Annotated in this window: 107 protein-coding genes, 1 tRNA gene, 1 pseudogene and 1 riboswitch (2 of these 110 running past the window's edge); of the genes and pseudogenes, 80 read left to right on the forward strand and 29 right to left on the reverse strand. The window is 37.2% G+C overall.

Features of this window, described 5'->3' with window-relative positions; genetic code table 11:
- Positions 1-913: the 5' portion of a DUF3231 family protein gene (locus tag ACFYKT_RS06960; protein ID WP_389217421.1), read on the reverse strand. It extends 92 nt beyond the left edge of the window; 913 of the gene's 1005 nt are visible here — the first part of the coding sequence; the start codon lies at positions 911-913; the stop codon falls past the left edge of the window.
- A gap of 230 nt (positions 914-1143) precedes the next feature.
- Here ACFYKT_RS06960 and ACFYKT_RS06965 point away from each other — a divergent pair, with 230 nt between their 5' ends.
- Positions 1144-1575 (forward strand): SRPBCC domain-containing protein, encoded by a 432-nt coding sequence (locus ACFYKT_RS06965; protein WP_389217423.1) that lies wholly within the window; start codon positions 1144-1146, stop codon positions 1573-1575.
- Between the two features lies 1 nt (position 1576).
- On the forward strand, positions 1577-1876 hold the full coding sequence (locus ACFYKT_RS06970) for an ArsR/SmtB family transcription factor (protein ID WP_389217426.1): 300 nt from the start codon (positions 1577-1579) through the stop codon (positions 1874-1876).
- A 110-nt stretch (positions 1877-1986) separates the two neighbouring features.
- On the opposite strand, the gene ACFYKT_RS06975 is transcribed toward ACFYKT_RS06970, so the two are convergent.
- Positions 1987-2529, reverse strand: coding sequence for an isochorismatase family protein (locus ACFYKT_RS06975; protein WP_389217428.1), 543 nt, complete (start codon positions 2527-2529; stop codon positions 1987-1989).
- Between the two features lie 213 nt (positions 2530-2742).
- Between ACFYKT_RS06975 and ACFYKT_RS06980 the strand changes: the two genes are divergently transcribed.
- The 4 genes from ACFYKT_RS06980 to ACFYKT_RS06995 all read left to right on the forward strand — a co-directional run bounded on the left by ACFYKT_RS06980 (position 2743) and on the right by ACFYKT_RS06995 (position 6152).
- Positions 2743-3279: a GNAT family N-acetyltransferase gene (locus ACFYKT_RS06980; protein ID WP_389217431.1), complete on the forward strand. Its 537-nt coding sequence runs from the start codon at positions 2743-2745 to the stop codon at positions 3277-3279.
- 132 nt (positions 3280-3411) lie between these two features.
- Positions 3412-3849, forward strand: coding sequence for an NUDIX hydrolase (locus ACFYKT_RS06985; RefSeq protein WP_389218290.1), 438 nt, complete (start codon positions 3412-3414; stop codon positions 3847-3849).
- Between the two features lie 277 nt (positions 3850-4126).
- Complete coding sequence (locus ACFYKT_RS06990) at positions 4127-5023, forward strand: RCC1 domain-containing protein (protein ID WP_389217434.1); 897 nt, start codon at positions 4127-4129, stop codon at positions 5021-5023.
- A gap of 118 nt (positions 5024-5141) precedes the next feature.
- On the forward strand, positions 5142-6152 hold the full coding sequence (locus tag ACFYKT_RS06995) for a GNAT family N-acetyltransferase (RefSeq protein ID WP_389217437.1): 1011 nt from the start codon (positions 5142-5144) through the stop codon (positions 6150-6152).
- Between the two features lie 103 nt (positions 6153-6255).
- Here the strand turns inward: ACFYKT_RS06995 and ACFYKT_RS07000 are convergent, their stop codons facing one another.
- Positions 6256-6876 carry a TetR/AcrR family transcriptional regulator gene (locus ACFYKT_RS07000; RefSeq protein ID WP_389217439.1) on the reverse strand — a complete coding sequence of 207 codons (621 nt, stop codon included), beginning with the start codon at positions 6874-6876 and terminating at the stop codon, positions 6256-6258.
- 173 nt (positions 6877-7049) lie between these two features.
- On the opposite strand from ACFYKT_RS07000, the gene ACFYKT_RS07005 reads away from it, so the two are divergent.
- The 3 genes from ACFYKT_RS07005 to ACFYKT_RS07015 all read left to right on the forward strand — a co-directional run bounded on the left by ACFYKT_RS07005 (position 7050) and on the right by ACFYKT_RS07015 (position 9661).
- Positions 7050-8237 (forward strand): YhgE/Pip domain-containing protein, encoded by a 1188-nt coding sequence (locus ACFYKT_RS07005; RefSeq protein ID WP_389217442.1) that lies wholly within the window; start codon positions 7050-7052, stop codon positions 8235-8237.
- A gap of 428 nt (positions 8238-8665) precedes the next feature.
- Positions 8666-9100: an aminoglycoside 6'-N-acetyltransferase gene (aac(6'), locus tag ACFYKT_RS07010; protein ID WP_389217444.1), complete on the forward strand. Its 435-nt coding sequence runs from the start codon at positions 8666-8668 to the stop codon at positions 9098-9100.
- A gap of 96 nt (positions 9101-9196) precedes the next feature.
- Positions 9197-9661, forward strand: coding sequence for a hypothetical protein (locus tag ACFYKT_RS07015; RefSeq protein WP_389217447.1), 465 nt, complete (start codon positions 9197-9199; stop codon positions 9659-9661).
- 116 nt (positions 9662-9777) lie between these two features.
- Here the strand turns inward: ACFYKT_RS07015 and ACFYKT_RS07020 are convergent, their stop codons facing one another.
- Positions 9778-10101: a hypothetical protein gene (locus ACFYKT_RS07020; RefSeq protein WP_389217450.1), complete on the reverse strand. Its 324-nt coding sequence runs from the start codon at positions 10099-10101 to the stop codon at positions 9778-9780.
- 411 nt (positions 10102-10512) lie between these two features.
- On the opposite strand from ACFYKT_RS07020, the gene ACFYKT_RS07025 reads away from it, so the two are divergent.
- Positions 10513-11721, forward strand: a complete 1209-nt coding sequence (locus ACFYKT_RS07025) for a CPBP family intramembrane glutamic endopeptidase (RefSeq protein WP_389217453.1) — start codon at positions 10513-10515, stop codon at positions 11719-11721.
- Between the two features lie 423 nt (positions 11722-12144).
- Here ACFYKT_RS07025 and ACFYKT_RS07030 read toward each other — a convergent pair whose 3' ends face one another.
- Entirely contained in the window at positions 12145-13089 is a 945-nt protein-coding gene (locus ACFYKT_RS07030) for a helix-turn-helix transcriptional regulator (RefSeq protein WP_389217456.1), read from the reverse strand.
- A gap of 196 nt (positions 13090-13285) precedes the next feature.
- On the opposite strand from ACFYKT_RS07030, the gene ACFYKT_RS07035 reads away from it, so the two are divergent.
- From ACFYKT_RS07035 to ACFYKT_RS07045, 3 genes are all read left to right on the forward strand, one after another.
- Entirely contained in the window at positions 13286-13789 is a 504-nt protein-coding gene (locus ACFYKT_RS07035; RefSeq protein ID WP_389217458.1) for a DinB family protein, read from the forward strand.
- Positions 13790-14080: 291 nt separating this feature from the next.
- On the forward strand, positions 14081-15019 hold the full coding sequence (locus ACFYKT_RS07040) for an ATP-grasp domain-containing protein (protein WP_389217461.1): 939 nt from the start codon (positions 14081-14083) through the stop codon (positions 15017-15019).
- A 162-nt stretch (positions 15020-15181) separates the two neighbouring features.
- The gene (locus ACFYKT_RS07045; RefSeq protein WP_389217464.1) at positions 15182-16033 is read left to right on the forward strand and encodes a hypothetical protein; all 852 of its coding nucleotides are present in this window, start codon (positions 15182-15184) and stop codon (positions 16031-16033) included.
- A gap of 52 nt (positions 16034-16085) precedes the next feature.
- Here the strand turns inward: ACFYKT_RS07045 and ACFYKT_RS07050 are convergent, their stop codons facing one another.
- Positions 16086-17084 (reverse strand): LCP family protein, encoded by a 999-nt coding sequence (locus ACFYKT_RS07050; protein WP_389217467.1) that lies wholly within the window; start codon positions 17082-17084, stop codon positions 16086-16088.
- On the reverse strand, positions 17074-17601 hold the full coding sequence (locus tag ACFYKT_RS07055; RefSeq protein ID WP_389217470.1) for a sigma-70 family RNA polymerase sigma factor: 528 nt from the start codon (positions 17599-17601) through the stop codon (positions 17074-17076). Before ACFYKT_RS07055 ends, ACFYKT_RS07050 begins: the two co-directional genes overlap by 11 nt.
- A 265-nt stretch (positions 17602-17866) precedes the next feature.
- Between ACFYKT_RS07055 and ACFYKT_RS07060 the strand changes: the two genes are divergently transcribed.
- The 5 genes from ACFYKT_RS07060 to ACFYKT_RS07080 all read left to right on the forward strand — a co-directional run bounded on the left by ACFYKT_RS07060 (position 17867) and on the right by ACFYKT_RS07080 (position 21508).
- On the forward strand, positions 17867-18580 hold the full coding sequence (locus tag ACFYKT_RS07060; protein WP_389217473.1) for an MOSC domain-containing protein: 714 nt from the start codon (positions 17867-17869) through the stop codon (positions 18578-18580).
- Between the two features lie 285 nt (positions 18581-18865).
- Positions 18866-19153, forward strand: a complete 288-nt coding sequence (locus ACFYKT_RS07065; RefSeq protein ID WP_389217475.1) for a hypothetical protein — start codon at positions 18866-18868, stop codon at positions 19151-19153.
- Between the two features lie 241 nt (positions 19154-19394).
- Positions 19395-20063 (forward strand): DNA alkylation repair protein, encoded by a 669-nt coding sequence (locus tag ACFYKT_RS07070; protein WP_389217477.1) that lies wholly within the window; start codon positions 19395-19397, stop codon positions 20061-20063.
- A gap of 328 nt (positions 20064-20391) precedes the next feature.
- Positions 20392-20913, forward strand: a complete 522-nt coding sequence (satA, locus tag ACFYKT_RS07075) for a streptothricin N-acetyltransferase SatA (RefSeq protein ID WP_389217480.1) — start codon at positions 20392-20394, stop codon at positions 20911-20913.
- Between the two features lie 220 nt (positions 20914-21133).
- Complete coding sequence (locus ACFYKT_RS07080) at positions 21134-21508, forward strand: hypothetical protein (protein WP_389217483.1); 375 nt, start codon at positions 21134-21136, stop codon at positions 21506-21508.
- Between the two features lie 207 nt (positions 21509-21715).
- Here the strand turns inward: ACFYKT_RS07080 and ACFYKT_RS07085 are convergent, their stop codons facing one another.
- The 3 genes from ACFYKT_RS07085 to ACFYKT_RS07095 form a co-directional block, all read right to left on the reverse strand.
- Entirely contained in the window at positions 21716-22312 is a 597-nt protein-coding gene (locus ACFYKT_RS07085; protein ID WP_389217486.1) for a type II toxin-antitoxin system HicB family antitoxin, read from the reverse strand.
- A 107-nt stretch (positions 22313-22419) separates the two neighbouring features.
- Positions 22420-22584: a DUF2197 domain-containing protein gene (locus tag ACFYKT_RS07090; RefSeq protein WP_389217489.1), complete on the reverse strand. Its 165-nt coding sequence runs from the start codon at positions 22582-22584 to the stop codon at positions 22420-22422.
- A 22-nt stretch (positions 22585-22606) separates the two neighbouring features.
- Positions 22607-23236, reverse strand: coding sequence for a TetR/AcrR family transcriptional regulator (locus tag ACFYKT_RS07095; RefSeq protein WP_389217492.1), 630 nt, complete (start codon positions 23234-23236; stop codon positions 22607-22609).
- 155 nt (positions 23237-23391) lie between these two features.
- On the opposite strand from ACFYKT_RS07095, the gene ACFYKT_RS07100 reads away from it, so the two are divergent.
- Positions 23392-23619 (forward strand): DUF2651 family protein, encoded by a 228-nt coding sequence (locus ACFYKT_RS07100; protein WP_389217495.1) that lies wholly within the window; start codon positions 23392-23394, stop codon positions 23617-23619.
- A gap of 239 nt (positions 23620-23858) precedes the next feature.
- The gene (locus tag ACFYKT_RS07105) at positions 23859-24194 is read left to right on the forward strand and encodes a DUF6054 family protein (protein WP_389217497.1); all 336 of its coding nucleotides are present in this window, start codon (positions 23859-23861) and stop codon (positions 24192-24194) included.
- 150 nt (positions 24195-24344) lie between these two features.
- Here ACFYKT_RS07105 and ACFYKT_RS07110 read toward each other — a convergent pair whose 3' ends face one another.
- Complete coding sequence (locus ACFYKT_RS07110) at positions 24345-24833, reverse strand: pyridoxamine 5'-phosphate oxidase family protein (RefSeq protein ID WP_389217500.1); 489 nt, start codon at positions 24831-24833, stop codon at positions 24345-24347.
- Positions 24834-25117: 284 nt separating this feature from the next.
- On the opposite strand from ACFYKT_RS07110, the gene ACFYKT_RS07115 reads away from it, so the two are divergent.
- From ACFYKT_RS07115 to ACFYKT_RS07200, 18 genes are all read left to right on the forward strand, one after another.
- Complete coding sequence (locus ACFYKT_RS07115; protein WP_389217502.1) at positions 25118-25651, forward strand: ClbS/DfsB family four-helix bundle protein; 534 nt, start codon at positions 25118-25120, stop codon at positions 25649-25651.
- 186 nt (positions 25652-25837) lie between these two features.
- A complete protein-coding gene (locus ACFYKT_RS07120; RefSeq protein WP_389217505.1) occupies positions 25838-26140 on the forward strand; it encodes a nucleotide pyrophosphohydrolase in 303 nt (100 codons plus the stop codon).
- A 54-nt stretch (positions 26141-26194) separates the two neighbouring features.
- The gene (locus ACFYKT_RS07125) at positions 26195-27814 is read left to right on the forward strand and encodes a DUF2075 domain-containing protein (protein ID WP_389217508.1); all 1620 of its coding nucleotides are present in this window, start codon (positions 26195-26197) and stop codon (positions 27812-27814) included.
- A 92-nt stretch (positions 27815-27906) separates the two neighbouring features.
- Complete coding sequence (locus ACFYKT_RS07130; RefSeq protein ID WP_389217511.1) at positions 27907-28308, forward strand: (deoxy)nucleoside triphosphate pyrophosphohydrolase; 402 nt, start codon at positions 27907-27909, stop codon at positions 28306-28308.
- A 350-nt stretch (positions 28309-28658) separates the two neighbouring features.
- The gene (locus ACFYKT_RS07135; protein WP_389217514.1) at positions 28659-29492 is read left to right on the forward strand and encodes a helix-turn-helix domain-containing protein; all 834 of its coding nucleotides are present in this window, start codon (positions 28659-28661) and stop codon (positions 29490-29492) included.
- 242 nt (positions 29493-29734) lie between these two features.
- Positions 29735-32629, forward strand: a complete 2895-nt coding sequence (locus ACFYKT_RS07140; RefSeq protein ID WP_389217517.1) for a DUF3427 domain-containing protein — start codon at positions 29735-29737, stop codon at positions 32627-32629.
- Between the two features lie 112 nt (positions 32630-32741).
- Positions 32742-33068, forward strand: a complete 327-nt coding sequence (locus tag ACFYKT_RS07145; protein WP_389217520.1) for a phosphoribosyl-ATP pyrophosphohydrolase — start codon at positions 32742-32744, stop codon at positions 33066-33068.
- Positions 33061-35508: a DEAD/DEAH box helicase family protein gene (locus ACFYKT_RS07150; RefSeq protein ID WP_389217523.1), complete on the forward strand. Its 2448-nt coding sequence runs from the start codon at positions 33061-33063 to the stop codon at positions 35506-35508. Before ACFYKT_RS07145 ends, ACFYKT_RS07150 begins: the two co-directional genes overlap by 8 nt.
- A 175-nt stretch (positions 35509-35683) precedes the next feature.
- Positions 35684-37702, forward strand: a complete 2019-nt coding sequence (locus ACFYKT_RS07155; protein ID WP_389217525.1) for a GmrSD restriction endonuclease domain-containing protein — start codon at positions 35684-35686, stop codon at positions 37700-37702.
- A 766-nt stretch (positions 37703-38468) separates the two neighbouring features.
- The gene (locus tag ACFYKT_RS07160; RefSeq protein ID WP_389217528.1) at positions 38469-39602 is read left to right on the forward strand and encodes a glycerate kinase; all 1134 of its coding nucleotides are present in this window, start codon (positions 38469-38471) and stop codon (positions 39600-39602) included.
- A gap of 24 nt (positions 39603-39626) precedes the next feature.
- Complete coding sequence (locus ACFYKT_RS07165; RefSeq protein ID WP_389217531.1) at positions 39627-40613, forward strand: 2-hydroxyacid dehydrogenase; 987 nt, start codon at positions 39627-39629, stop codon at positions 40611-40613.
- Between the two features lie 489 nt (positions 40614-41102).
- Positions 41103-42071 (forward strand): Rpn family recombination-promoting nuclease/putative transposase, encoded by a 969-nt coding sequence (locus tag ACFYKT_RS07170; protein ID WP_389217534.1) that lies wholly within the window; start codon positions 41103-41105, stop codon positions 42069-42071.
- 106 nt (positions 42072-42177) lie between these two features.
- The gene (locus ACFYKT_RS07175; RefSeq protein WP_389217537.1) at positions 42178-42438 is read left to right on the forward strand and encodes a hypothetical protein; all 261 of its coding nucleotides are present in this window, start codon (positions 42178-42180) and stop codon (positions 42436-42438) included.
- The gene (locus ACFYKT_RS07180) at positions 42435-42818 is read left to right on the forward strand and encodes an aspartyl protease family protein (protein ID WP_389217540.1); all 384 of its coding nucleotides are present in this window, start codon (positions 42435-42437) and stop codon (positions 42816-42818) included. Before ACFYKT_RS07175 ends, ACFYKT_RS07180 begins: the two co-directional genes overlap by 4 nt.
- A 306-nt stretch (positions 42819-43124) precedes the next feature.
- Positions 43125-44402 carry a hypothetical protein gene (locus ACFYKT_RS07185; RefSeq protein WP_389217542.1) on the forward strand — a complete coding sequence of 426 codons (1278 nt, stop codon included), beginning with the start codon at positions 43125-43127 and terminating at the stop codon, positions 44400-44402.
- Entirely contained in the window at positions 44378-45787 is a 1410-nt protein-coding gene (locus ACFYKT_RS07190) for a hypothetical protein (RefSeq protein WP_389217545.1), read from the forward strand. The genes ACFYKT_RS07185 and ACFYKT_RS07190 overlap by 25 nt, the downstream gene beginning before the upstream one ends.
- On the forward strand, positions 45747-46454 hold the full coding sequence (locus ACFYKT_RS07195) for a hypothetical protein (protein ID WP_389217547.1): 708 nt from the start codon (positions 45747-45749) through the stop codon (positions 46452-46454). Before ACFYKT_RS07190 ends, ACFYKT_RS07195 begins: the two co-directional genes overlap by 41 nt.
- Entirely contained in the window at positions 46435-49662 is a 3228-nt protein-coding gene (locus ACFYKT_RS07200) for an AAA family ATPase (RefSeq protein ID WP_389217550.1), read from the forward strand. The genes ACFYKT_RS07195 and ACFYKT_RS07200 overlap by 20 nt, the downstream gene beginning before the upstream one ends.
- A 126-nt stretch (positions 49663-49788) precedes the next feature.
- Here ACFYKT_RS07200 and ACFYKT_RS07205 read toward each other — a convergent pair whose 3' ends face one another.
- From ACFYKT_RS07205 to ACFYKT_RS07225, 5 genes are all read right to left on the reverse strand, one after another.
- Positions 49789-51756 carry a methyl-accepting chemotaxis protein gene (locus ACFYKT_RS07205; protein WP_389217552.1) on the reverse strand — a complete coding sequence of 656 codons (1968 nt, stop codon included), beginning with the start codon at positions 51754-51756 and terminating at the stop codon, positions 49789-49791.
- 802 nt (positions 51757-52558) lie between these two features.
- A complete protein-coding gene (locus tag ACFYKT_RS07210) occupies positions 52559-53323 on the reverse strand; it encodes an SDR family NAD(P)-dependent oxidoreductase (protein WP_389217555.1) in 765 nt (254 codons plus the stop codon).
- Positions 53324-53338: 15 nt separating this feature from the next.
- Positions 53339-54511 (reverse strand): aminotransferase class I/II-fold pyridoxal phosphate-dependent enzyme, encoded by a 1173-nt coding sequence (locus tag ACFYKT_RS07215; protein ID WP_389217558.1) that lies wholly within the window; start codon positions 54509-54511, stop codon positions 53339-53341.
- Positions 54512-54554: 43 nt separating this feature from the next.
- Positions 54555-55394, reverse strand: a complete 840-nt coding sequence (locus tag ACFYKT_RS07220) for a MetQ/NlpA family ABC transporter substrate-binding protein (RefSeq protein ID WP_389217561.1) — start codon at positions 55392-55394, stop codon at positions 54555-54557.
- 120 nt (positions 55395-55514) lie between these two features.
- Complete coding sequence (locus tag ACFYKT_RS07225; protein ID WP_389217564.1) at positions 55515-56618, reverse strand: 5-methyltetrahydropteroyltriglutamate--homocysteine S-methyltransferase; 1104 nt, start codon at positions 56616-56618, stop codon at positions 55515-55517.
- A gap of 96 nt (positions 56619-56714) precedes the next feature.
- Positions 56715-56816, reverse strand: a riboswitch (SAM riboswitch).
- Between the two features lie 156 nt (positions 56817-56972).
- Between ACFYKT_RS07225 and ACFYKT_RS07230 the strand changes: the two genes are divergently transcribed.
- The 5 genes and pseudogenes from ACFYKT_RS07230 to ACFYKT_RS07250 all read left to right on the forward strand — a co-directional run bounded on the left by ACFYKT_RS07230 (position 56973) and on the right by ACFYKT_RS07250 (position 60134).
- On the forward strand, positions 56973-57146 hold the full coding sequence (locus ACFYKT_RS07230) for a hypothetical protein (protein ID WP_389217567.1): 174 nt from the start codon (positions 56973-56975) through the stop codon (positions 57144-57146).
- 111 nt (positions 57147-57257) lie between these two features.
- A pseudogene (locus ACFYKT_RS07235) lies at positions 57258-57887 on the forward strand (Rpn family recombination-promoting nuclease/putative transposase); the annotation flags it as partial.
- A 183-nt stretch (positions 57888-58070) separates the two neighbouring features.
- Complete coding sequence (locus tag ACFYKT_RS07240; RefSeq protein WP_389217572.1) at positions 58071-58334, forward strand: hypothetical protein; 264 nt, start codon at positions 58071-58073, stop codon at positions 58332-58334.
- A gap of 300 nt (positions 58335-58634) precedes the next feature.
- Positions 58635-59078, forward strand: a complete 444-nt coding sequence (locus ACFYKT_RS07245; RefSeq protein ID WP_389217575.1) for a MarR family winged helix-turn-helix transcriptional regulator — start codon at positions 58635-58637, stop codon at positions 59076-59078.
- Positions 59079-60134, forward strand: a complete 1056-nt coding sequence (locus tag ACFYKT_RS07250; protein WP_389217578.1) for a threonine aldolase family protein — start codon at positions 59079-59081, stop codon at positions 60132-60134. It begins immediately after the preceding gene.
- Positions 60135-60730: 596 nt separating this feature from the next.
- On the opposite strand, the gene ACFYKT_RS07255 is transcribed toward ACFYKT_RS07250, so the two are convergent.
- Entirely contained in the window at positions 60731-61699 is a 969-nt protein-coding gene (locus tag ACFYKT_RS07255; RefSeq protein WP_389217581.1) for a sugar phosphate isomerase/epimerase family protein, read from the reverse strand.
- A 372-nt stretch (positions 61700-62071) separates the two neighbouring features.
- Between ACFYKT_RS07255 and ACFYKT_RS07260 the strand changes: the two genes are divergently transcribed.
- From ACFYKT_RS07260 to ACFYKT_RS07290, 7 genes are all read left to right on the forward strand, one after another.
- Positions 62072-63061, forward strand: a complete 990-nt coding sequence (locus tag ACFYKT_RS07260; protein ID WP_389217584.1) for a LacI family DNA-binding transcriptional regulator — start codon at positions 62072-62074, stop codon at positions 63059-63061.
- 16 nt (positions 63062-63077) lie between these two features.
- The gene (locus ACFYKT_RS07265) at positions 63078-64085 is read left to right on the forward strand and encodes a Gfo/Idh/MocA family protein (RefSeq protein WP_389217587.1); all 1008 of its coding nucleotides are present in this window, start codon (positions 63078-63080) and stop codon (positions 64083-64085) included.
- Positions 64086-64449: 364 nt separating this feature from the next.
- Complete coding sequence (locus tag ACFYKT_RS07270; protein WP_389217589.1) at positions 64450-65256, forward strand: sugar phosphate isomerase/epimerase family protein; 807 nt, start codon at positions 64450-64452, stop codon at positions 65254-65256.
- A gap of 10 nt (positions 65257-65266) precedes the next feature.
- The gene (locus ACFYKT_RS07275; protein WP_389217592.1) at positions 65267-66259 is read left to right on the forward strand and encodes a Gfo/Idh/MocA family protein; all 993 of its coding nucleotides are present in this window, start codon (positions 65267-65269) and stop codon (positions 66257-66259) included.
- Positions 66260-66398: 139 nt separating this feature from the next.
- Positions 66399-67382, forward strand: coding sequence for an ABC transporter substrate-binding protein (locus ACFYKT_RS07280; protein ID WP_389217595.1), 984 nt, complete (start codon positions 66399-66401; stop codon positions 67380-67382).
- Between the two features lie 287 nt (positions 67383-67669).
- On the forward strand, positions 67670-69163 hold the full coding sequence (locus ACFYKT_RS07285) for a sugar ABC transporter ATP-binding protein (protein WP_389217598.1): 1494 nt from the start codon (positions 67670-67672) through the stop codon (positions 69161-69163).
- Positions 69164-69169: 6 nt separating this feature from the next.
- Positions 69170-70228 carry an ABC transporter permease gene (locus ACFYKT_RS07290; protein ID WP_389218293.1) on the forward strand — a complete coding sequence of 353 codons (1059 nt, stop codon included), beginning with the start codon at positions 69170-69172 and terminating at the stop codon, positions 70226-70228.
- 116 nt (positions 70229-70344) lie between these two features.
- On the opposite strand, the gene ACFYKT_RS07295 is transcribed toward ACFYKT_RS07290, so the two are convergent.
- Positions 70345-70716 (reverse strand): VOC family protein, encoded by a 372-nt coding sequence (locus ACFYKT_RS07295; protein WP_389217601.1) that lies wholly within the window; start codon positions 70714-70716, stop codon positions 70345-70347.
- A gap of 260 nt (positions 70717-70976) precedes the next feature.
- Between ACFYKT_RS07295 and ACFYKT_RS07300 the strand changes: the two genes are divergently transcribed.
- Positions 70977-71456, forward strand: coding sequence for a hypothetical protein (locus ACFYKT_RS07300; RefSeq protein ID WP_389217604.1), 480 nt, complete (start codon positions 70977-70979; stop codon positions 71454-71456).
- 137 nt (positions 71457-71593) lie between these two features.
- Here ACFYKT_RS07300 and ACFYKT_RS07305 read toward each other — a convergent pair whose 3' ends face one another.
- Complete coding sequence (locus ACFYKT_RS07305) at positions 71594-71746, reverse strand: hypothetical protein (protein ID WP_389217607.1); 153 nt, start codon at positions 71744-71746, stop codon at positions 71594-71596.
- A gap of 470 nt (positions 71747-72216) precedes the next feature.
- Between ACFYKT_RS07305 and ACFYKT_RS07310 the strand changes: the two genes are divergently transcribed.
- The 5 genes from ACFYKT_RS07310 (at position 72217) to ACFYKT_RS07330 (ending at position 76055) form a co-directional block, all read left to right on the forward strand.
- Positions 72217-72651, forward strand: a complete 435-nt coding sequence (locus tag ACFYKT_RS07310; RefSeq protein ID WP_389217610.1) for a helix-turn-helix domain-containing protein — start codon at positions 72217-72219, stop codon at positions 72649-72651.
- Between the two features lie 2 nt (positions 72652-72653).
- The gene (locus tag ACFYKT_RS07315) at positions 72654-73826 is read left to right on the forward strand and encodes a macrolide family glycosyltransferase (protein WP_389217613.1); all 1173 of its coding nucleotides are present in this window, start codon (positions 72654-72656) and stop codon (positions 73824-73826) included.
- Between the two features lie 123 nt (positions 73827-73949).
- Positions 73950-74408: an SRPBCC family protein gene (locus tag ACFYKT_RS07320; RefSeq protein ID WP_389217616.1), complete on the forward strand. Its 459-nt coding sequence runs from the start codon at positions 73950-73952 to the stop codon at positions 74406-74408.
- Positions 74409-74558: 150 nt separating this feature from the next.
- On the forward strand, positions 74559-74954 hold the full coding sequence (locus tag ACFYKT_RS07325) for a VOC family protein (RefSeq protein WP_389217619.1): 396 nt from the start codon (positions 74559-74561) through the stop codon (positions 74952-74954).
- Positions 74955-75347: 393 nt separating this feature from the next.
- Positions 75348-76055, forward strand: coding sequence for a DNA alkylation repair protein (locus tag ACFYKT_RS07330; RefSeq protein WP_389217622.1), 708 nt, complete (start codon positions 75348-75350; stop codon positions 76053-76055).
- A 471-nt stretch (positions 76056-76526) separates the two neighbouring features.
- Here ACFYKT_RS07330 and ACFYKT_RS07335 read toward each other — a convergent pair whose 3' ends face one another.
- Positions 76527-77288: an SDR family oxidoreductase gene (locus tag ACFYKT_RS07335; protein ID WP_389217625.1), complete on the reverse strand. Its 762-nt coding sequence runs from the start codon at positions 77286-77288 to the stop codon at positions 76527-76529.
- A gap of 157 nt (positions 77289-77445) precedes the next feature.
- Between ACFYKT_RS07335 and ACFYKT_RS07340 the strand changes: the two genes are divergently transcribed.
- The 4 genes from ACFYKT_RS07340 to ACFYKT_RS07355 all read left to right on the forward strand — a co-directional run bounded on the left by ACFYKT_RS07340 (position 77446) and on the right by ACFYKT_RS07355 (position 82188).
- Positions 77446-78021 carry a TetR/AcrR family transcriptional regulator gene (locus ACFYKT_RS07340; RefSeq protein WP_389217628.1) on the forward strand — a complete coding sequence of 192 codons (576 nt, stop codon included), beginning with the start codon at positions 77446-77448 and terminating at the stop codon, positions 78019-78021.
- Between the two features lie 29 nt (positions 78022-78050).
- Positions 78051-79310, forward strand: a complete 1260-nt coding sequence (locus ACFYKT_RS07345) for a mechanosensitive ion channel family protein (RefSeq protein ID WP_389217631.1) — start codon at positions 78051-78053, stop codon at positions 79308-79310.
- 364 nt (positions 79311-79674) lie between these two features.
- Positions 79675-80838, forward strand: a complete 1164-nt coding sequence (locus ACFYKT_RS07350; protein ID WP_389217633.1) for a DUF4317 domain-containing protein — start codon at positions 79675-79677, stop codon at positions 80836-80838.
- A 489-nt stretch (positions 80839-81327) separates the two neighbouring features.
- A complete protein-coding gene (locus ACFYKT_RS07355; RefSeq protein ID WP_389218296.1) occupies positions 81328-82188 on the forward strand; it encodes a YitT family protein in 861 nt (286 codons plus the stop codon).
- 148 nt (positions 82189-82336) lie between these two features.
- Here the strand turns inward: ACFYKT_RS07355 and ACFYKT_RS07360 are convergent, their stop codons facing one another.
- Positions 82337-83254, reverse strand: a complete 918-nt coding sequence (locus tag ACFYKT_RS07360; protein WP_389217636.1) for a DMT family transporter — start codon at positions 83252-83254, stop codon at positions 82337-82339.
- A 114-nt stretch (positions 83255-83368) separates the two neighbouring features.
- On the opposite strand from ACFYKT_RS07360, the gene pdxR reads away from it, so the two are divergent.
- Positions 83369-84757 carry a MocR-like pyridoxine biosynthesis transcription factor PdxR gene (pdxR, locus tag ACFYKT_RS07365; protein ID WP_389217639.1) on the forward strand — a complete coding sequence of 463 codons (1389 nt, stop codon included), beginning with the start codon at positions 83369-83371 and terminating at the stop codon, positions 84755-84757.
- Positions 84758-85256: 499 nt separating this feature from the next.
- Here pdxR and ACFYKT_RS07370 read toward each other — a convergent pair whose 3' ends face one another.
- The 3 genes from ACFYKT_RS07370 to ACFYKT_RS07380 all read right to left on the reverse strand — a co-directional run bounded on the left by ACFYKT_RS07370 (position 85257) and on the right by ACFYKT_RS07380 (position 89778).
- Complete coding sequence (locus ACFYKT_RS07370) at positions 85257-87482, reverse strand: YcdB/YcdC domain-containing protein (protein ID WP_389217641.1); 2226 nt, start codon at positions 87480-87482, stop codon at positions 85257-85259.
- Positions 87483-87700: 218 nt separating this feature from the next.
- A complete protein-coding gene (locus ACFYKT_RS07375; RefSeq protein ID WP_389218299.1) occupies positions 87701-88543 on the reverse strand; it encodes an aldo/keto reductase in 843 nt (280 codons plus the stop codon).
- Entirely contained in the window at positions 88540-89778 is a 1239-nt protein-coding gene (locus tag ACFYKT_RS07380) for an MFS transporter (RefSeq protein WP_389217644.1), read from the reverse strand. Before ACFYKT_RS07380 ends, ACFYKT_RS07375 begins: the two co-directional genes overlap by 4 nt.
- 201 nt (positions 89779-89979) lie before the next feature.
- On the opposite strand from ACFYKT_RS07380, the gene ACFYKT_RS07385 reads away from it, so the two are divergent.
- From ACFYKT_RS07385 to nagE, 4 genes are all read left to right on the forward strand, one after another.
- Positions 89980-90351 (forward strand): winged helix-turn-helix transcriptional regulator, encoded by a 372-nt coding sequence (locus tag ACFYKT_RS07385; RefSeq protein WP_389217647.1) that lies wholly within the window; start codon positions 89980-89982, stop codon positions 90349-90351.
- Positions 90352-90624: 273 nt separating this feature from the next.
- On the forward strand, positions 90625-91107 hold the full coding sequence (locus tag ACFYKT_RS07390; protein ID WP_389217649.1) for a PTS sugar transporter subunit IIA: 483 nt from the start codon (positions 90625-90627) through the stop codon (positions 91105-91107).
- Between the two features lie 33 nt (positions 91108-91140).
- Entirely contained in the window at positions 91141-91968 is an 828-nt protein-coding gene (locus tag ACFYKT_RS07395) for a PRD domain-containing protein (RefSeq protein WP_389218302.1), read from the forward strand.
- A gap of 61 nt (positions 91969-92029) precedes the next feature.
- The gene (gene nagE / locus ACFYKT_RS07400; protein WP_389217652.1) at positions 92030-93478 is read left to right on the forward strand and encodes an N-acetylglucosamine-specific PTS transporter subunit IIBC; all 1449 of its coding nucleotides are present in this window, start codon (positions 92030-92032) and stop codon (positions 93476-93478) included.
- 201 nt (positions 93479-93679) lie between these two features.
- On the opposite strand, the gene ACFYKT_RS07405 is transcribed toward nagE, so the two are convergent.
- The gene (locus ACFYKT_RS07405) at positions 93680-94879 is read right to left on the reverse strand and encodes an iron-containing alcohol dehydrogenase (protein ID WP_389217655.1); all 1200 of its coding nucleotides are present in this window, start codon (positions 94877-94879) and stop codon (positions 93680-93682) included.
- A 190-nt stretch (positions 94880-95069) separates the two neighbouring features.
- On the opposite strand from ACFYKT_RS07405, the gene ACFYKT_RS07410 reads away from it, so the two are divergent.
- Positions 95070-95399: a YnfA family protein gene (locus ACFYKT_RS07410; protein WP_389217658.1), complete on the forward strand. Its 330-nt coding sequence runs from the start codon at positions 95070-95072 to the stop codon at positions 95397-95399.
- A 186-nt stretch (positions 95400-95585) separates the two neighbouring features.
- Positions 95586-95659: transfer RNA gene (locus ACFYKT_RS07415), tRNA-Gly, on the forward strand.
- Positions 95660-95871: 212 nt separating this feature from the next.
- On the opposite strand, the gene ACFYKT_RS07420 is transcribed toward ACFYKT_RS07415, so the two are convergent.
- On the reverse strand, positions 95872-96540 hold the full coding sequence (locus tag ACFYKT_RS07420; protein ID WP_389217661.1) for a B3/B4 domain-containing protein: 669 nt from the start codon (positions 96538-96540) through the stop codon (positions 95872-95874).
- A 107-nt stretch (positions 96541-96647) separates the two neighbouring features.
- Here ACFYKT_RS07420 and queG point away from each other — a divergent pair, with 107 nt between their 5' ends.
- The 5 genes from queG (at position 96648) to ACFYKT_RS07445 (ending at position 103379) form a co-directional block, all read left to right on the forward strand.
- Positions 96648-97784, forward strand: a complete 1137-nt coding sequence (gene queG / locus ACFYKT_RS07425) for a tRNA epoxyqueuosine(34) reductase QueG (protein ID WP_389217663.1) — start codon at positions 96648-96650, stop codon at positions 97782-97784.
- 916 nt (positions 97785-98700) lie between these two features.
- Positions 98701-99582 carry an amidase domain-containing protein gene (locus ACFYKT_RS07430; RefSeq protein WP_389217666.1) on the forward strand — a complete coding sequence of 294 codons (882 nt, stop codon included), beginning with the start codon at positions 98701-98703 and terminating at the stop codon, positions 99580-99582.
- 59 nt (positions 99583-99641) lie between these two features.
- A complete protein-coding gene (gene trmL / locus ACFYKT_RS07435; RefSeq protein ID WP_389217669.1) occupies positions 99642-100115 on the forward strand; it encodes a tRNA (uridine(34)/cytosine(34)/5-carboxymethylaminomethyluridine(34)-2'-O)-methyltransferase TrmL in 474 nt (157 codons plus the stop codon).
- 102 nt (positions 100116-100217) lie between these two features.
- Positions 100218-100967 carry an oxygen-insensitive NADPH nitroreductase gene (gene nfsA, locus ACFYKT_RS07440; protein ID WP_389217672.1) on the forward strand — a complete coding sequence of 250 codons (750 nt, stop codon included), beginning with the start codon at positions 100218-100220 and terminating at the stop codon, positions 100965-100967.
- 516 nt (positions 100968-101483) lie between these two features.
- Positions 101484-103379 carry a PrkA family serine protein kinase gene (locus tag ACFYKT_RS07445; RefSeq protein ID WP_389217675.1) on the forward strand — a complete coding sequence of 632 codons (1896 nt, stop codon included), beginning with the start codon at positions 101484-101486 and terminating at the stop codon, positions 103377-103379.
- 92 nt (positions 103380-103471) lie between these two features.
- On the opposite strand, the gene ACFYKT_RS07450 is transcribed toward ACFYKT_RS07445, so the two are convergent.
- On the reverse strand, positions 103472-103618 hold the full coding sequence (locus tag ACFYKT_RS07450) for a hypothetical protein (RefSeq protein WP_389217677.1): 147 nt from the start codon (positions 103616-103618) through the stop codon (positions 103472-103474).
- Positions 103619-103967: 349 nt separating this feature from the next.
- Between ACFYKT_RS07450 and yhbH the strand changes: the two genes are divergently transcribed.
- Entirely contained in the window at positions 103968-105137 is a 1170-nt protein-coding gene (gene yhbH / locus ACFYKT_RS07455) for a sporulation protein YhbH (RefSeq protein ID WP_389217680.1), read from the forward strand.
- A 112-nt stretch (positions 105138-105249) separates the two neighbouring features.
- Here the strand turns inward: yhbH and ACFYKT_RS07460 are convergent, their stop codons facing one another.
- Positions 105250-106020, reverse strand: a complete 771-nt coding sequence (locus ACFYKT_RS07460; protein ID WP_389217683.1) for a DUF1829 domain-containing protein — start codon at positions 106018-106020, stop codon at positions 105250-105252.
- The gene (locus tag ACFYKT_RS07465) at positions 106021-106473 is read right to left on the reverse strand and encodes a DUF6978 family protein (RefSeq protein ID WP_389217685.1); all 453 of its coding nucleotides are present in this window, start codon (positions 106471-106473) and stop codon (positions 106021-106023) included. It abuts the gene before it with no gap.
- 1355 nt (positions 106474-107828) lie between these two features.
- Here ACFYKT_RS07465 and ACFYKT_RS07470 point away from each other — a divergent pair.
- The 7 genes from ACFYKT_RS07470 to ACFYKT_RS07500 all read left to right on the forward strand — a co-directional run.
- The gene (locus ACFYKT_RS07470; protein WP_389217688.1) at positions 107829-108521 is read left to right on the forward strand and encodes a DUF1538 domain-containing protein; all 693 of its coding nucleotides are present in this window, start codon (positions 107829-107831) and stop codon (positions 108519-108521) included.
- Entirely contained in the window at positions 108518-109288 is a 771-nt protein-coding gene (locus ACFYKT_RS07475; protein WP_389217691.1) for a DUF1538 domain-containing protein, read from the forward strand. The genes ACFYKT_RS07470 and ACFYKT_RS07475 overlap by 4 nt, the downstream gene beginning before the upstream one ends.
- Complete coding sequence (locus ACFYKT_RS07480) at positions 109239-109652, forward strand: P-II family nitrogen regulator (protein ID WP_389217694.1); 414 nt, start codon at positions 109239-109241, stop codon at positions 109650-109652. Before ACFYKT_RS07475 ends, ACFYKT_RS07480 begins: the two co-directional genes overlap by 50 nt.
- On the forward strand, positions 109645-109998 hold the full coding sequence (locus ACFYKT_RS07485; protein WP_389217697.1) for a P-II family nitrogen regulator: 354 nt from the start codon (positions 109645-109647) through the stop codon (positions 109996-109998). Before ACFYKT_RS07480 ends, ACFYKT_RS07485 begins: the two co-directional genes overlap by 8 nt.
- A 281-nt stretch (positions 109999-110279) precedes the next feature.
- A complete protein-coding gene (locus ACFYKT_RS07490; RefSeq protein ID WP_389217700.1) occupies positions 110280-113309 on the forward strand; it encodes a hybrid sensor histidine kinase/response regulator in 3030 nt (1009 codons plus the stop codon).
- A 105-nt stretch (positions 113310-113414) separates the two neighbouring features.
- Positions 113415-114515 carry a response regulator gene (locus ACFYKT_RS07495; RefSeq protein ID WP_389217703.1) on the forward strand — a complete coding sequence of 367 codons (1101 nt, stop codon included), beginning with the start codon at positions 113415-113417 and terminating at the stop codon, positions 114513-114515.
- A 338-nt stretch (positions 114516-114853) separates the two neighbouring features.
- Positions 114854-115343, forward strand: the start of a protein-coding gene (locus ACFYKT_RS07500) for an ATP-binding protein (RefSeq protein ID WP_389217706.1). Its footprint extends 2543 nt past the window's final position; 490 of the gene's 3033 nt are visible here — the first part of the coding sequence; it begins with the start codon at positions 114854-114856; the stop codon falls past the right edge of the window.

The following is a 115343-nucleotide window of genomic DNA, read 5'->3' on the forward strand; positions in this document are numbered from 1 at the left end:
TAACCATTAGATTCTTTAGAATCGTCGCTTCATAAGTTGTTACAAGGTCTGTTCTCATAGCTGATGCGAGTCCTGCCCCATGATAGTTTTGTGCTGCCTGGAACAAGAAACCAATATGATACAACATTAACTTATCGGAAAAAGGAGAGTCCGTTGAAGTAGTCACTTCTGTTTCCAAAGATTTCGGTACAGGTAAATTATCTGTTTGCATAATTTTTGCAAATGTTTTTATTTGACCATCAGCTGTTTTCTCGGAATCGGTTAAAAATTTTCTTACTTCTTTTGTTTGGGCGACTTGACTGAATGCGATTGAAAGTGTTTTAGTCATAATGCTCTTTTTAAGGTTGAAAGAAATAGCAATGATCTCTGTCGCTGCTAATTTTCTACCTTTTCCAAAGATCCCATCTGTGAAATCTTGGCTGGAAATATATTCAGGGTTTTTAGCTGGATAAAATAAAGGGTCTCTTTGGAAACTTCCTTTCTCAAGCAATAACTCAATGGTTTGATGATACATCTTTTTCGCATCGTTATCGCATGAATCATAAAACTCCCTTAAGTCCTTTCTAACAGAAACAGCTAAAGCAGTGGTATGACCGAGTAAACCATGTAACGTCATGATATGTAAATAATTCAGGCAAAATATATCTGTGAATAATCTCGGTTTATCTTTAAAGAGATCCATTTCAGTAAATCCAATGGGCACTGGAAATCCCTCGTTCTCCATAAAAGTGACGATTTGTTTTTTTTGTTTTTCAAATGTAATAATAGCATCCTCAAATATAGCCTTTATTGCCTCGTCTTCAATAATCGAAAACATATATTTATTTACAATGTCTGCTGATGTTCCATTTACATACTCTCCCCATAGTGTACCTATTTCCGAAGATGTGAGTTTTAATTTATCCTTATCCATATTGTCACCTCTTGGATATTATTGACCAATTTAGTAAGTGATATGAATTTTCTTGAAGGGTTAGAAACTTTTCGTTCGATTTTATTGAGAAGTCATAGAAGCCCCCACCAATAAGATTGTAAAAAAGAAAACCCTGGGCTACATATTTCTCTGTTGTGCTACAGTTTGGTTGCACATAGGTTGTAATATGTGCTACACTTCGGTTGCACTTATAAAAAGGAGGAGTAGTAATGGATAATGATCAAATCAAAAGAGAGATTTTTATTAATGCACCTATCCAAACGGTATGGGAATTAATTAGCCAACCTGCATGGTGGGTGGGGGATGCACCCGGTCCGGACAAGGTTCAGGTAAATGGATCACGTGTAGTGGCGGACACGAAGTACGGACAATTTCCGGTGTTGATTGAACAATCAGAACCGCCAAACTACCTTGCATGTCGGTGGGCAAGTTCATTTGCTGGAGAGGAACCAAAAGAAGGAAATTCTACGCTAGTTGAGTTCAAATTGATTTCAAAAGATGGGGGGACTTTACTTAGAGTAGTTGAAAGCGGATTTTCACACCTTGCAGTATCCGAACAAGAACGAAGAAAGTTCTTTGATGGGAACGTCCACGGCTGGGAAATGCAAACGGAAGTACTTCGGAAACGTGCTGAGCAATAAGTTGGAAACTACAGATAGCAGTCATTACGAAAATATTTTGATCGCCTTAGCAGACCCCATGCGTCGAGAGTTACTTGACCTAATCGCTTTAAGAGGAGAGGCGACAGCAACAACATTAGCAACTATGGTAACTGTATCTCGTCAGGCAGTTGTTAAACATCTAACCATCTTAAAGGGGGCTAGGCTTGTATCCAGCAATCGTGTTGGGCGGGAAGTAAGATATAAGGTGTGTCCACAGGAACTGTCTTCAACAGCAGAGTGGATGGCAAATTTAGCTACGGATTGGGATAGAATGGATTAAGCGTATGGCAGAAGATAAATAATTTGACGATTAATCTATTGTTAATGAAGAGGATGGTCCTGCATCGGTTCATTTTTTATATAAAAAGAGATGCCTTAGCATCCCTTTCCTTAAATGTTTTTTTCTATTTTATATTCATTTATATATTCTTCATAATCTAATACTTCAACTGCGTCTGACCAATGCAAGACGGTTCCAACGAAGTCTTTTATATCTAAACCTGGCATCTCATATGTTTCATCTGTATTGACAGTTCCAGTAGCATTCTCAATAAATGTCACTTTATACCCTCTATCAAAGGCAGAGATAGCAGTAAACATACAACAAAATTCAGTGTTAAAGCCTGTAATAAAAAGGTGATTTACACCTAATTTTTCTAAAGTGATAGAGAGTCCCGTATTAAAGAATGAACTTGGTGTTTGTTTCTCAAGTACATAGTCAGCATAATCTTTTAATGAGCTATGTAGTTCAGAACCAACGGAATGCTTATACAATGGACTTTCTTCTGCGTCATCTAAATGTCTCATAAAGATTACGGGACTGTTCCTATCTTTGAAATCTATAATTATATTTTCTATCAATGAAAGTTCTTCTTTGAAATCACCATAATTAACAATGCCATTTTGTACGTCAATGACTAATAGTGCTTTCATAATCTCACCTACCTATTTTTGTAATAGGTAAATATTTCTATTTGTTGTTTGAGAATTCCTTCTTATTTACATAAACTTATGCAACCCGAACTGTTGGATTATTCTTTAGGGGGAGCTAAGTTTTTCTTCCAACATATGATTAATAACGGTTCACTACTTGAAGATATCTAAAGCTTCTTTTTAAACAAATGTAGAATTATAAAGGGGGAAACTATGTATCTAAAAACAGAAAGATTAATTATACGTAATTTTGAATTAGAAGATTGGAAAGAGGTACATGAGTATACTTCCAAAAAGAGTGTGATGAAATATATGCCAGAAGGTGTATTAACGGAAAAAGATACAAAGGAGTTTATTAGTAGAAATATTGGTGATTCAGCTGAGAGATTTCCAGTAATATTAGCTAATGAAGATATTTTAATCGGGCATGTAGAGTTCTTCAAATATTCTGGAGAGCATTCTTATGAAATAGGATGGGTATTTAATCCTGAATATTACAATAAAGGTTACGCTTCGGAAGCAGCGTCTGCCATATTAAAATATGGTTTTGAGGATCTAAAGTTACATAGAATTGTAGCTACATGTCAGCCAGAAAATATTCCATCTTATCGTGTCATGGAAAAAATCGGCATGAGAAGAGAAGGGTATTTTAAAAAATGTATCCCACATGGTGATCAATGGTGGGATGAATATTGCTATGCTATTTTAGAGGAAGAATGGGATAATCGACTGGTTTCTTCTGAATCGTAAACTACGTTATAGGCTAACGAATGTAAAATAATAAATAATATTTATTATGATATAAAGTCTTCCGTTATAGGGCGCATTTATTTAGTATTAAAAATAGAAATAATATCATTCTTAAACGGAGGACTTTAAATGATGAAACGAGTAGATGTAGCATACGTACTTCTCTTTGATGAGCAGGATGAGAATGTATTGTTGGTAAAAAATATAGGAGAAAACTCTTCATATTATACACTTCCTGGAGGAGCAGTTGAGCGAGGAGAAACACTTGAAGAGGCTGCAATCCGTGAAGTAAAAGAAGAAACAGGCTTTGCTGTAGAGATAGATGGGATCTTTTCAGTAAGTGAAGCATTTTTCGAAGAAAGAGGCCATCATGTCATTTTCTTTACTTTTAGAGGAAAAATAATCGGTGGAGAAATGAATATTTCAATGCCAGAAGAAATTGAAGAAATTACTTGGATGGATTCTCAGAAAGCAGAAGAGTTCATACATATAACTGATGCAGAAGGATTGATCAAACAAAAATCAACCGTACCCTATTTACTGAGAAAAAGAGGTATTCAAAAGTCTTAATTTTTTAAATGATAGGAACCTTTAATTATGACTAATCATCTGAAATCGGACGCAAGAATGGAGTGTGTATGGGCTGTAAGAGCAGTCCATTTTTTTGTCTTTTATCTGTTTAATGCCAAGATTGTTTCATTTAACTCTTAAATAAAAGAGGATTGAATGATTTGAGGTTTTTATTGGTAATCCCGCTGATTCTAATTGGTGCTTTTTTGATAGGGCTAATGAGTAATGCTATTGGCAATATAGGTAATATCATTATAGATATTTTAGGAGGGAAAACATGGATTACATTTCACCGAAAGAAGCGGTGTTAAAGGTGACACGATGGCCTAAAGATCCAATAGCAGCGGGGCGGCGCCATACTATTGGACTTAAATCAGGCGGCACGGTGATGGCTGTGGGTGATAATAAATATGGCCAATGTGATGTAAGCAGTTGGAGCGATATGGTGGCTGTGGCAGCGGGGAATGTTCATATGGCGAAGAACACGGGGAATGCTCATTCAATCGGTCTTAAATCTGACAGTACGGTGGCGGCTGTTGGTTGGAATAAGCATGGTCAATGCAATGTAGATGACTGGCGTGATATTGTAGCGGTGGCTTCGGGTTGGTGTCGTACCATTGGCCTTAAGGCGGCTGGCACGGTGGTAGCAGTGGGCAGAAATAATGAAGGTGAATGCAATGTAAGTGGCTGGAGCGATATGGTGTCGGTGGCAGCAGGAGACTGGCATAGCATTGGTCTCAAAGTGAATGGCACAGTGATGGCTGTGGGGAATAATCGGTATCGCCAATGCAATGTAAGCGGCTGGCATGATATTGTGGCAATCGAAGCAGGTTATCTTCATACCGTGGGTCTTCAATCGGACGGCACGGTGACGGGTGTGGGTTTAAATAAACATAACCAATGCGATGTAAGCGGGTGGCGAGGGATTGTGGCGATCGCGGCAGGAAGTAATCATACTATCGGCCTTAAGTCGGACGGTACTGTTGAGGCTGCTGGTTGGAACGGACATGGGCAATGTAACGTAAGTGACTGGCACGATATTGTGGCGATTGCGGCGGGGTGTGCTCATACAGTCGGTCTAAAATCGGATGGCACAGTGGTTGCTGTGGGTGATAATGAATACGGTCAATGTGATGTAAGCGACTGGCACGGCATTCAACTGCCTAGCAATTAGTTTTTACTAAGAGTATTCAAATGAAGTGTGCTAGAAATGAAAGATTTAACGTAAAAAATTAATAATTGATTGTTACATTTCTAGCAATATAATGTCAAATTGTAGAGGGTGAATAAAAATGGAAATATGTGAGTTCAAACCGATTCGTATTGATGATATACCCGCAATGGCTGAGTTGTTAATACATAGGCAAAATTTTGAAGGTGAAGTGTTTCCGTTACTAAAAAACAGCTGTCTTAATACCGAGTATATAATAGATATACTTGAAAAATTGTTTGTTAATAATAATGTCTTGGGGATAGGAGCATTTACTAATAATGAACTAGTTGGTTATATATTCGGAGAGAGAAAGATTGACACCGTTAGAGGCAGACATATTTGGGTGCCCTATGAGGGAATAGCAATCAGAATGGATCAATCCTCTGAACTTATAAGGAATCTATATGCAAAGGTTTCAGTGGCATGGCTGGAGCAAGGCTGCTTTATGCACTACATGATCATCCCTCTTGGAAATCAAGCGTACTTTGATGCCTGCCAACGATTAAGTTTTTCTATCCAGCAAGTGCACGGGATAATGAACATAGAGGATTATAAACCCTTTGAAATTGTATCTGATGTAGAGATAAGATCTGGTAATAAAGTGGATAGTGAAATGATGGGGAGAATGTCTAGCATCATCCAATCGTATCATAATTCTGCACCTACATTTGAGCCTGCGTTACCTGAAGTTGTATTGAATATTAAAGAAGGATATAAAAGAATAGTAGAGGAAAATGATGAAACATGCCTTATTGCGATAAAAGACATGAAGGAATTAGGATTTCAAGTATATTATCCTATTAGTTCAGATTTGATGACACCCGACAACACAGTAGAGTTAAGTATTGCAGGCACTTACTACTCTCAAATGAGAAGAGGTGTAGGTAAAAAGCTAATGGATGAAGGCCATAGGATTATGAAAAAACAGGGATATAACAGTATAATAACAGATTGGAGAATAACCAATCTTGCTTCTTCCACATTTTGGCCAAAGTGCGGGTTTAAGCCAGTTGCTTATAGAATGGTTAGACACATTAATAGTGATATAGCATGGGCAAACTATAACAACCCGAGTATAAAGTTGTTATAGCAAATGTAGTTAGGTGTTTTTATCCTTTTGCAGTGATCAAAGAGTGATCAAAGGGACGGTTCTCATGTTTTCTTGAAGCAATTGAACCGTCCTTTATTCTTAATTATTTACTTTTCAAACCAGCTGCAAAGAGGGGACCATTCACTGTAATGGTCGATAGGATGCGAGCCATTTCTTGAGGAGATTCTTCCCTGCCACTCTCTAGCCACTTCTGAATCACCCCGATATGGGCAGATGCAATATAAGATGCTAAATAATACCCAGGAACTAGTAATTTTTCTTCCTTAAAAATTGAATTTGGACTATCCTTGAAAATTGTATTCCACAACAATTCCTTTATTCTTGATTGAAAAGTTACAATTCCTTTTGGACCTAACATAGCTTTCATAAATCCGTGATTTTTATTTATATACTCAAGCATTGAAATGGCAATCGGGTTTGGTTCTAGAGTGGGTGTATTGGATTCAATTGCCGCTATAAGTCCTGGAAAGTTTTGTTTAGCAATTCGGGTCATTTCATGCATAATTTCATCCTCACATTTAGACATTAAATCAAATTTATCTTGATAATGTGCATAAAATGTACCTCGATTTATATTCGCTTTTGTTGTTATATCTTTAACTGTAATGGCTTCGAATCCCTTTTCCTCTATTAAATCTACAAAAGCATCCCGAATAGATTGCTTTGTTCGAATGACACGTAGATCTGTATTTTTTTCCTCCATAATAAAATTCCTCCTAAAACGATATCCGACATATTTAAGGTAAGTGTTCCATAACCAACATATCTTTCATTTTTGATTATTGAAAGTTAACTAGTATCCTCATTATAATTTGAATACAGCAAAAAGAACAACACGTTGTTGGTTTTTTGAGTGTAAAAAAAGGAGGAACAAAATTGTTTAAAAATAAATTAGTATGGGCTTCACCAATCATCGCATTGGCAGTGATTCTTATTTTCTCACTGACATTATTTCCATCGGTCCAGCCACAACCAAAAAATCTGCCTATTGCAATTGTAAATGAGGATGAGGGAGTGCAAATTCCTAATCAAGCTAAAATGAATATGGGCGAAGCCATTGTTGAGATGATACAAAAGTCTTCTCCATCAATTAGAGATGAAGATTCTGCCGTAAAATGGGTGGAAGTAAAGAGTGAAGAGGAAGTCCAAAAAGGATTAGATAATCAAAAGTATTACGGTGCTTTAGTCATTCCAAAAGACTTTAGTGCGAAACAAGCATCATTACAGACACCCGTCCCGTCTACACCTGAAGTCCAACTATTTATTAATCAAGGAATGAATATGGCTGCTTCAACAATGGCAGGTCAGGTCTTGAATGGAGTAGTAGACAACATGAATAACACTGTCCGCCAGCAATTGCTAGATGGCTTTGAAAAACAAGGTGCCACTTTGACCCCTAAACAGGCAGCTAGCCTTGCAGTTCCAATCGGAAAGAAAGTCACAAATGTGAATGAAGTTGGAACCAATACTGCAAATGGAAATGCCCCGATGACTTTATTCCAGCCATTGTGGATGGCAAGTTTGGTTACTGCAGCTATTCTTTTCCTTACAGTTAATAAAATGACCATCGCTACTAGAAAAGAAAGACTTGGGATAAAAATAGGGCAAATTTTAATGGGTACTTTTGTAGCAGTAGTCATTGGATTCGGCTTTACCTGGATTGCAGAGGCGATAGTAGGGCTGAATATTCCAGATTTCATGGATACAGCCATGCTTTTAGCGATTTCATCATTTAGCTTTATATTAATGATTTTGGCCGTATTTTCATTAATTGGGTTTAGCGGAATGCCTATCTTTGTCTTATTGCTATTCTTTGGAGTACCTTTACTTGCATTAGCACCTGAAATGATGTCTCCATTCTATCGGGATTGGGTATATTCTTGGCTGCCCATGCGATTTATGATAGAAGGTTTACGAAAGCTCTTCTTCTTTAATACAGAATTATCATGGAATATGGTTTCAGTCCAGGTTTGGATTGGAATAACAAGTATGATCGTTATCATGGGTACTGTTTTAAAAAAGAATAAGGAAAAGGAAGTAGTTACTGATTCGCAAAAGATATAGGTAATAATTGAATGTATACAAATTGGTTGATCATACGACAGCACTTGGAGGATGCCAATGCGGGTCGGATCAAATAATGAAATTGTAAGTATTCATTTACAGTAGATAGATTCAAATACTTATTTTCTATGTGAAATTACTAGATTGAATTTTTATTTATCTGAATTTAAATATCCAATTGTCTGAGCATCTATTAAATGCTTCTGATAATTGGATATTTTTGTTAATAACTATAGTGAGGTAAAAGGTTTTGAACATCACTTAGTAGAAATAATAACTATGATAATCCTTAGGGGAGAAGGAGACCGTTGCCAATGTCACTACTTCTTACTAAGGAGACAACTAAGAAGGATAAACAATATATTAATAATTTAGCAAGCTAAAGTGAGCGCAATAGTAGAAGAAATGAGGATATTTGGAGGTATGTAATGATAAAAGTGGCTACGTTACAAGATACAAAGGAAGCTGCATATCTTGCATTACTACTTTGGCCAGATCACACATTAGAGGAATTTATTCAAGAAATGGCGCAGGTTATAGCTCAGCCAGATGTAAAGGTTTTTTTATCTTATCATGACAGCAAAGCGGTTGGTTTTGCACAATGCCAACTACGATATGATTATGTTGAAGGGACGAGTTCAAGTCCGGTAGGATATTTAGAGGGACTTTATGTAAAAGCGGATTTTCGTAAACAAGGCTATGCTAAAAAGTTAGTGAATGCTTGTGAGAATTGGGCAAAGAAAAGAGGTTGTCGTGAATTTGCTAGTGACTGTGAATTAGGAAATGAGGAAAGCTTTGCCATGCATCTTAAATTGGGATTTAGTGAAGTAAACCGGATTATTTGTTTTAAGAAGGATTTATAAGGATTTAGGGAAATTAGGACTTGCTGATAGTTAAAAAGAACCAATGCTCCTTACTACTAGTGGAAGAAAGAATATATTTGAACAATGAGGTGTGATATGAAATTCCTTTTTAAATTAAGTATAGGATTCTTCTTTGTTTTAGCACTTTCAGGGTGCTTTGGCGAAGATTATGATGTAGGAGTGCCAACTGCCCATTTAGATTTCGATATTTCATCTGCACAATTAACAGAAGCAAATATTAGTTGGAATACAGCAAGTGAAGATGTACAACAAAAGATAGAAGATATTGAAGAATTCGCATCTTCACTGGAAGAAATAAAGGTTTTTACAGGTCAAAAAGTATTTCTAGACTTTAAAGAGAACGAAGAAAATGGTGGAGACATTTGGACTGACCCTAAGATAACAGTTGCCTTATTAAAAGATAACAAACGAATCGAACTTGAAATTGACGACTCAAGAGAATTTCAATTCCCAACAAACAAAGGGAATTATGTTTTAGAAGTTGAATTTATTAATTCCGCAGGCAGTGCTCAATATGTAGGGAATGTTGTAATTAAATAATTCGAATGAAATTCAACGAAAGGGCGTAATTCTGATGCTAGAATTATGCTCTTTCTTTATGTTAAGGACTAAATTGAGCTCCTTATCGGGTTGCTCCTACAATTATGGCATCTGAGTTAATAGAAAGGCGAATCAATGGGACATTTATCAACTCCAACCTTAGCAATTGTCTCATAGAACGAATCAATGGGACATTTATCAACTCCAACCTTAGCAATTGTCTCATAGAACGAATCAATGGGACATTTATCAACTCCAACCTTAGCAATTGTCTCATAGAACGAATCAATGGGACATTTATCAACTCCAACCTTAGCAATTGTCTCATAGAACGAATCAATGGGACATTTATCAACTCCAATCCTAGCAATCGTCTCATAGAACGCATCAATAGGACAATTACCAGTTTCAATCACTAGTAAATGTCTCATAGAACGCATTAATGGGACATTTATCAATTCCAAACACTAGCAATTGTTTCATAGAATGCTTCGTATTAAGTAATCAAGGGTTTAATTCAATCAGATGGTCTACATATAAAAAAGATTATTGAGAGGAGGTTATTGCTGGGTAGGAGAGTGGAAGATCGGAGTTTACTTTATGTTCAGCAATCAGGCCATTTTTAATGGAGGAAGAATACCAGGAAAAAATGAATACTAATAGTAATGATAGTCATATAGGGAATTTGAATTTGTTGGAGTTAAGATAAAAGGAATTTAAGCTTTAGTTTGGAATCCTTTTTAAAAAATTAAATTTATTTGCTTTTCAAAGTATTTTGTTGCTTATTAACTATTTGGTATAATTTATCAGAATAATGGTAATTATACGACGGTCTTTGGGGGATTTGAAAATTGAAAAGGCTTTATTGGATTTTAGGCGGCATTTTAGTATCTCTATTAATAAATATGTTTTTTCTAGAAACAACGATCTATAAGCAACCAGATAATAGTAGTATCCACGTATTCATATTCTTGTTCATTGGTTTATATTTATTATATTCTCAGTTTACAGAAAGACTAGAAGGCGCTATTTCATTCGCTTTTCCAATATTATTATTCTGTTTAACTCCTATGATTACAACGATGCTGGACGGTCTTTTCAAGAATCATTTAATTTGGTTAGATATTTTTTTACATTGTATCGCTTCTATTATTTGGACTTTCATTCTAATAAAATTAACTGACAAAGTTCCTTCTAATCTAAAAACTAGAAATTCAGTAATGATCATGTCTCTATCAGCAATTGTTTTTCTTTTTATTCTTCAAAGTATATTTTTAAATACATATAAGACACAACTAATTCATGTAAACAAAATACTACATGACTATTCATCTGGTTTATTCACTTTTACTCTCTTAATCAATTTTAGTTCCTTTCTTATCGTTTTACTTTTCTTATTTTTAATACTCCCGTCTAGTTTTTTTAAGACCGTGTTTCGTGAGGTAGTTGATTTAGATAAAATGAAGGTGGGATTTGTCTATCTATTCATCATTTATTTATTTTCTAATTTATTTGTCGTTGGTGTAGAATGGCTGTCAGGTCAATCTATTTCCAGTTTAGTCGCAGAAACTGATGTTTTCCGTCTAATTGGTCATTTTATAGGCTTCTTATTTGGGGTTGCTCTCTTTGAGGAAGCAATATTTAGACTCTTATTACCTGTTCTGCTTGGAATCCTATTAAGTAATTACTTTATCAAAAAACATGCGATCATTCTAGCTATATTAATAAGCTCAGTATTATTTGCTTTTGTTCATACATTAAGTGGTTTTGGAGGCTTTGAGCAATTAGATTATGCACAGGCTATTCGTCGTCTTCTGATGTTATTTTTATCTGGACAAATATTAATTTATCTTTACATAGTGACAAAAAACTTATGGATCCCCATTATCATACATGCACTTAATAATTATAGTCTCCCATTATTTTTATTTACTGATTTTCCAAATCATTCGTTTGAAAATGTCATGTGGGTAACTATGTTTATATTAATTATTTTTATGCAGCATGGGAGTAAAAATTCAACATTTAAAGCGAATACAATGACTACAAATTTACTGTGAATGGTTAGGATGATCATCTATTTAATAATAAATAAGGATATTTAGGTTAAGGCTGATAATAATGGGGATACGAAATAAATACCAATGAGGCAGCCGTTTTATTTTACGAAATGGTCAGGTTAGCTACCATAGACGGAGGATTTCCTCTCAATATATAAAGAGAAAGCTGAAGAAGCAGAAATATAAACGGAGCATTTCCGGTTAATGCAAATAAGGAAGCTTAATAAGTGAATATAAGCGGAAAAGTTCTGGTTAGCTGCTCTAAATAAGGCAAAATCCATCAATTTAGATCAAATTTGCGGAGTTTCTCCGCTTATTTTTAAGGAAATAGAGGTATTTCCCAATATAGCTGGAATTTCTCCGTTTATTTTTCAAACATAGTAAAATCAAGTGTAATATTTTTAGAGAAAGGTAGAAATTCAATTAGTTATACTGATTTAATACTCTGTTCAATATTTCTTTTGTACTTTCAATTAATTCAATTGGCTTCTTAATCATTGCATTTTCCCCATATGCGATAAAGTAAGTGGATAAAAAGTTAATATCATGTTTGGCAATCATGCCCTCTATATGTCCTGTTCCATCAATCCTTTTTCTTAAAAATAGATTTGGCCAGTTAACAGATTGGAATTTTTCTACTCCATTTTTAGTTAACTCCACATAGATTTCTATCATTTCTTTATTCTGATTAAGGATGGAAAAGCGATTTCTTAAAGTAATATGCGATAAATCAATCGGAGTATTTGTTTCATCACGTTCTACGGATTTTATACGATCACATCTGAAAACACGATAATCTTTTCTAACAAAACAATAGGATGGACAATACCATTTTCCTTCATTTGCGTAAATACCAATCGGTTGAATACTTCTAAAGCTAGTCTTTCCATTTGTTTCATAATGAATGATTAGAACGTCTTGCTGAATGGCAGCATCTAATAATTGTTTTAAAAAGGGCATCTTTTCTTGTTGATGTATCGATTGAAAATCAACTCGATCTTGCATTGTATCAATGGTGTCTCTAATATCTCCAGAAAGATTTAAGTAAAACTTCTTTATGATCGATTCATACTCAATATCAAAAGGGAGGGAGAGATAATGTCTTAATACATGAATGGCAAAAAAGATAGAAACAGCTTCATCTTCGCTAAAGGCGATGGGAGGAAGGATTCTTTCATTTAAGATTTGATATCCTCCATTCGGCCCTACTTCCGAGTACAATGGTACCCCCATCTCACTCAATTCTTGCAAATCTCTCAAAATCGTTCGTTTGGATACCCCAAATTCATCTGCTAATTCCCTAACGGTAAATCTCTTGTTTCGATTCACCATCATGATCATCTCATTTAATCTTTTTGCTTTAGACATTTCGATCTCCTTTTAAATAACAGTGACAAATGTTGTCACTATCATAATATATAATCACAAATAGATAAAGAATAAGGAGAAGGAAATAATAATCATTTCACCTTATCCCATTTGTCTTGAGGACACAGTTGGAGGTGTAAAGGAAAGCCATACACTTCTTATAGGTTTTTACAAAAAAAGTATGGAGGGATTATATATGTACGTAACGATTGCCGATTTCATTAAAGAATGGAACAAGGAAGCAATATTAACTCAAAATGTTTTAGATGGTTTGACAGATGACTCATTAAACCAGCAAGTGTATCCAGAAGGTCGAACACTAGGAAGAATTGCATGGCATCTAACAACAACGATTCCAGAATACTTAGCTGAATTCGGGTTGAAAATCGATGAAGTAAAAAATGCACAACAGATCCCAACGACAGCTAAAGAAATAGCCGAAACCTTTAAACATGTAAGTTCAAATGCAGTCCAAGCTATTGAACAACAATGGAAAAATGATACGTTGCAGGAAGTGCAAATGGCATTTGGGAGGGAAGAAACAAATGCTCAAATCGTAATGGGACTCATCAAGCACACTGTTCATCATCGCGGACAAATCACTGTTCTTATGCGTCAAGCAGGATTGAAACCATTTGGAGTGTATGGACCGCCAAAAGAAGATTGGGTACAGTTTGGGGTAGAAAACCCGCCTCTTTAACATCCTGTACAAAACGGAAGCGTTGATCCTTAAAGGATTATCGCTTTTTTTATTGAAAAAAAGGGCATTTGCTGATCAAGCTAAAGGCAGCAATCATAGAGTGCTTTTTCGGAAAAAAGTGTCGCGCTTATTTTTAAGGTCAAATGGTTGAACAATACCTAGATATGTATGTTAAAGTTTAGGAGAGATCGGTAATTTTGTACATAAAGGAACGATGCCGATTAGTATAGGTATTTCAAAGATGTAGTGGCTAGATTAGTAGTTAAATAAAGAAAGGAAGGGGAAGTTTTCATGTCTAAAAAAATATACATTATCCATGAAAATGATGATTGGACTTCTCACTTAACAAAACGATTGGATGAATTAAATTTGCCATATGAGGCATGGCATCTTGATAAAGGGATCATTGATTTAACTTCTATCCCGCCAGAAGGGGTATTTTACAATCGGATGAGCGCGTCTTCTCACACAAGAGATCACCGATTTGCACCTGAGTTGACTGGTGGAGTTCTTGATTGGCTTGAATTCCATAATCGAAAGGTTTTTAATAGCAGCAATGCCTTACGTCTTGAACTTAGCAAAATTAAACAATATACAGCGCTTGAAGTGAATGGAATTCGAACGCCAAGAACAATTGGTGCAGTAGGCCGCGAGCAAATAATAGAAGCTGCCAAAAATCTAGGGACAGCCCCATTTATTACGAAACATAATCGGGCTGGGAAAGGACTTGGCGTCCAATTGTTCCAAACTGTAGAATCGTTGGAATTACATGTCAATAGCCCTGCATTTGAAGAGTCTGTAGATGGAATTACGCTTATTCAGGAGTATATCCAATCACCAGATTCCTCTATTACAAGAGCGGAGTTTGTAGGTGGCAAATACGTTTATTCTGTAAGGGTTGATACATCAGAAGGATTTGAGCTATGTCCAGCAGATGCATGTCAAATTGGCGACCTATTTTGCCCTGTAGGAGAAGAAGTAGAAATAAGACCTAAGTTCGAAATAGTAGAAGCGGTTGATCACGATTTAATCGAACGCTATGAAGCTTTTCTGAAGGCTGTAAAAATTGATGTGGCAGGTATTGAATGTATAAAAAATGCCGCTGGTGAAATTTTCACGTATGACGTGAATACAAACACAAACTATAATTCAGAAGCAGAAACAAAAGCAGAAAAATACGGAATGCTCGAGCTTGCCAAGTTTCTTAGAGAAGCTTTGGAGAGAATATAAGCATGAACGCAGTATAAACAACGGGACGTTTCTTGTGTTTTCTTTGAAACAGAAGAAACGTCCCCTTTGTTTACTAATAGTAAAAGGGGAAAAGTAAGAAGGATAAATGCAACTTTTGTCGAATGAGTGAATTGTAAAATAAAAAATGATAGGAGCTTCGCAATGAGGAAAAACTTCGAAATCCCTAGAAACCACAAAGACATTGGTCTTCGCTCCCTCGCAGTTATGTTCAAAGATGAATTTATTCCCTTTACTGGTCTAAATCTTCCAAAAGTAAAAGATGTTATTGAAACAAATGTCCCCATAATTGAAGTGAAAGACCGTGGAATGGATCTAAATTTCCTACTTGAAGATGGTACCATTGCCCATATTGAATTCGAATCAGATACCCTCAAGGAAAACGACCTCACTCGTTTTGCCCACTATGATTTACAACTCTACGAACAGCGCAAACAAAAAATCCGTCGTATTATAATCTTCTCATCTGGAGTATCCCATACTACTTTAAAACAACTTGATATTGGAAGCGTGAAACAACAGCATGATTGTATTTTTCTTGAACATGACTTTAATGGAGATGAAACTTTTAGTAAGATTAAGGGGAAAATTATACAAGGGCAAACATTTACGAACAGGGAAAAACTTGAAATTTTATTATTGCCAATGATGAAGACTACTCAGTCTAATTCATCTAAACGAGCATATGAATTAACAAAAACTTTAGAAAAATATCCTCAAAAGGAAATCGCACATTATCTCATTGGGGCTATGGTTGCGGTAAACTATAGTCAGATCAAAGAACCTGAGAAAGCAAAAATACTGGAGGTGCTTGAAATGGCAAAACCGTTTGAAGATCTTTATAAGAAATTCGAGTTAAAGGGAAGGCAAGAAGGAAAGCGTGAAGTCGCACTGAAACTATTAATAAAAGGGATGGATAAAGAAACTATTGCTGAGATAACTGGGCTAAGTGAACAGGAAATCAATGAATTAATTCCGCAGAAAAAGAGTTTATAAACAAGGGGACGGTTCTTGTGTTTCTTTGAAACACAAGAACCGTCCCCTTGTTTTAAAATGTAGTTAACTCTTCTGAAACTGAATCTAAGAAGTCTTTTTCAAATTGAATATAGTAAGACTCATCTATTTTTGTATCTGTCATTCCATCGATTAATGATACCGTTTCTATCGAAGGAATTTCCATTTTATTCTCAAACAATTGTTCCATTGGAATAGTGCCTGCTATTTTAGTAGTAAATTGTTTTAATTGTGTTTGTGGTAATACGTTTATTGTTTGATTTATAACTGCATTAATGAGGGATAATTGGTTTTCTTCATCCAATATTCTCCCATCTGTAGCAGCCATCATTAATGCCACAACCTCTTCTCCATTCAAACGATTCGTCCCCTTTTTGAATTCAAAAGACACTGTAGAAATAGCTCTTACTTGAATATCTTCTTGCAAGTCGTATTCTATCCCATTCACAGAATCAACCATATTCGAAAGGGTTTCTAAATTCATGACAGCATAATAATCAATTGGTAAATCAAAAAGGTTGGATACGGTTGTTTTTACATCTTCAGCCCCTCCCGAACCGTTAACATAAGCATGTGATAATTTATCATATGGAGTAGTTCCATCATTCTTATCCAATATTGGAGCATAAGTATCACGAGGGATAGATAGAACTTTCATCATTTTTTTATCTTTATTATAAGTAAGTAAAAGGTTAATAGGTATTCTATTATTCTCATCTTTCACCATAAATAGAGTGGTAAAGTATTCGTCTTCTTGAGTTACTACTCCTTTTGAATCAGTTCCGTTATTATCGTTAGTGACGTTTCCTTGAAGAATCGTTGGAATAAAGAAAAATAGACACAAGCCCACTGCAAACAAAGAAGCAGTTAGTGGAGCGAACTTTTCCGAAATAGATACTAGAGATTTCTTTTGGATAGTATTCTTTTCTATATTATGAAGTTGTTCAAACACTTCATCACGATCTTCCTTCGTAAATGTTAGTTCTTGATTAGACATATGGTTAAATGTATCTTTCAAACTCTTATCTTTCATTAAGTTCAGCCTCCTTTAACATCGACTCTAATCTTTGTTTTGCTCTTCTTAATCGAGTTTTCACTGTATTAACTGGAATATCTAAAACGTTAGCAATTTCCTCTGTTTTTAATGAATCATAGTAGTAAAGATAAATTACTTCCCGATACACTTTCGGAAGCGAATAAATATTCTCTTTCATTTCTTCGTTATTATATTTATCAATAACTGTTTTTTCTATTGATGGTAATATGGACCTCGCCGTTTCATTTATAAAATTTCTTACTTGTACCATTTTGTAATTCCAGCTTTTTAAATAGTCCTTACATTCGTTAATGGTTATACGATAGAGCCATGTTTTTATTTGTGCGTCAAATCGAAACGAATCCAGGTTTTTGTAGCATTTTATAAACGTATTTTGAACCATATCCTTAGCAATCTCTGTATCTTTCACATAAGAAAATGCCAATCGTACCAACTCATTACCGTATTCAATCATTATTTTTTCTAATACATAATCCTTTTCTGATTTGTCCATTCTACTGCCCTCTCTTTCAAACTACTTCAAATTCTGCTATTAGACGATTACCCAATCATATTCGGTTCAATTTTATAAAAATAGTTTAATAAGATTTTCTTTTATATTGGCTGTTTTCGCAAACATCTTTTGAAACAAAGGGGACGGTTCCCATGTTTCCTTGAAGAAGTAGAACCGTCCCTTGTCCAATAAGAAGGTATTTTCCTTTATTTGACGAATCTTTTTGATAGTTAGATAAGGTTAGTTAAAATTTGGGGGTTAAACGTTGGTTAATAATCATGAATTTGTAGGGACTATTAAGGAAATTCGCCGTTTTCCAGTAAAATCAATTTTAGGAGAGTCTTTATCATCAATATTAATTGACAAGAGAGGTTTCATTGGAGACCGTCTGTGGGCAATCAAAAACAGGAGTGGAAAGTTTGGCAGTGGAAAAACAACCCGTCGTTTTCAACAAATGGCCGGTTTATTTAACTATAAAGCAAGATATGAGGGGACTACCCTCGTTCTAACGATGCCTGATGGAACAGATTATCGGGGCGACGATGCTGCCGTGAATGAGGCATTGACTAAGCTGCTCGGGTTTCAAGTCACTTTGGCTAAGGAAGAATCCATCTCTCATTTTGATGAGGGGGCAATTAGTATGATTACCACATCTTCGTTACGGATATTGAGCCAGGAATTAGGGGAGCCAGTAGATCCTCGACGTTTTCGAGCCAATTTTTTAATTGATACAGAGCTCACGGGATCCCTTGAAAAAGATTGGGTGGGCAGACGAATCAAGGTTGGTTCCGAAGTGATCCTTAGAGTTATTGCTCCGCTTGAAAGATGTGTGATGGTGAACAATTCTCAAGAAGAACTAAAACAGGATAACCGAGTGCTTAAAAGCTTGGTGAGTAACCACAATGCTTCATTTGGAATTTGGGCTAAGGTTGAAGTTAGTGGGAAGGTAAGTGATGGGGATAAAGTATATTTAGAATAAGAACAAGCCTTGTTCAGTAAAAACAGTACGATTGTGGAACATCATTTCTTTTCATGAGGAAGTACTTAAATACCCAGCGATAGTGGATGAAAATCATGAGTCGGACGCTAAAAAATATGGAACTTGTTCAACTGCCAGGCAGCGTTAACCCAAGAAGAATTAACGCTTATTTTTGGTAAAAAAGTAAGTGTAAACTATGTAAATACACTAAAGTAATGCAAAAAATTGATATGATGTGCATTAGTATTATTACACGACAAAAATAAAAATATATGGAGGTTAGTAATGTTATTTATGATATTTGGGGTTGTTGCAATAGTAGCAACTTTTATAAATCTTTATATGTATAAAGTAGGAAAGGATTATAAACTTGCTATGGTGATCGGGTTATCATTTACAGCATTAACCCTTTGTGCAGAATACAGTCTTGTATCGGTGTGGGTAGAAGTGGAAGATTGGGCAGCTTTAATGGATGTAGTACCTGGTATGGAAAGGGCATTATGGTTTTTGACAATTGTTTCTATCTTACTAAATATAGCACCTATACTTTTAGAACGAAAAGGTAAGAAATAACGGGGGCGTTTCTTTAAAAAGGAATGCTCTTTTCGTATCCAATTAAAAGGAAGTAATTGTTATTATTATATTAAAGAGGGTATAGGTGGAGAAAGCATTAATACGATATATGCTACAATATTAAAAAAGGTAAACTTTGGAGGCACACTACTGCAATAAGACTTATAACGATATTAAGTTCTTGATATATCCCATCAAGGACATATTTTGAAACAGTGCTTTAATAAAGGAGTTGTATAAAATGAATGAAAAAAAAGATACAGAATTAACACGCTCTTCAAAAGCAAAAAACATTCTATCTCAGATCAATAGTAAAACTAAGCTAGGCGATTTACGAAAAATCGCGAAGGACATTAAAAAAGATCATGAACTAGCTATGGAACTATGGATAACCGAAGAGTATTTGCCTAGGCTATTAGCAATCTTAATTATGGACAAAAAACTTCTCTCACAAGATGTGCTAAATGAGCTTGATAAGGATATACAGTCTCACACTTTTAATGAGCGAAATAACTTAATGGATTGGTTAATGGCTAATCAGCTCACCAAAGACAAAAAGACAATTGCATTGATGGAGTCATGGGAAAATAGTCCTTCTGCTCTTCAAAGGCGAGCTTTCTGGTATTATCAAGCACGATTGAGATGGACTGGACAAACACCGCCTGATAACACCACAGACTTACTATCTGCAATAGAAGTTAATATTACGCAGGAAGAACGGGAAGTTCAATGGGCTATGAATTTCACCGCAGGCTGGATAGGCATTTATGATGAAAAGAATCGTGCACGTTGTATTAAACTTGGTGAGGAAACGGGTCTTTACAAAGATGAAAAAGTAGCAAAAGGATGTACTCCCAGCTATTTGCCGGAGTTCATTACGATTGAAGTGAACAAACGACATAATAATTAGTTATCTCTGAAAAATTTATTAGGGCTTAATGCAAAAAAATAAAGGCATTCAAAGCCACATTATGAAAATTGTAATAGGCTTGGACCGAAAAATAAAGAAAACAACGCGTTATGTCAGCTAGTTAGTGAAATAGGCAAGGAAGATGTAAAGGATTAACCAACTATCTCTATTTGGTCTGTAGGACGCTTATCTTTAAGAAGACCAACTTTCCAGTTGCACAGTACAACGATACTATTCTATAGAGAATTGATATTCAACAATCGGCGCTTTAGTTGGAAAACAAATTCTAACAGTAAGAACAACACTATTCAAAGAAAAGGGGATACCCATGATTATTAAAATGACAAAATCTAATATGAATGATTTTAATAAATCAAATGAAGGATTCATGGTTACTGGGAGAATTCTACCTACATATGAAAACAGAGTATGGGCATTTACGGAGGAGGTCTTTTCTGAGCCATATTTCAAGAAATATGAAGATGAAGAAATGGATAACAGTTATATTGAAGAAGAAGGGAAGGTTGTTTATTTCTTTTATGCCGAAAATACATGCGTTGGTCAGATTAGAATTCGTTCTAGCTGGAATGGATATGCCTTTATAGAAGATATTGCTGTTGCTGAAGACTATAGAAAAAGGGGTGTTGGAACAGCATTATTGAATAAAGCAATTGAATGGGCGAAGGAGAATAACTTTTGTGGTCTTATGCTTGAAACACAAGATATTAATGTTTCCGCTTGCCATTTTTACGCAAAAAATAACTTTGTAATCGGTGCAGTTGATACGATGCTTTATTCAAACTTTCCAACTGCTAATGAAATTGCAATCTTTTGGTATTATAAGTTTTAGTTTTATAGGTTGATATTGTGAGAGTTATTCCTGGAAAATGGAAATACTTTTATGACTAATAAAGCCACCCATTAGCCACCATAGGAAAACCGCCCCGTTAAAATTTTCAGTTACCTGTCAGATAGCAAGCGATATAGGAATAGTATATTACTGGATTAAATAAAAATGAAACAGGAAGAAATGAGGTGATTGTATTTTAGAAAAACTAAGAAAAATTAATATGAAAACTGCTGTATTTATGGGAATAATTTTTTACTCTTTGACTTTCTTAATTCATTTTCTTATTATTAGTGGAATTATTCCATTCACTTGGGTTAATGGTGGAAGGTCTGAATCATTCGCTGAACAGCTACCAATATCTATTATAAATACCATTATTTCTATTATTGGAGTGGTTTTTACGTTGTTTGTTGGTAGAAATAAACTATATAAATACAAAAGAGGAATAACCGTTATATGCTGGTTTTTTGTTGTACTTTGGTCTTTTGGATTTATACAACAATTGTTTGGAACACCTTTTGAAAAAATGGTTTGTTCGTTAGTATTGCTCCTTGGAGTTATCTCGAACTTGCGTATGGCGATTGAAAAAAAATAGCTGTAACTATTTAACTAACAAGTTTGTGAACACTTACACTTAGGATAGCTTATCTTCAATAAAGCATATAAATAAAAATGCTTGGACATATTTAAGGCTCCAAGCATTTTTGTGTTATTTTACTTACCAAAACACTTGCAGAATTGGTGCTAATTCGATTGCTAATTACACAGTTAATTATGTTTTTGTACCTCAAAACCGAACCCGTTAGATTTTTTCTGAGCGTTTTTTGGCGTAATATTTAATTTGGTTTGGTTTATTTTTTATATTTTTTTGCTTTAATAGTACCTCTTCAACAAATTGATTAAATTTCTCCTCAGCTTCAGCCCGAAACTTGACGGTGAAAAGTAAATGATCATCAGGATATCCTTCTTCGTCTGAATAATCCCCGTAAAAAATGTCCCACATTCCTTGGTCATTTTTAAACCCTATTGCTTCTATAAAGTCATCCATTTCTTCGACATAATAATTGATATGCCAATGACGGCCTTTTAAATGTTCCTTTATTTCGTCTGCATACGGTTCAAACGATGTTTCCACTTCGATTAATTCCATCCCTTGGGATAAATGATTGCTTTGAATAGGGATAGGTTCAGGAAGTTCGTCATTATCATATAAGATGCCTGCCAAAGAATAAGCTAAATCCTTTTGTGCATTTTTTATGGCTATATGTTTGGATGTTCCGCGAGATAAAGGAAAGTCCCATCCGTGTTCAGGAAAAAGAGTAGGGAAATAAACACAAAACATACCTTCCTCTTCCTGTTGTATAAATGCTGGATAAACAAATTTATTGGAATTTATCATAGATATACATCCCATCTCTATGTAATAATTTGCCGCCTATCAATATGTTTACCTTCTTCAACAAAAGCCCCGGTTACTTTAACCTATTAGAAAGGCACTTCAAAAAACTATCTAAAGAAATTTTTAATAGCATCAAGGCGTATTTTAAAACTACAATCGTCGCAACAAAAAATCTTACTCTTTTTTTCCTTAAATTGTTTATATTTCAGTGAACCTTCGTATACTTTGAATTTTCTTCTACAACTATAACAAAGTATCTCATAGTAAATCATTGTTATCCCCCTAAGCGGCACATTACTTTTTAGTTGATTTATCGAAGATCGTAACCAGTTCTCTAGCATATTCCTGAACATCTAAATGAGGCTTTCTCACTAATTCAAGGGTGAACCCGTCAATGGCATGTCTTATTGTTAACGCCATCACCCTTGCTGCTGGTCTGGTAAATTCTCGGAAAATTCCTTCTTGCATCCCTAGGGTAAGAATATTTTCAATGGGAAGTAAAATAGCTTCATCATGGTCTGCTGCAAACTGGAGTTTCCCATCGTCCGTTCTCTTATTAGAAACCACTTCTATAACAGCGAAAACATGCTGACGATTTTCATCTATAAATGTAAGGTTGGATTCAATATACACCCGAAGCATTTCTTTAGGAGATGTTTGAGCTTCTATTCTTGGAGCCATATAGGCTTGCCAAGCCAAATAGTATTCGATCGGTATTTGCTCTAATAATTCCTCCTTATTTGCAAAGTGATAAGAAATAACCCCCTTACTGATATTTGCACGTTTTGCAATTTGACCTAAAGAGGCTTGCGCGTAACCTACATCTGCGATCGTTTCAATCGCACATTCCACAATTTGAGTTCTACGGGCTTTTTCAATGAATGACATTTCTTTTTGGTTAGTTGGTTTATTTTTTTTACTCATGTTTTAATTTTAGTACAGTCGTACAATAAATTCAAATGAAAAAAACATTTAGGTGAAGATTATCTAAATGTTTTATAATGCAAATGCCTATTTAATAGAATAAAAGAGGACTTGTTTGTATAGAATAGTATAATTTACAAAGGGGTGATAAAGATATGGAATTTCTTTTGGTATTATTTATTTGTCCTATTATTGTTCTTGTAGCATCAATTATTGGCTTCTATTTGGTTGGAAGAAGATGGTTTGTAATGCCGCTATTAACTTTCGTTGTGTTCACTATCTTAACTTTCACTGTTTTCAACGAATCTTTCTTTATTTGGGTTGTAGTTTATACAATACTCTCAGTTATCGTTAGTTTACTTATGAAATTTATTAAGAAGTAACTTTGTTCTTCTTGATAGGGAGAAGATACTGGCAATTCTCACTTAATGATAGCTATTCACTTAAAGGGAGAGCAGCTGTTTTATTTTCAGCCAAAAGAAGTATTCCTGAAATGAAGAAAGCATTATTATATAGGCTTCGACTCAGCTTTATGTGACATACGGTATTCCATGTTTAAAATAACCGAAAATAAAAACCTTATATTGAGATAAACGTATATTAAAGAAAGGGGAGATGGATCATGGCAAAGTATGAAAACACATTAATTGGTGAATTTGAGAAAGTGGTTAAGCGTTTGGAAAACGATATTAGCAATAGTGGAATCAGCATGAATTTAGTTGATGAAAGCAATTATACGGTTGGTGCTACTAAAATAGCTGTTCGAGTGTATGATAAATATTTTATGAGAAATGGCAACAGAGCAAGTTTGAGCCTTACTGTCGTTGGTGATGACCGAACTATTTTTATTTCAGCCATTGGAGCTGGCGGAGGAAGTGGAGTTCTATTTAATTTTAGTCTTGGGGCCGAAAACGATATGGTGGAAATCGTGCAAAAAAGTGTAGAGCAAATGAAATAAACTTCATTTTATGACTAAGAGGTGGATGAACGATATAAATGGATCTCTTTGTAATCTGAAGAAACTTCTTAATATACGTACAAGTGAATCAGTATCACTCAACATACCAAAATGGATTGTCCTATAGCCAGACAACCCATTTTCGCTGTGTTAATTATTCAATTCAACCGTTTCATTCCCATCAGTCGATTTAGCGCTTTGCCCTGTCATGCGTTTATAGAGAAAGGCGATTTTCTTCGTAAAATTTCCGGTATCCCAATACTCGGCTGCTTCCGCTTTTACCTTAATCAAGACAACGTTCGGATCATCATAAGAGGTTTGCATGATTGTCTCATATGCTTTGCTCCACAATTCCTTTTTCTTGTCTAAGTCCTCAACGATTTCTGCTGTTCCACGGACAGAAACATAGGATTTACCAGCATAAGCCACATTCACATCTTGATCATGTATAATTTCTTCATATTTACTAGTCTCTTTTTTCGTGAAAAACCATAAGTCCCCATCAAACTCAACTTCTTGTGTTTTCATCGGACGAGAAACAAGTCCTTCTTCCGTTACCGTAGTCAGCATGGCCGTATCTACTTCTTTGATTAACTCTCTTAATGTTTCCAATTCTTCTTGTTTTATCATGTTTGACATTCCATCACCTCATTCATGTTTATAGAGGTATACTCCCCTTCATACTAACTTTTATTCAGGCATGGTGGTTCATTATACAAACAAATAGAGGATTTAAATGATTGAATGGCGAAAATACAAGGGCCAAAGAATTTACATAGTAATGTTGGAATAGAGGATTACTGCGGCAACCTTTTTTCATTAACACAAGGGTGACGCGAAACCTAAATGCTTATGAAATCAATCTTTTCAATCTGCCTCTCATATACATTAGGAGCGATGTCGCAGAAAAGGAGTAAATAATCATGCTAACAATAAGTGAAAAAGAAAATCTATTACTGAATAGCGACAAACATTTTAAAGCTTTGCTTGAAATCATCGAATCCATCCCTAGCAGAAAAAGGGACATTTCTATTGAAACGCAAGAAAGAGATAAGAATTTTCGCGATGTCTTGATGCATCTGTATGAATGGCATGCCATGCTTGAGAGGTGGTATAGAGAAGGGATGGATGGAGATACCCCTTCAATACCAGCACCTGGTTATAAATGGCGAACAATTAATCTATTGAATCAGCAAATTTGGGAAAACTATCAAGATGTCACCTTCAATCAAGCGATAAAAAAATTGAAGCTAAGCCATGAAAGAGTGATGGCACTCATTCAATCACATACCAATGAAGAAATCATGACAAAGAAATACTATAAATGGACAAAAACTAGTAATTTATACAGTTACTTTGCAGCAAATACTTCTGATCATTATATTTGGGCTATAAAGAAATGTGAGGCGATTGCAAAGTTTATAAAGGCAAGGGAAGAAGATAGGATTGTGAATTAATTTTCGGAGACTTCTTTATAATGGTGCGATTATTAATGGGAATTCAATATGAGCAGCCTATAGATATTTACCATATACGTGAAGCAGGTGCCCACTTCGGGTACCTGCTTCTATTTAATTACATAACATCAAATGTTAAGATAGAATATATTTACAAAAATAGAATTCAAATTAGGTGGGCTAGAAATGAAAGAATTAATGCGAAAAATAATAGAGTTTAGAGATGAGCGAGGATGGAGTCCTTATCATAATGAAAAAGATTTAGCTCTATCCATATCTCTAGAAGCGAATGAACTGTTAGAAAACTTTCAATGGAGAACAAGTGAAGAAGCGGTTGCTGAATCCAAACAGAATATTAAAGAAGAGATGGCGGACGTATTTATTTATCTTCTGCAGCTAGCGGATAAAATGAATATCGATTTGGAAGAGGAAGCCTTTAAGAAAATGGAGAAGAATGCGGTGAAGTATCCGGTGAATAAAAAGAAGTAGGTAATTGATTATTCCTTAAATATGTTAGCAATCTTGAGGTAGGTAGAAATTTATATGAGTAAAATAGAGATAAAAACAATGCCTTTTGACAAGTCATCAATAGATAGAATGAACGGTTACTATACCGATTATCCAGTAGTTTACTTTCTCAATAATGATACAACGGTCTATATTGGTGAGACAGTGGCAGTAAGAAATCGGATGAGGGACCACTTAAATAATAGAGATAGAAAAGCATTAAAGAAGATGTCCTTGATCATTCATGAAAAGTTTAATCGATCCGCAACATATAATATTGAAACCAAGTTGATCAATTATTTTTTAGCAGACGAACGGTATAAATTACAAAACAAGAGTCAAACCGTTAACAGTGTGATGCATAATTATTATGAAAAAAGATTCTATAATGAGGAATTGTTTGAAGACATATGGGATGAGCTTCTTAAAAGGGATATTGTAGATAATTCGAGAAATACAATCGAAAATAAGGATATATTCAAGCTTTCCCCATTCAAAGAATTATCAATAGAACAATTGGAACTTCAGCAGAAGATTATTGAGGTTTGTACGAAACACATTAATGATGATGAGCCTTTTGTTTTCTTAATTAAAGGGGAAGCGGGAGTTGGAAAAAGTGTTGTACTAAGTTCGGTAATTAATAAAATCCAAGAATTATCCAAAGAAAAATCATCACCATTGAAAAATACCAATAATTATTTATTAGTCAATCATACAGAAATGCTAAAAACGTATAAGAAGATTGCAGGTAATGTTAAAGCCCTTACTAAAAAGAATTTTGAAAAACCAACATCCTTTATTAACCAGCGAAAAAAATTGATGGAAAAGGCTGATATTGTGTTAGTAGATGAAGCTCATTTATTGCTAACAAAGTCTGATCCATATAATAACTTTGTTGAAGAGAATCAGCTGCAAGAGATAATTAGACATAGCAAGATTGTTATCGCTGTGTACGATGATAAGCAAGTATTAAAGATGAAGAGCTACTGGGATGAGGAAAGGCTTCAATCTATTATCGGAAATTACAATACGGAACCTACGTATAAGCTAACAAACCAATTTCGAATGAAGGCAAATAATGAAATGATTAATTGGATTGACCATTTTGTTGAAAAGAAGATTACTGAAATACCTTACGACTCTAACTATGATCTTAAGATCTTTGAATCAGCTTCTAAAATGAATGACGTAATACAGGATTTGAATAGGGAAATTGGTTTAGCAAGAATTGTATCCACATTCGATTACATACATAAGAAGGATGGCCAAGATTATTACGTAGAAGAAGATAATTTTAAACTCCCTTGGAATGGAGATTACGGAAATACTACATGGGCAGAAAAAGCAGAAACTGTCAGGGAAGTCGGTTCTATTTATACCATACAAGGCTTCGATTTAAACTATGTTGGTGTTATCCTGGGGCCCTCCATTTCATATGATGAAGACACCGATGAATTAAAAATCCTTACAGATAATTATAAGGATACGGAAGCTTATAGAGGAAAAGATGAATTTCAAAATAGCGATGAAATAAAGGAAAAAATTATATTAAATTCTCTCAATGTTCTTATGAAAAGAGGAATACGTGGTCTGTTTATTTATGCTAGTGATTCGAAATTGAGGGCGAGATTGTTAGAGCTTCAAAAGAGTATGTAACGCAGTATTTCCGCTCTAACATAAATCATAATTAAGTTATAATAGACATATCTACTTGTTAAGTGTAAATAAGCTTCATATAAGGAGGACCCATGAAAAAAAACATCCATGTCGTCGGTGCGATCATCATCGATAACAATAAAATCCTATGCGCCCAAAGAGGCCCAGATAAATCTCTTCCCCTAAAATGGGAATTCCCAGGCGGGAAAATTGAGGCTGGGGAATCTGCTCAGGAAGCTTTAAAACGGGAAATTAGCGAAGAGATGAATTGTCAAATTGAAATAGGTGAGCAGGTCGATCATACGGTGTATGAATATGACTTCGGAATCGTTCATTTAACGACTTTTAGCTGTAAGCTGATAGAAGGAAAACCAGAGCTAACAGAGCATGTTGCGATAAAGTGGTTACCAACAAATGAGCTTTCATCACTTGACTGGGCACCTGCGGATATTCCTGCCGTAGAAAAACTAGCAGGAGCATTTAATGTAAAATAAAAATAGACAAAGAAGCTACTCACATTTCGTGGATAGCTTCTTTTGCTAAAAGGCGCTGATAAATTTTAATGTTGATTTCTACGCTATTCGTTAATTCAAAAAGGTTTTTTCTTTGCTATCTTTGCTATAAAAATGTCAGCGCTGCCAAGTCCCGTTCAAAATATCTTTTATTTGTGTACTTTCACTCCCAAAACAACCGATTTCACCACAATTTACCCTTTATAGTTGTATTTCTCCCATAAAACCTCTGCTATCAGCTTGTTAGCACATTTTTCAAGATGCACATTCTCCTATACAGTAAAGATACCTGGGGAAAAATAGAGTTGTGCACAGCTCGAAAGGTTCGTTAAATGGAAAAGTTTAATTATGAATCAATCAAAACCTATCAAACATTCACATCCATTGAAGAAATGGATCATGCCATTCGAGGATTTTTATACATATATAAATCAACTTTATCCGACGGAACGTTGAAAGTGCTTCGATTTATCTGGAGGCACTCCGTCAAAGTCATTGGTGTTTCCTTTGCCAAATACAATACAATTGCAGCTGAAACTGAACTTTCGAGAAGAACGGTGATTCGTGCAATCAATAAATTAGAAGAATTAGGGATTCTTAAGAAGGTCCCAACTGCACGTATGAATGGGAAACAAGGGGTGAATCTGCTTCTTTTACAGCCATTTGAGTCTATTTGTGATGTGAAAAATAATATGTCACCCCAAGATGACACCCGATCTGTCACTCCTATTAAAGCAGAGAATAAACAGAGTTCACTCTGTGAGAATAAACAAAAACGTAATGACGTTAGGCCGGCAGAGAAAAATCAGCCTTTAGAAAATATCAGTTATCAATCAATAGATGAAACCTATCTGCCGGAATCTGTTCATAAAGACTTTATCCAAGCGGCAAAGCCGTTCTTTCATGCAATGGATATTTATCATCTTTGGAATCGAGTATTAATCGCCTATAAGAAAAGTAAGCTTGAACAGCCATTAGCTAACCTAGTAGAAACCGTTATTCAAGCCTTTAAACAAACGATTTTCATGAAAAAGATCGGCAAAATTCACTCTACATTTGAAGGCTATTTTTATGGTGTGGTTTATGCGGGCTTTTTAGCAGAGAAAAGAAGTGAGTTCGGGCATAGTGAATTCAATACTTTTAGGGAAATGATAAGGTCACAGTGACACCCCGGAAAATCTTGTTTCGCAAAATGTTTCATGAAGCAATGAATATGCTAATACCATTTGGCATTTTTCTAGCTACAGCTTGAACAGCATTTATAGCAATGATTGCACTCGTCACAAATAGAAAAAAGAAATAACTCCCCCACAATTCGTTGATAGCTTCTTTGCTTTAAAAATAAATTGCGCTTAAAAATTAAGAGTATTACAATTAGTATAAACAAATGGTAATGATTGGGGATTATATGAATAATTTGATTCGAAGCTTAGAAGCATCACTACATAGGGGTTTTATTGATAAACAGCTTAATAAATCTGGGCGATATAAGCCGAAGTTACTAGTAAATAATTTAAAGAAAAATGAAAACGTTTTATCCACATTGTTAGAGGAACTTGATCAAAGCAAGTCTTTTATTTTTTCTGTCGCTTTTATTACGGAGAGCGGCCTTGCGACACTTAAATCCCATTTTCTTGATCTTGATCGAAAAGGCGTAAAGGGTCGGATATTAACATCGACATTTTTACAATTTAATCAGCCGAAAGTGTTTCGGGAATTGATGAAAATCAAAAATGTAGAAGTGAGATTAACAGATTTAAAGGGCTTTCACTCGAAAGGCTATATATTTGACCATGACACACATTATTCACTGATTGTCGGAAGCTCTAATTTAACAGCACATGCGTTGAAGGTTAATTATGAATGGAATGTAAAATTGACTTCACTTGAAAATGGAGAGATTGTTCATCACTTCAAAAGTCAGTTTGAAGAGGTATGGAATCAGGCTAGCGTTTTATCGGAGGAATGGATTGAGAAATACGAAAAGACTTATTCCCAGGCAGTTGATAAAAGAGATTTTGATCAGATTATAGAAATGCCTACACAATATCAGACGAATGCCATTGAGGATGCATTAAAGATCGTTCCTAATAAGATGCAGCAAGCGGCGCTGCAAGAAATCGAAGCGGTTAGAGCAGCAGGAAAAGATAAAGGATTAATTATTTCGGCAACAGGGACAGGGAAGACCTACCTTTCTGCCTTTGATGTCAGACGTTTTGGTCCTAAGCGTATGCTCTTTATTGTCCATAGAGAGCAAATTTTAAATAAAGCGAAGTCGGACTTTAAGCGGATTCTGGGTGGAGTGGATGAAGACTTTGGGATTTTATCAGGCACCAATAAGCAAGCAAATGCTAAGTATTTATTTGCAACCATCCAAACCATTTCCAAAGAAGAGACATTAAGGCAGTTTGATCCGCAGGAATTTGATTATGTATTAATAGATGAGGTCCATAAAGCAGGTGCCGCGTCCTATCGCAAAGTGATCGATTATTTCAAACCACAATTTTTTATGGGAATGACGGCAACGCCTGAACGAACAGATGATTTTAATATTTATGAGCTATTTGATTACAACATTGCCTATGAAATTCGCTTACAGGAAGCGCTTGAGGAGGATATGCTTTCTCCTTTTCATTATTTCGGTGTGACTGACCTTGATATTAACGGAGAAAATGTGGATGATGCGACCATTTTAACGAAGCTTGTTAACGAGGAACGTGTCAATCATATTATTGATAAGGTTAATTATTATGGTTTTTCTGGTGAAAAGGTTAAGGGATTAATATTTTGCAGTCGGAAAACAGAAGCAAAAGAATTATCAAGAGCCTTGAGCGAAAAAGGGTTACGCACAGTTGCGCTGACAGGTGATGATTCGCAAGAAGAGAGATCCTATCGAGTGAATCAATTAGAAAATGGTCAATTGGATTATATTTTAACCGTCGACATTTTTAATGAAGGGATTGATATCCCGTGCATTAATCAGGTTGTCATGTTAAGACAGACACAATCTAGTATTATATTCATTCAGCAGCTTGGCAGAGGACTTCGTAAGCATGACTCAAAGGATTTCGTTACGATCATCGATTTTATTGGTAATTATAAAAATAACTATTTAATTCCGATTGCTTTATCTGGTGATCAATCACAAAACAAGGATAATATCCGCCGACATACGAAGGACACAAGCTATATAAAAGGTGTTTCAACGATTAACTTTGAAGAAATCGCAAAAAAGCGGATCTTTAGCGCCATAAATAACAGCAATCTGACCACACTCAGAATCTTAAAGGACGCCTATATTGAGGTAAAAAATAGACTTGGTCGAGTGCCATACCTGTATGATTTCGTCATGCAGCATTCTATCGATCCCGTTGTCATTGTTGAAAAATATACGAACTACTACCAATTTTTATTGAAAATGAAAGAAGAAGTACCTACGATTACAAACTATGAAAATCAGGTTTTGACAATGCTGTCGTTAGAGCTAGTAAATGGAAAGCGTAAGCATGAAATCTTATTGGTGGAATTGTTAATGCAGCAAGAGAAGGTCGAGCATGGGGAATTTATCAACCGTTTAATCGAAGAAGGTTGCACAATAGACGAAGAAACCATTGCATCAGTCAAGGGTATCTATGACTTGTCATTTTTCACGCAAACCTTTAAAAAAAAATATGGGGATAAACCAATCATCACTTTACAGGAAAACTCCTTTTCATTTAATGATTCGATCCGTGTAAGTCTAGAAAAAAATGATTGCTTCAAAACAATGGTATTGGACATTTTATTAAGTTCCAAAGAAAAGAGTAAAACATACGGATGCAATCAAGCACTTACCTTGTATGAAAAATATTCAAGGAAAGACGCTTGTAAATTATTGAATTGGCAAAATGACGAAAGCTCTACAATGTATGGATACAAAACCAAACATGGTACTTGTCCGATCTTTATTACCTACCATAAAAAAGATGAAATTGAATCCAGTGTAAATTATGGTGATGAGTTTCTCAGTCAGGATGTTCTTAAATGGTATACACGTAGTAACAGAACACTAAACTCCAATGAAGTTCAAACAATCATTGATGCGGAAAAAAATCATATCGATCTCCATATTTTCGTCAAAAAAGATGATGATGAAGGCAGCGACTTCTATTACCTAGGTCAAGCAAAGCCTGATAAAAGCACGGTTCAGCAGGATGTAATGAAAGATGGCAAGCCAGTTGTTCATATGAATATGGTTATGGAACAGGGGATTGATGGTAAGCTTTATCAGTATATTATTGAGGGTAATGAGGATGGAGAATAATTAGGGATATCTGATTCCGGGGGATCAGGTATCTTTATCTAATCTAAGCGAATTTTCACCCTACAACATATAATTTGAAGAGTGATTGTTTAAAAGAGAGGAAGAATTTCAAATGCCAACATACAACAAACTAGTCCGAGACCGCATCCCAGAAATCATTGAAAAAACCGGGAAAAAGTTCTCAACAAAATTATTAGATAACACCGAATACATAAAAGAACTCAAGAAAAAAAGCTTCGAGGAGCTTGAGGAGTACGTGAATACAACGAATAATGAAGAGGCGATTGAAGAATTAGCAGATGTTCTAGAAATTATTCATGCACTTGCAGAGTATCATGGCGCATCGATTGAAAAGGTTGAGGAGGTTCGCCAAGAGAAGGCTAGGAAACGTGGCGGTTTTAAAGAGAAAATTTTCTTAATTGAGGTTGAAGATGAGTAATGTTCAATTAATTACGAACCAGCTTGGTACACATTTGTTGAAGCAGATTGAAACTGCTTCTTCTATTTGTATTTTGACGTCCTTTACGATGAAATCTGGTGTTGACTATTTGGCGGATTCATTAAGGGCTGCTGCAGAGCGGGGATCAGATATTAAGATTTGTACGGGGGATTATTTGTTTATTACACAGCCAGATGCACTTGAAGCTTTGCTGTCCATTCATGAAAATATTGTGATTCGCCTTTGGAAAAGCAATGGAACATCCTTTCATCCAAAAGCCTATCTTTTTCAAACAAATGAGCATGATTGCTTTATTGTTGGTTCATCCAACTTATCACGATCTGCTCTAAGTCATGGTGTGGAGTGGAATCTCTCCGTCAGTAATCATACAGATACATATAATGAAGCATTACAGCAATTTTTACATATATTCTATGCGAATCTGACGGTTTCCTTAAATAAAGAAACGCTAAAAGACTATCGGGATGAATATGAGAAATACCATGAAAAGCATCCCGATCTAGCGAAGAAGTGGACGAAAACGGAGGAGCAGGATTTGATGCTGCCTTCCGAGGTAGATAACAAATTAGAACCTCAGGCCGTGATGATTCATGAAGATCGTGAATCATACGGTGAAATTCAGCCGCGCTTTGCACAAATTGAGGCATTAGAAGAGCTGAATAAGACTTTAGAAGAGGATTATAATCGAGCTCTTGTTGTCATGGCAACGGGTCTTGGTAAAACGTATTTAGCCGGTTTCTTTGCTCAACGGTTTAAAAAAATTCTTTTCATTGCTCATCGAGAGGAAATTCTCAACCAGGCGAAACGTTCATTTCAAAAAATCATGCCTGAAAGATCATATGGAATTTATAATGGCAAGCAAAAAGAAAGCAATAATGATACGATTTTTGCTTCCATCTATACGATGAGCATGCAGCAGCATTTGAAGGTGTTTTCGCCAGATGAGTTTGACCTTATTATTGTGGATGAATTTCATCATGCAGCTGCTGACTCGTATCAAAGGGTGCTCGATTATTTTCAGCCAAAATTCCTTTTAGGCATTACGGCTACTCCAGACCGAAATGACAACAAAGATGTCTATGCGATTTGTGAAGGAAATGTCGCCTTTCGACTGGATTTCCTTGATGCCATCGAAAGAAAATGGCTCGCTCCTTTTAAGTACTTTGGTGTATATGATGAAACGGATTACAGTCAAATTACTTGGCTTGGCAGCCGTTATGATGAGGAAGAACTCCTGCAGGTTCAGCTTCGTGATGAGATGGCCGAGAAAATTCTTCAAGCTTGGCTGGATAAGAAGCAGTCTAAAACGATTAGCTTCTGTTCATCCATTCGGCAGGCAAATTTTCTATCAGATTACTTTAATCAAAAAGGATATCATACAGTGGCTCTCCATTCGAAGCAAATGGAAGTGGGAAGACAGGATGCAATTGACCAGCTTGACAAGGGGCAGCTAGACGTCATTTTCACCATAGACCTTTTTAATGAAGGGGTCGACATACCGGCAGTGGATACACTGTTATTCGTTCGGCCAACTGAATCATTAACCATCTTTACTCAGCAAATTGGCCGTGGCCTCCGTCTGTATGATACAAAAAGTCATTGCGTTGTCATTGATCTGATCGGAAACTATCGCAATGCTGACATTAAGCTCAGCTTGTTTGACACTACGGAAAACGGAAAGAAAAGAACGCTAGAGCCAATGCTTCCTGAACTGTGTGAACTGAACCTTGATGTGAAGGTCATCAATCTCCTAAAAGAAATGACAAGGAAAAAACAGCCTCGGAAAGAGAAGCTTCTTCAAGATTATTTGGATTTGAAACTCGAATTAGGAAGAAGACCAAGTTATTTAGAGTTACATTTAAAAGGCGCATCCGATTCTGTCCAATATCGACAGGAATTCAAATCCTATCATGGATTCCTTGCCTGGGCTAATGAGTTAAGTTCAGCTGAAGAGCGAGTTTATGACCATTATAAAGAATGGTTCATTGAAACAGAAAAAACAGGTATGGCCAAGAGCTACAAAATGGTCGTGCTGCTAGCTATGCTAGAAAGAGGGCCAAGTCATTGGAATGATCCAATTACACCGGAAGAGGCAGCACCATTTTTTCATCACTATTTAATGGAAAAGGAACACCGCAAGCGTATCGATTTTTCTGACAAGGCTTCTAGACTACTTTGGAATTATGATCAATCTGGAGTAAGCAGCTTGATTGCCAGAATGCCGATGACTAAATGGAGCGAGAGTTCGAAAGGGTTAATAAGCTTTGAGGATGAGGTATTTAAGTTGGGGTTTGATGTTAACTATGAAGATGAAGCTGTAATTTTTGAATGGACGAAGGAGATATGTGAGTATCGATTGCATTATCATTTTGAAAGAAAAGGGAATGTAAGTGGGGGGATGACGAATTATAAATATTAAACAATAAGAGCTAATTATTTAATAGCTTGTATTTTCATTAGTTTACTTTTAGTGGAAATTTGAATAATCATTTATGATGAAAGATTTTATTCATAGAAACAATAAAGAAAAAAATTAGGAAGAAATCTCACTGCTGTATGGGAAAGAACGATTAAAAAATAAGGGAGGAAATATTTTGAACACACCACAACAAACGGAGTCAATTAAGAACTTAGTAGAAAATATTGATAAAGGAAATATTGTACTGCCTGAATTTCAGAGAGATTTTGTTTGGGAAATTAAAAAGACTTGTGAGCTTTTCGATTCTATAGTTAGGGATATTTTTATTGGGTCAATTATTTATGGAAAACCGACTTTTGAAATTACAGTTAGAGAGATTGATACTAGACCAAGGAAAGGCCAGGGAAGTCGTAGAAAGCTGAAAATAACATCTTTCGATAAGGGAGAAATAAACCAAAAATCCCAAATATCTAACTTTAGATTAATACTAGACGGTCAACAACGAGCAACGTCTTTTTATAGAGCCTTAAAAGGGATAGACGAGATATGGTTCATTGCGAAAAGTGAGGATGATTTGGATAATGAAATTAAGACAAAAGAATACAAAGACCGCTCACTAGAAGAAATGTTGTACACTTTTTCTTTACAAGAAGATGAAGAGAGGATCTCAATTAAGTTATCCGAGGCTTATGAAATTTCTAAAGGTGATATGTTTGATGAAGATATTAAGGAAAACTTTTTTGATAATTTACTCTTTGTAGTAGCAATGAATGACGCAGAATTAAAAGATAATTTTAGAAGATATAAGACACTTTGCATGAAATTAGGGGAATTATTCAAGAGTGAATTACTTTTATCCTATTATTTATTAAATATGGATAACGAGAAATTTGCACTATTTTTCGAACGAAGTAATAGTAAAGGCATACAGTTAAATTTTATAGATATTTTAGCTGCAAAACTTTATAAAGGTTTTAATTTGAGAGATAAAATTGATGAACTAGAATCTAGGTATCCAAATTTTAAGTTTGATAGGGAAATTATTGTTCGAACTATTTCGTATATTGTTAGTAATGGTAAAGATATTGACAGGAATTATATTTTATCAAATCTTAATTATGATCATTTTAATTTATATTGGGATGATATATGTAAGTATTATAACCAGGTATTGGATTTCCTTTTTCAAGAAGATCTAGCTATTTCTCAGAATTGGATGCCTTATGAGAATATGGTAATTCCATTAATCATATTTTTAAGAGAGTCTAATCAAAATGACTTTTCCCAAATGAATGAATGGCAGTATGAATTTATTAAATATTGGTATTGGGCATCGATTTTATCACAAAGGTATTCTTCAGGGTCTAATGAGGCAATATTGCAAGACTCAAATGTACTTAAAAGTATTGCGAAAGGCATAAAAATAACTGATAGGGTTTTCTTTACACGATTAAAATCCCAAATAGATTCATATGAAGATATTTTTTCATATTCAAGGAAAGTTAATGTGATTTACAAGGGAATCCTAAATTTAATCAATTATAATTCAATGGGATTAACGGATTGGAATAATTCAAGTAAGTTGTCATTTAGTAAAAAGTTAGAGGATCATCATATCTTTCCTAAGGAATATATTAAACAGCAATTTAAAAATGATGAACAAGCGATTTCCTTAATGGATTGTGTTGCAAATAGAACCCTAATTCCTAAAATCACTAATATTAAAGTTGGTAAAAAGAAACCGTCCCGATATATGACAGAGCTTAAAGCATCGAATGAAAAATTGGATAGCACACTTAAAGAACATTTAGTACCAACTGAAATAGTAGAGGGATTATATGATGAGTTTTTTAATGAGTTTATAGAAGAAAGAGCAAAATTAATATTTGATTTAATTAAAAAGACCATAATTGAGAAGGAAAAACAAATAATAGACCAATATTATCTTGCTCCCAGGGTACAAGGAAATATAAAGATATTTGCTACATATTATAGCAAGAAGTTGGAAGCTACACTTGATGTCGATTCACAAAAGGTTTTGCTTTTAGGAGAAAGTCATTCTGTTTCTTCTGCTGCAGATAAGGCTAAATATACTCTTTCTGGGAAAGGTGATACCTCAACGAATGGGTGGAGATTTTGGAAGTACATTGATAATAATGGTCAGGAAAGATACATTGATGAATTTAGAAAGTAGTTGCTTTAAGTTTAATTACTGGGGCTGAAGCTTTTACCGGATTATGTATACTTTTAGGTATAGCGGTTCACTGTCTATGAAATACCCAGCCCTGTCCTAGAATTAATTGGATTCTAGGACAGAGGAAATTGTAGTTTATCAAGAGATACCTTAGTGCAAAACCAAAAAATCAATGCTGTTTAATACCTGAATTCCTTCAACTTGATCCTTTATATCCAAAGTTTGTAAGAAGGGTTTCAAAATTGATAAAAAGTAGAAATATTAAACAAGTTAGAAGAGTTACAGGTACATAGTGAGGGTAGAGGTTTACTTATCGCATATAAATAATAATTCAATCAACGAGATTACAGTCGATAAGGAAACATCGGGACGGTTCTAATGTTTCTTTTGTTTCGCAAAACGAAGTAAACACTAGAACCGTCCCCTTATTTTCAAAATCCAAGTTTCGATCGAACTGGAATTTTTGGAGAGGAAGCTGTTTCTGCAAAACCTGCGAATATAAACAGCCGCTTCTCCAGATTAGAGGGTTAATGCTGTGAGTTGATTTGATCTTTTGTCGGAAAAAATGAAGACGAAAATATGGGACATGAAGTGGGATCGTTTCACGCCCATTCATATCGGGAAGCTGCGAATCGATCAAATTTTAAAACCTCTTATCCCATTCTATTTTGTGCTATTGATTGATATTTTGTTAATTTCATATTTACCGCAAATATCATTGTGGCTTCCAAGTGTCTTAAAATAGATTTCGTAGGAGGTTAGGTCTATGAAAATAGTTGTTGCCCCTGATTCATATAAAGGATCAATATCAGCTCGTGATATTTGTACTTCTGTAAAAGAAGGAGTATTGCGTGTTTTTCCACAAGCTTCAGTTATTAGACTACCATTAGCTGATGGTGGCGAAGGAACTATGGAGAACTTGACTTTTACATCTGATGGCAAGATTTTTGATGTTGAAGTAAAGGGACCGCTTGGAAAACCTGTAAATGCATCGATTGGAGTTTTGGGTGATCAAGAAACGGTTGTTATCGAAATGGCACAAGCATCTGGCCTACCTCTTGTTTCTGATAATGAAAAAAGTCCTTTGCTTGCTACAAGCTATGGGACGGGTGAATTAATAAAATATGCTCTTGATAAGAACTACCGTAAATTCATCATTGGACTCGGTGGTAGTGCTACAAATGATGGCGGTACAGGATTGTTAAGAGCTCTAGGAGTGAAGTTTTACTCGTATAATGGTGAAGAGCTGGCTGAGGGAGGAGGATTTTTATCAAGCCTGGATTATTTCGATGATTCATGTTTAGACCCCCGCATAAAACAGTCTTCATTTTTAATAGCAAGTGATGTGACAAATCCGTTATGTGGACCAAATGGGGCGTCTGCCATTTTTGGTCCACAAAAAGGGGCTTCACCAGATGATGTGATAATTCTGGATAAAGCATTATTTCATTTTAGTAAAATTGTTCAAAAACAAAAAGATGTTGACCTATGCAATATCATTGGTGGAGGAGCTGCTGGTGGTATGGGGGCAGCATTGGTATCATTTTTAAATGCTACGATAAAATCTGGAATTGATGTAGTGATGGATGCCATTCAATTTGATGAAAAAGTTAAAGATGCAAATCTAATAATTACAGGTGAAGGAAAACTAGATAGTCAAACACTGTCAGGAAAAGTGATTGCGGGTGTAAGTAAAGTAGCAAAAAGACATAATATTCCTGTCATTGCCTTATGTGGATCACTAGAGTTAAATGGTGAACAAATGGATGAACTTGGAATTAGTAGTGCTTTTTCAATTGTACCGGGACCATGTTCACTTGAATCATCAATGATGAATTCTCAAAAGTGGACTGCAGAACGGGCAGAACAGATTATGCGTTTGTTAAAAGGTTTTTCATAATGACAGAGGGGAAGGATGATAGGTTTGAAACCAAAGGTATTTATTACAAGAAAAATTCCTACTCATCTGCTAAATAAACTAGAAGAGGTATGTGAAGTATCGATTTGGAACCATGAAGATACTCCTGTCCCACGCAAAGTCTTAGAGGAAAAAATAGTCGATGCTGTCGGATTATTTTGTTTGCTGACTGAGACAATTGACGAGGAATTACTTCAAAAAGCTGATAACCTTAAAGTAATTAGCAATATGGCGGTAGGCTATAATAACATCAATGTTGATGCAGCATCTAAAAAGGGAATCATCGTTACAAATACTCCGGGAGTTTTAACAGAAACAACAGCAGATTTAACCTTTGCCCTATTAATGGCTACTGCTAGAAGAATTCCAGAAGCATCCGATTATCTAAGAGATGGAAAATGGAGTACATGGTCTCCGATGCAGCTTACCGGGCAAGATATCTATAATTCTACGATAGGTATTATCGGTCTAGGAAGAATTGGAGAGGCACTGGCAAAGAGGGCAAAAGGATTCAATATGAATATACTGTATTATAATAGAAGCAGAAAGCTAGAAGCCGAAAAGGAATTAGGTTTACAGTATTCGACGCTAGAGAATCTATTAAAAGAGTCAGATTATGTCTGCATTATGACTCCTTATACACCAGAAACGAAAAATATGATTAGGAAAGAACATTTTAAGTTGATGAAAGATACTTCGATCATCATAAATACTGCTCGCGGAGGAATAGTGAACGAAAATGATCTCTATCATGCCCTAGATAATGGTGAAATTTGGGCAGCTGGTCTAGACGTATTTGAACAAGAACCCGTTCCAATGGATCATCCATTGCTGACAATGCCTAATGTTGTAACACTCCCACACATAGGAAGCGCGAGTATCGCAACCCGAATAAAAATGGCAAATGTAGCAGTGAATAATATGCTTCAGGCATTGAATGGGGAAATCCCGGAAAATATTGTGAATAAAGAGTTGGGGAAGTTTAATAATTGACTAAAAGAGGTGCTGAGAAAATTAGCGCCTTTTTTTAATAAAGTAATCACCCTTATCCAGAGCATGATTGAAAAGGAATATTTAGAAGCTATTAAAAATAGTGACGAACTGATTGTCGGACTTGAAGGAATTCCTACATTACTAATTACATGATGAAAAGATACTTCCACGGGGTATCTTTTCATCATGTTAGTAGTGTTGCAATTGGAGGAGAATAAGAAGACCCATATCATATACTAATATATTTAGGGAAAGTGTATGTTCAAGCAGGAATTCCTGAAGTATTTGTCGAAAGGGCTAGAAAAAGAAAGGAGATGTTTAAATGGTGAAAAAATACATATATCCTTTTCCATGACTCTACTAAATTGTAAATGAATTAGTAAACCAGCCCATTTTTGTGTACCCCTTTTATAAATATATTTAACCGTTCCTCTGAAGAACAACCACAATAATATTTATTAAATAATTTCCCCGAAAGGATGACTCCATATGACAAAAGAATACCTCGATTTAAAAATGGATTTCATGTTTAAACAATTATTTGGTGATTCTAGGAGAAAAAACATTACCATTGCCTTCTTAAATGATTTACTTCATCGAAAAGGAAATGACCGAATTGTTGACGTGCAATTTGAAAATACGGAACAGATCAAGGAGGATCCTGATGGAAAAACAAGCAGATTGGATATACTAGTATTTACTTCTACTGGTGAAAGAATCAATGTCGAAATCCAATTAGCGAACCAGCATGATATGGCAGAACGTGTGCTTTTTTACTGGTCTAAATTATTTTCTGGTTCTTTAGCTGCTGGAGAAAATTATCGACAATTGCCCCCTACAATTATGATAAGCATCCAAAACTACCCGCTATTTCCACATGAAACAGATAGCTTCCATAATGTATTTCATCTTAGAGAAGACACGGAACTTTTCCTGTGGTGCCCCCATATAGAATTTCATGCCTTTGATCTTTCACAATTCATGGTAAAATGGAGAAAATACAGACGTGAAATGAAAACAAACCCACCACCTGAATTACCATGGTTAATGATGTTAACAGCCGCTGATTATGAAAAGAAAACCGGTGATGACGAAATTTTTCATGACTTGGAGGAGTTAGCCATGAACGAACAAGAAGTACGTGAAGCACTGATTGAATGGGAAAATCTAAGTGCTAATAAAGAAAATAAAATGTTATATGAGGCTAAATTGAAATACTTACGTGATCAGCTCTCAAACATTAGAGGGGAAAGGCGGTTAGGGAGAGAAGAAGGGATTGAGGAAGGATATAAAAAGGGAATTCAAGTTGGGGTTGAAAAAGGAATAAAAAAAGGTATTAAAGAAGGAATGGCATGTCTTGTAAGGAAAATGGAGGAAAGCGGCTTGTCTATTTCAGATATCGTCAGCATGACAGGACTGAAAGAGGAAGAAGTAAAGGAAATGTTGATAGATACATGAAAATTAAGTGGTTCTATTGCAAAAATCCATGACCACGAATAAAACTCAATCAATTAAAATTGCTATAATTAAAATAAAATTAGGCATAAATTGGAGGTGTATATAAATGAAATGGTCTGAAGTACGTAAGCATTTTCCAGAACGTTGTGTCCTAGTAGAATCATTAATATCAGAAACAAGAGGAAAAGAAAGAATCATCAAGGAAATGTCTGTAATTGATGACTTTGAGAACGGCAATGCAGCATGGAGAGTGTATAAAAAATTACATGCAGAAAATACAAATCGAGAATTATATATTTTTCACACCAATAACGAGGTAATAAAAGTAATGGAGCAGCCATATATAGGAGTGCGAAGAAGAGTATGAAATTCGAAATAAATGATCATCTGCCGCTAGTTGCTGTTCAGATTGAATACAAAGGAATGCAAAGGACTTTTACTAATGTACTGCTTGATACTGGTTGCTCTTCAACTATTTTAGATACGGACCTATGTGAAGAAATTGAGCTAATGCTCGATTTAGAAAATGCCATTACACGTAAGATGTACGGAATTGGTGGTACTGAAATTTGTATAGAACAAAAGGTGAGCGGCATGACAATCGATACGTTCCACCTGAGAGATTTCACTATACAACTCGGTGATGTAAGAGAAATGTATGGATTTGACGGAATCATCGGAAGTGATTTTTTTCTAGCAAATCAATTAATCATCGACTTTGAAAATATGGAAGTACGAAATAACTAGCTTAAGAGAAATATTACTACATCTATATAAATCTGCCATCACCATCCAATCCATGGAATACTTAGTTTTTCACCTAGGCATAGATTACAATCCCCCAAAGGCTCAATCATCCTTACACAATTCCTCTCAAACTTTTCAAATGACGTAATATCCTGGATTATTAATTGCAAATAGGAATGTTAATGTCAACTAATTCAGATATAAAAAGTAGATAAAGTACAATTCACATATATTGTTATTTTCTTTAACAGAAAGCTCCTCCCTACTCTATGATAAAATTAAAGTACGGTAGAGGGGGATTAGGCTTTGGTTAATACTGCATGGATAGATTATTTATATGAAAATATTTTATTGAAAGATGAGGAACTTAATCTACTTGATATTAGAGAAAATAATGGGATCATAGATATTCCTATCATAAAAAAGACTGCTAGAACTAGAAGGAAGGTTGCGATGTTAACAGTGGGGGGAAATAACCAAACTGTACCACCAATAAATCTGGTGAAAACCTTCACAAGCCCAAGAACTAAAAAACAATTTGAACTTGCAAATGTGATATATGAATGGATTCGAAATGGATGGGTCATTCGTGAGTATCGCTTGGCAAAAGACGAGCGAACGGTAAAAAGTGAGCAGTTTCGAATGGGATTGTCTTTATTCCAGTATAAAAAGCAAATGAAGGATCAACAAGAAACAGAGAAAAATGAATCCTTCCTCGAATGGAAAAATCAATGGAAACAAATACAAAAATCTACTTCTTCACTAAACCTAAAACGTAAAGAAAAGCTTAATAGATTAAATGATATTTTAGATGAAATGGCGACGAAGGGGAATATTGACGATATTGGCACTGCGTGGAGATTTCATAAGCAACTATTATTTTTACATTTTTTAGTTGCGTTTTATCAAATTTCAATGATCGAACATCATTTTGATTGGAAGCAGATTGGAGCAAAGTATTACCGGAAAATTGGTGGATCGAAGGAATTCGATGCCTATAAAAAGGAATTCATTGAAGTTGCTGAAGAGTTGCTTCAATATCCATTGCAATTACTAGGGTTAAGCAGCTTAGGGACGATTACCCCGATTTATTTTACAGGACCTATGCAGGGGCAAAGTGTTTCGTACAAGTATGGACCGATTCATGCAACAACTGATTTAGCGGTTTTTACTGAGGACTTTCAAACGGACGCAGAAGTATTGTGGTTAGTTGAGAATCGTGGGATTGTTACACGGATGGCTTATGAAAAGAACTTTCTGATCGATTCAAAGAGCTTTGTATTAGGGATTGATGGTCAATTAAGATCTGCCCATCGACGATTGATTGAACAGCTTGTATCAAATGTAAAACAAGTGATTATTTGGACGGATATTGATGAGGCAGGACTTATCATTGCTAAAGATGTAGGAGAAACCGTAGGAAGAAGTCAGGCAGTAACGAAATGGGTTGTTCCACCATTAGAAGTTGTTCTGAATTTAGAAGAGTTTCAATCAAGATATGAAGGGGCTATACAAGTTCAGAAAGAGGAACAGGAGCAAGAGATTGGGGGAGTAGAACGGTGGAAAAAATGGATCAGCCCCTAATTTCTATTTTTAATATGGACGCGGAGAAACCGGAGCTTCTCCAAACGATGCGTGACATGGCTGCATTAGCAGGTGTTTTAAATGAGTTAAGTGATAAGGAATCATTTCAGGCTCCAATGAATGTATTGCGTTTTATCCGTGTTATTAATCTCATTAATCAAGAAGCACTTGGGATGACCGATCCAATTGTAAATGAGGACACACTCTTTTATCGGTATCGTCACACGTATGGCTATGATGACGGGATGACGATTGAATATGTGAAGCATTTAACCTTTGTATTGTTGAAGTTTAATTGGATAACGAAAACAGCGAAGCGAATTAAGATGCGTGATCTTGGAAAAAGAATGATGGATGTTTTAATTCGATTGGCCAATGATTCGCTTGCTTATTATATGAATGACGATGTTGCCAGGTCTTTATTCCAGGCGAAAAGGGATGCGGAAATTAGTGAAGCCTATGATGACAAAGGCATTTCTGGTGGCAATAAATTAGCCAGTATGATTAAAAATGTTGAGGAAGCCATTTCGCTGCTTACTGAACGGGAGTTAGAGTATTTAGCTGATCGAAATGCATTATCCCAAGTAGAAATCATTCATCAATTAATGAAAGAATTAGAAACGAAAATGGTGGAGCGTCTAGCCAAATTTGAAACCTTTGATCAGGAATTAGTATTTGCCCCCATTAAACAGCGAGGTATGACAGCTATAAGTGCGGGAACAAAGATTAGTCTTGGTACCATTAATAAAATTCTTAAGTTCGCACACTTACAAAAAACAGATTTCATTGAAACGATCCAACCAGATTTACTAAGAAATTTTATCGTGCAATCATTTGACCCGCCTATTGGTTCAGAAATTCCAAATGCACATCAAATCCTTAGTTTTATGGAACAAGGTCAGTATGAGGACGAAGATTTAGATGGTCTATGGGTACCTGTTAAATTCGCTAGCCCCTTATCTCCAAATGCCATTGATGAGGGGATCGACCATATTGAAAATTACGAACCAATTACTGATGAAATTGAAGAAGAACTAGTGGAGGATTTTCAAGAGATAGATGAAATTATGGAGGATCATTTAGAAGAAATTATGGGTGATTCTAAATGGCAAATGACGAAGCAAATGATTCATACGGAAGATATTGAAAAATATCTTGATGAGGTAGAAGAAGCGGGATTGGATGAACTCGTTATACAAGCCGGTTCTGACAAGTGGAGTGATGTATTGAACGGCTTAATCGGTGTGTCTGCACTCGTTGCAAATAAAAAGGCAGATATTGATGAAAATGCAAACAGAAAAGTACACGGAAATATGGAAGAAAGAGATTGGAGGTGGACAGAAGATGAACAAGGAAGCTATGGAATTAGAAAACGAAGAAAATGATTTCATGAACGATCATCCTTTAAGTGCATTACAGTCCATTCAAGGATTTTTAACAAAGGAAGAAGAGCTTACATTTATGCAAATTTTATTTTCCTCCTCTGCTACCATTCGAATGGGGAATTTTGGGCTTTCCCGTAAAGAGGTAGAAAAATTGCTCGGTGCAAATAGTGAGGAAGAATTTTTTTCTTTTTTAAAACGAGTGAATCAAGCTGTTTCCCGTTACTTCAAAGTGATATATGATGAACGCAGAAATCAAGTAGTAGCATTGATGCATGTTCCAGCAAAACAAGCTAGAACTGTATTAAATAAGGAAGGCTTAGCCATTCTTATGTTTATTTTTTATCATCAAGAAGTGCTGCAGAATGAGTATACATTGTTCTCTCAATTAATCAATAGTTTTGGTCATGAATCCTTACAGGTGACAAGGAAAATACAAGCAAATTTAGATCCTTTGAAAAAAATTGGTGCAATCGAAATCTATGACACAAGCTCGGATGAAGAGGCATATCAGTTAACGGCAATTGGAGCACATCTTTTTTCTGATTCATTTTTAAGGAGATATGCTGAGTTCAGTCAATCGAATCAGCTCCATATGGAGGATGTTCTTCGGTTCTTTAAACGCTACAACATGAATGGAGGGGTAGCGGATGATACCATGGAGACTTAGATTCTCTGGGATCAGGGATTATATTCCAACCGTAATGGATTTATCCGGGGAGCATGATCATATTCTTATTTCCGGCCCTAACGGAGCGGGTAAATCAACGGTTACCTTTTGTATGGGTGGAGTTCTTTACTCAAGTAAAGTGGATGTAGATGGATTAAAGTCTAATAATCTTCCAGCTGATCAGACGTGGCGAGCCAAGATTGATCTTTTATTTAAAAATGCTGGGAAAATAAAAGTAGATGCCCCTCTTTATGTGCAATTTCGCTTGGAAATTGAGCAAAAGCCTGGTGATCCCATTAAAAGAGAGTTTTATATTGAAGAGGGGGACGAAATTGACAAATGGGAGCGGAGGACGAAATTTACGAGTGGCGGCAATTTGAATTTTGCGGAATACAAAAATCAAGTGCTGTATAAGTATGCGGTCGACCCAGATGCCTTTTATTTAATTTGGTATCAAAAAGAAGTCAATCAGTTTGCCATCATGCATCCAGAAGAACGGTTCCGAATTTTTAGCGAGATGAACGGCATTGATAAAATCCAGAAAAACTGGGAAGAAAGCAAAGAGCTTGTTAAAGAGACAGAACAAAGCCTGAAAGAAGCAGAAAGTAAGCAAGGTCTAAATAAAATGCATTTAAAGCAAAAGAAAATGGAACTGGATCGTTACCATGATCGCAATCGTCGACGCGAAGAAGGCTTTACCCAATATTACCGTGGATTAAAATGGCTGGAAACCCATTTTCTAAATCAAATCGACTCCTTAAAGTTGCAAATAGTGGAATTGTTAACGGATAAAGAGGAAAAGATTGATGCCAAACGAGTGAAGGAAATTCATTTCTCTGAGAAAAAGGAGGAGCTTGAACAATTCAGGCTGCTGCTTCGTCAACTTGAAGGCAGAGAAGATGAATTAGGGATTGAAGTAGAAGGAATAAATAATGAGCTAAAAATAACCAATGAGAAGATCGATGAAATATCTGAACAAATTGCCGAAATTACAAAACAAGTCGACCGAATTGGACTGTCAGAGGGTGACGTTCAGGTTAGGCTAAGTGAAGCGGAAAAGAAATATAAAGAAATCGATGCTTCAATTAAAGCAATGGATTCAAAGATTAGTAGTCTATCGAATCACCGAATGGATTTAATTGAAGAAAAGGCAACCTTGTCTGTAAAAATAAATCTGGATAAAGATCAGGAAAAAAAGTTTAAGGAATTAATTGACACCTATCAAAGCAGTAATGCCGTCCAATCTGACATGGATAAAAACAATCTTGAAATGGAGAATAACAAAGATAGATTACGTGTTTTAGATGAAAACGAAAGAAAGATTGATAGAGAACTGACACTGCTAAAAAGTAATAAAGTGTATAATCCTCGTCAGGAGCAGTCCATCCGCTATTTTAAAAAGAATCAAATAGAAGCCTACCCATTACGGGAGCTTGTGGAATTAGATGAGACGGCGAGTCAGCAGGATGAATATGTTTTCGATACGATCAAATACACATTATTCGTTAATAAAAAGACATTTGAAGCACCCAATGATCTTTATCATGTTTCATTGCCTAATCTAATTCCAGACAAGACCATCATGCATTTACCGGACAAGCATCTAAAGGTTAAAGATCGTTTAGAGGAGCACCTTTACCCCTATGCAATAAAAGCTCTTTGGTGGGTTGAGTCATTTTTTAAAGAAGAAAAGCCTTTAATTGTGAATGGCCAGCTTGTAGATGAAAAAGGGATTCGTGGACCCCAAGAGGATAAACGAATTATCTTAAGTGAGAAAGTACTGCAATTCCAACAAGGGAAATTGGAAGAAGAGATCGCACGGATAAAAGAAGAAAAGCTTCATTTAGAAGAAGATAATCTTAGACGCAATAATCGAAATTCGACTCTATTTAACAGGAGAGAGTCGCTAAAAGAGGCTGAGGCTTTTTATACGAAAGAAAATGAACGAGAATGGCGACAAAGTCAGTTTGATAAAGTATGTAAAGAGATAGAGACAATTGAAAAGGAACTTCAATTGATTCAAGTTGAGTTAAATGAACAAAGAAATTTATTCGCTCAATCGTGGCAGTCCTTATCCAATTACCGAGAGTATTTGGAAATCTACCAGCAATTTCGTAAAGAACAAGCAAAAATAGCAGAAGTTCAGAGGTTGAATAGCTTGCTAAAAGAGCTTAAGCAGCATAAAAAGGAAAAATCAATTCAATTAGATGAAATCTCAGATACATTAGATCTAAAAAGACGTGACGAAAAACAGTTATCTAGAAAACTGGAAGATTTAGAAGATGGTCTTTCTCAGCAGGACCGAGAAATCGAACAAATAGAGCGGCAAATTAAAAAAAGGTCAGAAGAGCGAGTATTAAATGAAGAGGGATATTCTCGTACAAGAAAAGATTTACAGAAGCTTCAAGAAAGCGCGAAGGATTTAGTTGCTAAGTTTAATGAAGAGGTTGGACATGTTGCAGAGTTGACAAAGATGCAAGCTGATGACCTATGCAATAATGGAAAATCAGTCTTTGAATTTGCGGTAAATCAAAAGGATATAGATGAAGCAGCACCTGAAAACTATGCAAAAATGAAAGAAGAGTATGATCGGTCAGAGAGTGAAGTGAAAAAATCAAAAATCTTATTAGAAGAATATTCGGAACGAATGGAACGATCGAAAGAAGACTTAGAAGATACGATCAATATGAAGATCATTGGTGTGAACCAGAAATTTGTTAACTATATGTCTTTATTCGGTTTTGAAGGAAAAATTGAATGGGATATGAACACCGACCGTCGAGGACAGATTCGGTATACTCTTTTTATTAAGGCAAGAAAAGAAGGGCACCGAGGAAAATTAGAAGATGTTAGTGTGAAAGCACGTGGTGGAAAAGTAGGAAAAGGTGTATCAGGTGGCGAGGAATCACTGAGTTCTTTATTGTTTGCACTCGCGTTATTGCAAACAATCGAGGCATCACCAGGATACATTGTATTAGATGAATTTGATAGTGCCCTTGATGAGGGGCGCAAAGACAAGGTTTTTGAATTGTATGAACAAGAATTACAGCGAAAAATGATTATTCTTACCCCAAAGTCACATGAAGAAGAATACTTGTATCGTTTTTCTAAAGCCTATGTCGTGCATCACAATCCAAACATACCAAAAAGTACTGTGTTTAAAGTGAAGCGGGTTAGGGACAAGGGGAATGATTTGTCGTATATATAGGTCAAATCCCAGATAAACGACCCATTCCTTCACCTGTAAAACTTAAACACTTCTTTAGAAACAAAAAACTGTCTAACAAGTGTATTACTAGTTAGACAGTTTTTATTAATAGTTATCCTTTTAGAGTTAAAGTTTAAACTTCGAAATCAATGTATTCAATTCTTCAGACATAGAAGAAAGGGATTTGGCTGATACAGAAATATCCTCCATTGTCGCTAACTGTTCCTCTGAAGATGCGGCTACTTCTTCTGACATTGCTGCATTTCCTTGTGCAATGGTAGACATCTCATTCGCTGTAGAAGTAATTTCTTGAATAGCTGCTGACATTTGTTGGGCAGTAGCAGAGATATCCTCCATCTGTGGAGTCACTTCTTTTGTACTTTGAAGAATGAGATTAAATTTCTCAATTGCTTCGTGGGATACTTCTACGCCTGTCTGGACATCATCTGTCACACGAGCCATGATTTGAACAGAGCTTTCAGTATCCTTTTGAATTCCTTGGATAATCTCATGGATTTGTCCTGCAGAGTTTTGGGATTGTTCTGCAAGTTTTCGTACTTCATCCGCAACAACCGCAAATCCCTTTCCGTGCTCCCCAGCCCTTGCTGCTTCTATTGCTGCGTTTAAAGCAAGAAGATTGGTTTGATTCGAAATGCCAGTAATTACATCCAAAATGGACCTTACTTCTTTAGAGCGTTCATGCAAAGATGTAATCATTTTATTGGATTCCTTTACCGAGTCATGAATAGAATTCATTTGAGCTACCGTATTCGTGACTGCCTGTCCTCCCATTTCTGCTTGAATCGTTGTATGATTAGCAAGTTCGGAAACCTTCATAGAATGGGATGCAATAAGAACAGCATTTTCAGAGGCTTCGGCTAATACTTTTGCAATTTGTTCGACTCCATCTGTCTGTTTTTCTGCACTGCTCGCAACTTCTTGAATCGAAGCAGCCACCTGTTCTGTAGCATTTGCTGTTTGTTCCGCACTTGCAGTTAGTTCTTCTGCAGAAGCTGAAACCTGTTCAGCATGCTGTCCAACTTCCTGAACCAAGATACTGAGACTTTCCTGCATATCATTAAAGGCATTTCCTAATTGACCAATCTCATCATTGGATTGAACAACCACATGTTGTGTTAAATCACCTTTACTAATGGTGATCGCCGTTTCTTTTAACTCCTTGATCGGTTTAATGATGGATTTTATGATAAATAAAACTAGTAACGCACCGATTATGAAAGCAACTGCAATGACTAATACTGTTTTTTGAAAAATAGGTGCAGCTGCATCACTAATCTCTGAAGAATAAAGATTTCCGCCAATTTTCCATCCTGTCATCTCATTAGTCACAAATTTCATTACTTGATTTTTTCCATCCACCACATAGTCAAACTGATCTTCTTCTTGCTCAAACATTTTATTATAGAAGCTTTCTTTTGCTTCATCACCAGGACTATTTGTCGGGTGTACAATGAATTTTTTATTTTTATCTAGAATCAGCGCATATCCTTTTTCGCCAATTTTTATTTGCTTTGTAAGCTCTTGCAGGTAACTTAAACGGATATCAACACCCACAACACCTGATCCATCTTTTGCTGTTTTAGATACAGTTACGACTATGTCTCCTGTACTTGCAGCAATGTAAGGAGCGGATACGACTACTTCACCCTTTTTCTCAATCGCTTCTTTATACCAATCTCTTTTTCTAGGATCATAGTCATCTGGCATCTTTACTTTTGGTTCCCGTATAAATAATCCCTCATCGGTCCCAGCGTAGATGCTTAGAGCTTCAGGGTGCAATTGAACATACTGATTTAATTTTTTACGAATTTCGGGACTGCTTTCTCCTGCATACAATTGCGATGTTACCGTTTCTGACATAAATTTAATATCATGTACCTTGGGGTTTATGGTGTTATCAATGGTAAGATTTAATATATCAAGATTCTCTCCAATTCCATCTAACACCTGATGTTCAACTGCATTTTTGGCAGTTATATAAGCGATTGAACCAATACTAATGGCTGGAACAATCAGTATAAGAGCAAAAGCTACTATTAGTTTCGTTTTTATATTTCTAAAGATGTTTTTCATTCTAAGGCCTCTTTTCCATTTTTTATTCTTATCTCGAAAAAAGTGTAAAATACAATAAACCGATCAACGCTTTTTGCATTGAAATAGCCACTCTTGAAAGTGGCTATTTCATCTATTATCACAAATGGTTTTGTTTTAGAATTCCTATGTTTAGAAGATTGATTTCTTTGATCCCTCACTTTATCAAGTTCGTTCATGCACTTTCATGCCTATTAAGCTGCCTAATTATACGATAGTTTGAAAAGATCTTGGTGAATCATAACTATCACTGCCATTTCTGAACTTCATATACAATCTGGTGAAATCGCTCTCTTTTTTTCAAAACAAAAAACTATTCTCGTATCGTGAATAGCCAAAGGGTTTTAATTTAATAATTTTCAAAAAAATTGTACCGAGTACTTGTAGTTATTAGCTTACATGACTGTCACTTATCTCCAATGCTGTATAATATAATGAATTGAATGCAGTTTTTTTATTCTATAAATATAGGTACAATTGACCAACTGCTAAATTATAAATCTGTTTTCTTGGTTTTTCAACAAGTTTCGACAAGCATCTCAAAATATATTTAATCTAATTACTTATGTAGGGAGAGTATTCTTGCATTCTGAAATGTTGACATTAAACCATACATATGGATGGAATCAACAGAAAAAGCACCTCGATAAGATTGATAGGTACCAAACTTATCGAGGTGCTGTTTAATGAAGAAGAGCTGTATTGCTGCTGGATGCTGTATTCTTAGCTTGGGAGTTAGAAAATAGCCTTTTTTCCAGTCTTCGAACGACTCGATACCTCTCCATCAATGCATCGTCATCCCCCCACTCACATTAACCCCCTGCCCAGTCATATAATCAGAGTATCTAGAAGCCAAAAACACAACAACATTTGCCACATCCTGTGGTTCAGCCGTCCTGCCCAACGGAACCTGAGAGTAATCCTCCTGTCTAATCAGCTCCGCAGTAAGATCCCTCAATTCACCGCCTAGTACTCTTTCATGACGCTTCATATCGGTTTCCACAATCCCGGGGCAAACCGCATTCACATTAATTCCATCCTGAGCGAGTTCGATGGCCATCGTTTTTGTAAAGCCTAAAACGGCATGCTTAGAAGCCACATAGCTTCCCATCAATCGGTAGCCATTTTTCCCAGCTTGAGAAGAAATATTGATGATTTTTCCGCCTTGTCCTTGGTCTTTCAGAATTCTTGCGACTGCTTTACTGAACAAGTACACGCCTTTAGCGTTCACATCCATCACAAGGTCCCAGTCTTCTTCTTTAATATCGATGGCATAATCCATAGTGGAAATCCCAGCGTTATTTACTAAAATATCTAAACGGCCAAAGTGGTTCACGACTGTTTGCACCGTTTCTTCCACTTGCTCGCTTTTTGTTACGTCGGTTTGGATATACAAAAGCTTTTCATTTGAATGGTCTAGCTTTATTTCTCGATCAGCTACCGCTACTTTCGCTCCACACTCCAAAAAGGCGTCAACAATGGCTTTGCCGATTCCTTGTACACCGCCTGTGACAATCGCTACTTTTCCTGTTAAATCCATACAATACATGTTCGCTTCCTCCGATTATTGAAAAATCTTTAGCTTTGCCATTCTTTCAACCGCCTCGAGCAATCTTTCTTCACTGTTCGCCAGACTGATACGGATATAGGAAGAACCATATTCGCCAAAGCCTTCGCCTGGGGCAACAGCTATATGGGCTTCATTAAAGAGGAGCTCGGCGAATGTTCTTGATGTAAATCCAGTAGGTACTTGAAACCAAGCAAAAAACGTCCCTTGAGGAGAGGGAACATCCCAGCCAATGTTCTGAAGTGCATGTACTAGGGTGTTTCTGCGAGTTTCATATAATTCCCTCAGCCTTTTCACATTGTCCTGTGGACCGAGGAGGGCAGTAATGGCCGCATCCTGAATCGCTCCAAAGACCGTGCTATAAGAATGGGAATGGAATTTTTTAAACGCAGCAATGATAGAGGCATTCCCAACCGCAAACCCGAAGCGCCAGCCAGCCATATTAAAGGTTTTAGATGCGCTATATGTTTCAATCCCATATTCTTTGCCACCTGGGACCTGCAGCAAACTAATTGGCTTCTGTTTATCAAATCCAAAAGCGCCATAGGCGAAATCATGTAAAATCGGAAACTGATATTTTTCGGCAAAAGCAATGCTCTTTTTAAAAAATTCAGGTGTTGCGAGTGCACCAGTCGGATTGTTCGGGTAATTTAAGATTAATAGCTTGACCTTTTCGGCAATTTCTTCGGGCACAGCCTTGTAATCTGGCAAAAAGCCATCCCGTTCATGAACGGGGATGGCGAGGTAATTTGCTTTGGCAAGTGTAGCTGCAACCTTGTATGCAGGATAGGCTGGATCGGTCGCAAGCAGAAAGTCTCCCGGATTAAGAATGGACTGGGGAATCCCAGTAATTCCAACACCAGAGCCTTGAAAAACAAGGATCTCCGTTTCAGGATCTAATTCTACCTCATATTCCCGCTTATAAAAGGTAGCAATAGCTTCCCTTATGCCTTTTTTTCCATAAAAGGAGGGGTACCCTTGATTTTCCTTATCGGCTACCGCTTTTTTCAATGTACTTACGATCTCTTCAGAAGTGGGCTGGTCAGGATGTCCATTCGCTAAATTGATGACATCGATCCCTTTGCGCTGATAAGCGGCAACTTTTTCATGTAAGGAACTAAAATAATGATTAGGCAGTTGTTCAACTAGTGTGGATGCTTTAAAATTCACTGGGGAAAGACTCCTCTCAACGTTAAACGTTTATCGAATTCAATTATTCATTAAAATAATCTGGTAATTGGTATCCTTCATAATCTGGATTTGAAAGGATATAATCTTTAAAATCCTGTGAATGATAGGCATCAATCATGTCTTTCACAAAAGGTTTATCCACGTTTTTTTTATCCACTGCAACAATGACGATATTTTGATCTGTCATGTTTTCTAAGGCAAGCGCTTCAGTTAGCTTCATATGATTGGATACAGCGAAATTCCCTTGAATGGCAGCGAAATCAACATCCTCGAGTGCACGTGGTCCTTGTGCCGGGTCAGTCAAAATAAAATCTAACTGATGGGGATTGGATTCAATATCAAATATGGTCGCTTGTAAAGGATCGATATTATCTTTGATGGTAATCCATCCGATATCCTGCAAAAGCGTTAAAGCGCGAAGTAAATTTGGCGGCTCATTAGGGACGTTAACTTGTGCCCCTTCAGTTACTTCATCTAAACTGTTATGTTTTTGAGAATAGAGCCCCATTGGCGGTGTTGGAACTTGAACGGCACCGGTCAAATTAAGCTTTTCTCTCTTATTGATGGAATCAAGATAGAAGGAATGCTGGTGCGCGTTTGCATCAAGCTCTCCATTTGCAACCGCAATATTCGGCTGAATTCCATCTGTAAATTCCGTGTACTCAATGGTGTATCCTTTTTCCTCAAGGGAGGGGGCAACCCCTTTTATAAATTGGTCATTATAAGGACCAGGGTTAAAACTAATGCGTATTGTTTTATCTGAATCAGATGCGGCTCCTGACGACTCTTTGCTACTGCAGCCTGCAATCAAAAGAGATGCGATTGTAAGAACCACGACTGACCTCAACCACTTTTTATTCATCCAATAAATCCTCCCGTTAGAAAACAAAATTCATTATTCATGTATGATTACTCGGTTTTGTTTTTAAAAAAATAATAAAAGGAAAGCGAACACCATCTAAATGGTGTTCACTCCACATTCTTATCCCCAAATCTCTTTCGAAATATCAACAATATACTTCAGTTTCTCCCATTGCTCTTCTTCACTTAAAATATTGCCATGGTGAGTGGAGGCAAAGCCACATTGTGGGCTGATGCATAAATTCTCAAGTGGCACATACTGAGACGCTTCTTTCACACGTGCAATAATGTTTTCCTTCGCTTCTAATTCGCCACGCTTGGATGTAAACACGCCAAGAACAACCTGAGGGCCATCATTTGGAATATATTCTAATGGCGTGAAATCGCCTGAACGGTCATCATCATATTCAAGGAAAAAACCGTTCACTTTCTCTTTCGCAAACAGGACCGGAGCAATTTTGGCATAGCTGCCTTCAAAGGCCCAATTCGAACGATAGTTGCCCCGGCAAAGATGAGTCGTAATGATTAAATCCTCTGGTTTATCCTCAAGCACACCATTTACAACCTTCAATGCCAATTCAATTAATTCCTCGCGAGTCGCACCGCTATCATTAAAAGGAATGTCAGGCGCATTCAGACCAGCTATGTAAACATCATCTAGCTGCAAGTATCGACAACCAGCCTCATAAAAAGCGTTGATGGCCTCACGATAGGTTTGAATCACATCATTTGCATATTCTTCAATGTTCGGATAGATTTCCTTATCGCGAATCCCAGCATTAAATAATTGATTCGGACTTGGAATCGTTTGTTTAGCAACAGCACGATCGCCAACAATTTCTTTAAATTCAACAAAGTCTTTAATATGCGGATGGTCCTGGTTAAAAGAAATTTTTCCAACGACACGCACATCATATCGTTCCGTTTCTTCGCCTTTAAATTTAAAACCGTGTTCAGGCACATACCCTTCGACCCCATGTAAGTGCTCAAGGAAATCAGTATGCCAGAATCTGCGACGGAACTCCCCATCTGTCACCGCTTGTAAGCCCACTTCAATTTGCTTATCCACTACTTTTTTGATTTCTTCTGTTTCAATTTCGTGAAGCTCCCCCGCAGTTAGTGTTCCTGCTTGGAAATCCTTTCTTGCTTGATGAATTCTTTCTGGGCGTAACAAACTTCCTACATGATCTGCACGAAATGGAGCCTTTACTAATGTTTTTGTCATTTGAATCTTCTCCCTACTTTTTATATTTTTTTAATACAAAAAACCCTCTTCATAAAAATAAGAAGAGGGCTGATTACATACATAAATGTTCCGCTCTTCTTATCTTGTAGCATTTCGCTACTGGAATTGGCACAGTACTTAAAAAAGTCCGCTGCCGAGGCTTCAAAGGGCCAGTCCCTCCACCTCTCTGGATAAGAAAATTTGAAAATATTAAATTATTAATCAATTTACACTTAAAAAGACGTTTTGTCAATTTAATTTTTAAAAAAATTACGGTTTATAATTCATAGCAGGAATTCTAAAATATTTGTCGAAATGGGCATAATAAATAAAAAAAGAAATGGGGTGAATAAAATGGAGAAAGGATACAATGGGGAATTTGAATTGGAAGGAAAAGAAAAAGAAAAGTGGGAACGCCATTTAATGTTAACAGAGCTTTATATAAAAGGAGTTGAAATAGAAAAAATCGCCAAAATAGCTGGTTTAACGAAAGAAGAGGTGGATGAACATTTCCCTCGAATCTACTAAAATGTTACCCTTGTCCTCGTATTACATGCTCTCATTAACCCATTTAAATTCTTTCATAAAAATCAACCTCAAATGATTCTATTAAATATTTCCCCGAAAGGAAGATCCCTCATGACCAAGGAATACCTCGATTTAAAAATGGACTTTATGTTCAAGCAATTATTTGGAGATCCTAAGAGAAAAAACATTACCATTGCATTCCTAAATGATTTACTTCACAGAAAAGGTACAGAACGAATTGTTGACGTACAATACGAAAATACGGAATTGATCAAAGAAGAACTAGATGGAAAAACAAGTAGATTGGATATATTGGTATTTACCTCTGCTAGTGAAAGAATTAATGTGGAAATACAATTAGCGAATCAACATGATATGCCAGAACGTGTCCTTTATTATTGGTCAAGATTATTTTCAGCCTCTCTAGCAGCTGGAGAAAATTATCGAAATTTGCCTCCAACCATTATGATCAGTATCCTAAACTACCCACTATTCCCACATGAAACTGACAGCTTCCACAATGTGTTTCATCTTAGAGAAGACACAGAACATTTTCTGTGGAGTCCCCATATAGAATTCCATGCCTTTGATCTTTCACAGTTTATGGTAAAATGGAGGAAATATAGACGTGAGATAAAAAATAATCCACCACCTGAACTACCGTGGTTAATGATGTTAACAGCCGCTGATTATGAAAAGAAAACCGGTGATACTGGAATTTTTCACTATCTATCAAATTATACATTTGGATGTTGTGGCTACCTTTTCAATAGGTTTCTGCGTTCAGCTCCAGCGCCTACCCCCTCGAGGTCACAAGCCAATCCTCCCAGAAAGGTAAAGGACACCTTTCCGTGAGGCTTGTCTTGTGCTTGTCGGGGGTGATCAAGGCGCTTGCGCATTAGTTTTGAACTGGAGGAATTAGCGATGAATGAACAAGAAGTACGTGAAGCATTAATTGAATGGGAAAACCTGAGTGCCAATAAAGAAAATAAAGTGTTATATGAAGCCAGATTAAAATATTTACGTGACCAACTTTCGAACATTAGAGGGGAAAGGAGATTAGGGAGAGAGGAAGGGATGGCAAGTATCATCCAAAGAATGATAGAAAGGGGATTGCATGTCTCTGATATCGTTAATATAACTGGACTTAAAGAGGAAGAAGTGCAGGAGATACTGAGCGATAAATGAGAATGAAAGTTTTGGTTTGATATTTTTTGGAAGAAGGTGCCTACTCCAAATGGCAGTCATATACGTGGGAAATTCAAAACCGCATAATAAACATAAATTTTATACAACTAGAAAGATACAACTTACTGAACACATTAAATTTGCAAGAGAGATTAATAAGGTCTCTCTTTTTTTACGCCCAAATGTCGCTTTAGACGCTATTTTGCAAACTTTTCTAATCGGTTTTTTAAAAATGTTGACAAAGTCCACTAAAATAATTAAAGTTTTTGTTGACAGTGTCTACAAAAAAGGAGGGCTACAATGATCCTAAATGATCATGTCATAGCTGATATAAGGCAATTCAATCGATTTTATACGAATATCCTTGGCTTATTAGATAAGCATGTATTGAATACTGGCTATTCTTTTACAGAGGCAAGGGTCATTTTAGAGATTGGTTTCTTGGAACAATGTATCGCAAATAATTTAGTTGAAAATTTGGATATTGACCGCAGTTACATGAGTAGAATCATTGCCAAGCTTAGTAAAGATGGACTAATTAACAAGGAATTTTCGACGCTGGATAATAGAACGAGTCTGATTCGATTGACACCTAAAGGAATCGCTTTATTTAATCAACTAAATGAAAAATCGGATGAACAAATAGTGAAATTACTGCAAGGCTTGTCACAAAAAGAAATTATAGAAATACATACGTCTATGTTATTGATTCAGAAGAAATTAGATAAGTTGGAGGGACTATAAATGATACGTTTTGAAAATGATTATGCAGAAGGTACGCATCCGCGCATTCTTAAACGGCTAATAGAAACCAATGAAGAGCAGACGCCTGGGTATGGGACAGATGAACATTGTGAAAATGCGAGAACGTATATTAGAAAAGCGTGTGATGCAGAGAATGCAGATGTTCACTTTTTAGTTGGAGGAACACAAACGAATATGACGATTATCTCTTCCATACTACGCCCGCATCAAGGGGCAGTTGCTGCAATTACGGGTCATATCGCTGCACACGAAACGGGAGCAATTGAAGCAACTGGCCATAAAGTGCTTACTTTGCTGAGTGAGGATGGAAAAATTCAAGCTGAACAGGTAAAAGAATTATATGAGGCTCATTGGAATGATGTCACTCATGAGCATATCGTTCAGCCAGGCTTGGTTTACATTTCTCACCCTTCCGAAAATGGAACAACTTACAGTAAATCCGAATTAGAGGAATTAAGCAAAGTTTGCCGGGAATGTGGTTTGCCGCTGTTTATGGATGGTGCACGATTAGGCTATGGCCTGGTTTCAAAAGACAGCGATTTATCTTTAGCAGATATCGCTAGACTTTGTGATGTGTTCTATATCGGTGGAACGAAAATAGGAGCAATGTTTGGAGAAGCAGTAGTCATTATGAATGATAGCCTAAAAAAAGACTTTCGGTATTTTATCAAGCAAAAGGGAGGATTACTGGCTAAGGGGAGATTGTTAGGGATCCAGTTTGAAACCTTGTTTGAAGATGGCTTATACTATGAAATTTCTAATCATGCAGTGGAAATGGCGATGATGATTCGAGAGGCATTTGTTGAAAAAGGCTTTTCATTAAAATATGATTCCAAAACAAATCAACAATTTCCTATTTTACCGAATGAAGTGTTAATGAAATTGGGCAAAAAGTATTCCTTTTCCATGTGGGAAAAAGTTGATGCTACCCAAAGTGTTGTGAGATTTTGTACAAGCTGGGCTACAAAAAAGGAAAATGTTGAACTGCTGATAGAGGATATTAAGAAATTAGAATATGGATGCGTGAATGGTTAAGCGTTTGGTTGTGTTTTATGATTAATTATCATACAAAGTAGCACTGAATTATACGCGAATCCATTTGCCAAAATAGATATGAAATAACATTGGAAAATTAATAAAGCAAAACTTCAATAAACCGCAAATACTGCCTTGGAACCGAAATTTTGCGGACTTACATTCCGTTATTACAGAAAAATCCTTTGATTATTAAGTTAAACGGACTCACGTTCCGCTATTAGTTATTTAGAAGATATATTTAAGTGATTTGAGTTAAATAAAGGAACTGGTGTCCGCAAAAGCGAGGATTTAGGCATGTTTTTGCAAAATAAGGGATTCTGTGTCCGTATAGTAAATGATTTTGAGAAAGAACAAACGAAAGCCGTTCGGATAATATGATTACAGCTCGTTTTTTATAGCTGTTATTAATAAAAACAAAAGTAAATTGCAAAAAAACGAAGCAACAATAAATTTCAAACAAATGATGCTCCTTATAAAGCTAAAAAGATGAAGAAACCGTTGTTAGGTTAGCCCTTCCAACGGTTTCTGTTATTTCAAAAGTGATCCAGCAAGATTGTATGGTATTTATTCAGAGCAACCCTAAATATACTGCATTAAACCCACCACATCCCCCCAACAGACTCCCTAACCATGACCGGCTTCAATGTCTGAACCGCCTTCGCAAACCCCTCTTCCACAGACATCAGTCCATCCTCATGCTCAATGCTAACCACATAATCATATCCATAAAGCCGAAGCGTACTAATCATATCCGCCCATACCTTTGAATCATGCCCAAATCCAACCGTTCGGAAGTACCAGGAGCGATTTTGCATGTCACTATATGGAGTCATATCAGTTAAGCCATTTCGGTTCGTATTCGGCTGATCAATAATTGTGTCCTTTGCATGGAAGTGGTGAATGGCATTTTTCCGCCCTAGTATTTTAATAGACTCCAATGGGTCAATGCCTTGCCACCACATATGACTTGGATCAAGGTTGGCGCCGATTGCTGGACCACATGCTTCTCTTAACTGTAACAGTGTGGCAGGGGTATGTACGGAGAACCCGCCATGCAATTCAAGACCAATTTTCACATTAAGCTGTTCAGCCAGTGCTGCTTTTTCCTTCCAATACGGAATGATTTTTTCTTCCCATTGCCATTTCAATATTTCTTGGTACTCATTTGGCCAAGGAGCTACAGGCCAGTTCGGGTATTTCGCGTCCTCATGATCACCGGGGCAGCCCGAAAATGTATTAACGACTGGCACACCAAGCTTACTAGCTAGTTGAAGTGTTTTCACAAAGACGGCATCCGCTTCCTCAGCCATTGCCTTTTGTGGATGGAGCGGATTTCCATGACAGCTAAGAGCACTGATTACCAATCCTCTGCTAGCAATCTTTTCTAAGAATTCTTTCTGCTTCCCTTCATCCGCAAACAATTCATCAACCTGACAATGAGCATCCCCAGGATACCCCCCCGTCCCCAACTCCACAGCCTCAATCCCCATCAAAGCAACATAATCAAGCATCTCATCCAAATTCTTATCAGCAAATAAAACAGTAAACACGCCCAATTTCATATAAACACCATCCTCTAAAAAAGATATTTGTAATCCGTTACATGCAACTATAAAAAGTAGATTAAATAAGTTATGTGTATAAAAGCTGCTGAAAAACTCGTTGATTGGAGCGGAGGGATGCGAGACTCCAGCGGGAGTAGTGGGACAGCTGAGACCCCACAGGCGCATGGCGCCGAGGAGGCTCAGCGCCCACCCCGCGGAAAGCGAGTATCCCGGAGCGGAAATCAACCTCTACAATCTAAGCTTTATTATAAAAACTGCAATATTTAACCCTATGTTCTAATATATTGATTAATAATTCAATACATTCTAAAATCATATTTGTAATCGATTACAAACTTCAGTCATAGAGTATGAAAGAGGGAAACGTTCATGGCCAATATCCAGCAGGTAGCTCAAAAAGCAGGTGTTTCCGTTGCAACCGTTTCAAGGGTGCTGAATCATGCGGCATCGGTAAGTCCGAAAACAAGACTTAAGGTTGAAAATGCGATTAAAGATCTAAATTATGAACCAAGCATGCTGGGGAGAAACCTGCGAAACTCTGAAAGTCGGCTTTTATTAGTGCTGCTCCCTAGTATTTCCAATCCGTTTTACACAGAAATTATCAACGGGATTCAAAATACGGCAATTGCCAACAGCTACAACATTCTACTTTGCGAGACAGATTCCAACCCGCAGCGAGAGAATATTTACTTCAATATGATCAAAAACAAATTGGCTGATGGCATCATTTCCATGGATCCGACAATCAATATGCAGAAGCTGAACGAATTAGCGGAGAGCTACCCGGTTATCCTTTGCAGTGAGTATGAGGAAGGCGGATGCATTCCATATGTGACCATTGATAGTGAGCTGGCTGCCTATCAAGCCGTTAAGCATCTGATTAAATTAGGCAATGATAAAATAGCGCTCATTAATTCGGATGAAAAGTTTTTATATGCCAGACAGCGCAGGAGCGGGTATGAAAGAGCTTTAAAGGAATTTGCTCTTCCAATCCGAGAAGAATGGGTTTATCACACAAAAGATCTGGAATTTCAAAACGGTGTTCAAGCAATGCGAATGCTGCTTGAGCAAGAAGAGAAGCCAACTGCTATCTTTGCTGTTTCCGATACATTAGCTATTGGCGCTTTAAAGGGAATCAATGGAAGCGGACTACATGTACCGAACGATCTGGCCATTGTTGGCTTTGATAATATTAGTTTTTCAAACATGACGAATCCTACATTAACAACTGTTTCCCAGCCGATGTACAAAATGGGCTGTACCGCAGCAAACATGCTGATGATGAGTATTAAGGGGGAGCAGGTGGAAAGCGTTGTGCTTGATCACGATTTAATCATTCGCGAGTCAACAATGGGGTAAAAGGAGGTTTAAATAATTGGGAATAAAAGTAGGAATCATCGGCTGCGGTTCGATTGCTAAATTCCGTCATGCACCAGAATATAAAGCTAATCCAAATGTAGATGAAATTGTCTTCTATGATCGGAATGTGGAGAGAGCGAAGAGCTTAGCGCTGGAATTTGGCGGCCGTGTTGTAGAAACAGTGGAAGAGCTATTCAATGATCCAACGATTACAGCAATCAGTGACTGCTCCTCCAATGAAGCTCATCACATCCATACTTCGAATGCGCTGTTAAGCGGTAAGCATGTTTTATGTGAAAAGCCAATAGCAATTAATGTGCAGTTTGCTGAAGAAATGCTCGAAGCCGAACGAAAATCAGGAAAAAAACTAATGATTGATCATAATCAGCGCTTTACAAAGGCGCACCAAAAAGCAAAGGAAATTCTTGATAAGAAAGAACTTGGCGAAATATTAACCTTTAAAACGTCCTTTGGTCATCAAGGTCCAGAAAGCTGGGGAGTAGACAAATCGAATGCCACCTGGTTTTTCAAAAAAGACCGTTCCTACTCAGGAGTTGCAGGCGATCTCGGCATCCATAAAATCGATTTAATCCATTACTTATTAGATGATGAAATCGATGAGGTGCATGCGTTTCATGGAGCGCTTGACAAGGTGGATGAAAATGGTGATTCAATCCAGGTTTGCGACAATGTTGTCGCCGCATTAAAGACAAAAAAAGGCCGCTTAGGAACAGCATCCTTTTCATGGACCTATTACGGGGCAGAAGACAATTCAACAACAATCTATTGCCAAGATGGGATACTCAAAATCTATCAAGACCCAGAAGCCCAGCTTATTATCGAAAAAAAAGACGGCACCGTCATCAAATATGAACTAGAGCCTATTCAAACAAATAATAACCAAACAAACACCGGAGTCATCGATGCCTTTATCAATTGCATCATCAATGACCAAGAGCCCCCAGTTACTGGAAAGCAAGCACTTGCATGTCTGAAGGTAATTGATAAAATACTAGGCTTGTAGTACCAGATGCTAAAAAAACAAGATTGATGTAGTAAATAACTAGTGAAACTACAAAATAGATTAGTTGATTGGAGCGGAAGGTAGCGAGACTCCTGCGGGAAGAGTGGGACAGCTGAGACCCCACAGGCGCTCGCGCCGAGGAGGCTCAGCGCCCACCCCGCGGAAAGCGAGCTGCCTGAAGCGCAAATCAACCTCTACCAACAAAATATTATTTACCAAATCTACTTTAGAAAAAAAGTAATATTTTCATACTAAATATGTAATGGATTACATATTTTTAACTAGGGCTCTTATCTTATTTTTACAAAAAGAGTACTTCTGTTTCAATGTAATCAATTACATAGCTGACAGGAGGGTTGGAAAAATGTTAAAGCAGCTTGCGATCAATTCAAATACGTATCACGGCTTCTCACTTGAAGAGGCAGTCAAAGGCGCAAGTCGAGCTGGATTCACACAAATCGAATTATCTGCTGTAAAAGACCATACTGCACATGTGTTGCCAGAAATGTCATCAGAACAGCTCAATGACGTGAAGGCATTGCTTCAGGAATATCAGATGAAATGTGTAGGAATTGGCGCACACAGTAATGTCATGAAAACGGAAGGAATCGCTAATCTATTGCGGAGCATCGATTTAGCAGTTGCCTTTAATTGTCCGTATATCATCACAGCAACAGGTGATTCGCATCATGATTCAGATGTGATTGAGGACGAAAAATTATTGGCCAAGAATTTAGAACCTATCATTCAGAAGTGTGAGAGATTAAATAAAATCCTTGTATTAGAAACTCATGGAAATAATTATGCGACAGGTGTTGCATTGAAGCAACTGGCTACCTCACTGAATAACCGTGTCAAAATTAATTATGATACAGCAAATGTGATTTTTTACGGGAATGTTTTGCCGTATGAGGATTTAGAGGCTTCTGCTGACTGCGTGGAATTTATTCATCTCAAGGATAAGCTAGGCTCTAATAATGAATGGAACTTCCCAGCAATCGGAGATGGAGATTTAGATTTCCACAAAGTATTTAACATATTAAAAAATGCAAATTACAGGGGACCCATTAGTGTTGAAATTGAATTTACCCCAACTGGACCAGCAAATTTAGAAGAAGTGAACGACGCGGTTAAAAGGTCTTATCGCTATCTTTCGAGCATATTAGAGTAAGGAGGACAAAATGAAGAATATTGGCCTCGTTGGTTTGGGGTTTATCGGAAAAATGCACCTAAAAGCCTATCATTCGATTGAAAATTGTCAGGTTACGGCCATCTGTACGAGGAGTGAAGTAGGGGACGAAGTGATCACAGACCTATTTCATGGGAACTTTGTTTCTGAATATGATGAGTTATTGCATAGTGAAGATATCGATATTATTGATATTTGTTTACCTACTTATTTGCATGAAGAGTATATTATCAAGGCGGCAAGAGCAAAGAAGCATATTATTTGCGAGAAACCGTTAACCTTATCTCTCGAATCCGCGAAACGTATTTTTAAAGAAGTTCAAGAGAATGGCGTAAGATTATTTGTCGGCCATGTGCTCCGCTTTTGGCCAGAATATAAGCTGATCAAAGCCTATAGTGAATCTGATCAATTAAAGGATATCGAAATTGTTCATGCGCAGCGACTAGGCCAGGCTCCAGCTTGGAGTGAATGGTTTCAGCATCCAGAAAAAAGCGGCGGTGCTTTGTTTGATCTTCATATTCATGATATTGATTTCGTTACTTATCTGCTCGGCGAAGCAGAAGCCGTGTATGCAGTAGGCACGAAAAATAAGCATGGGGCATGGGATCATCTGATGACGACCCTTTCTTTTAAAAATAGCAAGAAAGCATTTGTTGAAGCTTCTCATCGAATGCCAAATGGCTATCCATTTACGATGTCTTTCAGGGCACAAGCGGTCCAAGGTACATTGGAATACCATGTTGCGGCTGGAGAGAATATCGAGCAGATCGATAATCAACAGTTTGTTTACTACAATAATAAAACGAAATCCTCCATAGACATGGCTGATGGTGATACCTTTTATAATGAACTATCGTATTTTGTGCATTGCATTGAAATGAATCAGGAAAACAATGTCATTCCTCTAGAAGATGTATTTTATACGCTCAGGCTCTTGAAGGCGATTGAAGCATCGTTAGAAACAGGGGAGAAAATTTGGATTTAACATCTACTCATAATACACCCACATTCCCAGTAGAAATTCCTCTCCATTTTTCAGCACTTTCATGTAAGCGTTCTTACACTCTGTATGTTGGCTTTATTTCCATAGATAGCAAGATTAAAAATAAGGGGGAGCTAATTTTATGAAAAAGGCTTTTTATCTCTTTATGCTGCTTGTGTTGTGCTTGATTCCAGTCTTAAGTGCTTGTAACTCAGAAAAAACAAATGAAGGTGGCGGTACCGACTCAGAAGGTGATTCAGGGGATAAGAAGTATAAAGTTGGCATTCTGGCACCAGCTGTTACACATGGTTGGGTTGCGGCAGTTGCCTACCATGCAGAAGCACGTGCAAAAGAGCTTAACAGTGAAATTGATTATCAAATCCAAACAAGCACCAATGCAGAGGAAATGACTTCGCAATTAGATGATCTAATGACGTGGGGAGCAGAAGCCATAGTCGCCTTCCCGCAGTGGGAAGGGATGGAAGTACCGATTCAAAAAGCAATCGATGAAGGGATCAAGGTGGTCAATTTCGATATCGTCATTGATTCAGACGATGTTTATCGTGTAGCCGGTGACAATGAAGACATGGGAATTCAAGGTGCAAAATATATTGTAGACAAGATCGGCACAGAGGGAAATGTCGTCATTCTTGAAGTTCCATCATCAGGCTCTGTTTCTGAGCTTAGAGGGAAGGGCTTTACTGATACGATGAAGGAAATTGCCCCTAATATGGAGCTTCACACCTATGCCACCCAGTTTACACGAGAAGATGGCTTAAAGGACTTTGCTGATATTCTAACAAGCCTGAATAAAATCGACGCCGTCTACTCAATGGACGATGAAACATCGATCGGTGTCCTGCAAGCAATCAAAGAATCAGGCAGAACAGATATTAAAGTCGTAACAGGCGGAGGCGGCATGCAAGAGTACTTTAACATGATGCCAGAAAACGAAGACATCTGGATTCAATCTGCCCTTTACAGCCCAGCGATGGTAAAAGACGCAGTAGACGTCGCCCTTAAAGTGTTAAAAGGAGAGGGAGTAGACAAGGAAACAATCATCCCAACAACCATCGTAGACAGAGATAATTATGAAGAATTCATCGACGCTAACTCACCTTACTAAAAAATAAACTTTCAAAGAGAGGATATGGCACCTTGCTATAGCCTCTCTTTTCTAAGATTGTTATCTGAATCTATGTTGAGTAAGTAATGTTGAAAAATTTATTAGTTGATTGGAGCGGAAGGTGCGAGACTCCTGCGGGCGCAGTGGGACAGGTGAGACCCCGCAGACGCTTTAGCGTCGAGGAGGCTCACCGCCCACCCCGCGGAAAGCGAGTACCTGGAGCGCAAATCAACCTCTACCAAATTGAATTTAACAGCCTTTCTACTAATCTACCCGGATGTGATTCTATGATTGAAATGAGAAATATTAAGAAGTCCTTTGGAAACAATAATGTAATTAAGGACGTATCGTTCACGCTTAATGGCGGGGAAATCTGTGCACTATTAGGAGAAAATGGCGCAGGAAAATCAACATTAATGAACATTCTCGGCGGCGTCCACCAAATGGATTCCGGCTCTATCACAGTCAATGGCAAGGAAGTCCTATTCCATACCCCAAAACAATCCCAAGAAACGGGAATTGCCTTCATCCACCAAGAACTGAACTTAATCAACGACTTGCCCATCTACGAAAATATGTTTCTAGGAAGAGAGCTTAAAACAAAAAGAGGAAGTCTGGATTTAGAAAAAATGCAGGAAGAAACAGAAAAAATTTTTAAACAAATGAACGTCAATCTCCATCCAAGCACAATGGTTCGTGATCTAGATGCTTCCTATAAACAAATCATCGAAATCTGCCGTGCCATGATGACGAATGCCTCCTTCATTATTATGGATGAGCCGACCACCTCCTTAACCGATCAGGAAATCGAACGGGTTTTTAAGATGATGAAAACATTAAGTGACCACCAGGTTGGGATTATCTTTATCTCACATAAATTGAATGAAGTCATGCAGGTATGTGATCGCTATCTCGTGCTTCGAGATGGAAATCTTGTCGCTGAAGGTAATGTAAATGAAGTAAATACGAATGATCTGGCCCGTTTTATGGTTGGTCATGACGTGAGGACAGAGGCGTTAAACAGAGAGAAAAAGATAGGCAAAGAGATTTTACGTGTGGAGAATCTTACAACTAGCCATTTCTTCAGAAATATTAGCTTTACGATTAATGAAGGGGAAATTGTTGGCTTTACCGGTCTGCTTGGCGATGGACGCAGCGAACTCTTCCAATCTATTTTTGGAGCGGAAAAGCTTATTTCTGGAAAAATCTATCTAGGTGATAAAGAAGTAAAAATGATGAGTACCCAACAGGCGATTAAAGCGGGAATTGCGTATGTCCCTAGGAATCGCAAGGAAAATGCCATTATTAAGGATATGGATATTATCGAGAATGCCTCTATCGTAACATGGCCAGCTTTTTCAAAAAAGGGCACGATCAATAGGCAAATGCATAAGGAGATGTTTGAAGAACAGCGCAAAGCACTGCGAATAAAAATGGGTGAGCTGACGGACAGCATTACGAGCCTTTCAGGCGGAAATCAGCAAAAGGTGATCTTGGCGAAATGGCTGGTGGCAAAGCCAAAACTATTAATCTTGGACAATCCTACCCAAGGCGTGGATGTCGGAGCAAAGGAAGATATTTATGATATTATCTTGAAGCTTGCCGAAGAAGATATCGCCATTGTTGTGCTTTCAAGTGAAGCTAATGAAATTATTCGCATCTGCGACCGGGCTATTGTTATGTATCATGGTGTCATTCAAGGGGAGGTAGCAGGAGAAGAGATGAATGAGCATGCGATTATGAGGCTTGCTACGGGTGGACTTCTGAAAAAGGAGGGATAGACAGTGATGAAACCAAATCAGGATAATGCTGCATTAAAAAAGAAGCAAAGTTTTTTTCAATGGTTCAAATACAAATGGTTAAGTGATCCGCTTTTTAGCATTGCCATTGCACTCATCATCATGATTATTCTGCAAACGCTCGTCTTGGGCTTTGATTATGATTCATTTGGCAGCTGGTTTCAGGCCTGGACGAATAACTGGATCAACATCCTTCGAAATAATGCCGCAACAGCCATTGTTGCTTTAGGGATGACCTTTGTCATTATGACTGGAGGAATTGATTTAGCTGTCGGCTCTACACTTGTTGTCACCGGAGCCCTGTCCATGATGCTTCTTGATACTGGAACGAAAGGGTTCTTGCTAGCAGCTGGAATTTCAGGTGTTCCAGCATTTATCATTACCATTCTTGTCGTTTTGCTTTTCGGCTATTTATTAGGCTCTTTAATAGGAGTATCGATTACAAAAGGAAAAGTACCGCCATTCATTGCCACCTTGGGCGCGATGATGATCTTTCGAAGTGTCACACAGCATTTCATGCAAGGCTACAATCCGAAAGTGCCAGCGGAATTTTTACAAATTGCAAGCTTTAAAATTGGAAATTACATGATTATGCCCATTATCTATTGGGCAATCATTGCTTATATCCTTTACTATGTATCGAAAAGAACGCCATTTGGCAGGCAAATTATCGCGGTTGGCTCAAACGAACGAGCGGCCAAACTATCTGGCATCAATGTCGAAAAGGTAAAGCTGCGCGTCTATGCACTCATGGGCCTCCTTGTATCGATTGCGGCAATCATTCAGGTGTCTCGTATCGGTTCAATGGATTTCTCAAATGCAGGAAGAGGCATGGAAATGGATGCCATTGCTGCAGCCGTTGTCGGCGGAACCAATATGATGGGCGGAAGGGGATTCATCCTTGGAACGGTCTACGGAATGCTCATCATTGCTGTCATGAACAATCTCTTAAATTTATTTGGTGTACCACCTTTTTTGAGAGAAGCTTTTAAAGGTGTGATCGTTATTGCGGCGGTGCTTTTGCAGAGGAAGGAGAAGAGTTCGTGAGGGGGTTTACTAGGGCCGGCTTTTGAAGGAAAGCTGGCTATATTCAATAGAAAAATAGTGCCTGCCAACCGATTAGGTGACAGGCACTATTTATTTTTGTATGTAATTCCTCGTCCTTATCTATGCTGATCCACCAAAATCTGATTCCCATCCGGATCTTCAATTATAAAATGAGCTGGTCCTTCACTAGATTCAGCCGCTTCAGTCAGAATGTTTACTCCTTTTTCCTTCAGCTGCTTTTGAAGCTCGCGAATGTCTGTAAAGGATTCAAGGTTTTCCGCATTTTCATCCCATCCAGGATTAAAAGTCAGGATGTTTTTTTCAAACATTCCTTGGAATAGCCCGATTATGCAATTTTCATTCTTCATAATAAGCCAATTGTGTTCCATATTGCCCCCGAATACTTGAAATCCGAGGTTTTCGTAGAATGCTTTTGAGATCGTAATATCCTTAACGTTTAAACTGACAGAAAATGCGCCTAGTTTCATGGGTATCCCACCTTTTTATTAATGATTTAAATATTGAATTGCTTCATAGATTTAGTATAAATGAGTAGGTGTAAATACACAATATTTCCCATTTGATAAGAACGAATTCTGAGCTATTAGCACAAATCTTTCGTTTGGAAGAATGCGAATAAATAGGTGGAAAAAATATCTACTTTCATTCTAAAATACTGAATACGAATGATGCACTTGGATATTTTAATAAAGATAGGATGAATCAAAAGGTTAAGGTGGCAGCGGATATGGTTTCTAAAAGACATTTCGTATTTAATATTTGTATGGTTGTGATTCCTTGGTTGTCGTTAATATTCTTAGGGAAGCGTGATATTAAACGCTATTCGATTGCGGGGTTCGTCATTATCATATTTGAGATCATCAATCATAAGTTTGGGCAAAAACGTAATTGGTGGATGTTTTTCGATAAACGAAAATCATTTTTAACGAATGAACTTCCTTTTAGTATTGGTCCTTACATGCCTCTCTCCATGTGGTTACTTAAACTTTCGTATGGAAATTTTAAAAAGTTCCTGGGACTTAATGCAATCGCAGATGGACTTTTTGCTTTTCTCTTTATCAATCTTTTTAAGAAAATGAAAATAGTTGGTCTATATCGATTAAATAATTTTCAATTCTTCTTTTATCTATACTATAAAGCCTTTTTATTATACGGAGTGCAGTACTGGGTTGAGAAGAGAAAATGGTTTGGAGTCAAGGGATATTAGGTAGAGAGTTCAAAGAAAAGATTATGGTTGGTTTTTAGGAAAACAAAAAAGTGAAGCTATTTTGTGCTTCACTTCTACGGTTTAATGGTTATTGCATTAGTTCTGCTAGTCAATTGGAAATTATTTAATTTTAAGGATTAAAAAATATCAGCTACAAATGACTGGATGGATGCCGGTAATAGTTGAAAGAATAATCCTTCATATTTAATATCAAGTAGCCCAGCAATGAAAAAAATTAAGATGATTAATAACAATATAGTTCTCTTCTTTCTATTAACTATCGATTTCAAAATGTTTCCTCCCAAGTTGTTCTATATATTAGTCTTTCTTTATACTACAATCAATGACGTGTTCTCCTGCTTCTTCAACATTAACATAAAACACTTAAAGGTTCTTCTTTGGTATGAAGGCCAAAACATAGCCAGATAACAAAAAAACTGTCCTTCATCGAGTGTATGAAGGACAAAACATGGCCGAATAACAAAAAACTGTCCTTCATCGAGTGTATGAAGGACAAAACATGGCCGGATAACAAAAAAATGTCTTTCATCGAGTGTATGAAGGCCCAAACTTGATCGAGTAACGCAATAAATGTCCTTCATTCGAGTTTGATTATGAATTTCTCAATGAAGAATTAGATTAGAAATAAAGCAGAAAGATCACGATCCTCTGCCACAATTATTAACATAAAATGACGCAGTTTGTTGATAGACTTTATTCAATTCCCTATTTATATTTAAGTTATATAGGAGTTGAAGATATGATTGGTATGAATATTCGTATTTTGCGTAAGAGAAACAAAATGAGTCAAGAATTATTAGCTGAAAGGATCAATGTTTCGCGTCAGACCGTAGCCAAGTGGGAGAACGAGGAGGCATTGCCTGATATTCATAAATGCAAAATGTTAGCTGATATTTTTCAAGTAACATTGGATCAATTATCCGGCAGTTTGAGTGAAGAAGAGGTGCAGCATCTTGGTCCCAAGGGGAAACATTTTTTCGGTGTTGTGAAGGTAGGCGAGCGTGGACAGATTGTTATTCCAAAAGAGGCGCGAGAAATGTATCAGATTCAAGCGGGTGATAAGCTTGTTGTTTTGGGAGAGGATATGACTAAAGGAATTGCTATTTTAAAAAGTGAAAGTTTTTTAGAGTTTGCAGATTTGATCCGTAGAGCTGAATCGGAAGTGGAGGACTGAGAATGGGGAAAGTTGTATTCTTTTCAATCCCAGCACACGGTCATACAAATCCAACTCTCCCGGTCGTAGCTGAGCTAGTAAGTAGAGGGCATGAGGTATGGTACTACTCTTTTTTAGAATTTAAAGAAAAAATAGAAGACATGGGCGCTAAATTTCTTCCTTGTGATGAGTTCTTGCCGCCGATTTCTCAAGAGGATTTAGATCGCAAAGCAGGAAAAGATTTTGCGGCATTGATTGAAATGATTGTGGATACGACCATGGCCTTGGAAGAAAAGGCATGTATGGAATTGAGCGAATTTCAGCCGGATTGCATTGTGTCTGATTCCTTATGTGTTTGGGGGAAATTATTTGCTAAGAAATTAGGAATTCCATACATCTGTTCAACTACATCCTTCGCATTTAATCGCCATACGGCCAAGCTGATGAAACGCAGTATGAAGGAAATATTGAACATGATCATTGGAATGCCAAGAATTAATAAGAAATTACAGATGTTACGTTCCTATGGGTATGAGGTTGAGAGTTTGATCTCTTTAATTCAAAATGATAATGACACAGATACGATTGTGTATACATCAAGAAAGTTCCAACCGATGGCGGATACGTTTTCTGATAGATATGCCTTTGTTGGTCCCTCAGTCCGACAAACTCCTAAAATATCAAAAGAAAGACAAAGTAGACAATTGATTTATATTTCATTAGGAACGGTGCTTAATCAAAATAAGGATTTTTACCAAAATTGTATCCAAGCATTTGCTGATAGCCGTTATGAGATTATCATGTCGGTTGGTGAAAAAACAGTGATTGATTCACTTGGTCCTATCCCAGATAATTTTACTGTTCAACATAGAGTAGATCAGATGGCCGTATTGCAGAAGGCAGATGTATTTATTACCCATTGCGGTATGAATAGTGTGAATGAAAGTCTGTATTACGGAGTGCCGATGGTTTTGTATCCTTTGCATAGCGAACAACGAGCAGTGGCTGATCGTGTAGCTGAACTTGGTGCAGGAATCGAATTAAAAGGAAACAAGCCCAAGCATTTAGCAAAAGCGGTAGCAGATATACTGGCAGATCGAACGTATGTGGAAAATGCGAGAGAGCTCTCTGAAGACTCTAGAAATGCAGGTGGTGCTGTAAAAGCAGCGAATGTAATTTTGAATAAAATACAATAAAAAACAAGCACATTATCGCTAAAGTAATGTGCTTGTTTTTTTTATTATTTGATAATTCTGTATATAACATAAAGGCAGTGTCAATGTATGATATAATTTAAAAAAACGTTTAATAAGGAGCGAATGTGCTTGAGTATTCATTTTGAGGTGAAAAGAACAACCCATGTCACTAAACAAGAGGCATATGCAGGATTGCTTGATCTTGATTCGGCTAACCAATGGATGCAAGGATTAGTGGGAATCGAGCGTTTAGACGAAGGGCCAATGCAGGTGGGATGTCAGTGGAGGGAGACGAGGAGGATGTTTGGAAAAGAGGCAACTGAACATTTCGAGGTTGTCGAACTCAAGGAACCAGAGAAAATTATGCTCCGTTGTGATGGAACGAAGGGAACAACAGGCAAAGGTGAGTTTGTATTTACATACATAGTTGCTTCATTAGATGATCAAACGGTGATTACTTTGGACGGAGAAATAAAGGGACTTACAGGTTTAACTAAATTTTTCGGAAAAATGATGGCAGGAACCTTTAAAAAAGCCTGTGCGAAAGATTTAGATTCGCTAATAAGCTATTTGGAGAAATGAGTAAATAGAAGCAGAAATTAGACAAAACAAACCAATATTGAATAAACTTTCATATTAAATGCAATAATGAAAAAGGTGTTCAGCTCGTGTAGGTTGAATATAAATAATAGATTTATCAGTAATTATTTCCGGGAAAAATAGGAGGATATCATGGGAAGATTAATTCATTTTGAAATTCATGTGGATGATATGGATCGGGCTAAGAATTTTTATGGTGAAGTATTTGGATGGACCTTTGAAGATTGGAGCGATTATGCAGGAGTGCCTTATTTCGGAGCAGTAACTGGCGATGCCAATGAGCTTGGAATTAATGGTGCATTGATGAAACGTCAAAGTGCATCCCCAGAACCTGGTCAAGCGATGAATGGTTACTCTTGTACAATGGGTGTAGAAGATTACGATTCTATTGAAGCGAAAATTCTTGAACTGGGCGGTAAGGTCGCTTTGCCAAAACATGCACTGCCTGGAATGGCCTGGCAGGGATACTATATTGATTCAGAAGGAAATGTCTTTGGAATTCATCAGCCAGACGAGAACGCTAAGTAGAATTTTTCTTTATAAGGCAGCAGCAATTAGCTAGCCACCCAAAGGCTTAAGTAACCAGGTGCTTTTCTTTCATATGAAAAGCACCTTTTTTAATTAGATTCTTTTCTAAAAGATTGTTATTTTTGAATAGGTTGTTTAATTCTATTAACAAAAAAAGTTGTTGATTGGAGCGGAAGGTGCGAGACTCCTGCGGGAAGTGTGGGACAGCTGAGACCCCACAGGTGCTTTAGCACCGAGGAGGCTCAGCGCCCACCCCGCGGAAAGCGAACACCTGGAGCGGAAATCAACCTTTACCAAAAATGTTAAATTAACAGCAATGTTGGAAAGGAATTAGAAACTCTATAAATTCAAATTGAATCTAAAAATTTTTATTTTATGAAAGGTTGAAGTTGTATGATGTATGAAGAAATTATGCAGAAACTTGAGGAGTTAGGTTCTGAGCAAACAAAACAGATTTATAATAATCATGGGGTGAAGGAGCCTTATTTTGGCGTGAAAATAGGGGATTTGAAGAAGCTGGTTAAGTTTGTAAAGAAGGATCATGAATTAGCTTTAAAATTATATGATTCGGGTAATCATGATGCGATGTATTTGGCAGGTCTTTCAGTTAACCCAAAGATCATCACTAAGGAGACTTTACAAGATTGGGTAAAGAAGGCGTACTGGTATATGGCTGCAGAATATACAGTTGCGCAAGTATCAGCTGAAAGTGAATATGCTCTCGAATTGGCGAGGGAATGGATGAAATCAGAGGAAGAAATGATAGCGGTTTGTGGCTGGAGCACATATGCCAACTATCTATCCATCACATCTGATGAAAAATTAAATATAGAAGAAATAAGAGCAATGTTGAATCAAGTGAAAAACACGATACATGAAGAGCGCAACCGGGTAAGATATGTGATGAACGGCTTTGTTATTTCTGTTGGCGCCTATGTGGCTGAATTAAAGGAGGAGGCAAAGCAAATCGCAGAATATATTGGCAAGGTTCACGTTGATGTCGGAAATACAGCATGTAAGGTCCCCGTCGCTGCCGATTATATTAAGAAAGTTGAAGAGAAGAATAGAGTAGGGATGAAGCGAAAGACTTGTATTTGCTGATAAGCTCCCCAATAATTTAAAAACAAAGAGGCTGTCCAAAAAAGGAAGGGTCTTGAACAATTACGTTAGCCAATGGTTCTTATTGGGTTTGGTTTATTCTGAAATTATCCATTTACGGTAGCCAATGAGCCTTATTGGGTTCGATTTATTCTAAAATTACTCGTTTACGGTAGCCAATGAGCCTTATTGGGTTCGATTTATTCTAAAATTACTCGTTTACGGTAGCCAATGAGCCATATTGGGTTCAGTTCATTCTGAAATTATCCGTTTACGGTAGCCAATGAGCCATATTGGGTTCAGTTTATTCTAAAATTACCCGTTTACAGTAGCCAATGAGTTCTATTTAGTTCAGTTTGAACGAAGCTGGCCTTTTGTTTGATTATGGGCATATGATTGCACTCTTAGCACTATTACTAAAAAAGGAGCTATCCAATAATCTAGATTTATTGGACAGCCCTTTCATAATTTATATTAGAATGCAGCAGTCCAGCCACCATCAGCTGTAATAACTGTGCCGTTTACAAAGCTTGATTCATCAGAAGCTAAGAATAGCGCTACTTGTGCGATTTCTTCAGGCTGTCCGATTCTAGGCATAACTCCCTGTACTGCTTTAGTCCGCTCCATGCCAAATTGATTAAAGTTTTGCATGGAAGAAGCAATATTTGTTGCTACACCGCCTGGGGCAATTGCATTACAGCGGATGCCTTTGTTAGCATACATATAACCGGTATTTTTTGTAAGACCAATGACTGCATGCTTGGATGCTCCATATGTTGCACCTGCATGAGCACCATTTAGTCCACCTGTTGAAGCAGTATTAATAATAACGCCACTTTCTTTTTCCAGGAAGAGTGGGATAGCTTTGCGCATCGCTCTCATAACGCCTTTTGTGTTAATATCAAAAATCAAATCCCAGCGCTCATCTAGAATATCACCAACTGGCTCAAATCCATCCATGATTCCCGCATTATTGACTAGAATATCTAATGTTCCGTATTCGCTAACAGCAGTGTCAATCATTGTGTCAATGTCAGCTTGCTTAGCGACATTCACCTGAACGGCCTTAGCGGTGCCGCCTTTTTCAGTAATCCCTTTAACGACTGCTTCAGCCCCCTCAAGATTAAGGTCAGCTACGATTACTTTTGCGCCTTCACTTGCGTATAATTCTACAATAGCTTTTCCCATCCCTGAAGCTGCACCTGTTACGATTGCGACTTTGTCTTTTAACTTCATCCCATATCCCTCCACTATTTTCAAAGAATAATATTGAACATGTGTACAATAAAAATTATACTAGAGAAGGAAAAGCGGTACAATCGGCAGAAAATTCGAGTAATGTTGAGTAATAGACACTTATTTCAATTAGTGTTCAGTACGAGGTGAAAAAAATTTGAAGCAGGATCTTCGAATTATTAAAACGAAAGATAGTTTACGCCATGCTTTACTGGCTATATTAAAACAGAAGCCATTGGAAACAATCACGATCGCCGAATTATGTAGGGAAGCTACCATTAATCGTGGAACGTTTTATTTACACTATAAAGAAGTTCATGAGGTATTTAAAGAGTACTTGGAGGTCATTGTTGAGGATTTAAAACAATCCTATGAAGAGCCTTATCATAAAACGAATTATCATATTCAGAATCTCGAGGCTGATATGATAAAAATATTTCATCATGTAAAAAAATATAAAAATTTTTATCAAATAATCTTTGATGAACGGATCCCGATGATGTACTATTATCTTCTGTTCGATACGATCCGTTCGGTTATGAAGGAATCAATAGAAGAACATCTCGAATTTGATCACAGCATTCAGCTTAATTATCTAATTAGCTATCAGACCAATGCCATCCTTGGAATTCTACTTGAATGGCATCGTCATGGATACGAAACATCGATTCAGGAGCTTAATCGACACCTATTAGCGATTTTGTCGATCAATAGCCCTGTCCGTAAAATGTGATTAATAACTTATGTATAATGGAGGATCATATGGAGTTTATTAGCGACTGGCTGTTAGAATATGAAATGAATCCTACGGTAGTTAAGTATCTTTCAACTATTATTATGATTTTTTTCATAGCGATTATCTGTATTATCGCGAATTTTATTACGAAAAAGATTGTTATTAGAATCATTTCTCATATTGTTAAAAAATCCAAATACCAGTGGGACAATATGCTTTTGGATCGAAAGGTTTTTCATAGGGTCTCACATATTGTCCCAGCGATCATTATTTATAATTTCTCCACTACCTTTGATTACTTTAAGTATTGGATAGAAAAAGGGGCAATCGCATATTTAATTATTGTTGGGCTAATGATTATTAATAGCTTACTAAACGCAATGATTGATATTTATCAAACATATGAAATATCTAAGACAAGGCCAATCAAAGGGTATGTACAAGTTGTGAAAATTATTGTAATCACACTTGGGATTATCATGATTATTGCGAATCTGATGGGGGAAAGTCCACTTATTCTATTAAGCGGAATTGGAGCGCTGTCAGCTGTGCTCATGTTGGTTTTTAAGGATTCGTTACTTGGACTAGTTGCCGGAATTCAGTTATCGTCCAATGATATGGTCCGGGTTGGTGACTGGATTCAAATGCCTAAGTATGGAGCAGATGGAGACGTGATTGATATCTCCTTAAATACCGTACAGGTGCAAAATTGGGATAAGACGATTACGATGATTCCAAGCTATGCCTTAATTTCCGATTCCTTTATTAATTGGAGAGGGATGCAAGCCTCTGGCGGTCGACGGATCAAGCGGTCTTTATTTATTGATACAAATAGTATTACCTTTTGTACCGAGGAGATGGTTGAGAGGTTTAAAAATATCCACCATCTAACGGACTATATGACCAAAAGAGAACAAGAAATTGATGAGTATAATACAAAGAACGAAATTAACCGCAGTAATCCTGTCAATGGAAGGGCTCTTACTAACATTGGTGTTTTTCGAGCGTATGTAGGTAATTACTTGCAAAAACATTCTGGCATCAATCAAGAAATGACTTTAATGGTCAGACAGCTGGCACCTACAGAGAACGGGCTGCCATTAGAAATATATGCCTTTTCAAATGATATTAGATGGGCCATATACGAATCCGTTCAAGCGGACATCTTCGACCATCTCTTTGCAGTCGCACCAGAGTTCGGTCTCCGCTTATTCCAGAACCCTTCTGGTAATGACTTGAGAACAGTAATGAATGAATCAAAAACAGAGATTGAGAGAGGGCATTAGTAGTTTCAAAATTAAAACACTCGTGAAGGTTGCTATCCCAATAGTTGCGAGTGTTTTTATACTTTCACCCAAAAAGACCGGTTGATTGGAGCGGAAGGTGGCGAGACTCCAGCGGGACGTGTGGGACAGGTGAGACCCCACAGACGCGCTAGCGTCGAGGAGGCTCACCGCCCACCCCGCGGAAAGCGAGCCACCTGGAGCGGAAATCAACTTTTACAAACTAAATGTTGATTAGCAATTAAGTTGCAAATACAACCTTCACAAAAATAAATAGCCATTCCTACTTGCTATGAAATTTGAAAAAATATCAAGTATTACTATTTAAGAGTCCGAACAGTATAATCAGGAATGGGAGATGAGACAAATGAATAAAAATGACATTGCAAACGTCCGAAAACAATTTAAACTAAACAATCGATTGATGAATATTCGAGAAATCTTTAATGTGTATATAAAAAAAGAATCAGGTGAGATTTACCATCAGGTCAGTCAGCCGTTTCAATTGCTGGAGCAGGAAGCACAAGAGTTGTTTTTAATGAACTTTAAAAAGGTTCTGACAGGAAATCTTGATGCGAAGCTGTTTGAATTGAAATTCAGACGTGATGTGGAAGACAGCACACAAATGATTCTATATGAAGGATTAAGTGCCGATTCGGAAGACTGGAAAGAAAACATGCTGAGTATCGTCGCAAAAATGTTTGCTCACGCTGTTTATGAATTCGATACAGTCGTTACTTTTATTCGGGGAGAATACCAAAAGGTAACTAAAAAGCGTGATCTGGATTCTGGAGAAGGTGGGGATGATGAGGTCTATTCCAATGAATTTATCCTCTGCAGTCTCAATAAAACCGATCAGCCTAAGAAAGCTTTGCTGTTTGATTATATCGAGAAAGAATTCAAATCAAATAACGCGGTGGATCCGATAATTAATTTAACTGCTCCGTTAACAGGCTTTATGTTTCCTGCCTTTAACGATAATGCGGCAGACGTGAATCATATTCTCTATTATGGCGGGAAAGTGAATCAGCCAGATACGATGTTTATCGAAGAAGTCCTCCATTGCGAAGATATTATCACTGCCATAGAAGAAAAGGACAGCTTTGAACAAATTGTAAAAATGGTCGCTGGGGACGAAGTCGATACGAATGTCATTTCTAATGTGTATGAGGAAATTGACAAGATGGTCCAGGAAAGTGTGGAAAATGAAGAAAGCGAACCTCCTACGCTGGATTCTCGAGACATTGAACGCATCTTAGAGGTAAGCGGTGTAGAGAATGTCGACACCGCCAAAGTAGAACATGCCTTCAAAAGTGTCGTCTACGATGTCAGTCATGAAATTAAAGCGAGCAGTGTGATTCCTAAATCAATTAAGATCAATACGAAGATTGCAGATGTATCTATTCATCCGAAGGACCTGAAAAGTGTAAAATATATTACCTATGAAGGAAAAAGATGCCTCTTACTAGAGGTGGAGGAAGATGTGGTCGTCGAAGGATTTCGACTGCCGAATATGTCTAATCATCAATAAAATAAAAAAGGAGATAGCCGTTCAGGAAATGGCTATCTCTTTTTCTTGTGTCAGTCTGATTTAAACAACAATTCTAGTAATAACGAGTGCTTTAAAATTTGCCAGACCAATACTAACTTGCAATGCTGCAAGCCGATGCTAATGAATGTTTTTACGAACCTAATTTTTCCTTTAATCGGTAAAAGAGGGATCTTACTTTAGTTTATGTGACCATATATCCCAATAAATGTAACAAACGGTCTCTATTAATCATTTATGAACCCAATTCTGCTAATAAATGTAACTTCCGGTCTCTATTAATCATATATGAACCTAATTCTGCTAATAAATGTAACTTCCAGTCACTATTAATCATCTATGAACCTATATGTTCCAATAAATGTAATATTCAATCCCTATAAGTTTTAAATATGTTTATTTTAATGATTTTTCACCTGATTATATGTTAAAATGCCAAGGTTGTGTTTTAAAGAAAGGGTAGGAGAAATGATGAATAAACAGACAACTCAGACGAAGTTACTGAAGGAATACTTTTTTATTGTGATTGGTTCTATCTTAGTGGGTTTATCCTATAATATATTTCTATTGCCTGCGAGGCTTGCGGCAGGTGGTGTTTCAGGTATTAGTACAATTCTTTTTGAACTATATCAATTTAATCCAGCTTTCGTTCAGTGGTTAATTAATATTCCGCTATTTTTCGCTGGTCTCATCCTTCTTGGGAAAGATTTTAGCATAAAGACATTAGTAGGGATCTTTTTTGTTCCGTTTACCATATGGGTAAGTGCCGATATTCCTTTTAAAATTGATAATCCGCTGCTATCTGCGATTTATGGAGGAATCCTTTTAGGAGTTGGTCTCGGAATTGTTTATCGTGGAAAAGGCTCTACAGGCGGCTTGGCAACAGTCGCACAAATTGTTAAAAAATATACAGGATTCTCGAGTGGCTATTCTCAGCTAATCGTTGATGGATTTGTAGTTGTCAGCTCTGCCTTTGTTTTTAATTTTGAGCTTGCTTTATATGCGATGATGGCTATTTATGTGACAAGTAAAGTGATTGATTTTGTTCAACTGCAAACCTCTCCGTCAAAGCTTGTTCTTATTATTACGGAGGAGGAGGAACATATCCAATCCATTATTAAAGATGAAATTGACAGGGGGCTAACAAAAGTCCGCTCCATAGGCGGTTTCTCTAATAAAGAAAAAACGATGATTCTATGCGTAGTTGAGCAGGAGGAAGCGATTTATTTAAAAAAGGTGCTCCAGGAGCAAGAACCTAGCTCGTTTGTTGTCTTTCTTAATGCCTCCGAAATTCTTGGACGAGGGTTTTCTTTGTCCAAAAGTAATGGGTAAATTCGAAAATAATTCTGCTCATAACCTTAAAATGACGGCTGTCATACGTTACTGCGTTGGCTACTCATTCGTCGCAAAGCCAGTATAACAGCACTGAAAAAAGCTGACACCCACTCATACGGTGTCAGCTTTAACTCTATTAAGATACTCATTCTCTCGCAACAGTTCCCAGTTCCTTCTCCGGTAAACTCAAAGCTATGACTGCTACGACAATTAGCGCCCCGCCAATCAACTGGAAGCCTCCAAATGATTCGTTTAGCCAAGTAATTGAAACGATTACTGCAACAAGTGGCTCGATGCTTGATAAAAGGCTCGTCTCCATGGCACTTAAGTATTTTAGACTCCCTATATAGAGAACAAATGAGAGTGTTCCGCTAAATATGGCCAGAAATAGCATAGTGGAGGTTTCGAATGTAAATGTTTTTGCAAGGGCCAAGAAGCTAAACTGCCGATTACATAAAAGCAAAGCAATTCCCGCAAGCAGCATCCCCCAGCCGACGATAAGTGGCGACCCCCACTTCTTTATTAATGAAGCAGGCTGAAGCGTATAAAAAGTGAATCCGATTGCGGTTAGTAATCCAAAGATAATGGCGACTTTTGTTAAAATAATATTCTCGATCGATCCATTGGTAATCAGAAAAAAGATTCCCGAAAGAGCTATAATGATTGACAGCATTTGAATAAATGTCGGCAGCTTCTTGTACTGGATGGCAACGTAAATCGTAATCAGTACAGGACCAAGAAATTGAAACAAGGTAGCAGTTACCGCATTGCTAATTCGAACGGTTTCAATAAAGGCATATTGAGCACCTAACATCCCAATGATTGCGAAAAGGATTAATTGGATCCATTGGCGTGGTTCCTTCCAAATGGAAAAAATGCTTTGTTTTCTAATGGATAAAACAGCTAATATCAAAATGCCTGCTAAGAGCAGTCTGATAATTAAGAAGTCAAGTGATGTAATGGTTGTTTGCTGAAAGAGCCATTGAATAATAGGACCGGAAATTCCCCATAATGTGGCCCCGCTAATAATCATTAATAATCCGAGACGGCGTGATTTGTTCATGATGCATACCTCCTAAATACACTTTTGCACAAGCGCTAAGCATAGAGGTATTATATATAATAACTGGTGCTACTTTAAGTATCAGATTTCAAAAGATTGAAGGGGTCAGTTTTGATGCTAGAGATCACACCAAAGCTTGATAATCAAAGCGGGAAGCCATTATATGTCCAGCTTTATGAATATATAAAAGAGGAAATCAAAGTGGGGAACATATCTCCTGATGCAAAGCTTCCATCCAAAAGAAGACTTGCCACGCATCTTTCATTAAGTCAGAACACAATAGAAGCCGCTTATGAACAGCTGATTGCAGAGGGGTACATCCAATCCATTCCTCGAAAGGGCTATTATGTATGTAAGCTGGACCAGGATTTAGTAGATAGCTTTAGCCAGCTGTCAGCAAATTTTATTAAGGAAAAACAATATCATGATACAGACTGCTTATATGATTTTTCACAAACGGGTGTGGATACCCGTTCCTTCCCATTTGGAATACTTCGTAAACTGACGAATGAACTATTGCGTTCAGAAAGTGACCAGTTGTTAAGGCTTGGCCATCCACAGGGAGACTATGATTTTCGCAAAGCCATAGCCAAATATCTCTATGAATCACGTGGTGCCAGCTGTTCGCCAAGCCAGATAATTATTGGGGCTGGCACACAATATTTAATTCGATTGCTGTTTCAGTTACTTCAAGGAGGAATATTTGCTGTTGAAGACCCTGGCTATCATCGCAGACATGTTGCTTTTGAAAAATGGGAGCGGGTGAAGATGATTCCATTAGATGAGGATGGGATGATTGTTTCACGTCTGGAGGAAAGTGGAGCCAATGCAGCGTTTGTTACGCCATCTCATCAATTTCCATGCGGAATGATCATGCCCATCTCAAGAAGGATGCAGCTATTGCATTGGGCTAATAAGAGTGAAGGTCGATACATCATTGAGGATGATTATGATAGTGAATTTCGCTATTCGGGTAAGCCCATCCCTGCTTTACAAGGCTTAGATACGAATGAAAAGGTTGTCTATATGGGAACCTTTTCAAAAGCATTCCTCCCTTCACTAAGGGTAAGCTATATGGTTCTACCTAAGCCACTTATTGACATATATCAGAATGAATATTTTTTCTATGCACAAACGGTTTCGCGAATGGATCAAGCTCTTTTAAGAAGATTTTTAGAAGAAGGGTATTGGGAGAAGCATATTAGCAAAATGAGGGTGACCTATCATAAAAAGAGGGATGTCCTTGTAACGGAAATCATGAAACAATTTCCTGAATCAGCAGAGATTATCGGCCAAGACTCCGGCCTGCATGTGTTAGTACGCGTAAATAACGGCATGACAGAGCAAGAACTAATCGAACAAGCAGGACACTATAAAAGTAAAGTTTATCCACTATCTGCCTATGGAATCCATGATAATAAGACAGTGTTACTAGGCTATGCGACATTAACTGAAGAAGAAATACAGGATGCAGTAACATTGCTTGCAGAGGCTTGGTTTTAAGCGATAGCCTAGCCTGTAGAGTTGAATGAAGGACATTATTCTTGTAAACTAGCCAAGCATTGTCCTTCATAGCTTTGATGAAGGCCATTTTCTGTGTAAACTAGCCAAGTTCTGTTCTTCATAGCCTTGATGAAGGCCATTATCCGTGTAAATTAATCAAGCATTGTCCTTCATAGCCTTGATGAAGGACATTGTTCTTGTAAATTAACCAAGTTTTGTCCTTCATAGTTTTGATAAAAGCTATTTCCGCAAAAATAATATTAAGATTACTCTCTTTTCTTTGTTTTGCTCTTGTTCAATAAAAAGGTACCTTGCTATGGAGGATGCTAGATAAAATCAAAAAGTTGCTCGATAATCAAAAAAGTGCTCGATAATCCAAACTTAAAACAAAGAATACTCTTAACTAATAAAATGTAATTAATCACTTCCATCCAAGTAGATAATCCAATAAAAATATCCGCCCATTGTAAACGGGCGGACAGCAACTGCATTCAAATTCTTAATAATTTAAGTGAATCCCTTTTTTATAGACTTCATGTGCTAAACGGGTAGTGGCTACTGCTAAATTAGCATAAGTTACTTCCTGCTTTGGATTGAATTTATTATTATTCGTTGTTAATAGCCCTAACGAGTGTGCTAATGCTACATAGCCAATGTTTTCTGTTTTAACATCTTTGGCATCTGCAAATTTAAGCTGATAAATGCCTTGATTTTTGGCTGCTTGTTCGAGGCCTAATAGGCGAATATACCAAACGGCTAACTCTTCTCTTGTAAGACGCTTGTCCAGATCAAAAGTTGCCTTTTCTTTATCAAGTACTTCTAGCGTAACGGCACGTTCAACCACTTGGTATAATGGATGATCAGGTTTTATATTATCAAATGATTGACTTGTATTGCTTTGCCCAGGGTAGTATTCGATATAGAATTGTGTGAGAGACTTCATGATGATTTCAAGGGCAGCGCCTTTTGTAATCTTCGAATCTGCATTAAATGTCTTCACGTCCCCAACATCGATAATCCCAGATTGAATAAGATGATTTAACTCTTTTTCTGCCCAAGGATGGGAGACTGCAGGACGATTTTTCTCAAAAGAATTGCTCCACTCGCCTGTGTTTGCATCTAAAGAGCTATATGGACTTTTATTGAATTTTGGTGTATAGACAAGATGATAGTGACTTTGCTTTTGGTCGAATCCTTCTTTTGTATAGCTAAGATCTAGGCTTAGGTTTTCAAAAAATGTAGCCTGTGCCTTTTCTTTTGAAATGACTTTTTCAGTTGAAGGCCATTTTTCAATAGCGGATTGATTCACATTCAAACCAAGTAAAGCGCCGTCAGTGGAAACACTAACTGAAAGTTGATCACCCATTACCGGAATATCATTTACTACTCTAGGGAAGGTAAAATGATAGACTCCTCTGTCTTCATCAAAATACGTTTCTCCGCTAGGCATCACGTAGTTGTGAAGATATGAGGGGGAGTATTGTTTCAAATACTTCACTGCTTGATTAAGAGCATCCTTACTTGATAGCACTTGACCTGTTTTTTGACTTTCCCCTTGGTCTCTAAGTACTTCATTCTTAAGGTCATGGTACTGAATAATTTCGCCCGTATGTTTATCTAGTTCCAGATTTGTTCCAGTTCCACCATTGCGATATTCATACATATAATGAATGCTAATGACTTCTTGGCCATTATAATTTTTTCGTTCATCGACGGATTCGATTCTTAGTTTAATCGCATCTGAATCAATTTTGAGTAATTGTTCAGCAAAAGCCTTCGCTTCTCCTAAAGAAAATTTCGTTTGCTTAGAACCAAGCGGTTGAGACACAACGCGCTCCAGTTTTCCTTTCTTAGGAATCTCAGGAGAAAATCCATTCATGGTCTGCCACTCACCTGAAAGTGCATGGATGCCGAATACATCACTTGTTGGTTGATAAACAAGCTTGACATGTCTGTCTCCTGTTCGATAATCAGTTTCTATACTGTACTGTAAATCAATCGAAAGATTCTCTTTCAGCTTCGAGATGATCTCATTCTTAGGTAAGACCTTTGCCACATCATCATAGGATGGCGAAGCATTGCTGCCAGTGTTACGGTAAAATTCACTGACTTCGCCATTTCCGAGTACTGTTACTTGAATTTGCTGATCTGAAATAGGTAATTTATTTTTTGTTCGAATGAAAGAAAAAGAATAGCGGATGGGTTCTGTAAGTATTTGATTATCTGGAAAGTAGTCAACGAGGTTCGTATCTAGCTGATATTCACTGCTTTCAGGAAACTTTTTGATGAATGCTTGTGCCACTTCTTTTGCTTTTTCTTTTGTCACTTTTGCTGGAAATAAAGCATCTGCTACATTGGCAGGCTGATAGTAAAAACGTTCAATCTCTAGTTGATCTCCAATGAAACCGATGTTTCCATATACCTGCTTCCCGCCTATGTTTTTCTGAAAGCTTAAGTCATAGCGGATTGTTTCATCATCAGGAAATTGATGACCTCTTCCCATATAAAAATCATTTTCAGTTAAATAGTTAAACTGGGGGAAAAGCGCTTTGAATTTCTTAATAAGCTCACCCTTTGTAACAATCTCTTCTGTCTGAGCGATTTGAATCTTTACATTAGAATGGTCTTCATTACCGAATGATGTGGCTCCTACACTAGGTGCAAGAATTCCAATGGATAGTCCAGTAGATAGTGTTAACATCCCGAATTTCTTTAACTTTTTCAAAATACCCCTCCTAATATTTAGCAACCCTACTAATTATACTCTATTTTTCCAGAATTGTGGGATAAATTCGAATAATATAAACCATCTTATATTAAGTCATAGAGTAATAGGATGTTTTAACTGAAGGAGCTTAAAAGTAAAAAAATTTTGGATTCATCTAGTAAAAAAAAAAGCAGGAAAATGCATTCCTGCTTTTTTTACACAGATAAAATAGCCATTTAAAAATCAAAGTTATCAGGATCTGGTCCCACTCGATGATTTTGATTGAGGGCATTGATTTGCTCCATGTCTTCTGTAGTTAGCTCAAAATCAAAGATGTTTGCATTTTCAACAATTCGATGCTCTTTCGTTGATTTTGGAATTGTAACAACGCCATTTTGTAAATCCCATCGTAAAATAATTTGCGCGATGGATTTGTTATATTTTGCAGCAATTTCTTGTAAAGCAGGATGATCCAATAATTGACCTTGCATTAAAGGCGACCAAGCTCCTAACTGAATGCCATGCTCTTGGCAGTAAGCTTGAACTTCCTTCTGGGTTAAACGCGGGTGGTATTCGACTTGATTGATCATCGGCATGATTTCTGCATCCTTCATTAATTCTTGCAGATGGTGGACTTGGAAGTTGCTCACGCCAATTGCTCTAATTTTTCCTGCTTTATAAAGCGTTTCTAATGCACGCCATGCCTCTTTATATTTTCCTTCGACTGGCCAGTGAACGAGATATAAATCCAAATACTCCAGCCCAAGCTTCTTTAAGCTAGTTTCATAGGCAGCAATGGTAGCTTCATAGCCTAAATCAGCGTTCCACACTTTAGATGTGACGAATAGATCCTCTCTTGCGATACCTGATTCTTGTATGCCTTCACGGATAGCCTGTCCGACACTTTCTTCATTATTATAAATGGCTGCTGTATCGATGCTACGGTAGCCATGTTTTATTGCGAACTTCACAGCATTTACGAGTTCTGGCCCTTCTTCTACCTTAAAGACACCAATTCCGAACCAAGGCATTTGTACCCCATTATGCAAAGTTGTTGTAGATTGTAAGTTTTTCATTATATTCTTAAACCTCCATTATTTTTTTCTAAAATTGAATTCCCAAAAGCAGTTTTTTTCTGATCACTCCCTTCAAGTCTGCGGCTCAAGCCTGTAAGCAGCACAGCTGCTAGCACCATCAATGCGCCAATCCAAGTGGTGTGAAGAAGGCCGATCGAGTCGGTAATGACACCGCCTAAGAAGGAGCCAATAGCAATTCCTGCATTAAAGGCAGCGATATTGATTGCAGAAGCCACATCAACGGCTGCTGGTACAAAGCGCTCTGCCAGCATGACAGCATATACTTGTAAGCCAGGGACATTCATAAAAGCAAGAAGCCCCATGAGGAAAATCGTGATTAATCCTGCTATTTTAAATGGTGCGGTAAACATCAAGACAAATAGAACAATGGCTTGAACGATAAACATGTAAAACAAGGCTTTAATTGGGTTTTGATTCGATAATTTTCCGCCTACCATGTTTCCAATCGCGATGGCAATCCCGTATACAAGCAGGATGATGGCGACAGTTCCTTCTTTAAATCCTGTAATTGTCTGCAGGATGGGGGATAAATAAGTAAAGACAACGAATGTTCCGCCATAACCTAAAGCGGTGATAGCAAAAACAAGCAGCAATCGTCCATTTGTTATTAATTTGAACTGATCACTTATGGTTGTACGATTTCCTTTTCGCAGATTCGACGGAACGAGGATGCTATTTGCGATAAGCGCAATAACTCCAACAGTAACAATCACGATGAAAGCCATTCGCCAGCCGAACTGCTGCCCGATGAATGTGCCAAATGGAACACCTGTTACAGTAGCAACTGTTAGTCCAGTAAACATAATGGATATGGCACTTGCGCGTCTGTTCTCAGGTACTAAATCAGCAGCAATCGTTGATCCGATCGACATGAACACCCCATGAGAAAAGGCGGAAATGACACGAGCCACTAGTAAAATCTCAATGGTTCCAGCAATCGCAGCAATCCCATTTCCGATAATAAAAATAATCATGATCCAGAGCAGCAATGATTTACGAGACATCCTTGAAGTAAGCGAGGTTAGGATTGGTGCACCAAATGTGACGCCTAATGCATATAAGGAAACCGTTAAACCGGCTGTTGTAACTGGAATTTGTAAATCCTTTGCGATTAAAGGTAGTAAACCGACACTAATGAATTCGGTCGTGCCAATCGCAAACGCGCTCACTGCTAAAGCAAGCAGCGCAAACGTACTTCTTTTTTTATCTACTGACATTTCTTTTCCTCCTAAAAGATTGTGGATTATTGAATCATCATTAAGTAAACTATATAAATGCATGAATACGATGAAGTTCAACCCGCAAATGCTATTATGGGGGACATAGATGTTTAAGAGAAGTACGCACTTTAAAGTGATATAGGCACTAATAGGTGATATAGGTACTTTTTAGTGCCTATGAATAGGGAGGTTATTAGGATGCAGAAAAAGAAATACAATATATCTGTCGAAGCCACATTAGAAGTGATTGGAGGAAAGTGGAAATGTGTAATCCTATGCCATCTCACACATGGCAAGAAACGAACAAGTGAATTAAAGCGCCTGATGCCAGATATTACACAAAAGATGCTGACCCAGCAATTGCGCGAATTAGAAGCAGATGGCGTCATCAATCGAATTGTTTATAACCAAATTCCGCCTAAGGTAGAGTATGAATTAAGTGAATATGGCTGGAGCTTGCAAGGGATTCTAGAATCTCTCTGTGATTGGGGAGAAAAGCATATTACCAAAGTATACGGAGACAAATTCGCCGTACTTGAAGAGAATATTTTGAATGAGCATTTAAAGTAATGCAATATATCAATTATTCCATTTAGATGGTTAGGAAATTCTCTCTTTTGTATTGCAGAGAAATAGGCATGAATCTAGGTTATTAAGTATATATTAGGATTAAATAATCCTTCTGGTAAGAAGTTTCATATAGGCACATGTGACTGATGCGATCAGGCATGGTGGTAAATACAAAAGGGCAATGTTCTCTTTTTAATTACCCCATGCCTTTTTTCATTATCGTAATGATAGGAGAGCGATGATAAATAGAGGACTATAAAGGAGTTTATAAAGATGCTATCAAAGTTTTTTAAGAAACGTAGATTACAAATATTTGCACCAGTGAATGGAGAAGTACTCCCACTTGAGCATGTACCTGATCCTGTTTTCAGCGAGAAAATGATGGGGGAAGGGATCGCGATTATGCCAGCGGAAGGAAGTATTCACTCCCCAATAGCAGGAACAGTTATCCTTGTGGCAGAAACGAAGCATGCGATCGGCATACGATCGCATGATGGAACGGAAATTCTTATTCACATTGGTCTGGAAACGGTTTCACTGAAGGGGAAGGGCTTTACTGTCCACGTTAAGATGGGGGATTCCGTGTCGGTGGGGCAGTTACTTATTGATGTCGATTGGGGGCATGTTCGCGATCATGCCAAAAGCACGATAACAGCCATTGCGATTACAAATAGTGGAGAAAGAGAGATACATTTTGAACAGGTAAAAGAAAGCATTATGGGTGAAACCATACTTATGACTGTTTTCCCCAAGTAAGATGCGATCTGAAATGAAAGGAGGGGATATCCAATTAAAATAAAAAAGATTCTCAATAATAATGCTGTGATTGTCCTTGATGATGGGCGAGAGAAAATCGCGACTGGTGCTGGGATTGCTTTTAACATGAAACGAAATGATAGGGTAATAGCTGAAAAAATAGAAAAGATCTTTGTTATGAGGGAGAATGCCAAGCTGGAACAATTACTAAGCCGCATTCCAGAAGAACATTTCACCATTTCAGAAGAAATTATTACGTATGCTGAAAATCAAATGAATACGAAATTAAATGAACATATTCATCTTGTGCTTACCGATCATCTTTCTTTTGCCATTGAACGAGCAAAGGAAGGCATTTATTTAAGTAACAAGCTTTTGCATGAAATTAAAATCCTATATCAGCGAGAATTTGAAATGGGTCTTTGGGCGATAAAGCATATTAAGGAAAGATGCCAAGTAGAGATGCCTATAGATGAGGCAGCTTTCATCGCACTTCATCTGCATACAATGAAGCCGAAAGGGGGTGATTTACATCAAACGGTTCGGCAAACAGAGATGATCTGGGATATGGTTCAATCAATAAAAAGCCACTTCATGCTCACTATTGAAGAGGATGATATTTCCTATCAACGTCTAATTAGGCATCTGCGATTTACTTTAACAAGATTGAGTCATTATGAGCTTCATAGGATGGATGAGGAAATGTCAGTGATGATTCAAAGGAAGTTCCCTCTTGCTTACAGATGTGCAAGGGAAATGGCGAAGAATTTAGAAAGGCAGCATGGAATTGAGCTGCCTGAACAAGAGTTAGGGTATATTGCACTCCATATTGAACGTTTAAGAAAGAATGAAAGACTATAAAAAATAAGGATCATTCTATATTCTTTCATTTTATTAAAGATGAATAGGAGTTGAATATCTGATGATGAAATATTTACAAAAGCTCGGACGCTCTTTAATGCTGCCGGTAGCTGTATTGCCAGCAGCTGCGATCTTAATGGGGATTGGGTACTGGCTTGATCACGACGGCTGGGGGTCAGGGAATGTCATAGCAGCCTTCCTAATTAAAGCTGGGGCTTCGATTATTGACCATATTCCAATCCTGTTTGCAGTCGGTGTAGCACTGGGAATGTCTAAAGAAAAAGATGGGTCTTCTGCATTGAGTGGCTTAGTCGCCTTCTTAGTCGTAACGACGATGTTATCGACAGATACAGTTGCTTTATTGCAAGGGGTGGATGTAGAAAACGTAAACGCAGCTTTTGTAAAAATTGATAATGCATTCATAGGTATTCTTTCTGGTCTTATTGCAGCATGGATGTACAATCGCTTTAGTCATGTGAAACTGCCAGACTTTTTGGCTTTCTTTAGTGGGAAGCGGCTTGTGCCGATGATGTCTGCTCTAATGATGTTAATCGTTTCGGTTCCATTATTTTTTGTTTGGCCAATCGTTTTTGGCGGATTAGTCTCCTTTGGTGAAGGGATTAGTAGTTTAGGAGCTGCTGGGGCAGGGTTATACGGATTCTTTAATCGCCTGCTGATTCCAACAGGCTTGCATCATGCCTTAAATAATGTATTTTGGTTTGATACGATTGGGATTAACGATATCGGGAATTTCTGGGCAAGTTCTGGGGTCAAGGGAGTTACGGGCATGTACCAGGCCGGGTTCTTTCCAATTATGATGTTTGGCTTACCAGCCGCAGGCCTTGCCATGTATCATACGGCAAAAACAAAAAGAAAAAAGCAGGCTGCCTCATTAATGCTAGCAGCTGGATTTGCTTCCTTTTTTACAGGAGTAACAGAACCGCTTGAATTTGCATTCATGTTCTTAGCACCAGCACTTTATGTTGTACATGCGGCTTTAACAGGTCTTTCTTTATTTATCGCCGCTACATTCCAATGGACAGCCGGCTTCGGATTTAGTGCCGGATTTATTGACTTTTTCTTAAGTCTCCGCATACCAATTGCCAATATGCCTCTTATGCTTGTTGTTCAAGGATTAGGATTTGCTGTTATTTACTATTTCTTATTCCGCTTTCTAATTGTGAAATTTAATTTGAAAACACCTGGCAGAGAAGATGAGACAGACGAAGCGAATGAAGATACGACTACAGCTTCTAATGATCAATTTGCTGACTTAGCATCAAAAATTTATGACGGTCTCGGAGGAAATGCTAATATTGTCGCAGTTGATTATTGTGCCACTCGTTTGCGCGTGGAAGTGAATCATATGGATCAAGTGGATCAAAAGGCCATCAAAGCTACAGGTGTACCTGGAATTCATATTGTGGGGCCGGAAAGCATTCAAATCATCATTGGCACGAATGTTCAGTTTGTTGCAGATGAAGTGGAAAAAATACGCAAAAATAGATAAGTAGTTTCCTATTTTCAAGTGTATTGATCAGGAAAAAGCTGTTTAACAAGGGGAATCCTGTTAAACAGCCTTTTTTTATTTAAAAGATACGAATTGTTAAATCATATTGTGCACGAAACAGCCATTGGTGTACCCGCTCATTAAGTTATTCATTCGAGTAAAACCTATTCGTGTGTACACCAATGGCTCTCAATCAATAATCTATTCTTTAATCAACTGATATAGTGAATGAAGATCCTCTTTGGATAAAATTCTGGGTACAGGGTAAAGGGGATTGGCTTCATTAAAAGCACGTTCTACCATCAATGGAATATCGCTTTCCATGATGCCATTCACTTTATTAGGAATCCCCATGCTAGTATTAAGCCCCTTTATTGCCTCAATAAACATTCCGGCCTTTTGCTCATTTGTATCAACGGATGTGCCTATTCCGACTAAATCAGCTAATTCAGCTAAAGGAGCATGTACGGATTTGCCATAATACTCTAAGACATAAGGCAAAATGATCGCATTAGCCAGCCCATGCGGAAAGGAGTAAAAGCCGCCAAGAGTATGAGCGATCGCATGTACATACCCAACATAGGCTCGAGTAAATGCGATGCCTGCAAGATAAGCTGCTTTTTGCATATTTGTTCGTGCGGAGATGTTGGCACCATTGGAATAGGCTTCATATATGTTATCGAATATCAGCTTTACCGCCTTTTGGCTAAATTCTTTTGTCTCTTCTGTATTGCTTCTGCCGATGTATGCCTCAATCGCATGGGTCAATGCATCCATACCTGTTGTTGAAGTAATAGGTGGAGGGAGCTGAACGGTGAGTAATGGATCAAGAACGGCATAATGTGGAATGAGCGACATATCATTAACGGCATATTTTTCATGTGTTTGGCTGTTGGATACAACTGCAACAACCGTAGCTTCACTTCCCGTACCAGCGGTTGTTGGAACAGCAAATAAAGTTGGGATAGGCTTCCTGATTTTTAATTGGCCTTTCATTTGGGAGATACTTTTTTTCGGTCTTGCTATGCGTGCACCGACACCTTTTGCACAGTCCATAGGAGATCCGCCGCCAAAGGCAATAATCCCATTGCAATTATGAGCTTTGTATAATTCTAATGCTTCTTCAATGTTTTCAATAGTAGGGTTTGGAACTGTCTTATCATACACAACATAATCTAACCCTTCATCCCCCAAGGCTTTTAGGAGTCCGTCCATCAGTCCAAGTGAGGAAATTCCTTGATCTGTTACAATTAAAACACGATGGATGCCTGCCGTCTTTATAAGCTTCGGCAGCTGGCTTAAGCTATTCTCTCCCTCGATTAATTCTGGTTTGCGCCAAGGCAAAAAGTTTGAAGCGATTCGATAAGTGCCTTGATATAGTCTGCAATACAGCTTAAACATCGCTTACCCCCATTCTTTGCTCATAGTTTCTTAGTGCGTAAAAGATTAAATTTTCAGTCTACTAATTATATCATTTGGCTGTTGTTTTAGAATATAAGTTTTTAGGTTCTAAGAAGATAGTATAAATTTATTTCTTAGTATAAAATTTGATTAGAAAAGAATTTTTATCCATTTATACTAGGACGTGATGATGATACTTTACGCAATTATTTTGTTTATTCTAGCTGGACTTGCTGAAATTGGAGGAGGCTATCTTATTTGGTTATGGTTAAGAGAAGGGAAGCCATTGTATTGGGGGATTTCTGGAGGAATCGCGTTAGCTTTATATGGTGTGATCGCTACCTTCCAAACGTTTCCATCTTTCGGTAGAGTCTATGCAGCCTATGGCGGTATTTTTATTGTGCTTTCAGTTTTATGGGGATGGGGGATCGATAAAAAAACACCTGATATGTATGATTGGATTGGTGCGGGAATCTGTTTAATAGGTGTTTCTGTCATGTTATTAGCCCCGCGTCAATAGTGGGAAAGATCAATACTGGTGGCAGGCCGTATCCTAAGTTTGTCACCTGAATAACAAGCATCAACTTTTTTCGACAAATTTCTCAAAAAGCCCTTGACGCTAATAGAGAACGGGAGTAATATATAGAAGTTGATTCATTGAAAAAAGGTTCTAACAGGGAAACCTGTTTTATTTTTTTTATATCATGCGGGTGTAGTTTAGTGGTAAAACCACAGCCTTCCAAGCTGTTGTCGAGGGTTCGATTCCCTTCACCCGCTCCATACATATCACAACGCAGTGTTTCGTTTCGAGAAGAACGAGGTGTTGCGTTTTTCCATTTTTAAAGATAAGAAAGTGTAACTTTAGAGTTAGAGAATTGTCTAGCTTCAGGCGCCATCGGTTCGAGATCATAAGCCAATCCGTCACAGTACAACCTTTATGCCGGCTCGTCTTATGCCTGTTACCGATAAGCGGACGCCTTGCGCTTTTCTAATTAGCACCCTATTATTTCAAATTCACTTTCGCCCCCATGAACCTGCACAAACATATTCATCAAAGATTCGATCATTTGCTTCGCTTCATCTATTGGCATGGAGTGGCGCAAATAAACAATTTGAACAGCATTCTTTGTTGATTCGGTTACACAAGTTCTTTCAGAATCGACAAATGGGCTGCCAAAAGGCCCTTCGTCATCCACGCTTACCATCAAGTGATGCAAAGAATTAGATCTGCCATTCAGACCGATATATTCCTCTCCATCATCCCCAAGTCTAATGACAACCTCTCCCTTAAGCTTATCTGTATCATAGATTCCAATGGGAATTTCATATTGCAATGAAAAGAAGTTATTAAGATCAATCGAGCTATTAACAGGCTGAAGATAATTTTGCTTTTTCACTCTTCGATAAAGGGCTTCAGCAGAATGACGATAACGATTAGGATCTTTCCCACAAGCTTTAAAGATTTGTCTCCATTCTTTAATTCCCTCTAAGTCAGTTACATTCTTCTCCTCTAGATCAAAAAAGAGAGATTCCTGGAACATTTGCAGACGCCCCTTAACCATTTGCGGGGATGCGCCTACTTGTATATTATGATAATGAATCACGCCGATTTGAAAGTTTGGCAAAAGGGAACAAAGCTCTAAAGAATTACGAATTTCCAACGTTTCCACCTCCAAAATTACTTAAAAATAGTTTATCATAATAGACGATGTTTTTTTAATTTAATCCCTTCATTTATATATACCAACAATGAGAGGAGGGGGAAAGCATGGATTTTACTCAATTAAAAAAGGATCTTATTGAATATAGTCAAACCATTGGAATTGATAAAATTGGCTTTACAACAGCAAACACCTTTGATGAATTGAAGAATCGGCTTATTCGCCAACAGGAGCTTCAATATCAATCAGGCTTTGAAGAAAAGGATATAGAAAAAAGGGTAAACCCAGCCCTCCTAATGGACGAGCCTCGTTCGATTATCGCGATTGCACTTGCCTATCCTTCAAAAATGAATGAAAGAGTCACTAGTAAAAAAGGAGAACGAAGGGGAATTTTTAGTCGTGCCTCCTGGGGTGAGGATTATCATCTGATTCTACGAGATCGGCTCAAAAAGCTAGAAGAATATATTTTAGAAAAAGTGCCAGAAGCAAGGTGCAAGTCCATGGTTGATACAGGTGAACTATCTGATCGGGCGGTTGCCGAGCGTGCTGGCATTGGCTGGAGCGGGAAAAATTGTTCCATCATCACGCCAGAGTTTGGCTCCTATGTATATTTAGGGGAAATGATTACGTCTATTCCTTTTGAACCAGATCAGCCAATCGAAGACCAATGTGGCACGTGTAATAAGTGCTTGGAGGCATGCCCAACTGGAGCACTTGTTCAAGGTGGACAGATTAATGCACAGAAATGTGTTGCTTTTCTTACACAGACAAAGGGTTTTATTGAGGAGCAATACCGTGAGAAAATTGGCAATCGCGTATATGGCTGTGATTCCTGTCAGACAGCCTGTCCGGCAAACAAAGGGAAGAACTTCCACTTCCATGAAGAAATGGAACCTGATCCGGAAATCGTCAAGCCGCTTCTCAAACCAATTCTCCAACTAAGCAATCGTGAGTTCAAAGAGAAGTTTGGCTCCCTTGCTGGGTCGTGGAGGGGAAAAAAACCTATTCAGCGCAATGCCATCATTGCCTTAGCCCATTTTAAAGATGAAACAGCTGTGGAAGAATTAATTGAAGTGATGACAACGGATCCCCGTTCCGTTATGCGCGGAACCGCAGCATGGGCCCTTGGCAAAATTGGCGGTGAAACAGCCCAGCTTGCCTTAGAAAAAGCACAGGAAAAAGAAACGGATGAAGAAGTATTAATAGAAATTTCTCGAGGATTACGTTTTTTTACAGAATCATAATGAAATGATGAGGTGGGTCCTAAAAGGACTAACAGGTTAGAAAATTTCAATGGGAACTCCATTTAGCATTAGTATTAAATTAGCACTTTAAAAAGCAATGGAATTAGTTTTTCAAGGGTTCACTTTAGAGGTGCATGACCTTGTTTTGGCTTAGCAAATGTCATGGAATTTGAACAAAATAACATAGAAAAGAGTGCTTTATTGAACAAAAATGGCACTCTTTTTTCCTTAGGCTGTTAACTTGAATTTTGTTCTTATTGGATTAGTTTTTGAGGACGGTTTTCCCGATTTTAAGGTGGGTTTTGGTCAAGAACGGTGATTGGTGAAGGTGTTTCTACGATTCCTTCAATTCGGTAACCAAGCATCCCTATTGACGACCGAACTCATTGGATTTTCTTCATTACAGTGGCCAAGCCCCCCTATTGGCGACTGAACTCATTGGTTTTTCTTCATTACAGTAGCCAAGCACCCCTATTAGCGACTGAACTCATTGGTTTTTCTTCATTACAGTAGCCAATCACTCCTATTGGCGACCGAACTCACCGAGTTTCCTTCATTACAGTAGCCAAGCATCTCCTATTGGAGCCGGTCTTAGTAAATAGAAGTTGCATTTAATTTTCTTCCTTAAAACCGCACCCGTTATCAACAGATCTTCCTCATTTTTTTCTGCTCTATTCCATAAGATGGTTGTTTTTAAACAAGTTGTGTAAATGAATACTGTTAACAAAATAGGTTGTTGATTGGAGTGGAAGGATTCGAGACGTGAGCGCCGAGGAGGCTCAGCGCCCACTCCGTGGAAAGCGAGTACCCTGGAGCGGAAATCAACCTGCACCAACAATGTTTGCAAAAACCGCCTTTTTATGATGTGAAATTCAATCATCCTTCATATGTATAAATATGAAAGGAGTGTTGAAAAGTGAGAGAACAGCTGCAAACCCATATAGAAAAAATGGTTCAGCAATGCGTTTCCCATACAAGAAGCACTGCTCAATCATTTAATAAAATGGAGATAAAAAAAGAAGGGCTGCAAAGGCGCTCAGGTGAGATTATTAAAGCACAGGCCACTGGTAAGATCCTTTCACTTGGAGAAGAAAAGGATGATGTGCGTTCAGTTAAATATAATGTCCACCTTAAATATTTAATCAAACAAAAAGGGCATTTTTATATGGAAGAAGAAATAGAAACAAGAATGGCTGAATTCTATAAAGGGATATTAGTTGAAGATAAAGAAGTCAATGTCTATGAGGATTCTGCTGGAAATTTTGAAGAGGAAGCAGTAAAGGAAGAAGAATCTTTGGAAAGAATCTCTTACCAATATAATCGATTAAAAGCGGTTCAATATGCAGAAAGATGGTGGAACAGCAATAATCCTGCTTATCAATCATTTGAGGTGGATTGTACGAATTATATTTCGCAATGCTTACATGCTGGCGGAGCCCCACCAAGAGGGTATCCGAACCGCGCACAAGGCTGGTGGATGAGAAGTAATAATTGGAGTTACAGCTGGACAGTGGCAAACTCGATGAGATGGTATTTGCCGGGGTCTAAAGTTGGATTAAGGGCAAGAGAGGTTTCAAGCCCGGATAAATTATTACTAGGTGATGTCATCTGCTATGATTTTCAAGGGGACGGCCGTTTTGACCATACGACGATTGTAACTGGAAAGGATGCAATGGGAATGCCGCTAGTTAATGCGCATACAACAAATAGTCGGATGCGTTATTGGGCATATGAGGATTCTACAGCATACACTCCGAATATGAAGTATAAGTTTTTTACGATCGTAGCAGATGAATGATTCCCGAAAAAAACAGTGGTATAATAACAGATAGAGAATAATTTCTAGAGGTGAAAAACGTGGCATTGCATGTAGTTTTATATCAACCAGAGATACCGGCAAATACCGGAAATATTGCTCGTACTTGTGCGGCAACAGACACTGTTCTGCATTTAATTCGTCCGCTTGGCTTTTCCACTGATGATAAAATGCTAAAAAGAGCAGGCTTGGATTATTGGCAATTCGTAACTATTATCTATTATGATTCATTTGATGAATTTTACGAAAAGAATGCTGGCGGCGAGTTTTTCTATTTAACGAAGTTTGGGGTTAAGCCACATTCTTCCTTTAATTACAGTGATAAAGAGAAAGACTATTTCTTTATTTTTGGCAAAGAAACAACCGGATTGCCGAAAGATGTAATTGAGTCAAATAAAGACCGTGCACTGCGAATTCCGATGAATAATAATGTCCGCTCCTTGAATCTTTCTAATACGGCAGCGATTCTTATTTATGAAGCACTGCGTCAGCAAGATTTCTCACACTTGAAATAATGGAAAAGACCTGGATATTCATTCAGGTCTTTTTTGCAAAATAAAAAATCAGTGAACTGTCTAGTTCCAGCGCATTTCCTGAAAATGAGAGGATGAGAAAGTATGAATGAAAGTATTGATCTACTATTGAATCATCGTTCGGTTCGCCAATTCGAAGACAGGCCTTTAACGAGAGAACAAAAAGAAACAATTGTTTCCTGTGCACAGGCAGCTTCAACATCAAGCTTTATTCAAGCCTATTCAATCATTGGAGTGACAGATAAAGAAAAGAAACGAAAGCTCGCTGAATTAGCAGGAGGACAAGCATATGTTGAAGAGAATGGTCATTTCTTTGTTTTTTGTGCAGATTTGCACCGTCACGAAATGATTGGTAGCATGGAAAATAAAAATGTAGTTCCTTCTATTGAAAGTACGGAAAAATTTATGGTTGCGCTCATTGACACAGCCTTGGCTGCTCAGAATGCAGCGATTGCTGCTGAATCAATGAGCCTTGGCATTTGTTATATTGGGGGTATCCGAAATAAGCTTGAGGATGTTTGTGAACTTCTGCAAATCCCTTCACGAGTGCTGCCATTATTCGGTCTAGCTGTCGGATATCCAGCCGAAATGACAGAGAAAAAGCCACGGCTTCCAATTAACCATATTTACCATGAAAATGAATACCGTCAAAATGAGGAAGAAGATCAGGAGCAGCTTGAAATGTATAATCAAATCATTTCTGATTATTATCTTGAGCGGACAAAGGGTATGAGAAATGATACATGGACAAGCCAAATGGCAACAATGCTTGAGAAGCAATCAAGAATGTATATGAAAGAATTTGTGAAGAAAATCGGAATGGATCGTATATAAAAACAAAAAGCTGCTGAAATTCAGCAGCTTTTATTTAAATTATTTACTTGCACCAGAACCAGGCTTATCTTCGTGACCAGATGTTAAAATAGCTGTTAAGAATGTTATCATAACACCGATAATGAGAATAGTCTTCATGTATATGTATCCTCCTTTATTATATTCGGTAAAAATAAAAGAAATATAAATTTATTATAGCCCATTTCATTCAAGCTGTGAATGAAATGTATGGAGATTTTTTAACACTTTTATTGATAGCCGCTAATTAGTTATCGATACCATTGCCCTTTAAAGGCGTAAATGTCCCTTTTTATCAGGTTAAATATTTTATCCTCATGTCTAGTATTGACTTCATTTCTCCCTACCATTCTTATGCTTTCGCCATTTCGAAAAATATATCTCTTCTCTCTCGTTGAAAAAGGACAACCGAAAACAGACACCAATTAGCATGTTCACTTACCTCATCGCATAGATTATATTAATCGTCTTGAGAAAATGCGACAAGGGGAGGTCCTTATGGATATACTAAAAAAAATCGAGATGTATCGTCATGAAGAAGAGAAGCTTAAATGGGAAGGGACTTTTGGAGAATATTTAAATATTATTAAAGAAAAGCCATGGGTTGCCCAGTCTGCACATTCACGGGTATACAATATGATAAAAGAAGCCGGAGTGGAAGATGTAAAAGGGCAGAAACGATATCAATTTTTCAGCAATCAATTATTTGGTCTAGAGGAAGCTCTTGAAAGACTAGTAGAGGAATATTTTCATCCAGCGGCCAAAAGGCTGGATGTTCGGAAAAGGATCCTATTATTAATGGGGCCAGTCAGCGGGGGGAAATCAACTCTGGTGACGATGTTAAAAAGAGGGTTAGAAGCTTATTCGCATCATGATAGGGGAGCCGTCTTCGCAATTAAAGGCTGCCCAATGCATGAAGATCCGCTTCATTTAATTCCACATCATCTTCGCAAAGATTTTTACGATGAATATGGGATTCGAATTGAAGGGAATTTATCGCCATTGAATAGTATGCGGCTTGAACAAGAATATGGCGGCCGAATTGAGGATGTGCAAGTCGAAAGAATTATTTTCTCTGAGGATCGCAGGGTAGGAATTGGAACATTCAGTCCATCAGATCCAAAATCGCAGGATATCGCGGATCTCACTGGAAGTATAGATTTCTCAACGATTGCTGAATATGGATCAGAATCAGATCCGAGGGCTTACCGTTTTGATGGAGAGCTCAATAAGGCGAACCGTGGAATGATGGAGTTCCAGGAGATGCTTAAATGTGATGAGAAATTCCTCTGGCATCTACTCTCTTTGACACAGGAAGGTAATTTTAAAGCAGGAAGATTTGCCTTAATTTCTGCTGATGAATTGATTGTAGCTCATACGAATGAAACAGAATATCGCTCGTTTATTTCGAATAAGAAGAATGAGGCGCTGCATTCACGAATTATTGTCATGCCAATTCCGTACAATTTAAAGGTTTCACAGGAAGAGAAAATCTATGAGAAAATGATTCGTGAAAGCGATGTGGCAGATGTTCATATTGCTCCACATACATTAAGAGTAGCGGCCATGTTCACAATATTAACCCGTTTGAAAGAGCCGAAAAAAGGCGACATCGATTTAGTGAAGAAAATGCGTCTCTATGATGGTGAGAGTGTGGAAGGCTATAATCGGGCAGATGTGGAAGAGTTGAAAAAGGAACATGCGGACGAAGGGATGAGCGGTATTGATCCGCGTTATGTCATCAACCGTATTTCTTCAACTATTATTCGCAAAGAAATTTCAACGATCAATGCCCTTGATGTGTTGCGTTCATTGAAAGAAGGGCTGGATCAGCATCCATCTATTACTCCTGAGCTGAAGGAGCGCTACCTAAATTATATTTCACTTGCTCGTAAGGAATATGATGATATTGCCAAAAAAGAAGTTCAAAAAGCATTTGTTTACTCGTATGAAGAGTCAGCGAAAACATTAATGGATAACTATCTTGATAATGTCGAGGCGTATTGCAATAAATCAAAGCTTCGTGACATATTAACTGGTGAGGAAATTAATCCAGATGAAAAGCTTATGCGTTCGATCGAGGAGCAAATCGGTATTTCTGAAAATGCTAAAAAGGCATTCCGTGAAGAAATCCTGATCCGTATTTCCGCATATGCGCGTAAAGGAAAACGGTTTGATTATAATTCCCATGATCGTCTCCGTGAGGCGATTCAAAAGAAATTATTCGCTGATCTGAAAGATGTTGTGAAGATTACAACGTCGACAAAAACACCTGATGAACAGCAGCTTAAAAAAGTAAATGATGTGGTTGCACGCTTAATTGATGAGCATGGATACAATTCCACATCTGCAAATGAGTTGCTTCGTTATGTAGGCAGTTTGTTAAATCGGTAGATAAAGGTGAACGCTTGGAAGTGAAGGGAAATAGAAAGACTGACAGAACACTGTCAGTCTTTTTTTTACAATTCATAAGCTGTTCCATCATTCTAGTAATTCTCTTCACTGTCAGCTGTTTGCAGCACATAGTTCATTTGCTCGAAGCAAGTCGGACAAATGGGTTTATTTTCAATATATGTTGTACTATCATACATTGAAAGCTCGCCACAACGATCGCAACAAAGGAATTCGCTCATTATTTCACCCCTTATGTATAGATTAATATACTTTATTATGACTTGTCTTATTTTATGAGTGCAAATATTTGAGAGCATGAGCATGTCCAATTTAAATAATCTTGTGGCTTATTATCGAAATTATTTGTAAATTATTTTGAGTTCTTGCATAGGATAAAGTAATAAACACTAAATGGACTAGAGTTGTCCAGAAAGACTTTTGAAGAACTTTAGTAAATGGATTTCGGCATATGTTTGAAGTTGGAGAATCAGGTAAGGTTGGAGTTAGTATGAGTGTTCACATTCTCGATATTGTATGTCAACTCGGGTCAATGTGTGCAAAAGAATTTAATAAAGGAGGGCTTAAAAAATGACCGATGCAAATAACCATCAGTTTGTAATTTCTCAAGAAGATTGGTCCCTCCATCGCAAAGGCCATGATGACCAGCAGCGCCATCAGGAAAAAGTTCAGGATGCCATACGAAATAATTTACCAGATCTAATAACCGAAGAGAGTATCGTGATGTCGAATGGTCGTGAAGTAGTAAAAATCCCCATTCGTTCTTTGGACGAATATAAAATTCGTTATAATTATGATAAAAACAAACATGTTGGTCAAGGAGATGGAGAAAGTCAAATCGGTGATGTCGTAGCGCGTGACGGATCACAAAGTGCAAAGGGACCAGGAAAAGGGCAAGGAGCAGGCGATCAGCCCGGTGAAGATTACTTTGAAGCAGAAGTATCTCTCATGGAAATTGAAGAAGCACTTTTTAGCCAGTTAGAGCTGCCAAATTTAAAACGAAAAGAACAAGATGAGAACATCGTTGAAAACATTGAATTTAATGATATTCGAAAAACAGGATTAATGGGAAATATCGATAAAAAAAGGACAATGATGACCGCGTTCAAGCGAAATGCAATGACAGGCAAGCCAAGTTTCCATCCGATTTATCAAGAAGACTTAAAATTTAAAACATGGAATGAAGTCATTAAACCGGATTCAAAGGCGGTTGTTTTAGCCATGATGGATACGAGCGGTTCAATGGGGATATGGGAGAAATATATGGCTAGAAGCTTCTTCTTCTGGATGACCCGATTCCTGCGCACCAAATATGAAACCGTCGAAATTGAATTTATCGCCCACCATACCGAAGCAAAGATTGTCTCAGAGGAAGATTTCTTTTCAAAAGGAGAAAGCGGAGGAACAATCTGTTCATCAGCCTACCGGAAATCCCTTGAACTAATCGATGGCAAATACAATCCCCGCAAATATAATATTTACCCTTTCCATTTTTCAGACGGTGACAACCTAACATCAGACAACGCCCGCTGCGTCAAGCTTGTCGAGGAACTGATGAAGGTTTCGAATATGTTTGGGTACGGAGAGGTTAATCAATATAATCGCCATTCAACCCTCATGTCCGCCTACAAGAACATTAAAAATGAAGATTTCCGTTATTATATATTGAAACAGAAGGTTGACGTATTCCACGCGATGAAGAGCTTTTTTAAGAAGGAAGAGAATAAGCAATTTGCTTAGGGGAAAGGCCGATTAGGCCTTTTCTTTTAGTTTTGTCACTGAAGTAGAAAATAACAATAATATTAGCCCGATGAGGAAAATGAAAAAATATCCCAAAAGATAGATTGGGATATTAAGCGGATAATTCTTTAATATATTTTTCTTTTTTTGTCCATAGTATCGGAGTTACATCATACTGGGCAAATGCACTTAAAATATTCTTGTTAATTTTTTTATCTGTATCATTTAGAAAAGCATATAATACAGCTTCGGACTTTCTTGTCTCACGTGTATCATCCCAAGAAAAGAGAAGTGTTTCAGCTTTGTCTCTAGTTGGATTGTTAATAGCTTTTATTATACGTTCAGGATTTTCTTTGAATTTTGGGATGATAAAATCATAATTGTGTGTAAAGCCACTTTTCCCAAAAAATGATACATTTTCTGAATAGCGGACATCATTTTTATATAAAAAGTTCTCAACTTCCTCCAAAAATATGGATGTAACATTTTCCCTTGTTGTCATAAACATATCGTTGACTGAGAGCATCGCCTGTAAGAGAAAATGCTTTTTTTGGGGGAAATCTTTCAGAGTTGCTTTTACAAATAATTCCTCATTGTTTCGCTTTACACCAAATTTGTTCAGGATATTATCGAGAATTTCTTTTCGCCTTTTAGTGGAAAATACATCACACCCAGACATTTGTAATTCATCTATAACATGACCATCATCTGATAAGATTAAAGAATCTCCGTCTGGTATGACGTAAATTTGCATACGGTCATTATTTCGATCTAAAAGAGGGGAGGTAATTTGAAAAACACCATTTATATCTCTTATGGTTATTTTTTCGTTTAACCAATTTATATAAGATGTTTTCAATTGATCTTGATTAATTATTGTCATTTAAACCAAACCTCCCTCCTGATATGAAAAATGGTTTATATTTGTTACTTTATTATATTCAAAGAAATCAATCAATATTTGTAAAAGGTTTTCTGGATCTGTTTTAATTATTTGGGGCAATGGGTAGGCCCATGATAAGTTGTAGCCTTCTTTATAAATATGAATATGAGGACATTCAATAGTAGTACCATCTGGGTTGTCATGAGCTGGACCTTCAATATCTATTCTGAGCAAATCGTGAGTATTTTTATACCTGGACATATATGTACATTTTTTTATGTTGTATTTCCCTTTTCGATTTATATAAAACTTAAATAAATCTTTATTATTATTATTACTTTCTGCTTCAATAATTATATGTTCAGTAGGGGAGGGGAATTTTATGATAGTTCCTCTATGTTTTAAAGATTTCAAAACATTAATATAGTAATCTGCTTCTTTTTGAGTCAGCAACTTAACCACTCCAACATTTCATAATTATTTAAACCAGTTTTCTCTTCTTAGCTTCCCTATCTCTCCACGGAAGTAAGAATAATTCTACCCAGTTTTTATCACGCCATATTATTTTTCTGGCCTCTGCTTCATCTTTTGCGGCTTGAGTGTATGTACCTGTAGTAATGATTTCTGATAATGGGCATTTGTGATTTTTTTATATTTTTATCCCTTTTAATTAAAGGAATTGATTCAACCTTTCGGACCTTGATAGTCAAGCTAGCAATAAAGAATTTGTCATTTGATGAAATTTAATAAAAAAGAAAATTATTCATGGCTAGGAGTCATCTTTTAAAATGCAAAAGCGATTGTACATTCTCTTTTGGCATATGATTGCTTTACAGTTTAAGTAATAAAATCAGGAGAATGTTCCTACCTATAAACATACCATTTTTAGGGAGAGAATTGTTTAAATAGGTATGAAAATAGTTGGAGTTGATGGGACTTTACAAAATAATTTGAAGACTGCATTTTATTTAAAACTGAGCATTTTTTTGATAATTTGTTATGAATTTATACAATGTATAGATCATGTACAGTTAAACCAGTATAGTCGTCATTCAACCCCCATGTCGAAAATTATATACTAAAGCGTAGAAGACGTATTCCACGCGATGAAGAGCTTTTTTAAGAAGGAAGAGAATAAGCAATTTGCTTAATGGAGCCATGTAGTTAGTGGGAGACTGGGATTTTTAGGGGTACAAACAATAAAATAGCTGAGTGATGCACAAGCAAATCCTTATATGGAGTTGCTTGTGCATTTTTATTTTCATTCAATGGAAACTTCTAAAACTTAGAGCCTAGTATGGGGTGGGTATCAAGCGAACTATCCTTCACCAATAGTATGAAGGACAAAACAAGATCGCAGAGCAATCAAATCGTCCTTATCAAGTGTATGAAGGACAAAACAATGTCGCAGAGCAGTCAAATTGTCCTTCATCAAGAGTATGAAGGACAAAACAATGTCGCAGAGCAATCAAACTGTCCTTCATCAAGTGTATGAAGGACAAAACAAGATCGCAAAGCAGTCAAATCGTCCTTCATCAAGTGTATGAAGGACAAAACAATGTCGCAGAGCAATCAAACTGTCCTTCATCAAGTGTATGAAGGACAAAGCAAGATCGCAGAACACTCAAACTGTCCTTCATCGGGGGCCGGAGCCATCTGTGTAGAAACCGCAAAGTAATTTACGCGAAATAAACGAAATATTCTAAAATAGGTAATTTCTAATACTAAATGAAGATAAACTAATCATATAAGACTCTTTTCTAAGCTTCGTGTCTATTAATATATAAATCTGAGCTGAGGAGGATGGGATGGAAAATATTAATGATACTGTGAAGGAAGTGGTTTTTGCGATTTTGCCGTTATCGTTAGTTGTCATTATTTTGCAGTTTACGATAATCGGTATGCCGACGGATATTTTTATTCAATTCATTATTGGGGTTATTATGGTTTCGATTGGTTTGATTCTTTTTCTTCTGGGCGTAAATATTGGTTTATTGCCCATTGGGGAAATGATTGGGTCAGCGTTGCCGAAAATGGGGAAGGTTTGGCTCGTTGTGGTTTTCGGTTTTCTTCTCGGTTTTGTTGCGACGGTTGCTGAGCCTGATGTACGTGTATTAGCCACGCAAGTCTCTTCGGTTTCAGATGGAACAGTTTCAGGAACTGTCTTAATTTATACGGTTGCTTTAGGCGTTGCCATTTTTGTTGGTTTAGCGATGCTGCGGCTCGTATTAAATATTCCAATTACCTATATTCTAGTGGGGGGCTATGGCTTAATTTTTTTACTAGCAGCATTTACTCCCGATCAATTCGTACCGATTTCGCTTGATTCAGGTGGAGTAACAACTGGTCCAATGACGGTTCCTTTTATTCTAGCATTAGGTGTTGGAGCTGCCTCTGTGCTAAGAGGAAAATCGGCTTCTTCAGACGGATTTGGATTGGTCGCCCTAGCTTCGATTGGACCGGTATTAGCAGTACTCGTGTTAGGGGTGATCTATGGATGAATATTGTTATATTTGAAGGATTCTCTCATATCTTATATGAAGTGGCGATGGCGCTTATTCCTCTAATCATTTTTTTCTTATTCTTTCAATTCTTTGTCTTAAAACTTCCATTAAAAAAATTAAAAGATATTCTAGTCGGTATGTTTCTTACGTTCTGGGGGCTGGCTTTCTTCCTGCAAGGTGTTCATATTGGATTCTTGCCTGCTGGAGGAGCAATGGGGAAAATTCTTGGCGAAATGGATTTCTTATGGATCCTGATTCCAATTGGGTTTGTATTAGGTTTTGTCGCAACCTTTGCCGAACCAGCTGTAAGTGTATTAATTCATCAGGTTGAAAAAGTTTCTGGAGGGTACATACCTCAGAAGGTGATGCTATATACTTTATCAATTGGTGTTGCGGTATCTGTTGCATTAGCGATGATTCGAATCATTTTTGGAATCCCTATCCTATATTTTATCGTGCCAGGGTATTTATTAGCGCTTCTTATTACTAAGTTCTCCTCACGAACGTTTACAGCGATTGCATTTGATTCTGGAGGCGTTGCAACAGGACCGATGACAGCAACCTTTCTTGTTGCAATGTTTGTAGGAATCTCTTCAAGTATTGATGGACGGGATCCATTGCAGGATGGCTTTGGGATGGTTGCTTTAGTAGCGCTTTCTCCAATATTATCAGTATTAATCTTAGGGTTACTTTACGGCCGAAAGGAGAAAGAGAATGAACGCAAACTCCAGCCAAATGATCGAGCAGTTGAACACGAATCATAAACTGTTAGTAACGATTGTCCAAAAGGGCTTGGCGTCAAAAGTTGTTAAAGCTTCTAAGAGTGCTGGCGCAAAAGGAGGCACGATCCTTTTTGGACGCGGACATGGGATTCATGAAAAAAGAACGTTCTTAGGATTTACGATTGATTCAGATAAAGAGGTGATTTTAACCTTAATGCCAGAAGAGATAATGGATCATATATTATCGGCAGTTGAAAAAGCTGCGAATTTACACAAACCATCACATGGCATTGGCTTTGTTGTTGATGTCAAAAAACTGGCAGGCATTGCCCATCTATTGAAGTTTTATAAAAATACTAAGACAGAATCAATAAATAAAACTGATTGTGGAGGGTATAATGAATAACTCGATTCTATATGATGTGATTGTCACCATTGTTAATAAAGGACATTCCGAAAGAGTAGTGGATGTTTCGAAAAAAGCCGGTGCAGAGGGCGGGACCATTCTTAATGGCCGTGGAACCGGAATACATGAGCAAGCAAAGCTTTTTTCGATCACCATTGAACCTGAAAAAGAAATTATTCTAACATTAATTGATCGAAAGAAAACAGATAAGGTATTACAGGCGATCATGGTCGAGGCAGAGCTTGAAAAGCCTGGGAAGGGGATTGCTTTTGTACTTGAAGTGGAACGGACAATTGGTATTTGTCATTTGATGGAAAATTATAGTCAGGAGCAGTCTGAAGAGTAAGAAGGAAGTTTCCCATGACTTTTCATACTCCTTTTAGAGAAAAGGCTTATTAAGGCCTTTTTTTGTTTAAGACGGCTAGATACATTTCTTTCAGGCTTCATAATGATCGTTTCAAAAAAGCTTCATGATCTAATAATGACACAAACTTGAATTATTGAGTTTTACTAGAACTTCCCATGAGAAATTCGTTGAATATAGTCGAAAATCCGCATACAATTTACTTATACAGATAGAAATTCCTCGTTAAGAGCTCAATAATTTGAAATAAGGACAACCATACAATGAAAAAAATATATTTTCCCCTTATTTTTACTATGCTAATGGTAAGTATCATTCTCACATATTTATTTCTTGATCAAAAGAAATCAGATCCACCTCAAGCCATTAATGGTGTTATAGATCTTCGCCAGTACGACTTTAGTCAAGATAAGCCGGTTGCATTGAATGGAGAGTGGCAGTTTATTTCTGGTAAACTGGCTGATTCCAATGATTTTGATTTGCAGCAATCCCATATTGTTCAGGTCCCATCCTTATGGACAAGCTATAATCTTGATGGTGAAAAAGTACCTAAATATACAAGTGGTACGTATCGCTTGAAGATACAAGTCGATAATCCAGAAATGATTTTAGGAATAAAAACAAGTAATATTCGCATGTCTAATGCGATTTATATGAATGGAAAACTTATTGGTCAAAGCGGTAGTCCTGCTGAGGATTCCTCTTATGTACAACATAATACTCCCTATGTTTCCTATTTTGTACCTGGGAAAAAGGAGATCGAGCTTCTTGTTCATGTCGCTAATTTTGATTATGCATCAGGTGGGGGAATATTGGGTTCAATTTTTATTGGAGACCAAGTAAGTATTGGAGAATTGAGGGAAAGCTCACTTGCATATGATTGGGTGACGATTGCTGCCTTTCTAACCATGTTTATTTATTTCCTGGGTACTTTTCTCCAATCGAGAATCGGTGTGGAGCAGCTTTACTTTTCTCTATTTTGTTTAGCGAATGTTTTATATGCTGTATCGCATGGTGAAAAAGTTTTGCTGGCAATTTTACCTGCTATCCCCTATGAACTATTTGAAAGAATTCAAGCGGTTTCAAGTATTCTAATTGGAATATTTGTCCTGTTATATTTCTATTATGCTTTAAGGAAATTTGCTCATAAAAAAATAGTGAAAACTCTTTGTATCACTGGAATTGTACTGAATGCCTCTGCCTTGCTACCGGTACATATTAACTCCAATTTGCAAATCGTTAATTCATTATATATATTTATCGTTTTAATTTATATTATCTATATTCAGATAAGAGCAATTTACAAACGATCTATTGGAGCTACGTATTTAATTATTAGTTCCTTTACTATTTTTGTCTACTTTGTTGTTGCGACTTTAAATGTGATGATGAATTTCGAAATTAATAATTTGCCGCCATTGTTTCCATTCATTTGTTTAACAATGCTTTCACTTTTTATTTCGCATCGCTTCACAGATTCATTTTTAAAAAAGAGAGAGCTCTCAAATGCACTGTTACGCATTGATAAATTGAAGGATGAATTTCTTGCGAAGACCTCTCATGAATTTCGAACCCCATTACATGGGATCATTGCTATTTCACAATCAATGCTTGATAAAGATAAATATTCTTTAACAACTGACCAAAAAGAAAAAATGAATCTAATTGTTGGTATTGCCGAGCGGTTATCGCATCTTGTGAATGATATTCTGGACTTTTCAAAATTAAAGGAAAAGAAGTTTTTGAAGCTTGATGTTGCTCCTGTCGATTTGTATTCTGTTACACATGTTATTGTAGACATCTTTATGTTCATGAAAAGTAAAGATGTAACGATAGTAAATAATATTCACCGTGGACAGCTAGTTTTAACAGATGAGGAGAAACTTCGTCAAATCTTATATAATTTGATTGAAAATGCGGTTAAATATACGGACCTAGGCAAAGTGGAAATTAATTGCTATGAAAAGGAAAAACATGTTGTTATTGAAGTAAGTGATACGGGTTGCGGGATTGCTCCAGAAAATATAAAGACATTATTTGATCCATTTCAGCAATTTGAAAATTCAATGGGAGGGACAGGACTTGGTTTAAGTATTACAAAAGAACTGGTTCATATTCAGGGCGGCGATATTGCCGTCACATCAGAAGTTGGGAAAGGAACAACCTTTTTTATTACTCTTCCAAAAGCAGTTCAGCTGGATGAGAAAAATAAGAGCGGAGAGAAATTGCTCTATGCGAAACAGTATCCATTTCAGCTGGTACTCCCACATATTGTAGAAAATACTGGTCGAAAAAAAATTCTCATAGCTGATGATGATCATATCAATTTGAAAGTGCTGATCGATACCTTGTCAATGGAAGAATACTTCATCATTGCGGTAGATAGAGGAAAGGCAGTTTTAGAACAAATAAATAAGCATCCTGATGTGGATCTCGTGATTTTAGATATTATGATGCCCGAAGTTTCGGGGTATGAAGTTTGTCAGCAGCTAAGGAAATCCTATCCTTTGTCTGAGCTTCCGGTTCTAATGCTGACAGCAGCTATTCATCCAGAAGATATGGTGGCAGCTTTTCAGTCAGGGGCTAATGACTTTCTGCATAAGCCGCTTGATTCGTCGGAATTAAAGACAAGAATTCGAAATCTACTATTGATGAAAGAATCGGCAGAAACAGCGACCAAGATGGAAGTTGCGTTTTTACAGGCACAAATTAAGCCCCATTTCGTTTACAATGTTCTAAATTCAATTCTCTCACTTAGTTACTTGGATTTGGACAAGGCGAGAACAATGATTACAGACTTTGCCAACTTTTTAAGAGGGAGCTTCTCTTTTGAAAATACAAGCAGACTTGTTCCGCTAGAAAAAGAGCTTTCACTCGTGCAATCATACGTGAATATTCATCGCACTCGATTTCCAGAGCAATTGGAGTGGGAAATTCAAATGGAGAATCCAATTCATTGTCTAATTCCACCACTGTTGCTGCAGCCACTTGTAGAAAATGCGATTCTTCATGGACTGAAGGCAAAGAAGGAAGGCGGAAAAGTAGCTCTTGTAATCATAGAGGAAAGTGGAATGCTTGTTTGCAGAGTTGTGGATAACGGTCAAGGAATTCCTAAGGAGATGCTTAATGGTTTTAAAAAAGGGCTTATTAAACAAGGGGTTGGACTCCACAATATTTCCAAACGATTGAAATACTATGAGGAAGCCTTTATTCATTTCGAAAGTGAAGAGAATAGTGGTACGATCGTTGAAATTCGATTCCCGTTGATTCGTTATACCGATAATCTAGATTGAGATTATGAAAGTAGCTTTGATTGAGTATGGTTCCAGAAGAAAATGGCCTATTACAGTAGTTAATATTCCTAAGATTGGCTACCGATTGGAAAAGGAGGGATACAGGTGTTAAAAGCAGTATTGGTTGATGATGAAGTTCTGGCATTAGATTTGTTAGAGGCGATGCTTAAGGAAATCGACGGAATCGACATTATTGGAAAGTTTACAAATTCAGAAGAGGCATTAGAGAATATTGGAAAGATTAAGCCTGATATTATGTTTCTAGATATAGAAATGCAAGAGATGAACGGTATTAGTCTAGCAGAAAAATTAGAAAGTATAGAATGGCAAGCAGAAATTGTGTTTGTCACTGCCTATGATCATTATGCACTTGAGGCATTTAATGTCCAAGCATTTGATTACATTTTAAAGCCAATTGAAAAGTGGCGCCTGAAAAGAGCGATAGAAAGAATTTCCAATCGAAGAAATCCATCGCACCAATCACTTACCAATCATACACCAACAATGAATGCGAGTTTACTTGGAAGTTTTCGATTAACCGATTTACAAGGAAAGCCAATGAATTGGCGGACGAAAAAGGTGAAGGAGCTTTGTGCATATTTGATCCATCAAAACGGTCCTGTTCATCGGGATAAAATTATGGAAGATCTATGGCCGGAGCAAACACTAGAAAAAGCATCAGCCCTTTTGCATACAAGTGTGTATCATCTTCGAAAGGAATTGAAAAACCATAATTTCCATGAAGCGATCAAATATGTAGATGGGAGATATTCTTTTGTCATTGATATAAATAGCGATGTGATGGCAATAAAACCAATCCTGAATCATAAACGATTTACAAGTAGTGATGTAAAGGGAGTACTCTCCTTTTATAAGGATGATTATTTAGTGGAAGAAGACTATTATTGGTCCATTAATGAGCGGGAACAGCTTCGGAAAAGGATCATCCAATATTTAACTTTATATATTAGGGTTACTTCAGATGAAGAAAAATCAGATCATGTTTATAAAGAGGCCATTGAGAAGCTTATTGATTTGGAACCTTGGGAAGAGCGTTTTACGATGGAGTTAATTCAATATTATATCCAGCAGGGAAACAATCGAGAAGCGCTGAATGTTTATGATAATTATCGAACGTCTCTTTGGATTCAGTTAGGGATGAAGCCGCAGAAGAAATTAGAAAAAATGATAGAAAAGATAAAATAATTATTTAATCCACCTAAACTGCTAGTTTAGGTGGATTTTTTGCTGAAGAGAAAGAAGTTTTGAAATAGGAATTTAGAAAAAGAGGATTGCTGTTCGATTGTATTTAGGTCTAAGGAATTAAGTTGTTCAGAAAATGTTAAGTCAGGCTTGATAAGATTAGTGAGTACAAAGTATGAAATTAAGATGAAATGGAGTTGACTTGATCCATTCAAGTGGCTTTTTATTTCAATATTTTTATATATTGTGCGTTCAAGCATTGAATACTCAAGGAAACCAGCATAAAATCTAGTTATCTTAGAATATCTTTCTAACATAAAATTCACAAAGGAATCTTCAGCATGAAAAATAAATTACCGCTAGTCCTAATAATTCTAACCTTAATAATAATTATTGTTATTGGGATCAGGTCCAATAGTAATAATGATGTTTTTCCTACTCCAGTAGCAGAGGACGGCATTTTAGACCTGAGAGATTACAACTTTCAAAATGGGGTTGTTAAGCTTAATGGGGAATGGGAATTTATACCGAACGATTTGGCAGATTCGGCTCAATTTGGACAAAATAAGTCTCACCTCGTCCAAGTGCCATCATTATGGACAAAATATGAGATAGATGGAAAGAAACTATTTAAATTCACGAAGGGCACTTATCGTCTAAAGATATTACTAGATGAAGATGATAGGGAAGAGATTCTTGGTATTAAAACAACGAATATTCGGATGTCAAATAGCATCTATGTGAATGGAAAGCTAATCGGAGGAAGCGGACAGCCAGGAGATAAGGATTCTTATGTTCAACATAATATTCCGTACACAACGTATTTTCATA

It is taken from the genome of Cytobacillus mangrovibacter (assembly GCF_042865275.1).
GTDB classification, from domain to species: Bacteria; Bacillota; Bacilli; order Bacillales; family Cytobacillaceae; genus Cytobacillus; species Cytobacillus mangrovibacter.

Coding starts and splice junctions, on each gene's coding strand:
- ACFYKT_RS07460 (WP_389217683.1), bottom strand. CDS start 106,020: ATGACAATAATTAATCAAGATCAATTGAAAACATCTTATATAAATTGG.
- satA (WP_389217480.1), top strand. CDS start 20,392: ATGATTATTAAAATGACAAAATCTAATATGAATGATTTTAATAAATCA.
- ACFYKT_RS07275 (WP_389217592.1), top strand. CDS start 65,267: ATGAAGAATATTGGCCTCGTTGGTTTGGGGTTTATCGGAAAAATGCAC.
- ACFYKT_RS07180 (WP_389217540.1), top strand. CDS start 42,435: ATGAAATTCGAAATAAATGATCATCTGCCGCTAGTTGCTGTTCAGATT.
- pdxR (WP_389217639.1), top strand. CDS start 83,369: ATGCTAGAGATCACACCAAAGCTTGATAATCAAAGCGGGAAGCCATTA.
- ACFYKT_RS07140 (WP_389217517.1), top strand. CDS start 29,735: ATGAATAATTTGATTCGAAGCTTAGAAGCATCACTACATAGGGGTTTT.
- ACFYKT_RS07205 (WP_389217552.1), bottom strand. CDS start 51,756: ATGAAAAACATCTTTAGAAATATAAAAACGAAACTAATAGTAGCTTTT.
- ACFYKT_RS07290 (WP_389218293.1), top strand. CDS start 69,170: ATGAAACCAAATCAGGATAATGCTGCATTAAAAAAGAAGCAAAGTTTT.
- ACFYKT_RS06990 (WP_389217434.1), top strand. CDS start 4,127: ATGGATTACATTTCACCGAAAGAAGCGGTGTTAAAGGTGACACGATGG.
- ACFYKT_RS07385 (WP_389217647.1), top strand. CDS start 89,980: ATGCAGAAAAAGAAATACAATATATCTGTCGAAGCCACATTAGAAGTG.
- ACFYKT_RS07325 (WP_389217619.1), top strand. CDS start 74,559: ATGGGAAGATTAATTCATTTTGAAATTCATGTGGATGATATGGATCGG.
- ACFYKT_RS07310 (WP_389217610.1), top strand. CDS start 72,217: ATGATTGGTATGAATATTCGTATTTTGCGTAAGAGAAACAAAATGAGT.
- ACFYKT_RS06975 (WP_389217428.1), bottom strand. CDS start 2,529: ATGAAAGCACTATTAGTCATTGACGTACAAAATGGCATTGTTAATTAT.
- ACFYKT_RS07085 (WP_389217486.1), bottom strand. CDS start 22,312: ATGATAAATTCCAATAAATTTGTTTATCCAGCATTTATACAACAGGAA.
- ACFYKT_RS07410 (WP_389217658.1), top strand. CDS start 95,070: ATGATACTTTACGCAATTATTTTGTTTATTCTAGCTGGACTTGCTGAA.
- ACFYKT_RS07255 (WP_389217581.1), bottom strand. CDS start 61,699: ATGAAATTGGGCGTGTTTACTGTTTTATTTGCTGATAAGAATTTGGAT.
- ACFYKT_RS07100 (WP_389217495.1), top strand. CDS start 23,392: ATGGAATTTCTTTTGGTATTATTTATTTGTCCTATTATTGTTCTTGTA.
- ACFYKT_RS07095 (WP_389217492.1), bottom strand. CDS start 23,236: ATGAGTAAAAAAAATAAACCAACTAACCAAAAAGAAATGTCATTCATT.
- ACFYKT_RS07055 (WP_389217470.1), bottom strand. CDS start 17,601: ATGGACAAATCAGAAAAGGATTATGTATTAGAAAAAATAATGATTGAA.
- ACFYKT_RS07330 (WP_389217622.1), top strand. CDS start 75,348: ATGATGTATGAAGAAATTATGCAGAAACTTGAGGAGTTAGGTTCTGAG.
- ACFYKT_RS07200 (WP_389217550.1), top strand. CDS start 46,435: ATGATACCATGGAGACTTAGATTCTCTGGGATCAGGGATTATATTCCA.
- ACFYKT_RS07050 (WP_389217467.1), bottom strand. CDS start 17,084: ATGAAAGATAAGAGTTTGAAAGATACATTTAACCATATGTCTAATCAA.
- ACFYKT_RS07020 (WP_389217450.1), bottom strand. CDS start 10,101: ATGCGTTCTATGAGACATTTACTAGTGATTGAAACTGGTAATTGTCCT.
- ACFYKT_RS07475 (WP_389217691.1), top strand. CDS start 108,518: ATGAATATTGTTATATTTGAAGGATTCTCTCATATCTTATATGAAGTG.
- ACFYKT_RS07195 (WP_389217547.1), top strand. CDS start 45,747: ATGAACAAGGAAGCTATGGAATTAGAAAACGAAGAAAATGATTTCATG.
- ACFYKT_RS07445 (WP_389217675.1), top strand. CDS start 101,484: ATGGATATACTAAAAAAAATCGAGATGTATCGTCATGAAGAAGAGAAG.
- ACFYKT_RS07175 (WP_389217537.1), top strand. CDS start 42,178: ATGAAATGGTCTGAAGTACGTAAGCATTTTCCAGAACGTTGTGTCCTA.
- ACFYKT_RS07390 (WP_389217649.1), top strand. CDS start 90,625: ATGCTATCAAAGTTTTTTAAGAAACGTAGATTACAAATATTTGCACCA.
- ACFYKT_RS07245 (WP_389217575.1), top strand. CDS start 58,635: ATGATCCTAAATGATCATGTCATAGCTGATATAAGGCAATTCAATCGA.
- ACFYKT_RS07355 (WP_389218296.1), top strand. CDS start 81,328: ATGAATAAACAGACAACTCAGACGAAGTTACTGAAGGAATACTTTTTT.
- ACFYKT_RS07145 (WP_389217520.1), top strand. CDS start 32,742: ATGCCAACATACAACAAACTAGTCCGAGACCGCATCCCAGAAATCATT.
- ACFYKT_RS07300 (WP_389217604.1), top strand. CDS start 70,977: ATGGTTTCTAAAAGACATTTCGTATTTAATATTTGTATGGTTGTGATT.
- ACFYKT_RS07240 (WP_389217572.1), top strand. CDS start 58,071: ATGAATGAACAAGAAGTACGTGAAGCATTAATTGAATGGGAAAACCTG.
- ACFYKT_RS06980 (WP_389217431.1), top strand. CDS start 2,743: ATGTATCTAAAAACAGAAAGATTAATTATACGTAATTTTGAATTAGAA.
- ACFYKT_RS07405 (WP_389217655.1), bottom strand. CDS start 94,879: ATGTTTAAGCTGTATTGCAGACTATATCAAGGCACTTATCGAATCGCT.
- ACFYKT_RS07360 (WP_389217636.1), bottom strand. CDS start 83,254: ATGAACAAATCACGCCGTCTCGGATTATTAATGATTATTAGCGGGGCC.
- ACFYKT_RS07135 (WP_389217514.1), top strand. CDS start 28,659: ATGGAAAAGTTTAATTATGAATCAATCAAAACCTATCAAACATTCACA.
- nfsA (WP_389217672.1), top strand. CDS start 100,218: ATGAATGAAAGTATTGATCTACTATTGAATCATCGTTCGGTTCGCCAA.
- queG (WP_389217663.1), top strand. CDS start 96,648: ATGGATTTTACTCAATTAAAAAAGGATCTTATTGAATATAGTCAAACC.
- ACFYKT_RS06985 (WP_389218290.1), top strand. CDS start 3,412: ATGAAACGAGTAGATGTAGCATACGTACTTCTCTTTGATGAGCAGGAT.
- ACFYKT_RS07125 (WP_389217508.1), top strand. CDS start 26,195: ATGAGTAAAATAGAGATAAAAACAATGCCTTTTGACAAGTCATCAATA.
- ACFYKT_RS07490 (WP_389217700.1), top strand. CDS start 110,280: ATGAAAAAAATATATTTTCCCCTTATTTTTACTATGCTAATGGTAAGT.
- ACFYKT_RS07000 (WP_389217439.1), bottom strand. CDS start 6,876: ATGGAGGAAAAAAATACAGATCTACGTGTCATTCGAACAAAGCAATCT.
- ACFYKT_RS07070 (WP_389217477.1), top strand. CDS start 19,395: ATGAATGAAAAAAAAGATACAGAATTAACACGCTCTTCAAAAGCAAAA.
- ACFYKT_RS07160 (WP_389217528.1), top strand. CDS start 38,469: ATGAAAATAGTTGTTGCCCCTGATTCATATAAAGGATCAATATCAGCT.
- ACFYKT_RS07270 (WP_389217589.1), top strand. CDS start 64,450: ATGTTAAAGCAGCTTGCGATCAATTCAAATACGTATCACGGCTTCTCA.
- ACFYKT_RS07115 (WP_389217502.1), top strand. CDS start 25,118: ATGCTAACAATAAGTGAAAAAGAAAATCTATTACTGAATAGCGACAAA.
- ACFYKT_RS07480 (WP_389217694.1), top strand. CDS start 109,239: ATGAACGCAAACTCCAGCCAAATGATCGAGCAGTTGAACACGAATCAT.
- ACFYKT_RS06995 (WP_389217437.1), top strand. CDS start 5,142: ATGGAAATATGTGAGTTCAAACCGATTCGTATTGATGATATACCCGCA.
- ACFYKT_RS07295 (WP_389217601.1), bottom strand. CDS start 70,716: ATGAAACTAGGCGCATTTTCTGTCAGTTTAAACGTTAAGGATATTACG.
- ACFYKT_RS07130 (WP_389217511.1), top strand. CDS start 27,907: ATGAAAAAAAACATCCATGTCGTCGGTGCGATCATCATCGATAACAAT.
- ACFYKT_RS07105 (WP_389217497.1), top strand. CDS start 23,859: ATGGCAAAGTATGAAAACACATTAATTGGTGAATTTGAGAAAGTGGTT.
- ACFYKT_RS07015 (WP_389217447.1), top strand. CDS start 9,197: ATGAAATTCCTTTTTAAATTAAGTATAGGATTCTTCTTTGTTTTAGCA.
- ACFYKT_RS07210 (WP_389217555.1), bottom strand. CDS start 53,323: ATGTATTGTATGGATTTAACAGGAAAAGTAGCGATTGTCACAGGCGGT.
- ACFYKT_RS07350 (WP_389217633.1), top strand. CDS start 79,675: ATGAATAAAAATGACATTGCAAACGTCCGAAAACAATTTAAACTAAAC.
- ACFYKT_RS07040 (WP_389217461.1), top strand. CDS start 14,081: ATGTCTAAAAAAATATACATTATCCATGAAAATGATGATTGGACTTCT.
- ACFYKT_RS07250 (WP_389217578.1), top strand. CDS start 59,079: ATGATACGTTTTGAAAATGATTATGCAGAAGGTACGCATCCGCGCATT.
- ACFYKT_RS07090 (WP_389217489.1), bottom strand. CDS start 22,584: ATGATTTACTATGAGATACTTTGTTATAGTTGTAGAAGAAAATTCAAA.
- yhbH (WP_389217680.1), top strand. CDS start 103,968: ATGACCGATGCAAATAACCATCAGTTTGTAATTTCTCAAGAAGATTGG.
- ACFYKT_RS07170 (WP_389217534.1), top strand. CDS start 41,103: ATGACAAAAGAATACCTCGATTTAAAAATGGATTTCATGTTTAAACAA.
- ACFYKT_RS07470 (WP_389217688.1), top strand. CDS start 107,829: ATGGAAAATATTAATGATACTGTGAAGGAAGTGGTTTTTGCGATTTTG.
- ACFYKT_RS07220 (WP_389217561.1), bottom strand. CDS start 55,394: ATGAATAAAAAGTGGTTGAGGTCAGTCGTGGTTCTTACAATCGCATCT.
- ACFYKT_RS07335 (WP_389217625.1), bottom strand. CDS start 77,288: ATGAAGTTAAAAGACAAAGTCGCAATCGTAACAGGTGCAGCTTCAGGG.
- ACFYKT_RS07225 (WP_389217564.1), bottom strand. CDS start 56,618: ATGACAAAAACATTAGTAAAGGCTCCATTTCGTGCAGATCATGTAGGA.
- ACFYKT_RS07315 (WP_389217613.1), top strand. CDS start 72,654: ATGGGGAAAGTTGTATTCTTTTCAATCCCAGCACACGGTCATACAAAT.
- ACFYKT_RS07280 (WP_389217595.1), top strand. CDS start 66,399: ATGAAAAAGGCTTTTTATCTCTTTATGCTGCTTGTGTTGTGCTTGATT.
- ACFYKT_RS07285 (WP_389217598.1), top strand. CDS start 67,670: ATGATTGAAATGAGAAATATTAAGAAGTCCTTTGGAAACAATAATGTA.
- ACFYKT_RS07320 (WP_389217616.1), top strand. CDS start 73,950: ATGTGCTTGAGTATTCATTTTGAGGTGAAAAGAACAACCCATGTCACT.
- ACFYKT_RS07380 (WP_389217644.1), bottom strand. CDS start 89,778: ATGTCAGTAGATAAAAAAAGAAGTACGTTTGCGCTGCTTGCTTTAGCA.
- ACFYKT_RS07345 (WP_389217631.1), top strand. CDS start 78,051: ATGGAGTTTATTAGCGACTGGCTGTTAGAATATGAAATGAATCCTACG.
- nagE (WP_389217652.1), top strand. CDS start 92,030: ATGATGAAATATTTACAAAAGCTCGGACGCTCTTTAATGCTGCCGGTA.
- ACFYKT_RS07150 (WP_389217523.1), top strand. CDS start 33,061: ATGAGTAATGTTCAATTAATTACGAACCAGCTTGGTACACATTTGTTG.
- ACFYKT_RS07080 (WP_389217483.1), top strand. CDS start 21,134: ATGAAAACTGCTGTATTTATGGGAATAATTTTTTACTCTTTGACTTTC.
- ACFYKT_RS07045 (WP_389217464.1), top strand. CDS start 15,182: ATGAGGAAAAACTTCGAAATCCCTAGAAACCACAAAGACATTGGTCTT.
- ACFYKT_RS07230 (WP_389217567.1), top strand. CDS start 56,973: ATGGAGAAAGGATACAATGGGGAATTTGAATTGGAAGGAAAAGAAAAA.
- ACFYKT_RS07030 (WP_389217456.1), bottom strand. CDS start 13,089: ATGTCTAAAGCAAAAAGATTAAATGAGATGATCATGATGGTGAATCGA.
- ACFYKT_RS07065 (WP_389217475.1), top strand. CDS start 18,866: ATGTTATTTATGATATTTGGGGTTGTTGCAATAGTAGCAACTTTTATA.
- ACFYKT_RS06965 (WP_389217423.1), top strand. CDS start 1,144: ATGGATAATGATCAAATCAAAAGAGAGATTTTTATTAATGCACCTATC.
- ACFYKT_RS07035 (WP_389217458.1), top strand. CDS start 13,286: ATGTACGTAACGATTGCCGATTTCATTAAAGAATGGAACAAGGAAGCA.
- ACFYKT_RS07485 (WP_389217697.1), top strand. CDS start 109,645: ATGAATAACTCGATTCTATATGATGTGATTGTCACCATTGTTAATAAA.
- ACFYKT_RS07120 (WP_389217505.1), top strand. CDS start 25,838: ATGAAAGAATTAATGCGAAAAATAATAGAGTTTAGAGATGAGCGAGGA.
- ACFYKT_RS07110 (WP_389217500.1), bottom strand. CDS start 24,833: ATGTCAAACATGATAAAACAAGAAGAATTGGAAACATTAAGAGAGTTA.
- ACFYKT_RS07260 (WP_389217584.1), top strand. CDS start 62,072: ATGGCCAATATCCAGCAGGTAGCTCAAAAAGCAGGTGTTTCCGTTGCA.
- ACFYKT_RS07450 (WP_389217677.1), bottom strand. CDS start 103,618: ATGAGCGAATTCCTTTGTTGCGATCGTTGTGGCGAGCTTTCAATGTAT.